The sequence below is a fragment of the Candidatus Symbiopectobacterium sp. NZEC127 genome (assembly GCF_025962675.1).
Lineage (GTDB): Bacteria > Pseudomonadota > Gammaproteobacteria > Enterobacterales > Enterobacteriaceae > Symbiopectobacterium.
On record NZ_JAGFPG010000003.1, the window covers coordinates 1 to 115,343 of the forward strand.

The window sequence follows — 115,343 nt, forward strand, 5'->3', positions numbered from 1 at the left end:
GCCGAACTCAGAAGTGAAACGCCGTAGCGCCGATGGTAGTGTGGGGCTTCCCCATGTGAGAGTAGGGAACTGCCAGGCTTTTATATCGATTATCAGACGACGTCTGATGATGAAAAATAGCGAAGGGGCTGTCCGAAAGGACAGCCCTTTTTGCTGTGCGTAATGTTTACGTTCCTGTTATTTTTGCGGAAAAAAAGAGCATCCAGACACGCTTTATATCCCGTTTTATTAATGTAATAACCTTTCTCTCACCCTCGGTTTGTGACAACATCGAGAATAACTCGTTTCCGCCACACGTATTTGCACGTTGTTTTCACTGCGTTTTACCAAATTATAACAATTTACTTGTGCCGTATGCATGAGCATACCGCTGCACGCATTTATAACTCTTATAGGGATTTTTACTATGGCAGATGTAACACCACCGCTTGCGCAGCAACACCTGGACCCCCATGATACACGCAAGCGGATTTTCGCCATTGTGGGAGCCTCATCCGGTAACCTGGTGGAGTGGTTCGATTTTTACGTCTATTCGTTCTGCGCACTCTATTTTGCCTCTGCGTTTTTCCCCAGTGGTGATACCACTACGCAACTCCTGCAAACCGCTGGCGTGTTCGCCGTCGGGTTTCTGATGCGCCCGATTGGCGGTTGGCTATTTGGCTATATTGCCGATAAGCACGGTCGCCGCACCTCAATGCTCATCTCCGTTTGTATGATGTGCTGCGGCTCATTCGTTATCGCCTGTTTACCCACCTATAGCGTGATTGGTCACTGGGCTCCGGCATTGTTGTTACTTGCCCGATTGTTTCAGGGACTTTCTGTTGGCGGAGAGTATGGCACCAGTGCAACCTATATGAGTGAAGTTGCCGTTGAAGGCAAACGCGGGTTTTATGCCTCCTTCCAATATGTCACGTTGATCGGTGGGCAGTTATTGGCGCTGTTGGTGTTGGTTATCCTGCAACAGTGGCTCAGCACTGAAGAACTGAAAGCCTGGGGATGGCGTATTCCTTTTGCACTGGGTGGACTGCTGGCGATTGTGGCGCTATACCTGCGGCGTTCGCTGCATGAAACAGCGAGCACCACCTCTCGCCAGCGCAAAGATGCGGGAACGCTTTCTGGTTTGTGGCGCAATCGGCGTGCTTTTATGATTGTGCTGGGCTTTACCGCCGCAGGGTCGTTGAGCTTTTATACCTACACCACCTACATGCAGAAGTATCTGGTGAATACGGCGGGTATGGATGCAAAAACCGCAAGCGGAGTGATGACGGGCGCTTTGGTGATATTCATGTTGCTACAACCGCTGTTTGGCGCGTTGTCGGATAAAATCGGGCGCCGCACCATGATGATCATTTTTGGTTCGATGGCCGCGTTGTTTACCGTTCCGATCCTCAGCGCTTTGCAGAATGTGACAAACCCCTATGCGGCGTTTGGCATTATCGTGATGGCGTTGATGATCATCAGCTTTTACACCTCGATCAGCGGTGTGCTGAAAGCAGAGATGTTTCCGCCAGAGGTGCGTGCGCTGGGCGTGGGACTGTCCTATGCGATAGGCAACGCGCTGTTTGGCGGTTCGGCTGAGTATGTCGCGCTGTCGCTGAAATCAGCGGGTATCGAAACAACGTTCTTCTGGTATGTCTCGGCCATGTGCCTGATGGCGATGTTTGTTTCTCTGCTGCTGCACAGAAAAGGGAAAGAAGTACAGATGTAAACGACGCTGCACGGGGCACAGGATGAAGATTATTCAACTTCGGCCTGTGCGCTGTACAAGCAAGGGAAAACTGGTTATCTTCATGCATCTGGATGTCTAAACGTATAAACGTATAAACGGTTGCAGTGAGGTGTAGTGTCATGCCAATTCGGATCCCTGATGAGTTACCTGCGGTAAGTTTTTTGCGCAATGAGAATGTGTTCGTCATGACCACTTCTCGTGCCAGCACTCAGGAGATTCGTCCGCTGAAGGTGTTAGTGTTGAACCTTATGCCGAAGAAGATTGAGACAGAAAACCAGTTCCTGCGCCTGCTCTCCAACTCGCCGTTGCAGATTGATATCCAACTGCTGCGCATTGATAGCCGTGAGTCCAAAAACACGCCTACTGAACATCTCAATAACTTTTACTGTGACTTCGAGGATATTGAGAACGAGAACTTCGATGGTCTGATTGTCACCGGTGCGCCGCTGGGTCTGGTGGATTTCTGCGATGTGGTTTACTGGCCACAGATAGCAAAAGTGATTGATTGGGCAAAGGATCATGTGACGTCTACCTTGTTTGTCTGTTGGGCGGTGCAGGCTGGATTAAATCTGCTGTATGGCATTCCGAAAATGACCCGCAGCAAGAAGCTTTCTGGCGTGTATACGCATCACACGGTGCAGCAGCATGCGTTGCTTACCCGTGGTTTTGATGAAACCTTCCTGGCCCCCCATTCGCGCTACGCTGATTTCCCCACGGATATTATTCGTCAGTACGCCGATTTAGATATTCTGGTTGAGTCTGATGAGGCCGGTGCTTATCTGTTTGCCAGTAAAGACAAGCGTCAGGTGTTCGTCACCGGACACCCTGAATATGATGCGCATACCCTTGCCAGCGAATTCTTTCGTGACCGCGATGCGGGCTTGAATCCGACCGTGCCGTTGAATTACTTCCCTGACGACAACCCTGAGAACGCGCCAAAAGCGAGCTGGCGCAGCCACGGGCATTTGTTGTTTGCTAACTGGCTCAACTACTGCGTCTATCAGATCACACCGTTCGATCTGCGTCGTATGAATCCAACGCTGGACTAGAACCTCCTGCCGTTTTACTCAGGGTGCCTACTGGCACCCTTTTTTATGCTTACTCGTTTCTATTGAAAATCATTTCCCTGATTTTTTAATGTTTTTATTCATGTAAATCAGAATGATAACTTGTTTATTTAATAAAAATGGAAATCGTTTTTGATTTTTAATGTAATTGGATTACGCTTAATTCTGTTGGTTGAAAATTTCGCCCCTTGATAACCCCTCTCTGTTAACAGGGAGCGTGGCCCTGAGAAAAGGAACCCGAGAGATGACACAGCAGACAATAAGCCGAGAGTTGGCATTCAGTGAACGTTTTGGCATGGCAGAGCAGAGCATTCTGACAGAAGAAGCCACCGATTTTTTGGCGGGGTTGGTCAACCGCTTCTTGTTGCCAAGAAACGGATTGCTGTTGGAAAGACAGCTACAGCAGCAGAAGATCGATGCAGGTGAATTGCCCGATTTTATTTCGGAAACGGCTTCCATTCGTAATGCGGACTGGACTATTCGAGGTATCCCGGCGGATTTACAGGATCGCCGCGTGGAGATCACCGGGCCTGTTGAACGGAAGATGATCATCAATGCCCTGAACGCTAACGTGAAAGTGTTTATGGCGGATTTTGAAGATTCGCTGTCTCCTTCATGGGAAAAGGTGATCGACGGCCAGCTCAATTTGCGCGATGCAGTGCGAGGCACCATCTCTTACGTCAATGATGAAGGCAAGATTTATCAGCTTAAACCGAATCCAGCCGTGCTGATTTGTCGGGTGCGCGGTCTGCACCTGCCGGAAAAACATGTCACCTGGCAGGGCGAAGCGATTCCCGGTGGGTTGTTCGATTTCGCGCTCTACTTTTACCATAACTATCAAGCCTTGCTGGCAAAAGGCAGTGGCCCCTATTTTTATCTGCCTAAGCTGCAATCCTGGCGCGAAGCGGCCTGGTGGAGTGAGGTGTTCAGCTATACCGAAGATCGCTTTGATTTGCCGCGCGGCACCATCAAGGCCACGGTGCTGATTGAAACGCTGCCAGCGGTGTTCCAGATGGATGAGATTCTGCATGCGCTGCGCGACCACATTGTCGGGCTGAATTGCGGCCGTTGGGATTACATCTTCAGTTATATCAAGACATTGAAAAACCATGCCGATCGCGTATTGCCTGACCGGCAGTCCATCACCATGGATAAGCCCTTCCTCAATGCCTATTCACGTTTGCTCATCAAAACCTGTCACCGTCGTGGCGCTTTCGCGATGGGCGGGATGGCCGCGTTTATTCCCAGCAAAGAGCCGGCGCGTCATCAGTGGGTGTTGGAAAAAGTGCGTCAGGACAAGGCGTTAGAAGCGAAAAATGGCCATGACGGCACCTGGATTGCACACCCCGGCCTGGCGGATACCGTGATGGCAGTTTTTGGCGATGCGTTGGGTGAACGCGTCAATCAGCTTGAGGTGAGCCGGGAGAACGATGCGCCGATTGGCGCAGCAGAATTGCTGGCACCTTGCCCCGGTGAGCGTACCGAAGCGGGGATGCGCGCCAATATTCGCGTCGCGGTGCAGTACATCGAAGCCTGGATCTCCGGCAATGGCTGCGTACCGATTTACGGGCTGATGGAGGATGCGGCGACGGCAGAAATTTCCCGCACCTCGATTTGGCAGTGGATCCACCACGGCAAAACGTTGAGCGATGGACAAGTGGTTACCAAAGCCCTGTTCCAGCGCATGCTGGCAGAAGAGATGCTGGTGATTCAGGAGGAATTAGGCGAGGCGCGTTTTAGCGGTGGACGCTTTGACGAAGCGGCGCGTCTGATGGATCAGATAACCACACAAGACAAACTGATCGATTTCCTGACGTTGCCAGGTTACACCCTGCTCGACTAACCGTGCTTGATAAATAGGACACCTTATAATGACAACCTCTCGTACTCAACAAATTGAACAACTGCAACAAGAATGGAAAAGCGAACGTTGGGCCGGTATTAAACGTCCCTACAGTGCCGAGGATGTGATCACCCTGCGCGGTTCGTTGAATCCGGAATCGACGCTGGCCCAGCATGGTGCCGCCAAACTGTGGGCGCTGTTGCACGGCAGCGCGCGCAAAGGCTATGTGAATTGCCTCGGCGCTCTGACCGGTGGGCAGGCGTTACAGCAGGCGAAAGCGGGTATTGAAGCGATCTATCTTTCTGGCTGGCAGGTGGCGGCGGATGCGAATTTAGCCTCCAGCATGTATCCGGATCAGTCGCTCTATCCGGCGAACTCGGTGCCTGCGGTGGTGGCACGCATCAACAACACGTTCCGCCGTGCCGATCAGATTCAATGGGCCAACCGTATTGAACCCAATGACGCTCGCCATGTGGATTATTTCCTGCCGATCGTCGCGGATGCGGAAGCCGGTTTCGGCGGGGTGCTGAATGCCTTTGAACTGATGAAATCGATGATTGAAGCCGGGGCGGCGGCGGTCCATTTTGAGGACCAACTGGCCTCGGTGAAGAAGTGCGGGCATATGGGGGGCAAAGTGCTGGTGCCGACGCAGGAGGCGATTCAGAAACTGGTGGCCGCGCGTCTCGCGGCGGACGTCATGGGCGTTCCGACATTAGTGGTCGCACGCACCGACGCCGATGCCGCCGATCTGCTGACGTCAGACTGCGACCCTTACGATCGCGAGTTCGTGACCGGTGAGCGCACCGTGGAGGGATTCTACCGCACCCATGCCGGTATCGAGCAGGCCATCAGCCGCGGTTTGGCCTACGCGCCCTACGCCGATCTGGTGTGGTGTGAAACCTCAACGCCGGATTTAGCGCTGGCACAGCGCTTTGCCGACGCCATTCATCGTCAATATCCCGGCAAGTTGCTGGCCTACAACTGTTCTCCCTCCTTCAACTGGAAGAAGAATCTGGATGATGCCACCATCGCGCGCTTCCAGGATGCACTGTCGGAAATGGGCTACAAATACCAGTTTATTACGCTGGCGGGCATTCACAGCATGTGGTTCAACATGTTCGATCTGGCCCATGCGTATGCGCAGGGCGAGGGGATGAAACACTACGTGGAAAAAGTCCAGCAGCCGGAATTTGCCGCGATTAACCGGGGTTACACCTTCTCCTCTCACCAGCAGGAAGTGGGGACTGGCTACTTTGACAAAGTGACCACCATTATTCAGGGCGGGGCTTCGTCAGTGACCGCGTTGACCGGTTCGACGGAAGAACAGCAATTCTGATCCTCATCGGCCAGCCAACAGGCTGGCGTTGAGATACCGGATATGCTTTTTCTGTATGCCCGAGTTTCCCGGCGAATCGCGCCGAGGGGCGCTCCGACGGCCAAGGCCGTTACGACCCCATCGCCGCACTTCACCTAACAACGGGCTTCGTCATCAGTCTGACGGCCAGCCAGTAGGCTGGCCGTTGTTGCGGAGCACATCATGAGGCGTAATCTGGAGCAACTGGTGGCGCAGACCATTCTGCAAGGATTCGATGCGCAGTATGGCCGCTTTTTAGAGGTGACCGCCGGCGCGCAGCAGCGTTTCGAACAGGCTGACTGGCAGGCGGTGCAGCAGGCGATGAAGCAGCGTATCCACCTTTACGACCACCACGTTGGACTGGTGGTGGAGCAGTTGCGCTGTATCACCGGGCCACGCTGTTACGACGCGACGTTTCTCGCCAGCGTGAAAACCGTGTACACCACCTTGTTACCGGACTATCCCCGTTTCGAGATTGCTGAAAGTTTCTTTAATTCCGTCTACTGCCGATTGTTCAATCATCGCGAACTCACGACGGATAAGCTGTTTGTGTTCAGTTCGCAGCCTGAGCGGCGTATGTGCGAGATATCGCGCCCGCTGTGCCGCGATATTACGCTGCGTGAAGGCTGGCATGCTACGTTGGATAAACTGCTGTCGGAATTGCCACTGCGCCTGCCGTGGGAGGATCTGACACGGGATATCGGCAATATCGTCACCAGCCTGACGCAGGCGTTTAGCGCGCAGCAGTTAGCCGAGGCGCGCTTACAGGTGGCTAACGAACTGTTTTACCGTAACAAGGCGGCGTGGCTGGTGGGCAAGCTGATATTGCCTGATGAGACGCTGCCGTTTCTACTGCCCCTCCACCAAACCGAACAGGGCGCGTTGTTTATCGATACTTGCCTTATCAGTAAAGCGGAAGCCAGCATCGTGTTTGGTTTCGCTCGCTCCTACTTTATGGTGTATGCCCCGCAGCCGGGGGCGCTGGTGGCTTGGTTGCGGGATATCTTGCCGGGGAAAACCACGGCGGAGCTTTATTGCGCCATTGGCTGCCAAAAGCACGGCAAAACCGAGTACTACCGCGAATACCTCAACCATGTCGCCGCCTCTCATGAGCAATTCATTATTGCTCCGGGCGTTAAGGGAATGGTGATGTTGGTGTTCACTCTGCCGTCCTTCGATCGGGTATTTAAGGTGATTAAAGATCGCTTTGCGCCGCAGAAAGAGGTCAGCGCCGCGCGGGTAAGGTCCTGCTATCAGTTGGTGAAAGAACACGACCGGGTGGGGCGCATGGCGGATACCCAGGAGTATGAAAATTTCGTGATTGATAAGCGCCAGATTAGTGCGGAACTGCTGGAAGAACTTTACCGTGAGGTGCCTGAGAAACTGGAGGATGTAGGCGATCAGCTCCTGATCAACCATCTCTATATGGAACGCCGCATGACGCCGCTTAACCTGTATCTGGATTGTGCATCGGTGCAGCAGCAGCGTGATGCCATTGAAGAGTATGGTAATGCTATCAAGCAGTTGGCGGCGGCCAATATCTTTCCCGGTGACATGCTGTTCAAGAATTTCGGCGTAACGCGCCACGGGCGGGTGGTGTTTTATGATTACGATGAAATTTGCTATATGACCGAGGTGAATTTCCGCGATATTCCCGCGCCGCGCTACCCGGAGGATGAGTTGGCGAGCGAGCCCTGGTACAGCGTAGCGCCGAACGATGTGTTTCCCGAGGAGTTTCGCCAATTCCTGTTTGCCGACAAGGCGCAGTTGGCGATGTTTGAGGAGATGCACCGCGAGCTGTTTTCCGCCGATTACTGGCGTCATTTGCAGGCGCGCATTCGTGACGGCTATGTGGAGGATGTCTACGCCTACCGCAGGCGGCAACGCTTTTGCGTGCGCTACGGTAAGCGTCAACAGGCCAGCTAATGCCGCTCTGGCTATAGCGCTTAGCTATAAAAATAGCGTACCACGTGGAAGAACACCGGGGCGGCGAAGCACAGCGAATCGATGCGATCCATCATGCCGCCGTGGCCTTCCAGCATAGCGCCGAAATCTTTCACGCCGCGATCGCGTTTGATGGCTGACATGCATAAGCCGCCTGCAAAGCCCAACAGGGTGATCAACAGCGAGATGAAGAAGGCTGCGACCGGGCTAAACGGCGTAACCCAGAACAGCGCGGCACCGATCAGGCTGGCACTGAGAATGCCGCCGACAAACCCTTCCACTGTTTTATTCGGGCTCAGCTTAGGCACGATGGCGCGCTTGCCCCACAGCTTGCCGAACACGTACTGCAATACATCCGAAATCTGCACCACAATCATCATAAACAGCACCAGCTTGATATTCTCACCTTCAAAGCCGGGAATGGAGATCATCAGGAGCGCAGGGGCATGACTGACGCAGTAGACGGCGATCATCAGGCTCCACTGGATCTTGGCACAGCGTTCGAGGAAGTGCGTGGTGTCGCTCGCCAATGCCACGCGGGCGGGAATAAACAAAAAGGCGTACACCGGAATGAAAATCACAAACAGGTTGTACCATTCAATCCCCACCAGCAGATATTGCAGCGGCAGAATGATAAAGAAGCACCAGAACAGCGCTTCATGATCGCCCCGACGCGTGGGCGTCAACGTCACGCATTCGCGCAGCGCGTAAAACGACATCAGCGTAAATAACACCACGGAGCCTATCGGACCGATCAGCATGGCGATCACCGAGATGGTACACATCACCCACCAGGCGCGGATTCTGGCGTTGAGGTTGGCAATGGTGTCATTTTGCTTGCGGCGTGAAAGCATAAAACCGATCAGGCTGGCGACCATCAGCAGAATAAATAAACCGCCTAACAGCAGGAGCAATTCATTGTCGACTTTACGCATGTGACAGCGCCTCCAGCGCCTGTTTCGCCCGGTTCAGAAACTCGATTTTGGTTTCATCCTGTTCGGGGCCAGAGAGGGCCTCGCCGAAGGTGGCGCTACAAATGATGGGAACGACCAGCCTCGAGCCTTTTGGCAGCACGCGATTCAGGTTTTCTAACCAGACTGGCACCAGACGCGCATCGGGGTAACGTTGCAGCAGATGAAACAGCCCGCTCTTGAATTCGCCCAATTCGTCGCCACCACCGCGCGTGCCTTCGGGGAAAAATATCAATGACTCCTGCTTTTCCAGCACCGTTACCAGCGGGGCCAACAGATCCTCACTGGAGAACGGTGCCCCGGATTTGCGCTTACGCTCAATCAGCACCGCACCGAAGATGCGCGCAGAGAGATAGCGGCGCAGCGCGGATTTCTGCCAGTAATCGGCGGCAGCGACGGGGTGTACCCGATCGCGCATCGTTGCTGGCAGGCTGGCCCAGATCACCAAACCATCGAGATGGCTGCTGTGATTGGCGTAATAAATGGTCGGTTGTTCTACCTGCGGGGTGGCGCGCCAGCGTGCTTTGATACCGGTCAGCAAGCGACACACGGTGACCAGTAGCGCACGTACCAGCGTTTTATCGGGGCTGAATGTCATGACGGTTCTCCTGATGACAGGTCGCGGATAATCTGGCGAGTACGATGAATGCAGGTTGCTCCGGCACCCAGCAGTATCGCGGCAAGGAGGAGGGTAAAAATAGACTGTCCCCACTGTGGCACTATTGCGGCCACAATGGCACCTGCGGTGAGCAGTGCCATGCGGTGCTGTTTCGCCATGGGGCCGCTGAAGCGCTGCGCCAATCCGCAGGTGCCGCCCAGCAGGCGAATATACGCGGTTGCCAGCGCCAGCAGTGCCGCGCCCCAACCCAGCAGCGGCGCGTAAGGGTGTTGCAGCATGCCGTAGCCGATGCCCAACAACAGCAAGGTATCGGATACGCGGTCGGGCAATTCGTTATACACCGCCCCCGCCGGACTGCGCATTCCTCCCTCAACCGCGACCATGCCGTCAAGCAGGTTACACAGTAAGCGCCCCTGAATACCGAGCGCGCCAGCGATCAACAAACCCCGTTGCAGGCCTTCGCTGTCACAGCGCCACACGATGAGAAAACAGAGCGCGCCAAGGGCGGCGAACAGAATACTAAAGAGTGAGATAGCATTGGGCGTATAACCTTTACGGCGTAAATAGCGTGCTGTCGCCGTTGCCCATCGTGTCTCGCGCGCCCGAATCGGACGGCGATCCTGGATGTCCTTTTCCATAACCCTGTGCTCGTGAAGTGAAATCGAGAGCGCACATTATAGCCAAGTTTGCAGAAATATTAACGGATTCCACCATAAGCCAGCGTGACTTCTTTGGCTGCACCGATCGCCAACGCCCCGAGTTCGGTTACGCGATCGTCCGTGATGCGGGAGATCGGGCCAGAGATGGAGATGGCGGCAAACGGTTCGCGGTGCTCGTCGAACAGACAGGCTGCGATGCAGCGTAGTCCGAGCGCGTGTTCTTCATCGTCAAAGGAGTAACCGCGTCGGCGGATTTGCGCCAAATCTTCTTTCAGATGCACCGGCGAAACCAGCGTGGCGTGGGTATACGCATGCAATCCTTTGCGATGCAGCAGACTGCTGACCTGATCGTCGCTCAGATTTGCCAGAAAGGCTTTTCCCGCGCCGGAGGCGTGCATCGGAAGCTTTCCGCCAATCGGCGCAGACATGCGCATCAGTGCAGTGCACTGCACCTGGTCGATAATAATCGCCTGGTGGTCGCTGTTGTCCAACACCGCCAGATTGACGGTTTCGCCCGAGGCTTCCATCAATTTACGCAACATGGGGTGCACCATGGCCAGCAGGTTGCGGCTTTGCAAAAAGCTGCTGCCGACGATAAAAGCATGGGAGCCGATGGTCCAGAATCCCAAATCCCCCACCTGACGCACAAAGCCCTGCTGTTGCATGGTGGTCAATAAACGGTGGGTGGTGGAGTTGGGCAGACCCGCCTGCTGCGCCAGATCGGTTAGCGCGACGCTGCCGTTGGCTTGGGCAATCAGTTCCAGCAGCGTGAGCCCACGCGTCAGTGACTGCACCTGGCCTGTCGCCTGTACGTTGGTGCTGACAGCACCCCGTGGTTTTTTGCCGCGTTTGGCGGGCTCCGGTGGCGTCATATTTCGGCTCCTTTCTGTATGGTGGAATTAGTTTTCATTTTTTCCTTCGGGATTGCAACTATTCTTTAGGTTTCAGGCAGGTTAGTAGCGAAAGGCGCAAAAAAGGGGGGAAAAACTGAAAAACTCTCATGTGACGCGGAACGGGCAGATTGTTACGATAAGCAATCATAATTTGAATAATGCTAACAAGTTCGGTGGGGTCAGGGTGGCAGAGCAAAAACAGGTAACGGCGGTGAATCGGGTTGCAGCATTGCGTGAGCAACTGGCGCAGCGCATTTTGGTGCTGGATGGCGGTATGGGCACCATGATCCAAGGCTACCGGTTGGAGGAAGCCGACTATCGCGGTGAACGCTTTGCCGATTGGCACAGCGACCTGAAAGGTAACAATGACCTGCTGGTGATTACCCAACCTGCGATTATTGCTGCGATCCACGATGCCTATTTTGAGGCTGGCGCGGATATTATTGAAACCAACACCTTTAACGCCACGCCGATCGCGATGGCCGATTACGACATGGCCTCGCTGTCGGCGGAGATTAACCTGGCGGCGGCACGCCTGGCCCGCGCCAGTGCGGACAAATGGACGGCGCAAAACCCGGCCAAACCGCGCTATGTGGCAGGCGTGTTGGGCCCGACCAACCGCACGGCGTCTATCTCGCCGGATGTGAACGACCCTGCTTACCGTAATATCAGTTTCGATCAATTGGTCGATGCCTACCGGGAATCAACCCGCGCGTTGGTTGAGGGCGGTGTCGACCTCATCATGATCGAAACCATCTTTGATACCCTGAACGCTAAAGCTGCGGTGTATGCGGTAGAAACCGAATTCGAGGCGCTCGGCATTGAACTGCCGGTGATGATCTCCGGCACCATTACCGATGCCTCTGGCCGCACCCTGTCAGGGCAGACCACGGAAGCGTTTTACAACTCACTGCGCCATGCGCGCCCACTCTCTTTTGGCTTGAACTGTGCGTTGGGGCCGGATGAGCTGCGTCAATACGTGGCGGAACTGTCTCGTATCGCCGAGTGCTATGTCTCTGCTCACCCTAACGCCGGCCTGCCGAACGCGTTCGGTGAATACGATCTCGATGCCGCCGACATGGCGGTGCATATTGGGGAATGGGCGCGAGCCGGCTTCCTCAATATTGTTGGTGGGTGTTGCGGTACCACACCGCAACACATTGCTGCCATTGCCCAGGTGGTTGAAGGCGTTGCGCCGCGCCCACTGCCGGAGATCCCGGTGGCGTGCCGCCTTGCCGGGCTGGAGCCGTTGACCATTGATGCAGCAACGCTGTTTGTTAACGTGGGTGAACGGACTAACGTAACCGGGTCGGCACGTTTCAAGCGCCTGATCAAAGAGGAAAAATACGGCGAAGCGCTGGATGTTGCCCGCCAGCAGGTGGAGAGCGGCGCGCAGATTATCGACATCAACATGGACGAAGGCATGTTGGATGCCGAAGCGGCCATGGTGCGCTTTCTCAATCTGATTGCCGGTGAGCCGGATATCGCCCGCGTGCCGATCATGATCGACTCCTCCAAGTGGGAGGTGATTGAAAAAGGGCTGAAGTGCATTCAGGGCAAGGGCATCGTGAACTCCATCTCGATGAAAGAGGGGCTCGACGTCTTTATCGATCACGCGCGTCAGGTGCGGCGTTACGGTGCTGCCATGGTGGTGATGGCGTTCGATGAAGTGGGGCAGGCGGATACCCGCGCGCGCAAGATCGAGATCTGTCGCCGTGCCTACCAGATCCTGACGCAAGAGGTTGGTTTCCCGCCGGAAGACATCATCTTTGACCCGAATATTTTTGCCGTCGCCACCGGCATTGATGAGCATAACAACTACGCCGTGGACTTCATCGAAGCCTGCGCGGATATCAAGGAACAGTTGCCGCACGCGATGATCTCCGGCGGCGTCTCGAACGTGTCGTTCTCCTTTCGCGGTAACGAACCGGTGCGCGAAGCGATTCACGCCGTGTTCCTCTATTACGCGATTCGCAACGGGATGGACATGGGGATCGTCAACGCTGGACAGTTGGCTATCTACGATGACTTGCCCGCCGAACTGCGAGATGCCGTGGAGGATGTGGTGCTCAACCGCCGTGACGATGGCACCGAGCGACTGCTGGAGATGGCAGAACGCTATCGCGGCAGCAAAACCGACGATGAGAGCAACAAAACGCAGGCGGAATGGCGCGGCTGGCCGGTGAAAAAACGGCTGGAATACGCGTTGGTTAAAGGCATTACCGAGTTTATCGAACAGGATACCGAAGAAGCGCGTCAGGAGGCTGCTCGCCCCATCGAAGTGATTGAAGGGCCGTTGATGGACGGGATGAACGTGGTGGGCGACCTGTTTGGCGCGGGGAAAATGTTCCTGCCGCAGGTGGTGAAATCTGCGCGGGTGATGAAGCAGGCGGTGGCTTACCTGCAACCCTATATTGAAGCGAGTAAAGAGAAAGGCAGCAGTGCAGGCAAGATCCTGTTAGCCACGGTCAAAGGCGATGTGCATGACATCGGCAAAAACATCGTCGGCGTGGTGTTGCAGTGCAACAACTACGAGATTATCGATCTTGGCGTGATGGTGCCGACCGAGAAAATCCTGAAGACCGCCCGCGAAGAGAACGTCGATATTATCGGCCTGTCTGGGCTGATTACCCCGTCGCTGGATGAAATGGTCAACGTGGCGAAAGAGATGCAGCGTCAGGGGTTCACGCTGCCGTTGCTGATTGGCGGCGCGACCACCTCCAAAGCGCACACTGCGGTGAAGATCGAACAGAATTACAGTGGCGCAACGGTCTATGTGCAAAACGCCTCACGTTCGGTCGGCGTGGTGTCGGCGCTGTTGTCGGATAGCCAGCGCGACGAGTTTGTGGCGCGTACCCGCAAAGAGTATGAAACCGTGCGCATTCAGCACGGACGTAAGAAACCGCGTACTCCACCGGTGACGCTGGCGGCGGCACGCGCTAACCACAATCCGCTTGATTGGGATGACTACACGCCGCCGGTCGCGCACCGCGTTGGTGTGCAGGCCGTCACCGCCAGCATTGAAACTTTGCGCAACTATATCGACTGGACGCCGTTCTTTATGACCTGGTCGCTGGCGGGCAAGTATCCGCGCATTCTGGAAGATGAGGTGGTCGGCGAAGAAGCCAAGCGCCTGTTTGCCGATGCGAATGTCATGCTTGATACCCTCAGTGAGCAGGGGACGCTGAATCCGCGCGGCGTGGTGGGCCTGTTCCCCGCTAATCGGGTAGGGGATGATGTTGAGGTGTATACCGATGAGCGTCGCGACGAGGTGCTGTTGGTGACGCATCACCTGCGTCAGCAAACGGAAAAAACGGATTTCCCCAACTACTGTCTGGCGGATTTTGTTGCGCCTAAAACCTGTGGCAAGCCGGACTATCTCGGTGCATTTGCGGTAACCGGTGGATTAGAGGAAGACGCACTGGCGGAGGCCTGGGAAGCCCAGCACGATGATTACAACAAGATCATGGTGAAAGCGCTGTCAGATCGTCTGGCAGAGGCGTTTGCGGAATATCTGCATGAGCGAGTACGCAAGGTGTATTGGGGCTATGCCGCTAACGAAAACCTCAGCAACGACGAGCTGATTCGCGAGAATTACCAGGGTATTCGCCCGGCACCGGGTTATCCTGCCTGCCCGGATCACACGGAAAAAGCGCAAATCTGGCAACTGCTTGATGTGGAAACGCACACCGGCATGAAACTGACGGAATCCTACGCCATGTGGCCGGGGGCCTCGGTTTCGGGCTGGTATTTCAGTCACCCGGAAAGCAAATATTACGCCGTGGCACAGGTTCAGCGCGATCAGGTGGAAGACTACGCCGCGCGCAAAGGCATGTCAGTGGCCGATGTCGAACGCTGGCTGGCACCCAATCTGGGGTATGATGCGGATTAACGCAGTGGGTTAGGATCTTCACGGTCAGCATGCATACTGTTTGTTGGCCGTGGGACGATTTCCCAACGATGCTATCTCAATAGTGGTAGCGGCAGGCGGCAATAAGAATGGCACCCTCTGCAATGGCATAAACCAGGCGATGTTCTTCGGTTATGCGCCGGGACCAAAAACCGGACAAGTTATGTTTCAAAGGCTCTGGTTGACCCTTGCCTTCAAAAGGGGTTCTCAAGACATCTTTAATGAGTGCGTTGATCTTCTTAACCATGCGCTTATCTGCATCCTGCCAGTACAGATAATCCTCCCATGCTTCCTCAGACCACGTTAGCTTCATTCAATGATGTCCTTTTCTGTTCCTTCACCTGCTTTCAAACTTTCTATGGCGTTCATGAGCCTTTTGGCATTTGCCGGCGAGCGTAACAGATAGGCGGTTTCTTCCAGAGAGTTATACTCTTCAAGGGACATGAGAACACAGGCCTCACCGTTTTGCCGGGTAATCAATATGGGGGCGTGATCTTCCACCGTTTTCATCATGGTTGCTGATAAATTCTGGCGGGCTTCGCTGTAACTGATAGTTCTCATCATGTTCTCCTCTTTGCACCTCATCATTGTACAATGATGAGGTTTTTTTCACTAGTACTAAATAGGGTATGCACTACGTTCCGGTTTTGTGTATCTAACACCTTGATGCCCACAGCGATCCACGTGTTATATTATTTAATGAGAATTGTTATCATCTTTGTTGAAGCAGTCTCCTGCGAGTGTTAAGGTAAAGCCCTGTGGTATTCCCCCTCGACCATTTTCCCAGCCGCGCAGGCCTGATGGTGGACCCCTGACGATGACTAACGCCTACTCTCCCTCACTGCCTGAACGCCAGTTTTCCGTTGATGATTTCTTTGCCTTTGGCGAACGCTACGGGATCGACTACCGCTTCCCTGAGCTAGTCTCCAGCCGCGATCGGCGCAAAGCGCAGCGCGTGGTGGTGCAAGGCCATGTGGAAGAGATGATTCTCTCTTCTGGCATCAGCCTGACCAGTTCCGATGTGCGCGTGATGCAACCCTATGAGTCCACGTCGCTGCAAGGTTCACCGCTCTATACACTGGTGGTGCTGGGCGGCTGCATCAACCTGCGAGTGAACCAGCGAGAGTTTGTGGTGCGTGCAGGCATGGCCTTCAGCACCCGCCTTGGGGAGCAGGAGGTGATGCATGTGCGTCACGCGGTCGATCATCCGTTGCGAACTCTGGCACTGGGTATTCATCCCGGTCAACTGCAACTTCCCCCGCTGCTTGCTGCGTTACTGCATCAGTGGGAATGCCGTGACAACGCGGCTTTTCTATGGCCTGTGCCCGATTACCTGCTGGCGGGCTTGCAGCAGGCGTTATCGCCTTCGCGTGAAAATCTGGCGCGTCAGTTGATGCTGGAAGGGACGATGCTGCAACTGCTGGGTCATGGCCTGGCGCTTGACCCTGCTGGGCAGCAGGGGCGCATGATTGCGCCACCCTGTGAGCGGCGGCGGCTGGATGCGCTGCGCGATCAGTTACAGTTGCACCCGGAAAAACCTTACACCCTGACGGCGTTAGCGCAACAGGCCGCGATGAGTCCGACCAGCCTGCGCAATAAATTCCGCCAAGCCTACGGGATCTCGGTATTTGATTTCCTACGCAACAGCCGGCTGGCGCTGGCTTATCGTTTGCTGGAACAGGGCCATCCGGTCCAGCAGGCTGCCTGGATGTCGGGATATCAACATGCCACCAATCTTGCCACCGCCTTTCGACGTCACTACGGCATCGCCCCCAGCGATGTCCCTTTCTCCCCGCGGCGCACATAGCGCTTAAGACTGGTTTATTCCACCCCAGGTTCCCTGCCGCGCGCACCTTTGTCATGGCGCATACATAACCCGTCAGCGCGCATAGCTTGCTCTTGCATGAAAACGGTAATAATTCGCATTTACAAGTTCAGGTGAGGCGGAGAAGGGCATGTTGAGAAAAACACAGTTAGCGCTGATGGTCGGCTATCTGGCAAGCGGGTTTGCCGGAAGCGTTCTCGCGCAGGATAGCGTTAATTCAGCAACGGACAATTCGACAACGAACAGTGCGGCAACGAATAAACCGGATACGCTGATTGTCAGCTCTCAGGTGCAAAGCGGGGCCACCAAGCTGGCTACGCCCGATATTGAAACGCCGCAGTCTGTTTCAATTATTACGCGCGAACAGATGCTACAGCAGGGCGCAACCAATGTGCGTCAGGCGCTGGGCTATACGCCGGGTGTCTACAACAATCAGGTGGGTGGCACCAACCGCTTTGACTACATCGTGATGCGCGGTTTTTCCGACGGCAGCCTGGATAACGTGTTCCTCGACGGGCTGAAAATCATGGGGGATACCAACTCGCACAGCTCGCTGGTGGTTGACCCCTGGTTCCTTGAAAGTATGGAAGTGGTGCGCGGTCCGGCCTCGGTGCTGTATGGGCGCGCCTCTCCGGGGGGCATCGTGGCGCTGAGTTCACGCCGCCCGGCCTTTGAGCAAAGCGGACAAATCAAACTGTTCGCCGGTAACAATGCACAGCGCGGTGCCGCCTTTGATGTGACTGGGCCCCTGGACGATGACGATCGCGTGGCATTCCGCCTCGGCGGGATCGTGCGTAAAGCGGATACGCAGTTCACTACCAAAGAAGAGCGCTACGCCCTGATGCCCAGTTTGACCTGGCGCATCAGCGATAAAACCCGTCTGGATCTGATGGCGTATCTGCATCGCGATCCGGAAGGGGGCAGCCACTCGGGTGTACCGTATGAAGGTTCGGTGGTGCCGCACAATGGTCGCTATATCTCAAACGGCTTCTACGATGGCGAGAAGAACGTCGAGAAATACGATCGTCGCCAGAATATGGTCGGTTACAACATTGAGCACAATTTTGACAGCGGCTGGTCGGTGCGCCAGAAAGTGCGTTATCTGCAAAGCCGGGTGCATCTGGATCAGGTCTATGGCTACGGTTGGTCGGGAAATAGCGATGAACTGATCCGCTACTACCAAGGCGCGCGTGAAAAACTTAAAGCCTGGACCTTGGATAACCAACTGGATGGCAGCGTCGATACTGGGGTGCTGAATCATCGTTTGTTAGTGGGGATGGATTATCAGCAGCGTCAAAATGACGTCAACTGGCCGACAGGTGTTTTCCCTAACCTTGATGCCTTCAATCCGGTGTACGGCGCGGGCGCGCTAGGCTGGGATGCTCCTACCCGTGAAAAGCACAAGCTGCAACAAACCGGCTTCTACGCGCAGGATCAGATTTCCCTGGATCGCTGGCGTCTGACGCTGGGTGGCCGTTATGACACGGTTAAAATCTCAAGCACCAACCAAACTACCGAGGCGCGTAGCGAACTGGACCAAGGGCATTTCAGCGAACGTGCGGCGCTGCTTTACCTGTTTGATAACGGCGTTGCCCCTTACGTCAGCTACTCCACGGCATTTACGCCCACCAACTTTACCGATGCCAGCGGTAACCTGCTCAAGCCGATGGAAGGCAAACAGTGGGAAACCGGGCTGAAATATCAACCCGTCGGTACGCAGGATCAGTACAGCGTCTCCCTGTATCGCATCAACCAGACCAACGTGGCGACGAAAACCCAGCCGAGCGATCCTTACCGGGCCATTGGTGAGATTGAATCGGAAGGGATAGAGCTGGAAGCGTTAACCCATATCACCGATAACCTCAGCGTTCAGGCGGCCTACAGCTATAACGACATTCGCTACAAGAAAAGCGGCATCGCCAGTGAGCAAGGCCAGCGCGCCGTGTATGCGCCGCGCAACCAGCTCAGTGCCTGGGTGAGCTATGACGTCACGAGCGGCGTATTGGACGGCTTAACGCTGGGAAGCGGCGTGCGCTACGTGAACGGCGTGGTGAGCGATCGTGCCAACACCCATACCTTGCCGTCTTACACGCTGGTGGATATGGCGGTGGGTTACGATCTCTCCAAGGTTGGCTTAAAAGGGCTGAGCGCGCAGTTGAACGTCAACAACCTGACGGACAAACGCTATGTTGGTGCCTGTAACTCACTGGATTACTGCTACTTTGGCGCAGAGCGCAGCGTGGTAGGCAGCCTGTCTTACGCTTTCTGATTGCTTTCTCTGATAGCTTCCTTCCCCGACGCTCGTCGGGGAGTTTCGAATTCCGCGCTTTCTCAGAGGTATAACTCTTATCACGCATATGTTGTGATATTTTATTCCGCTTTTTTGATGTATTTGCAAATAAAACGGAATTTTATGAACGTAACCTCAATTAACGATACGCCCCATTATTATCGGCACACTGATAACTGCATCAATGTTGAAATGGGTAAGGTGGGATGTGCAACGGACAGCGCGTCCGTATTACATACCCACAGGCTGACGCATTGCTGCGCGTTGGCCGTGCTGTCGAAATGGAATGGAAGGTGGTATCAACAGCGCACACTGCTGCACATCACCGGTGGAAATTTGTTTTACGGGATAACGTCAGAGAGCGATCGTCGACCCGATCTCGCCAGTCGATGGTTAGCGAAACTCAAGTCAGAGCTGGTTGACGGCGGGAAGCTTATTTTTGTCGGAGGCATAGATTGCGCCTCGGACATGGCGCTTAGCATGAGCATTCACCAAATAGACGATGAGGGGCAAAAACCGCTACACGAACTGCTCACCCTGCCGGGAACCGAGATTATGATGGCGGTAGCGCTGGGTTTAAAGGTTCATCCCAATGGGGAGGTGGTATTCGATGTGGCGGGTAGCCGGGGTGAACTCAACCAACAGGAGTGTCTGTCAATATTACGCGAAGAGGGATAGCGCGGCTCAGCGGATGTTCCCTGCCACGTTATGTGGCAGGGAAGCAATTCAACTAATAAAGCCCGACGACTTTCCACCACAGCAATCCCGCGGTCATAAATACCGCCTGATTGACCAGACTGATAATGAACCCGGAGCGCCACCACACAGCGGTGGGCACATAACCCGCGCCGAACAGAATGGGGCCGCGTGCATGGGTATATTGCGTCAGCGAGCAGTACAGGCTGCTGGTGAATGCCAGCATCAGCGCCATCGGCACGGGCGGAATTCCTAAATTGATCCCCACGCTGAGAAATACGGCATAGAGCGCGGCGATCTGCGCATTGCCGCTGGCAAAGAAATAGTGGGTATAGAAGTAGGCGGCGTTCAGCAGCAGTAGCACCAGCACCCAGCTGGTTCCGGCCATCAAATGACCGACGCTGCCGCCAATCAGATCGCCAAACCAGGTGGTGAAGCCCAGCTTTTTAAGCTGGTTAGCCATCATCAGCAGCGCAGCGAACCAGATCAACGTATCCCAGGCCCCTTTTTCGCTTTTGATGTCCTCCCAGCGCAGCACGCCGCTCAACAGCAGGAAGGAGAGGCCGACAAAGGACGCGGTGGTGGCATCTACCCCCAGCGTGTCGCCAAAAATCCACAGCACCAACAGCAGCAGTACGGTGACGGCCATCAGCCATTCACCACGCGCCATCGGTCCCATTTTTTCCAGTTCGCTGATTGCCAGCTTAGGTGCATCAGGCGTGTGGCGGATTTCCGGTTTGGTCAACCACAGCACCAACGGTGGAACGATCATCAGAGAGATCAGGCAAGGCACCACGGCGGCCAGAAACCAACTGCCCCAGGTGATGTGCACGCCCGCGTTGGCAGCCAGTTTGACTGCCAGCAGGTTGCCGGTGTAGGCGGTCATAAACAGCGCGGCGGTGATATCGTTGACGTTGCCGATGCAGACCACCAGAAACGTCCCGATCTTGCTGCGCGAGGCGTCTTCCGGCCTGGAGTCGAAACTGCGCGCCAATGAGTCAGCAATCGGGTAGATCACGCCGCCGCAGCGGGCCGTATTGCTTGGCATGGCGGGTGACAACACCAGATCGGCAAAGGCCAGACCGTAGGCCAACCCCAGCGTTCTCTTCCCCAGCAGGCGAATCATCTGCAACGCGATGCGTCGGCCCAGCCCGGTTTTAATAAAGCCGCGCGCGATCATAAAGGCCACGACGATCAGCCAAATCAGGGAGCTGTTCAGATCGCTCAATGCGGTTTGAATCGCGCCGCTGGCGCTGGTATCGCCTGCAGCGGCCGTCAGCGCGAACAGCGTCATGCTGATGATACCGATGGCACCAATGGGTAACACGTTAGCCACAATCGAGACGATGGTGGCGACAAAAATCACCGCCGAGTGCCAGGCAGGAGCGCTGAGACCGGTGGGTGGAGACAAGTGCCAAAAAAAGGCGGCGACAAGCAGAATAATCGCCAAAGCAAGCCAGTTTAGGCCATACGACGTTTTGGTCTTCATCCGTTTTCCTTACAACTTGATAGGTGTCTGAAGGGGGAGCTGTAATCAGTGTAATCCCTATGGGTTACAGGGTTATCAGCGATCATAGCCTCACTGATAAAAAACGCGGGATGAAAATGACACGCTTATTGATTTGAATCGGTTTTTCTAAATATTGTTAGTTAAATAATTATGTGAAGTGCCTCACATTTTAAGTGTGACAAAATATGACAAAAGCAGGTGCCGTGCGGGGTGAGTGAAAAAAATACGAAGTGTGTAAGAATGATGTCGTTAACCATGGTGTAAATCATTTTCACCATTTGTTTAACACATTGACCAACCAACGCCCTGTCAGGCGCTGGTTGGTGGGTAAATCGGTTACTGCTTCTCTTTTTCCAGCGATTTTCCTGACCAGTAGCCCGCCAGCAGCGAGCCGGAAAGGTTGTGCCAGACCGAGAACAGCGCGCCGGGCAGGGCGGCGAGCGGAGAGAAGTATATCTTGCCCAGTGTGGCAGCAAGGCCGGAGTTCTGCATGCCGACTTCGATAGCCAACGTGCGGCAGGTAGACTCGTCAAAGCCGAACAGCCGACCGCCCCAATAGCCACCCAGCAGGCCAATGCCGTTGTGCAGAATAACGGCAATAATCACCATAAAACCGACGGATGCGATATGGCTCTGACTGCCTGCGACCACGGCGCTGATAATTGCCAGAATAAACACCATCGACAGCGTTGGCAGATAGGGCTCGATGCGCTTTACCATACCGCTGAACAGGTGGTGAACAATCAGGCCAGCGCCGATCGGGATCACCACGATCTTCAGGATGCTGAGCAACATGCCCATCACGTCCACGCTGATGGCGGCATCAACATACAGCCGGGTCAGCAGCGGTGTGGCAAACACACCAACCAGCGTCGAGATGGATGAAATGGTGACTGACAGGGCGACATCGCCTTTAGACAGGTAGATCATCACGTTCGACGCCGTGCCGCTGGCAACGCTGCCTACCAGCACCATACCCGCCGAGAGGTCAGGCGGCATGTTAAATGCGCGCGCCAACACCCAGGCGGCGAGTGGCATCACCAGATAGTGCAGGAATATCCCAGCGGCAACCGGGGCAGGGCGGGTGAGCACCCGTTTAAAATCCCCAATATTCAGGGTCACGCCCATGGCGAACATGATGAGCATCAGCAGCGTGCTGATATGGGGGCTGATGCCGGTAAAGGTGTCTGGTGAGGCATAGGCGGCAACGGAGAGTAAAACGGCCCATAACGGAAACAGCCTAGTCAAAATGGCGAGCATGAAATTTCTATCCTTATCACTATGAAGGTCCAGATAAAAAAACCGGCTAAAGAGCCGGTTTTTTGGGTGCCGTGGCTGGGCGCTATTCAAACAGGCTGTGGTGTAGCGTCTGCACCACGCGCTCCGCGTCATTGCCAGGCACCAGGAAACACAGGTTATGGCTGCTGGCACCGTAGCAAATTAAGCGAATGTTAAACGGCTCCAGCACGCCAAACACCTCTTTGCCGACGCCGCATGCTTGAGAAAGCTGATTACCGATCAGTGCGACCAGCGACAGGTTCTCTTCCACCTCGACGCGGCACAGGGAAGAGAGCTCGGTCAGCATGGCGCTGGAGAGCAGGCCGTCACCCGCAGAGGTGGAGCCGGTGGTGTCCAGCGTCAGAGCCACGTTCACTTCCGAGGTCGTTATCAGATCCACCGAAATATTGTGGCGCGCCAGAATGCTAAACACTTCCGCCAGGAAGCCGCGTGCGTGCAGCATATTCAGGCTATGCAGCGTGATCAGCGTTTGTTTACGACGCAACGCCAGCGCGCGGAACAGCGGCGGGTTTTCTGTTTTATTGCACACCAAGGTGCCACCGGCAGAAGGATCCTTGCTGGAGCCAACGAATACAGGAATATCGCTGCGCACGGCGGGCAACAGCGTCGCCGGGTGCAGCACCTTGGCACCAAAGGTGGCCATTTCCGCCGCTTCTTCAAAGGTTATCTGGTCGATACGGTGTGCCGTGGGCACCACGCGAGGATCGGTGGTGTAGATACCGGGGACATCGGTCCAGATATCGATGCGATCAACGTTCAACGCCTCGCCCAGCAGCGCGGCGGTGTAATCGCTGCCGCCGCGGCCCAACGTGGTGGTGCGGCCTTTGGCCTCGCTGCCGATAAACCCTTGAGTAATGATCAGACTTTCTGCCAGACGCGGCTGCAACTGGCTGCGCGTCAATGCGCTCAGCGTGTCGCAATCCGGCTCTGCGCGGCCAAAGCGATCGTTGGTACGCATGATTTTACGCACATCGAACCACTCGGCGCTGACCTGACGTTGACGCAGGATCTCAACGAACAGCAGCGTTGACATCAATTCGCCGTGGCTGACCAGCTCATCGGTCAAGGCGTTAGAGGTGGCGAGTGCAGCGGCTTCAGACAGGCGCGCCACGTTTTCCAGCATGCGATCGATCTCTTCACGGATCACTTGCGGATGGCTCAGACGATCGATAATGGCATATTGGATGTGACGAATTTTTTCCAGGTGGACATCGCGCTGCTCTTGCGCCACGCCTTCCGCTAAGGCAACCAGCAGGTTGGTGATGCCCGCAGAGGCGGAAAGCACGACAATGCGCACCGCAGGATCGGCCAGCACAATATCTGCGCTGCGGTTCATGGCGTCGAAATCGGCGACGCTGGTGCCGCCAAATTTAGCGATTCTCAGAGAAGTGGTTGTAGACATAACTAAAAAAACCTCGTGTCAGGGGCGCTGTGGCGATAGTTGTCGCACATCAGCCGTCCATAAAATCAGCCTTGGCACAAGGGAAGAGCGGTAAGCAGGGAGCAGGCGTAGATAAGTAAGCGTCACTACGGTACACCCAGAAGCGCTCCACCTTGCTGAACGTGCAGTTTGTATTAATAACCGGCACGTTGCTGGTGACAACCCAGAGGATTCAGCCCCTGTAGTCGATGATGGCATTCCCGTATTGCCTATCATCTCGGCGCCGCTCCCCCTGGTTTATCGTCACTGGATTTACGGATCCTCGGATAAATTACCTGGGCGGCGCTCCTCTTCTGGCTTATGCAACCGCCTTCGGCGTGGCTGCATAAGTTCACGCCTACAAATAACGGGTTATCTTGCGGCTGTCAACCGGCAAACTCGCAGTTGACGCGTAATTGTAAGAAAAGGGAGCGCAAGTGGTGATTTAAGGGATACAATCGATTCAGCCTTAGCGATTTTATTATCGGAGACAAGAGTGTTGTTATGAAAAATATCAATCCCAGCCAAACTGCCGCATGGCGCGCTCTGCAACAGCATTTTTCCACGATGGAACAGGTGCAAATCAGCGAACTGTTTGCTCAGGACCCGGATCGTTTCTCACGCTTTTCCGCCACGTTTGATGACCTGATGCTGGTGGACTACTCCAAGAACCGCATTACTCAGGAAACGCTGGATAAGTTGCTCAGCCTGGCGCGCGAAACGCAGTTGAGCGAGGCCATTGCCTCGATGTTTTCTGGTGAGAAAATTAACCGCACCGAAGATCGCGCCGTTCTGCACGTTGCGCTGCGTAACCGTAGCAACACACCGATTGTGGTGGATGGCAAAGATGTGATGCCAGAGGTCAATGCGGTATTGCAGAAGATGAAAGGCTTTAGCGAGCGTATCATCAGCGGTAGCTGGAAAGGCTATACCGGCAAAGCGATCACCGATGTGGTGAATATCGGCATCGGCGGTTCGGATCTCGGCCCCTTCATGGTGACGGAAGCGCTACGGCCGTTCAAGAACCACCTTAACATGCACTTTGTGTCCAACGTCGACGGCACGCACATCGCTGAAACCCTGAAAACGCTGAACCCGGAAACCACGCTGGTGCTGGTGGCCTCAAAAACCTTCACCACGCAGGAAACCATGACCAACGCCCATTCGGCGCGCGACTGGTTCCTGAAAACCGCGCAGGATGAGCAGCATATTGCCAAGCATTTCGCCGCGCTCTCCACCAATGCCAGTGCGGTCAGCGCATTCGGTATTGATACCGCCAACATGTTTGAATTTTGGGATTGGGTCGGCGGTCGCTACTCGCTGTGGTCTGCCATCGGCTTGTCGATTATCCTCTCCATCGGTTTTGACCACTTTGAGCAATTGCTGAGCGGCGCGCACGCCATGGATCAGCACTTTGCCACCACGCCTATCGAGAAAAACCTGCCGGTGCTGCTGGCGCTGATCGGGATTTGGTACAACAATTTCTTTGGCGCGGAAACCGAGGCGATCCTGCCTTACGATCAGTACATGCACCGTTTTGCTGCCTACTTCCAGCAGGGCAACATGGAGTCCAACGGTAAGTATGTCGATCGTGACGGTAATCCGGTGACTTACCAAACCGGGCCGATTATCTGGGGTGAGCCGGGCACTAACGGGCAGCATGCGTTTTATCAGTTGATTCACCAAGGGACCAAACTGGTGCCGTGTGATTTCATCGCACCGGCCGTGAGTCACAATCCGCTGGGCGATCACCACGGTAAGCTGCTCTCCAACTTCTTCGCCCAGACCGAAGCGCTGGCATTTGGTAAATCCCGTGAGGTGGTGGAAGCCGAGTTTGCCGCGCAGGGAAAAACGGCGCAGCAGGTTGAGCATGTGGCACCGTTCAAAGTGTTTGAAGGCAATCGCCCAACCAACTCCATCCTGTTGCGTGAAATAACGCCTTACAGCCTGGGAGCGCTTATCGCGCTGTATGAACACAAAATCTTCACCCAGGGCGCGATTCTGAATATCTATACTTTCGATCAGTGGGGCGTCGAGTTGGGCAAGCAGTTGGCCAACCGTATTTTGCCGGAATTGGAAAATGACCAGCCGATAAGCAGCCACGACAGTTCGACCAACGGTTTGATTAACCGCTTTAAAAACTGGCGCGCCTGAGTCGTGGACGCCGAGAGAGGGTGGCAGTGACCACCCTTTTGTCACCAACATGGAGGGACGTATGCAGAAACGTGTTTTACTGGGCATCGCCGTGGCGGTTTTACTGGCAGGATGCAGCACCAGCACAGAATTGAGCTCCGCCGGGCAGTCGGTCAAGTTTACCGATAAGCAACCCGGCAGCGAATGCCGTCTGGTGGGTCAGGTGACAGGCGCGCAATCCACCTGGTTAACGGGTCACGATGAAGGCAACGCGCAGCGCGGCGCGGCCAACGATCTGCGTAACAAGGCAGCGGCGCTCGGCGGCAACGTTATCTATGGGGCCACCAGCTCCAGCGAAAGCTTCTGGTCGAGCTTCGCGCCGCTTGATAGCAAGCTGGTCGGGCAGGTTTACCACTGTCCCTAAGCGACAGGCATCCACAGGCGGATGATAACCGAGCCGCCTGTGAATGCTTTCCGCTAGCTGTGCTTCAGTAGCTGTAAATCCAGCAGCGTTTTGCTGGCTTCCCCGCCAATCTCGCGCGTCAAACGCGGCACCAGATAGCCGGATACCTGCGACAGCAGCTTTTTCATGATATCTCGCGCTTCTTCATCGCTAACCAGAAAATGCGCTGCGCCTTGCACTTTATCCAGCACGTGCAGGTAGTAGGGCAACACGCCCGCGTTAAACAGCGCGTTACTCAGCGCAGCAAGCGTCGCGGCGTTATCATTCACGCCGCGCAGCAGTACGCTTTGGTTCAGCAGCGTAACGCCAGCCTGACGCAAACGTGCCATACTTTCACTCAGTTCGCTGTCTATCTCGTTGGCATGGTTGATGTGTGTCACCAGCAGCACGCGCAGGCGCGTTTGCGATAAGCGCTGGCACAGCGTCTCGGTAATACGCGCCGGGATCACCACCGGCAACCGGCTGTGAATGCGTAGGCGCTGCACGTGGGGAATGGTCTCCAGCTCGCTGATAAGCCAGTCCAGCTCATGGTCTTTTGCCATCAGCGGATCGCCACCGGAGAAGATAATTTCATCCAGTTCAGGATGCTGGCGAATATAGTCCAGCGCCTGACGCCAGTTGCCCTTGTTGCCCTGATTGTCCTGATAGGGAAAGTGGCGACGGAAGCAATAGCGGCAGTTGACCGCACAGCCGCCTTTGACCAGCAACAAGGCGCGGTTGTGGTATTTATGCAGTAATCCCGGCACCACGCTGTGCTGTTCATCGAGCGGATCGACGCTGAACCCGGGGGTCACCACGAATTCGTCCTGCGCGGTCAGCACTTGCAGCAATAGCGGATCGAGAGGGTCTCCTTTGCGCATCCGCGCGGCAAAGGACCAGGGTACGCGCAGCGGAAACAGCGTGCGCGCTTCTGCCCCTTTGCATAGCAGAGGGTGCTCATCCAGCGCCAAAAAGTGCAAAAGTTGGAGAGGATCGGTAATGACATCCGCAAGTTGATGCAACCAATCTTCTCTGGGATGGGGTTTTAGGGTTACAATGTGTGCCATTTTTTGGCTGAGTACCAGTATCAAATAATAGAGGGCCTTTATGGCGACTTATTTTAGCAACGATTTTCGTTCCGGTCTTAAAATCATGTTTGAAGGTGAGCCTTACGCTGTCGAATCCAGTGAATTCGTTAAGCCAGGTAAAGGGCAGGCTTTCGCGCGCGTGAAAATGCGCCGTTTGCTGACCGGCAAACTGATTGAAAAAACCTTCAAATCCACCGACAGCGCCGAAGGTGCTGATGTGGTCGATATGAACCTGACCTACCTGTATAACGACGGTGAGTTCTGGCATTTCATGAACAATGAAACGTTTGAACAACTGGCCGCTGATTCCAAAGCTGTTGGCGATAACGCCAAATGGCTGCTGGATCAGGCTGAATGTATCGTTACGTTGTGGAACGGCCAACCGATCACGGTAACGCCGCCAAACTTCGTGGAACTGGAGATCGTGGAAACCGATCCAGGTCTGAAGGGCGATACAGCAGGGACTGGCGGTAAGCCGGCAACCTTGACCACCGGTGCCGTGGTAAAAGTGCCGTTGTTTGTTCAGATTGGCGAAGTGATTAAAGTGGATACGCGTTCTGGCGAATACGTCTCCCGCGTGAAATAAGCACTTCCCTGCCAAAAAACACCGTCGGCTTTTGCTGGCGGTTTTTTTTGTCCCGCATCCGGCCAACGCTAATGTCTGGGCTTACGAACCGGGAAACACCCGCTCGCTCAGAAAGTCTACCAGTACGCGCACCTTGGGCGATGGATGCTTGCTCGCGGGCCACAGCACGTGAAAAACGCCTGTGCGCTCCACATAATCGACCAGGATGGGCTGTAATCGGCCACTGGCCAGCAGGTCGCGGATAGAGAAGTCCGGCAAATAGGCGATGCCCAGCCCTTGCAGTGCGAAGCACACGCGTGTCTCTATGTTGTTGCAGATCATCGCTGTAGGCAGTTGCAACGGCGGTTCTCCGGGGGCAAGCCGTAGCGCCCACGGTTCCAGCTTGCCACTGTGGGGAAAGCGATAGTGCAGGCAGCGGTGTCGCAGCAGGTCGGCAGGCACCTGCGGTGTGCCATGCTGCGCCAGATAGTCTGGAGAGGCGACCAGCAACGAGCGGAAGGCACCAAGCCGACGAGCGGTGAGACGCGAGTCATGTGGCTCACCGGTGCGTACCACCGCATCAAAGCCTTCTTCGATCACGTTGACGATCTGATCGGTGAAATCGAGATCTAACACGATCTCAGGATAAGTATGCATAAATTCACTGAGCACTGGCAGTACCAGCGAGCTGACCAGCGGCAGGCTCACTCGCAAGCGCCCACGCGGTGTGCTGCTGGCCTGTAGATCCAACTCTGCGGCTTCGATCTCGGCCAGAATGCGCCGACAGCGTTCCAGAAACAGGGTACCCTCAGCCGTCAGGGTGATGTTACGCGTGCTGCGATGGAACAGGCGCACGCCCAGTTTTTCTTCCAGACGTGCCACGCTCTTGCCGATGGCCGAGGCTGACACCCCCAGCAGTCGTCCTGCTGCCACAAAGCTGCGCGTTTCCGCCACCTGTACGAACACCACAAAGCCGTTAAGGCTGTCCATATCGCTCTCCAATTGCGGACAGTTTATTCCGCATAGCAAGGAACTGTATCCACCTTTTTCTTGAGTCACAAGTTCTCTATCGTCAAGGCATGCCTGATTTAACAACCGATGACATCAAGGACTTTACCGTGACGACTCCTCTCTCTCCCTTGCGCTCAGGCGTTCCCTCTGCGCATCGCTTCACCCGCATTCAGGATGTTATCCAGCAGGCGCTGGATAGCCATCGTCTGGTGGGTAGCGTTGTCTTGGTGGCGCACCACGGCGCGTTGATTTACCAGCAGGCGGCCGGATGGGCCGATCGTGAACACGCACAGCCGATGACGTTGGACACGATCTTTCGGCTGGCGTCAGTGAGTAAACCCATAGTATCGACGGCGGCGCTGGTGCTGGTGGCTCAGGGAAAACTCGGTCTGGATGACGATATCTCTCGCTGGCTGCCCGAGTTTCAGCCTCGGTTGGCCGATGGATCAGCCGTGGCGATCGCGGTGCGGCAGTTGCTCAGCCATACCGCAGGACTGAGCTACCGCTTCTTCGAGGCGGATGCCTATGGTCCCTATGCGCAGGCTGGAGTATCGGATGGTATGGATGATTCCGGCATCACGCTGGATGAGAATTTGCGTCGCCTCGCCAGCGTGCCGCTGCTGTATGCGCCGGGCAGCGCCTGGGGGTACTCGCTGGCGACGGATGTGCTGGGCGCCTTGATTGCGCGTGTCCACGGCACGTCACTGGACAAGGCGGTATGTGAACTCGTGACCGGCCCGCTGGGCATGGTGGATACCGGCTTCGTCGTGGACAATGCGCAACGCGTGGCGACGGCCTATGTGAGTGATACCACACAGCCCCATCGGTTGGCTGAAGGCGAAACCGTTTCTTCCTTTGAGGGCGCTGTCGGTATTACCTATAGCCCGGCGCGCATCTTCGATGTTGAAGCCTTCCCTTCAGGCGGCGCAGGCATGGCCGGCACCGCCAGAGATCTCCTTTACCTGCTCGAAGCCCTGCGTCAGGGCGGCGGTGCGCTATTGCCCGATGCCCTGATTGAGGAGATGGGGCGCGACCAAACCCACGGACTGGAGCTGCCCAATGCGCCGGGGTTCGGCTTTGGCCTGGGGTTTTCGGTGTTACGCGATCCCCGGTTGGCGGATTCGCCAGAATCACCGGGAACCTGGCGTTGGGGGGGCGCTTACGGCCATGCCTGGTTTGTCGATCGTGCGCGGGGTCTGAGCGTTGTGGCATTTACCAATACGCTGTACGAAGGCATGTCGGGCCGTTTCGTGGCCGATCTGCGTGATGCGGTGTACGGGGCGCTGGGGGAAGCACAATGACATCCCGCAAACCGGAGCGCTTACCGCTGGCCTCACTGTTGGCGTTGGCCACGGCAGCGTTCATCACTATTCTGACCGAAGCCCTGCCTGCGGGGCTATTACCACAAATGGCACAAGGCCTTGCGGTGTCCGAAGCCTGGGTGGGCCAGACCGTCACCTTCTATGCCATCGGTTCTCTGGTTGCTGCTATCCCGCTGACGGCGGCCACGCAAGCTATGCGGCGGCGTCCATTATTGTTGTCGGCGCTTGCAGGCTTCGCGATTGCCAATACTGTCACGACATTCTCCGGCAGCTATCCCCTGACGATGGTGGCACGCTTTCTGGCGGGCGTGTCCGCCGGGCTCTTGTGGGCATTGCTGGCCGGTTACGCCGCACGTATGGTACCGGACCACCAGAAGGGACGCGCCATTGCGATTGCCATGGTCGGCACGCCCTTGGCGCTGTCGCTCGGCGTGCCAGCAGGAACGTTTTTAGGCCAACTGGTGGGCTGGCGAATGTGTTTCGGCCTCATGAGCGTATTGGCGCTACTGCTTATGCTGTGGGTGCGTGTTCAGGTTCCCGACTTTGCCGGGCAGCCAGCGGGCAAACGGTTATCGTTAGGCGCGGTGTTTGTTATGGCCGGGGTGCGTCCGGTGCTGTTTGTGGTATTGGCCTTTGTGTTGGCGCACAACATCCTTTACACCTATATCGCCCCGTTTTTGGCGGCAGCAGGTATGGCCGAACGCACGGACGTGATACTGCTGGTGTTTGGCGTTGCTTCGTTGCTGGGTATCTGGATCGTCGGCGTGCTGATTGACCGACATCTGCGTGCATTGACGTTGATCAGCACGCTATTGTTTGGTCTGTCTGCGCTGGCGCTTGGCGTGGCCGGTGATAGGCCTATCGTGGTGTATACGGCCGTGGCAGTGTGGGGGCTGGCATTCGGCGGTGCGGCGACGCTGTTTCAAACCGCCATCGCCAAAACCGCCGGAGAGGCGGCCGATGTGGCGCAATCGATGCTGGTGACGGCCTGGAACCTGGCGATCGCTGGCGGCGGTATTTTGGGTGGGCTGTTGCTGGAGAGTCTGGGCGTTGCGGCATTCTCTCCGACGCTTTTGCTGCTGCTAACGGCAACGCTGATCGTGGCTTGGGCTGCCCGGCAGCAGGGTTTCCGCGCGATGCCGTGTTAACACGCCAGTCAGGCCTGCACCCTCAGCCACTGTCAAACCCCTTCGCGCTCTGTGCTACAGGGAGGTTCTTTCTTGCGGCGTAGCCACTGCGCAGGTTTCAGCTCGCTGACCAGCACCCCGATAACAATCAGCGCGGCTCCCACAATCGCCAAGCCGGGCAAACGATCACCGGCCATACGACCAACAATGCCCGCCCACACCGGTTCGCTGGCGTAGATGACCGTGGCGCGCGTGGGGGATACCGCCTTTTGCGCCCAGTTCATGGTCAGTTGAATCACAATGCTGGCGGCACCGAGGCCGATGCCGCCCAGCAGCCAGGCCCAGGAGAAGGCGGGCAGCGATTCACCGGTTACTGGCATCAGTAGCAGTGATAGCAGTCCCGCCGTCAGCAACTGTACGGTAGTCACCCGGCGCACATCGACCTTTCCGGCGAAATGACCGATCAGAATGATCTCGGCCGCAATCGCCAGCGCACTGAGCAGCGTGGCCCATTCGCCCTGACTCATGCTGAGATGACCCGCATCCGGTCCCGCCAGCAGCATCAGGCCGACAAACGCGAAAACAATCCCCACCAGACTCATGACGCCGGGGCGTCGCCGCAGCACCAGCCATTGCAGCAGCGGCACCAGAGGAACATACAGTGCGGTAATAAACGCCGATTGGCTGCTGGTGATGGTTTGCAGACCATAGGTTTGTAAACCGTAGCCCAGTAGGATGCTCGCCCCGATGGCAAAACCCGCATAGCATTCCTGAAGCGTCAGCCCCGCCAATGCGCGCCGAAAGACCAGAATGCTGATGACACCGGCCGTGGTAAAGCGCAGCCCAACAAAAAACAGCGGACCACTGTGCTGCATGGCCAGATGAACCACTAAAAAGGTGGTTCCCCACACCAGAGTGATCAGGATTAGCGCCCACTCCTGGGGTTTGATGCCCAAGATGGGGTGGGGGATGGCAGAGAAGTAACGTTGCATTGCAGGTTCAGACAAAAGAGATCAGTTTTCCATCATAGGGGGAATGTTGTCGATAAGCCATCCCCTCATACGGCTAGCGTAACGTACAGGCGACCTCTTCCAATTGGCTGATAGCGGTGTTCCATCCTTCGAAAAAGCCTGTTTTTTCATGCTGTTCACGCGTAATTTCGTCTTGATGGATAACCTGAACGGTATAGCAGCTTCCCAGCGCGTAGTCAGACAACGAAATGAGCGTGGTAAAGGCCAATCCGGGCATGGCCGGTCGCCAGCCTGCGGCCAGCATCGACGTGAACACAATACGGGCGTGGGGAATCACCTCTAAAAAGCATCCAATGTGTTCACTGCGACAGTCGTCCGGTCCCTGAATCCGGGTATGAAATGCGCCTCCGGGTTGCAGGTCGAGGGCGATAACGTCGGTTGTTCCCGGTTTGGGGGTCCACCAGACTTTGAGCCACTCGGGATCTGACCAGGCACGCCATATTGCATGTCGCGGGGCGTCCAGCACTCGGGTAATCACAAGATTGCGGGTATCTGCATGATGGGGTGTTGACAGTGTCATAGCGTGGCTCCTGATAAGCGTGAATGCCAGTGTGCCGCCTATTTTCAGTGACACCGGAACAAAAAACGCTTATCGCGTCAGGATTGACTACGCTTACAGAAGGCGATGGAAATCGCCTTGATAGTATTACTTTCCCTTTTACCTCTCCCTTGAGAAGGAAAATAACCATGTTCAAAAAAAGCGTGCTTATTCTTGCCTCATTGCTGATGCTCTCCGCGTTGACCGCTTGCAATACCACCCGTGGTATTGGTCAGGATGTCGAGGCAGGTGGGAAAGCCATTCAACGCAGTGCGCAGTAGTAAACGGTTCAGGCATTGTGCTCAGTGACGATCCTGAGCCATGTGTTTATGACATTCGCCGGGTATGGTCATTTGCGTTATTTCAGTGGCCGTACCTTACACCACTTTCCGCACTACAGCCGTCGCTGGCATTAACACAGAACCATCCTCGGCATGCGGCGCCATGTAGGGAATCGGGTTGCCTGTGCGCGTGTCGATCAGGTCTGAGTGCCGCTCACCGGGTTTGAACCGGTGCTGTTCTCCCCATTGCCGTAGCGCCACTATCACCGGAAACAGCTTTTCTCCCTCAGACGTCAGCACGTACTCCTGATAAGCCGTGCCGTCCGAGGCGTCCTGCATCTCAAGAATACCTGCATTAACCAGCTTGCGCAGACGATCGGAAAGGATGTTGCGCGCCACGTTCAGGCTGCGTTGAAAATCACCGAAACGACGCACGCCATCGAAGGCATCACGCACAATCAGCAGCGACCAGCGATCGCCAACCACATCGACACAGCGGGCAACGGGACAAGGTTCATGGTTGATGGTTTCGTGGTTTGGCATGGCATTTCCTGACCGTTTGGTGTGGAACAGCAATCAAGTTGCATTTTAAAACCAGATGACCTAGCATTCAATCGGTTTCATTTTGCAACTGGAGTTCGTGGCGTTATATGATGAAGCGTTCCCTCACATCACCGTTGAGTCAAAACAGTTCGCTGGCTCAGCCTGCGGATATGCCCCGCAGCCTGATAGTGCTGTTTGCTATCGCCAGTGGCTTGAGCGTGGCAAATGTCTATTACGCCCAGCCTCTGCTTGATGCGCTGGCGACAGATTTCGGCATCAGTCAGGCCAGGGTTGGCGGCGTTGTCACGGCTACCCAGGTTGGCTGCGCCCTGGCACTGTTACTGCTGGTGCCATTGGGCGATCGCGTTGAGCGTCGTCGCTTGATGGTCATGCAACTCGTGGCGTTGGTGACAGCCTTGCTCATCGTTAGCATGGCATCGTCTGCACCGGTGCTGCTGCTGGGGATGTTGGCTATCGGTCTGCTAGGAACCGCGATGACGCAGGGGTTAATCGCCTATGCTGCCAGCACCGCCTCCCCCCATGAACGGGGGCGCGTTGTTGGCGCCACCCAAAGTGGGGTGTTTATTGGCCTGTTGCTGGCGCGGGTGTTTGCGGGAGGCGTGAGCGATCTGGCGGGCTGGCGAGGCGTGTACTGCTGTGCCGCGGTGCTGATGCTAGCGATAGCGCTACCGTTATGGTTACGGCTACCGGTTTTGCCTCCCTCACCGCAGCGCATCAGCTATCCACGGCTGATCGCGTCGATGTTGACGCTTCTGCTGCAAGAGAGGGTACTGCAAATCCGTGGCCTGTTGGCGTTGCTGATGTTTGCCGCTTTCAACATCTTCTGGAGTGCGCTCGTGCTGCCGTTAAGCGCGCCGCCGTATGGGTTCTCGCACACGGTGATTGGTGCATTTGGGCTGGTGGGCGTGGCTGGCGCGCTGGCTGCCTCGCGCGCCGGACGATGGGCCGACCGGGGATATGCCCAGCACACCAGTGCGTTTGCGCTGGTGACATTACTGCTGGCATGGTGGCCGCTGTCGTTGATGGATGCATCGCTGTGGGCGCTGGTTGTGGGGATTGTGCTGCTCGATCTGGGCGGGCAAGCGCTGCATGTGACCAACCAAAGCCTGATATTCCGTGCCCGACCGGAGGCTCATAGTCGTTTGGTTGCTCTCTACATGCTGTTTTACGCACTGGGCAGCGGGATTGGCGCGTTCAGCACCACCCTCACCTATGCACATGCGGGTTGGCAAGGCGTGTGTTTGCTGGGTGCGGCAGTCAGCCTGCTGGCGCTGTTGTTATGGTGGGTGACGCGCCGGGCTGTTACGCCAGAATAAAAAAACGGCCCGCGAGTGCGGGCCGTAGCAGAGGATACCTGATGGCGAATTACAGAGTGACGACACCAATCACGGTAACCACACTCAGGATGGCCGCCAGACCGTAGAACACCCATTTCCCTGCCGGAACGTGGATTTTCAGGTCATGCATCAGGTGATGCAGACGGTGCAAACCACACCAGATCGGCAGAATGATCATCAGCAGCAGAAACAGCCGCCCGATAAGGCTATGGGAGAAAGCGGCGATGCGCTCATAGCTCAGGGCGTCGGGGAACATCCCCAGCGGCAGCAGCACCCCGACCAGCAGGATAATCACCGGTGAGAAAATGGCGGTCCACATCCCACCGGCACCGAACAGTCCCCAAAAGGGAGGCTCATCGGAACGTTTTGGCGTTGGATTAATCACGTTGTTCCCCTCCAATCAGAATAGTAACGCGATGGCGAGAATAGCCAGCGTGACGATGACGGTTACAGCCCACAGCCCTTTGATAACCGGCTCTGGCCCCATTTTTTCATCTTTGACGATGATGATGCTGGCTTTGGGCGCCAGTTCAAACCAGGATTTGGTGTGAATGGCCGCTGCCACCAGTGCGATGATGTTGATCAGCAGCACCAGCGGGTTTTGCAGGAAGCCGACAAATCCGGCCCAGCCCTCTGCGCCGTGTTTCAACGAAAATACGCCGTAGATCAGCACAATGCTGAACCATACCGCGGGAGCGGCGGTCATTTCGCGCAGCATGTAAAAGCGATAGAACCCGAGCCGTTGCCACCAGCTTGCAGGCATGCTGCGAACGTATGCTTTACGCTTGGTTGTCATTGTTGCCTCCCTCATTGCGGTTTCAGCATAGCGATCATGAAGTCCTTGGCGCTTTCGACCTTACCTTGCTGAATGGCAGCGGCAGGATCGACATGCTTCGGACACACTTCTGAGCAGTAACCGACAAAGGTACAACTCCAGACACCGTTTTTACCGTTCAGTTGCGGCATGCGCTCTTTCTTACCGTGGTCGCGGTTATCCAGGTTGTAACGGTGTGCCAGCGTGATGGCTGCCGGGCCGATAAACTCAGGATTAAGACCAAACTGCGGGCATGCGGCGTAGCACAAGCCACAGTTGATGCAGCCGGAGAACTGATGGTATTTCGCCATCTGCGCCGGGGTCTGCTTGTTGGCACCGTCCGCCGGCGTTTTGTTGTTGCCAATGATGTAAGGCTTGATGGCTTCCAGACTCTCGATAAAGTGGGTCATATCGACCACCAGATCGCGTTCGATCGGGAAGTTGCCCAGCGCTTCCACCTTCATGCCGCTGGTGGCGTACTCGCGCAAAAAGGTTTTGCACGCCAGCTTCGGCACGTTATTCACCATCATGCCGCAGGAGCCGCAGATAGCCATACGGCAGGACCAACGGTAAGAGAGGTCCGGCGCCAGGTTATCTTTGATGTAACCCAGCGCATCCAGCAGGGACGTTTCCCGGCTGTAAGGCACGTCGAACGTCTCGAAGTGCGGTGCCTTGTCGGTTTCCGGGTTATAGCGCATGACTTCCATTTTCAGGGTAGCTAACTCAGCCATTCGCTTGCTCCTTCTTGCTCTTTTCCTGCGCTTCCGCTTCGCCACCGTACACGCGTTTTGCCGGTGGCAGCGTGGTGATCTTCACGTCGCCATAAGCCAGACGCGGTGCGCCGTTCGGGTTGTAATACGCCAGCGTATGCTTCAGGAAATTAACGTCATCACGCTCAGTGCAACCTTCGTCCAGACGCTGGTGTGCGCCGCGTGATTCTTTACGGTTGATAGCAGAGTGCGCCATACATTCAGCGACATCCAGGCTGTGGCCCAGTTCGATGTTGTAAAGCAGGTCGGTGTTGAACACGCTGGAATGGTCGTGAATTTTCACGCGTTTGAAGCGCTCTTTCAGCTCAGCGAGTTTGTCCACGGTTTTCTGCATCAGGTCGGTGGTGCGATAAATACCGCAGCCCTCTTCCATCGACATGCCCATTTCATCGCGGATTTTCGCCCAGCTTTCCGTGCCTTCCTGATTCATCAGGTCATGCAGACGCTGCTCGATATCGCGCGTTTGCGCATCCAGCGCGCTGCCGTTGGCGGGTGCCGCTTCTTGTGCGCGGCGCACCGCATTTTCCCCGGCCATACGACCAAACACCACCAGTTCTGCCAGTGAGTTGGATCCAAGACGGTTCGCGCCGTGCAGGCCCACTGAGGAACATTCGCCCGCAGCAAACAGCCCTTTGATGGTGGTTTCGCAATCCTGATTGGTTTCGATACCGCCCATGGTGTAGTGCGCTGTCGGACGAATCGGAATCGGCTCTTTCACCGGGTCGACGCCGACGTAGGCTTTTGCCAGTTCGCAGATAAACGGCAGACGCTCTTTCAGCTTTTTCTCGCCCAGGTGACGCAGGTCGAGGTAAACCACGTCGCCCAACGGGGTGGACACCGTGCGGCCTGCACGCCATTCGTGCCAGAAGGCTTGCGACACTTTGTCACGCGGGCCCAGTTCCATGTATTTGTTTTTCGGCTCGCCGAGCGGCGTTTCGGGTCCCATGCCGTAATCTTGCAGATAGCGGTAGCCATCTTTGTTGACCATGATACCGCCTTCACCGCGGCAGCCTTCGGTCATCAGGATGCCGGAGCCCGGCAGACCGGTCGGGTGGTATTGCACGAATTCCATATCGCGCAGCGCCACGCCGTGGCGGAACGCCATGCCCATGCCGTCACCGGTGACGATGCCACCGTTGGTGTTGTAACGGTAAACGCGGCCCGCGCCGCCGGTCGCCAGCACCACCGCGTTAGCGCGGATTTGCACCAGCGAGCCTTCCATCATATTGATGGCGACAAGACCACGCGCCTGACCGTCATCGACCAGAATATCCAACACAAAGTGCTCATCAAAGCGTTGGATTTGCGGGTATTTCAGTGAGGTCTGGAACAGGGTATGCAGCATGTGGAAGCCGGTTTTATCTGCGGCAAACCAGGTGCGCTCAATTTTCATACCGCCAAAACGACGTACGTTGACGGAACCGTCGGGTTTACGGCTCCAAGGGCAACCCCATTGTTCTAGCTGGATCATCTCCTGTGGACATTGGTGAACAAAATGTTCAACGACATCTTGCTCGCAGAGCCAGTCGCCACCGGCAACGGTGTCGTGGAAGTGGAAATCAAAACTATCGTGATCCTGAGTGACTGCTGCTGAACCACCCTCGGCGGCCACGGTGTGGCTACGCATCGGGTAGACTTTTGATATCAGCGCAATTTTCAGTTGGGGATTAGCTTCAGCGGCAGCGATTGCCGCACGTAAACCAGCGCCCCCGGCCCCGATAATGGCCAAATCGGCATTAAAGGTTTGCACTGCACTCCTCCAGTTACTAAAGTTAATTAAGTTAAATTAAAAATAATATATTCGATTCGTTAATCTCTATTTCCCACCGAACGCTTTCTGTAATTCATCGATATTTAAAGCAATTCGTGGACACATATTAAGAATAGCTAAACCTATATTTTTTGTGTGGAAATGATTATACCGAATTATGAGTAGGTGAAATTTGATGTGATCCAGCATTTTGTTTTTTTTATTGTGTTTTGGTTTTGGCAATAACAGCATGATGGTTAACGCTATTGCCGGATAAATAACACTTTTATTTCTTTAATAAGGAACTGGCTCACGGTAATTGCACATAATGTTCTGGAGAGCGGTAGCAAAGGGAGTAGGCAGGGGGCAAAACGGAGCACGAGAAGCGACGGGGAGGACCGCGCGTGATTGTAGCGTCGTTGAATTGTTTGCAGGCGAATATGCGGGTAGACTGCACCCCCTGTTTGCGTTAGGAGTAAAGAAACATGTGCGAAGGCGCACTCTGGCAGCCCACCGCCACTATTGAAAATTTATTGAAGCGTGCAGCCATTGTCTCTGAAATTCGGCGGTTTTTCTCCGATCGCGGCGTATTGGAAGTGGAAACACCTGCCATGAGTCAGGCAACGGTGACGGATGTGCACATGGTACCGTTCCAAACGCGTTTTGTTGGACCTGGCGTCTCTGAAGGGATGACGCTCTACCTGATGACCAGCCCCGAATACCATATGAAGCGCTTGCTCGCCGCAGGCAGTGGACCTGTCTTTCAACTGTGCCGTAGTTTCCGTAATGAAGAGTCTGGGCGATACCATAACCCAGAGTTCACCATGCTCGAGTGGTATCGCCCCCACTACGATATGTATCGCTTGATGGACGAAGTCGACGATTTATTACAGCAAGTACTGGAGTGTGAAAGCGCAGAGCGTCTCTCGTACCAGCAGGCTTTTCAGCGTCATATTGAGCTGGACCCGCTCTCTGCGGACAAAGCGCAGCTGCGAGAAGCGGCCGATAAACTCGGCATGGGCGATCTTGCCAGCCGTGAAGAGGATCGCGACACGCTGTTGCAAATGCTGTTCACCTTCGGCGTGGAACCGCATATCGGGCACGACAAACCGGCCTTTGTTTATCATTTCCCTGCGTCACAGGCCTCGCTGGCGGAAATCAGCTCGGAGGATCACCGGGTGGCGGAACGCTTTGAGGCCTATTTCAAAGGCATCGAGCTGGCAAACGGTTTCCGTGAATTGACGGACAGCGATGAGCAGCGCCAGCGTTTTGAACAGGATAACCGCAAACGTGCCGCTAACGGGCTTTCTCAGCAACCGATCGATGAGTATCTGCTGGCGGCGTTGAAACAGGGAATGCCTGCCTGTTCTGGCGTCGCGTTAGGCGTGGATCGTCTGATCATGCTGGCGTTAAAAGCGGAAACCATTGGTGAGGTGATGGCCTTCACCGTCGGACGGTCGTAATCGCCCCCTAGCCGTGCCTCCGCGTGAGCGGAGGAAGGCACCGCCTGTTTTATTCTCTTTGACGCTATCAGTCTGCTACAACCCACCTTCCGGCCGATTGGCGGAATTCGGGCTGCGTCCATCAATACGCACCGAGCTCATTTGCACCTGGAACGGCGGGAACGGCATCTCCATGTTGTTCTCGCGGTAGGCTTCCAGAATCAACTGGTGAATCTCATGGCGCAGCGGCATGCGATGCCCCATTTCTGCGGCAAAGATACGCAATTCGAAAATCTGGATACCCTGACGTAAATCCACCAGAAAGGCTTCTGGCGGCGGGTTTTCCAGTACCAACGGACAGCGTTTCACCGCATTGAGCAGCATCTCGGTGACTTTTTGGCTATCGGCGTCGACCGGCGCTGGAATGGTCAGCACCACGCGCGTCACGGAATCCGACAGTGACCAGTTGATAAACTGTTCGGTGATAAAGGCCTTGTTGGGCACAATGATCTCTTTTCTGTCCCAATCGGTGATCGTGGTGGCCCGGGTATTGATGCGCATAATGCTGCCGGTGAGATCGCGAATGGTCACGGTGTCGCCAATGCGGATCGGTTTTTCAAACAGGATGATCAGGCCGGAGATAAAGTTGGCGAAAATTTCCTGTAGCCCAAACCCTAACCCTACCGAGAGAGCCGCAACCAGCCACTGGAGTTGCGACCATTCAATTCCAATAAACGAGAAACCGACCAGACAGCCGATCAGCATCAGCATGTATTTACTGATGGTAATAATGGCATAGCCGGAGCCGGGGGATAAATCGAGATGCTGTAGCAAGGCCAGCTCCAGCAACGCGGGCAGGTTGCGCACCACCTGCGTGGTGATACTGAAAATCAAGATAGAAATCAGCACGGCACCGAGGGTAATGGGCTGAATCTTATCCACCCCTTTCACCGTGCTGGTGACTTCCCACAGATTGATGTTTTCTAAAAAGCCGAACGCGGAGTGGATTTCTGACCACAGGGCTATCACCGACACCAAGGCTATCAGCGTCAGAATGGATCGCACCAGTTGCAGCGATTTGGCGCTGATGGTATCCAGATCGACCACTGGCTCCTCGATGGTGTCTGAGGTGGTTTCCACAAAGGTAACCGATTCTTCTTCACCGCGGGCACGCTGCGCCAAGATTTCGGCACGCCGCTGCTTGGCCCTGTCAAACGCGATGCGTCGGCGTTGGATTAGCATCCAGCGGCGTATCACGTGGTACACCACCAGCAGGAAAAACCAGATGGCGACCGAGGTTTCCAACCGCGCGAGCAAGGCTTTCGACGTGGCCAGATAACCCACACACGATGCCAGCGCGGCAATCAGGGGGGCGCTGATCATCAAGTTCCACAGCGCACGGTTGATGGTGTTTTCCCCTGAGCCTTCCTTGTTCAGGTAGAGCGGAATACCGGCCCGTTTCAGGCTGGTCGTCACCAGGCTCAACGCCAGACACAGCAAAATAAAGCACAGACGCCCCAGCGTGCTGGAAAACTCGCGTTCGTTGAGGTTTTCAAACGTGATGATCGCCATGATCAGCGGCACAATAAAAGCGATCGACAATCGGTAGTAGCGCATGGCGCGCGCGACGCGCTCGGGTGACCAGCGCAAGTGGGCAATAAACAGCCCATTCGAATGCGCGAAGGCGGCGCTGACCATCACCAACCACATCAACGGGACGGTGGCGGTCACGCTGTCACCAATCGCGACCGCGATGGGGTAGGGCCAGGCGTTTTGCAAGCCGTATCCCAATGCCGCCCACAGCACGGGCAGCGGGAGCGCAATCAGTAGCGAATAGAACAGGGTACGTAGCGTCAGCGAAAAATGATCGAGGGTAACTTTGCCGATACGGCTGCTGGCGCGCTCTAAAAAGGCGTTGTAGTGACGGCGCGAGCTGATGCCGAAACCGACCAAAATCAGCGCGCCCATCAGGGGGAACGCGGTTTCCCGGCTGGTCACCACCATGATGACGGCGCTGCTGAGCTGAGTAAAGGTATCTAGCGAGAGCAGGTGGTAAAGCGCCTGCACCACCTGTACCGGGAAGGAGAAGGAAATAGGATTCACATCTGCCACCCAGAACAGATAGCGGTGAACCGCCTCGCGGATTTCCAGCAGTGCTTCTTCCAGTTGGCTGGTCGCCACTTTGAGCTTGGTCAGTTCAAGGATCTGCGCATCAGTGCCGGAAATCAGCGATGTGAGTAAATCACGTTGGGTACGAATTTGATCGCCGAGCACGCATTGCTGACTGTTACTGTTGGGCGTGCAATTTTCTAATCTCGGGCGTTCTGCGGTGCGGGCGGCACTGAGCAGGTTTTCATAGCGTAACCGCTGTACGCGCAACTGGGCCATGTCGGTGTCCAGGCGTTGCGGTTGCGGCATGTCCGGCAGGCGCGCCACCTGTGCACGCAACGCTTCGCCCAGCACGGTGGATGCCCCAATCCACTGGGCCTGCTCACGTAACGTGCTGAGTGCTTGCCGCACTTGCTGCGTTTGGGTGGTGGCCTGACGCTGCTGTGAGGCGATCAGATCGAGATGTTGTGCCTGCTGATTCAGTTCCTGAGACAGTTCGCGGTTAAGCTGTAGCTGCTCGCTGATAACCGCGGGCAAATCATCACCGCGTTCCACCAACTGCTCGGTGCGTTCGAGCACTTTCTCCGCTTCACGCTGGCGCAGATTGTTGATGCTGGAACGTAATGCTTGTAGCTGTTGGTCAAGCTTGTCGTGGCGCAACTGGTAGAGTTCCACGCGTAAGCGGGAGAGCTCCTGGCGATTACTGGCGGAAAGCTGGGCCAGTTCCAGTTCATCAACCCGGCTTTGGCGCAGCGCCTGCTGGGCTTGCAATAACACTAACTGTGCCTGAACCAGTGGCGTCACCGGATTGCCGAGCGATTGGATTTGACGATCAATTTCGTTCAATACCCGGCTGGCTTCGGTTTGCTGCTGCGGCAGTTGGGCCAGAGAATCGATCACTTCACGCAGTCGTTCTCGTTCCTGTTGCAGTTGGCGCGATTGATCCAGCAACTGGCTGCTGGTTTGCACCACTTTTTGCTCCAGATCGACAACCGAGAGCTTGTCGTTAACGGCGGTGGTTTTATTTTCTTCCGCTGTCAGCAGACGGCGCAGTTCCTGCGTCAGTTTAGGGAAATCGTCAATAGCTTGTTGATATTGCTCTGTGCGTGCCAGAGACTCTTTGCGTTCCTGCAAGATGTTTAACGCAAGGCGAAACTGCTCGACAATATCAGCCTGATCGGGGGTATTTTTATTGGCTTCTGCCTGTTCCAACTGTTGGCGCACCAGCGCCTCGTTAGGTACGGGTGCCGCCAGCGCGGTGACAGAGAGCAGAACAGCAGCAAAGAAAATCACGAGTTGACGCACGATGGTTCTCCCTCTCTCACGCAGGTTCGCTGGCATACAGGTTATTTAAGGCGTGTGGTGCGTTGCGTCATCGCCATGGTTATCGCCGTGGTCTGCCACATCCGACACGGATTCTGCGGCAACCGGTGCTTCATCTGCGGAATCCACCTGTTTTGACTCGGCAAAGGGTTCACCCACACGGGTAACGCTCAGGGGATTAAGGTGCGCGGCAAACTGAAGCGTGTTGGGCGCAAACAGGTTGATCACCGTAGAGCCCAGTTTGAAACGACCCATCTCTTCGCCCTTTTGCAGGGCAATGGCACCTTGCTCACCCGCAGCAGGGTAGGTCCAACGCTTGATGATACCTTCACGTGGCGGTGTCACGGTGCCAGACCAGACGGTCTCAATGCTACCGACAATGGTCGCACCCACCAGAATTTGCACCATCGGGCCAAAATCGGTATCGAACAGGCAGATAACGCGCTCGTTGCGGGCAAAAAGGTTGGGCACGTTGTCAGCGGTAAACAGATTGACGGAAAACAGCTCGCCCGGCACGTAGATCATTTCACGCAGCACGCCGTCACAGGGCATGTGCACACGGTGATAATCGCGCGGCGAGAGGTAGGTGGTGGCGAACAGGCCATCGCGAAAACGCTCGGCCATAACGTAGTTGCCTGCCAGCAGCGCTTCCAGCGAGTAGTCGTGACCTTTGGCCTGAATCAACTTGCCGTCGACGATGGTGCCCATTTGCGATAACACGCCATCAGCCGGTTGCACCACGCGGTGCGCGTGCGGATCAATGGGACGCACGTCCGAGCGCAGTGGGCGCACGAAAAAGTCATTGAACGTCCGATAGGTGGCCGTATCCGGGTGTTGCGCTTCCTGCATGTTCACGTTGTAGTAGCGAACGAAAAGATCGATAACCCCTTTGGTCAGCCTGCCGGCCTGCTTGTCTGCACCCCAGCCTGCTAACCGTGTCAGTGCGATTTTCGGTAGCCAGTATTGTAAGGCGATTTTCAGTTTATCCAGCACAGTGAGCCCCTTAGGTTTTTATGCGCCCATCTAAAAAGGGGCGCATTGTAGCGATGGATGCGGTAAAAGTCAGCGGTCCGTATCAGAATCAGAGAAGGTTTTACGCGTTTTTACCTGCGCCATGCTCTCCAGAATACGGTGATAGTTATCGAAACGTTGTTCGGCAATATCGCCGCGCTCGACGGCAGCACGCAGCGCGCAACCGGGATCGTTATCGTGGCGGCAATCGCGGAATTTACAGGTGCCGAGGTAAGGCCGGAAATCAATAAAGCCCTGTGTGACCTGCTCCGGCTCCAGATGCCACAGACCAAATTCGCGCACGCCGGGGGAGTCAATGACATGGCCGCCGTGCGGGAAGTGATACAAGCGGGCTGCCGTGGTGGTGTGTTGGCCCAGTCCGGACGCATCGGACACGTCGTTGACCAGAATTTTGGCGGCGTCAGGATAGAGCAATGCGTTCAGCAGGCTGGATTTTCCCACCCCGGATTGACCGGCAAAAATGCTGATCCTGTCCGTTAAAGCGTGCTCCAGTGTTTCCATCCCTTGCTGGGTGTGGCTCGACACCATGATGACCGGATAGTGTAGCGCACGGTAGATGTCCATCTGTTCATCCACAAACGCGCGACCTTTATCATCCAACAGGTCGGTTTTGTTCAAGACGATCAATGGTGTGACTTCCAACGTTTCGCAAGCCACCAGATAGCGGTCGATAATGTTCAGCGACAGTTCAGGCAAAATCGCGGAAACAATCACTACCTGATCGATATTGGCAGCAATGGGTTTAACGCCATCATAGAAGTCCGGGCGCGTCAGCACTGACTCGCGCGGATGCACCGCTTCGACGATACCGCTGATACCCGCTTGAGTCTCTTTACCGGCGCGCCATACCACGCGATCGCCCGTCACCAGTGATTTGATGGTACGACGAATATTACAGCGGTGGATAATGCCACCCTGGGCTTCCACGTCCGCATGCATACCAAAACGGCTGATAATGATGCCTTCTTGCGGCTCTTCCAACTGGTTGTCATCCCATTCGATTTTACTTTCTCTATGCTTAAGACGACGTTGGTGGTTCGCTGTTACCCGACGTTGCTGTCCTTTAGACAGTTTATTTTTGCTCACTGAGCCTCGCTTGAACTGTGGTTATCGCCCACGATGGCTGAAGAGACTATAATACACGCTATTTGATTTTAATTAACTGATGCCTGTTATTCCTGCTTCCCTGGGGATAGCTGGAAAAGGAAGTAAATGTATGTCTGTTGAAAATAGTCAGGTAAGCGAAAACAATCTTATTTGGATCGACCTGGAGATGACCGGGTTGGACCCGGAGCAGGATCGCATTATCGAAATCGCGACGCTGGTGACCGATGCCAATCTCAACGTGTTGGCCGAAGGACCGACGATCGCGGTACATCAATCCGATGCTCAGTTAGCGCTGATGGATGACTGGAACGTGCGTACCCACGGTGCCAGCGGCCTGACCGAACGGGTTAAAGCCAGTGCCTATGATGAACACGCGGCTGAATTACAAACCATTGCGTTTTTGCAGCAGTGGGTGCCCGCCGGGAAATCCCCGATTTGCGGCAACAGCATTGGGCAGGATCGCCGTTTCCTGTTTCGTTATATGCCTGCGCTCGAAGCCTATTTCCACTATCGCTATCTGGATGTCAGCACGCTGAAAGAGCTGGCACGGCGCTGGAAACCCGAGATTATGGCCGGGCTGAAAAAACAGGGAACACATCAGGCGATGGACGATATTCGTGACTCTGTGGCCGAACTGGCTTACTACCGCGAGCATTTTATCCGTCTGTAGTCGTTATGGGCGTTTTTTTGCCCGGCTGATGGCGAAATTGCTGTTTTTATCGGCAGTCAGTCATTTTTTCGCGGTAAGGGGCTTGCGGCGGCAACGATTTCTCGTATAATTCGCACCCCGTACCGCAGCAGATTTGTGGTGCGTGTGAAGATGGTTATTCCTGCGGGAATAGCTCAGTTGGTAGAGCACGACCTTGCCAAGGTCGGGGTCGCGAGTTCGAGTCTCGTTTCCCGCTCCAAACTTTCCAGCGTGAAAGTTTAGGTAACCAGCTTCACGATCGGTTTTCACAGCAGCGCTTGCTGGTGTGGCCTTCCTAAGCGGGAATAGCTCAGTTGGTAGAGCACGACCTTGCCAAGGTCGGGGTCGCGAGTTCGAGTCTCGTTTCCCGCTCCAAGTTTTTCTTCTGTTTGTCCCATCGTTTTCTGTTCTGTCTACATCCCCGTTTTTTCGCCTGATTGTTGCTGATTGCAGCTAATATTCTGTTTTTCCTTATTTTTCTCATATCCCTATTGCCTATGAGGCATCCTATGGATCGTTTCGTCATCCTTTCCGGGTGTTCTGGCGGTGGCAAAACCACGCTGCTGGCAGAACTGCACCGGCGTGGTTATGCCGTTGTTGAGGAACCCGGCCAGCGCATCGTGCGTGAAGCAACGTCTTCGGGCGGTGATGCGGTGCCGTGGAACAACATGGAAGCGTTTTTACGTCGGGCGATAACGCTCTCTGTGGATGACCATGCTCAGGTGAGAAGCGATGGGCGGTCATGGGTATTTTTTGATCGCGGATTAATCGATGCAGCGGCAACACTTCAGGCAATAACCGGTGAACCGGTACTCACTACGCTTGCATCACGCTATCGTTATCACTCACGGGTGTTTCTTGTTCCCCCCTGGCCTGAGATTTATGTGCAGAACGGCGACCGACGCCACAGTATGGATGCTGCCGTGGCTGAATTTGAGCGATTGCAAGAGGTCTACCCGACGCTAGGCTATGAGGTGTCGCTGCTGCCTAAAGCCAGCGTGAATGCGCGTGCTGATTTTGTTCTGCGAACCTTGGCGTGCACAACGGTGTTGTGACAGGAAGCCTTTTTCGAGCACCAATCCAAAGCCAATCATATTGATTGGTTTTGGCAGTGTATTGATTGGATAAGGCACCTCGGGGGCAACCAAATCCACTATTATGATCTTACTGCGCACCGGTAAAGTGGCCGGTGCGGTATTTCATTACTCCACAGGACGAGGTTTTCCATGCAACTCATCAGTCAAAGCTTTCAGGATGGTCAGGCGATACCGGGTGAATTCGCGTTTGCCGTGCCAGACCGCGCAGCACACGTTGCGTTGTCATCGAACCGCAACCCGCATCTCGCCTGGCGCGATGTTCCACCGGGCACGCAATCCTTCGTGATTGTGTGTCACGATCCCGATGTGCCGAGCAAAGGCGATGATGTTAATCAGGAAGGCCGAGAAGTGTCTGCGTCCTTGCCGCGCATCGATTTTTTCCACTGGTTGCTGCTTGATGTTCCGCCAACCGTGACGGAGATTGCGGCGGGGGCGCATTCAAACGGCGTTACGCCGCGTGGAAAACCGGGCCCTGTTGCACCCGGTGAAGGCCAACACGGTATTAATGATTACACGGCCTGGTTTGCCGGGGATGAGCAGATGAAGGGCGACTATTACGGGTATGACGGCCCGTGCCCGCCGTGGAATGATGCGCTAGTGCATCACTATATTTTCACTGTTTATGCGTTGGCCGTTCCTGCGCTGGGCGTGAACGGACCGCTGGATGGCGCGAACGTGCGCGCGGCGCTGGCGACGGCACCGGTATTGGCGAAAGCCAGCCTGACCGGGCTTTACAGTTTGAATCCTGCGGTGCCTGTGGCGTGAACCACACTGGGCAAGCGCTGACACTACCGGTGTTTCAGGGGGAGGGGCGCGAGCGCTGGCGGCTGCCCTCGTCCTCGCCCGTAGTGCGACATGGCTTGTGCGCACTGGCGCAGCCTTGCCTGCGGCAGCCGCAGCAAACGGCCCGTTTCCAGTTTCATGAGGCAACCGTACTACTGGTGGTATCAGGGCAGATGCGCTTAGCATTCGAGGGACATCAGGTCTTGGTGGATGCTAAGCGGCCTGCGTTGGTACTGGTCGAAGCCGGTTCCTGTGTGGACGTGGTGAAAACACCGGGAGGGGCTGAGCACTGTTTCCGCTCGGTATTTATGACGATAGCAAACGCGCTATTGGAAAACTACTCAGCGGCCTCTTCTGCTGTGGCGGGCGGTGATAGCACCGCTGCTGCGCCTTTTCAGGTGATGTCATTGGATGACGATGTGGCATCGACGTTATGGCATCTGATTGAAAGCGTAGCGATCAAGCCGGTGAGCGATGAGCGGCTCACCTACCGGTTACTGGAACTGCTGAGTGCCTTGGCTGAGCGCGGTCATCTATTCCGCCTGCCACGGCACAATGACACGGTAGCGCGTCTGCAAGCGCTGATGGGCGGTGCGCCGCATCGGCACTGGACAGCGCGAGAAGCCGGGCGAGAGCTGGCGATGAGCGAAGCCACCCTACGGCGGCGTCTTGCCGCAGAGCAACAGCGCTTTGAAACGATCCTGAGTGATATTCGTATGCATCACGGCATGATGCTGCTGCAAACCACCGCCTGGAGCATTCCGCGTATCGCCGAGGCCTGCGGATATCAATCGCGGGCGCGCTTTTCTGAGCGCTTTCGCACCCGCTTTGGCTGCTTGCCTTCCGCCATTCGCTGACGGGCGAGACGGGCTATGATGAGATGAGACCCGAAGGTGAGGACGGGTTATGCCCTGTTTTCGGGGTAGCACGACGTTCCTTATTCAGGCAGCCTTCGATGGTTGCCAACAGTTTACCCGTGCCGCAGCAGTTATCCTGATAACCAGCCACGTGCCGTCGATTAATCACGCGATCGTGTGGACATCCCCCATGGCAGAGGGAAAACCAACGACACTGGCGCATTTTTTTGAAGGCTTCCTGCTCCTCACGCTTTGCCGCCTGATTATGGGCCGAATAGGCCAGCAGCTCTGCCAAATCCGTTTTCATCAACGAGCCGTAATGACTCCCCGCATCGCCCACATATTTGTCGCACGGTGAGACGTCTCCATTGGGTTCCAGGGTAATGACCTCCTGAGAACAATTTTCTGACCAGTAGCAGGCGGCCAGTTTCGTTCCTGGGTTCTTGATGGCTCGAATAAAATCGCTGAACTGTGGAATATGTAAAACGGTGCGATAGTCATCCCACCAAAGCGTAAATGCCCGATCCAGAAACGCGATAAACTCGGCATAAGTGATGTAACTTTCGTCGATTTCCCCTCCGGCAGGGATGCGATTATCAGGAACGATGTTAAGAAATTCGATGTCATTAAGACCTATCTTGCCGAAGTAATCGAACATGTCTCGCAGATCCGTTTGATAGACGTGGCGGTCAACTACGATCAGTGCGCCATAGGGAATGGCATGTTGTTTGAGCTTTTTGATTCCCTCAGCGACGCGTTGTGCGGTTCCTCTACCGCGATAATCGACGCGACGTGAGTCATGAACGGCAGGAATACCGTCCAGACTAATACCAACGTGCATGCCGATTCCTTTGATAAAGGCTAACCATTCATCAGAGATATTCACCGCGTTTGATTGCATTGAGTTGGTAATGTGCTGTTCTGGTTGTTTGAATTGTTGCTGTAGCCAGAGTAGCTTTTGAAAAAAAAGAGGATTAAGCAGCGTCACTTCGCCACCGTGCCAAACGAACTCAAAGCGCTTGATGGTGGGGATGGCTAATATTTTCCGCACAGTTCGCACCAATATCTCAAACCGCATCGTTTGGTTTGGCCCCTCGGCCCAAGAGTGGCAATAAGTGCAACGCAAGTTACACAGGCGAGTGGCTTTCAATACCACCACCAACTTCTTGGCAGCCACTGGCTGGGCGGTGGCTTTTTGCTGCTGCTCGGTGTGGAAAATATGCAACTCTTCGCTACTGAGTAACGCGTCTGCCGGGATTTTGCCAATCAGGTAGGCGCTCATCTGCCGATAGTCTTGAGTGGCGATTTTTTCGAGATCGTCGGTACTCAGTGCTGATGTGATATCGGTATCAATCTGCATAATGGGTATGATTCCATTCATGATGTCTCTCCTTGCTATGTCATGTGAGATAACCGTCCTTCATCATTAAGTGTCGTTTGGCATAGGCTGATGCCTCGGGGGAATGTGTGACCATGACAACGGTAGTACCGGTCTGATTAATCTCTTTTAACTGCTTCAACACGGTGTTGCTGTTATTGCTATCCAGATTGCCCGTCGGTTCATCGGCCAAAATCAATGTCGGCCGCGAAATCATGGCGCGGGCGATGGCAACCCGCTGCTGCTGACCGCCTGAAAGTTGGGCAGGATAGTGCGCGCTTCTGCCGGATAAACCAAACTGCTCAAGGGTTTGTTTGACGCGTGCCTTTCGTTCAGATTTGGCGACGTTACGGTACTTGAGCGGCAGCTCGATATTTTCATATACCGACATGAAATCAATCAGATTGAATGACTGGAAGATGTAACCGATCAACTGACGGCGCAGTGCTATTTTTTGGCCGTGGTTCATCCGTGTAATGTCGTGCTGCGCCAGTTGCAATCGGCCTGCATCGAGCGGCTCAAACATGCCGAGTACGTTGAGCAGCGTCGTTTTTCCCGAACCTGATGGCCCCATAATGGAGACAAACTCTCCCGCCGCTATACCAAGATTGATGTCGCGCAACGCCAGCGTTTTCAGGGTTCGAGTGGTGTAAAATTTTTCTGCGCTTTCCAGTTGTATCATCTTATTCAAACTCGATAATGTTGGATTTTTCAACGTTGCTGCCAGTAAAGACCACAACCTGTTGACCAGCAGACAGCCCATTCAGTACTTCCGATTGCGTTTCCCCCTGACGTTTTATCGCCACGGGTGTTTTGAGCGCGCGATGGTGTTTTTCATCATAGCGGTACACCCACGTCTCATCGGTCTCTAAAAAGACGGCTTTTGTGGGAATCAGTAATGCATCTGGCTGAGTTCCGAGCGAAACGCGCAGATCGAGGGATTGACCGCGTTTCAATGAAAGTTGTTGTGGGTGAGCAAGTGTCAATGTGGCAATGAACTTACCGTTTTCTACCACGGACGAGACGGAGGCGATGATCAGAGGAATATCAATGTCTGCATAGTGTGCGGTGACACGATCGTGCGGCCGGATTTTATCCAGATAATATTCGCTAAACGAGGCTTCAAAATAATAGCTATGCGGGTTGTCTACGTTGGCAACTTTTTCACCGGGTTTGATTTGCTGGCCCATCTTGATGGTCAGCGGTGACAGGATGCCGTCAATCGGGGCGGTAATCACCAGCTTGTCCAAGCCGCTCTCAATTAAACGCGTCAAGGTATCCAGGTGCTTGACCGAGGCCGCGATTTCAGCAAGCTCGCTCGGTAGCATACGGTCTTGCCGTTCCTGATACGTGGTTAAAATAGCGTAGCGTGTTTTCCAATGCGCCAGTTCATCCAGCAGTTGTTCATAGGTGGCTTTTTCCAGGATGCCGCGCTCGTATAATGTCTTTTTACGCGCCGCTTCTTTATCGGTTTTCTCCAGATGAAAACGTGAATCTTGCCGTGCCAGACGCGTATCGAGGTCATCCTTCTCAAGTAATCTGCGCATATTGCGCAGGTTGTTGGTCTGTTCAGTCACATCGGCAATACGCGAGGTGACCTGCAATACGAAGTCGTCGTTCGACAATCGGGCAATGACATCTCCCTTTTTTACGTCGCTGGACGCGCTTTGGCGCACCTCAATAACCGTACCGCCGCGTTCAGAGGCGATAATCACGCTTTCACGCGGGATAGCCACCGCCCGTGTCACCAGCGTATCGGTAAATATGCCGCGCTGGGCGACGTGCAGCGTCACCTGGGTAAACGGCATTCGCGTTACCTTTTCTGCGGTAGCCAGGTTGAAAAGCCACAGGCATAACAGGCCGAAAATCACCAGTGCCAGGCCGACGATCCCTTTGGCAGCGCGATGTCGCGTGGATTTAGGGTCTAATTGAATGTCCATAGCGGCTTACCCTCGCCTTAACCACGGGCGAGTCACCCTGCCATCGTGCAACACCAGTGACAGTGCCATAATGGCCGTCACCGTGAGTCCCAGCAACAGCAGCGCCGCAAACGCATTGACATAGACCAGTCCGGCAACGGTGTCATACTGCTGTAGCCAGCGCCCGAGCAGCAGGTATCCCAAGGCCAGCGCCGCCAGCAAAGAGAACACTATGGGCAGCACATGCTGTTGCAGAAAAAACACCATATTTGTCGCAAGAGAACCTCCCACCGCTTCCATGATTTTCAGTGTGCCGTCTAGCCGCTGAGCGTCTGATAGGCTGATCACCAAGGTGCTGATAACCATTAATATCAACGCCAACAGCGCGGTGAGTGTAATGACGTTGAGCATCTGTGAATCGTTATGAAAATGACGGTCATGAAGCGCCTGTACCGTTTGCAGAGATAAGTTCGGTGGAGCATGGCGTTTGATCAGTGCGACAAGAGGGGCCTCCTGTTGATCGTTCGAATAGGCCACTGTGGCGAATTTTTCCAGGCGATCGTTGATAAAGATAAGCAAAGGCTGGGGCGAAGAGAGGTGTTCTCCAAGGTCGACGTTTTCCACTACCCGTAACACCCGAAGTTCTTTTTGTCCTTCCGGAAAGGGAATGTAGTAGCGGGTATTCAGCACTTCATCGACTGTTTTCTGCCCCATAGCATCCACGAAGGCGCGGGTGACGATGGCGTGGCATACGCCGTCATCGGTGCTGGCCCATAGCGTATTCTCCTGGCCTGCCAGCGTTTTTAATCCCCAGACCTCCGCAAAGTATTTGTCGGCAGAAAGGGTATTGATAACGGTAAATTGGTCTTGTACCTGTTGTTGCGCGTGCTGCACGTTGAGTATGTGGCGCGACATATCAAACGGTTGCCAACTGCTCAAACTGAAAGCCGATGTGCCTAGGTTTTCCTGAAGTTGATGTTGTAACTTGCGTATGCTGCTGAGTGTATAAAACCCTTCATCAAGCGCGAACGTCAGGCGGTGTGCTTTTTGGTAACCCACCTCTGCATGCAGCGCCTTATGCTGTTGCGTCATCACACCCGCCCACAGATAAACGGTGGTACCGGCTACCAGCAGTTGTACCACCAGCATCATGCGGTTGAGGTAATAAATACTCAGCGTTTCATAGCGATTTGGGGTCTGTGAGGCCGGGTTGCCGAACAGGAAGAAACAGAGGCTCAGCAGGTGTGAGAGTAGCATCATCACGCCAATGAACAGCGCGACGCCAAAAAATACCGTCAGCATGCGTGTCATTGGTTGATGAAGGAGCAACTCGCTCACGTCGACTGACAGCGGTAACAGGGCACCAAGCAGTAAGGTCGCCAGAGCCACCGTTGTCAGGAACTGCGGCAAGAACACGCTCAGTGATTCTGTCAGGATCTGCGTACCTGAAGCGCCGAGACTGCGTTTGATATGCAGGCTGGGGCGTTTGGCGGCATTGAGAATACCGTTGATGTTGAAAAAATTGGCTACTGTGGTGAACAGAACAAACAGTGCCGCGGTGTACAGCGTATGCAGCAATGACTTGTCACGCGTCTTGACGAATTCATCGGCGTAGCCATCGTCGTAGTGCATATCGAGGATGTTCTTGGCGCTGAACGTCAGAAACGACGAGGGCGTAAAAGGTGCTCCGGGTATCTGCGGTGCATGATTGGCGACAATGTTAGCCAGCAGGTGTTGATCAAAATGCGGTTGGGAGGGGGGGAGGCGAGCAAAAGCATAGACATGGCTGTCATACCAATCCAGACGTTTGTCGGGGTATCCCGCTACCCGTTCGGGGGTGAAGGCGATCGTGGCGGGCAGTTGCAGACTGCTGTCTGGGTGGGGTTCCACGATAGCCTTGATGGTGAACTGGCCGCTTTCTCCCAAGTCCACGGTTTTGCCAAGTGGATCATCCCATCCAAGATAGTGGCGATTAAAATCGGCAGTGATGTAGATGTCATGGGGGCCTGGTGCTGGCAAATCTTCACGGTAGGGATGCAGTTGTGCCATAAACGTTGGAGTAACGGCAAATACCGCAACGCGGGGAATAACGCTTCCTTTGCGGCGTAGGTGGGTATGCAACCGGTAAGCGTATCCGACGCTTTCGATATTGGGATGTTTCTGTAATGCCTCCACCAGCGGAAAAGGAACCTGCGCTGAGCGAACGATATCGCCATTAGGGAGATTGAATTGACTTTCAATGCGATATAAACGCTGATGCTCCGGCAATCCCCGTTCAATATCACGATCTGTAACATAGAGCATAACGATAAGAAATGTCGTCACCAAACTAATAGCAGTAATTATAATGGCTAAAAGTGCCGCTGCTGGTTTTTGCTTTATATCGTTGGTGAACGCATTTAAGATCATCGGCAACGGATTCCAGCGTAAAGTTGAGGTATTAACGGTATTGGATGTACATCAGAATTAATGAACCTCATCCCTGAGGTTCACCCTGTGGGCCATAAAAAACTATTTAACTATTTTTTATTAGGGAATCAAGGGGTCACTACATCATTGTGGTCGGTAGTTGAATCCTTTCGACCAATTCCAAGCCAGTGCCATTGGGGAAATAGTTAACTGCAATATATCATTGACGTGTGTGGCCGAAATGCCAGGAATTATTCCTTTTACGCTTTTGCTTAACGCCATTAAATTTTCATGTAACTGTATTGATGGCGTTATTACTTTTTCATTAGCGACTCTTTCATCAGCGATTGCATGCATAAAACCTCCGGTTTTTTCATACGGCATGATTAACGTAGATATGGCAAATTTCATATCCTCGCAGCGTGCAATCACCACTTTAAAGTTGATTTGGTTTTCGTCAACCCTTGTCGATTTTATTTTAGGTTTTATTTATCTGTTGTTTCGTTTTTTGCTTGGGTATTGGCTATTTTAAATGTAACTTTAATTATAAATATATAATATTTCGATAGTGGTTTAAATAATCTTTCCACCGGCAGATATCAGCGCTCATCAGCACTGATATTGCCGTTATGGTGTTATCTGCCAACCGTTGACGTCACGACAACCTCGGCCCAGCCGCACCAAACCCGTGGGCGGTTGCCGTCATCATGCTCATCAGCGAGACGCAATCGGTCAGGTTGCGGCGTGAGGCGATCATCAGCGGTGTTTCCCCGGCGGCATTGGCCCGATTGGGGTCCGCGCCGGCGGTGAGCAGGCTGGTGACCATCTGGATGACGTCCTCTTCTTCAACCTCGTCTTCATCGAAGAATAACGCGGTATGCAGCGGCGTATTTTCACCGTCGTCTGGCGCATTGACGTCAAACCCTTGCTCACAGCAGAGTGTCACAATCGCCTGATGCCCGAGATAGCAGGCATAGTGCAGCGGTGTGATACGCCGCTCGTTAGCCTGATAGGCAACCTCACCGTGTAGCAGCACGGTTCTGAACTGGGCTTGTGCCGTGTCGCTATGACGCCGCAGACAGATGGCGTGCAGCAGGTTATCGCCGTTGTTGGCGCGTTGGTGGCGGATTGTTGACGTGGATTGGCGCGCCCACAGCAGGTCGAAATAAGGGGCGGCGCAGTATTGTGCGGCCAGCATCAACGGGGTTCGACCAAGCTTATCGGGCTGCTGCGCGTCGGCACCGCGCTCCAGCAGCAGGTGGACAATCGATTCCCGGTTGGCGCGTAGAGCGAAGATCAGCGGCGTGTCGCCATCCTCATCGGCGGCATTGATATCCGCGCCATGATCGAGCAGACGCTTGACGATCTCACCTTTTAATTCTGGATCGAAGCTATGCTCTGCCTCCGTCTCTTCGTCATCGGGGTAGGTGTCGTAACTGTAGGCGCGTGCTATCGCCTCATGCAGGGCGGTGCGCCCTTGCGCATTCGCCTGACGGGTGTCAACGCCGTGCGCCAATAGCGCTTCTAGCCCGGCCAGGCTCCCGTACCCGGCGGCGCACATCAAAGGATAGTCGCCATCGGGATCGACCCAATGACAATCGGCTCCGGCCGCTAACAGCAGCTCTACGGTTTCGCGGCGCGAGACTTTATCTACCCACCCCCAGTTGCTCAGTGCGCGGTGCAAGGCGGCGGAATTATCGAAGCCGCCGACGGCGTTAGGGTTTGCGCCACGCTCGAGGAAATAGCGCACCAGCGGCGTTTGGCATTTGGACACCGCCATCAGCAGCGGCGTCGCCTCGGTGCCGCTTCTCGCTTCAAGGTCCAGCAGCCCACGCCGTTCCAGCTCATCAAGGTACGGGGTCACGGTCGATTCCGCTCTGCCGCTCAGCCGGGTGCAGGCAAAATGGACGAACTGCTCTTGCTTGATACAGGTGCGGCGAGCCGGATCGGCACCGTGATCCAGCAGCAGGGTAAAGATGTCGAAGTACTCCTGCATGATAGCCCATTCAAGCGCACTGTTTTCTAACCGCATCACCCCGTTGCGATGATCGAACTCAGGCGTGAAGCGACGCTTCGCGGTACAGTTGGGATCGGCACCCGCCGTCAGCAGCATGTTGCACACGGCATAGGCGTATTCCGGTGTGATCTTATCACTGTTGCCACTCACACGATCCATCGCGTAGATCAGCAACGGTTGTTCAGCATAAACGATGCTATTGTTCTTGATCTCTCTGCCGATAATGCGATTCGGATCGTTACCGACGATCAGGCGCTTGACGGTTTCCAGCTCCACGCGGGAACCGATGGCGCGCTGTAGCGGATCGCCAGAGATCTCGCTGGTAACATCAAGGGGTTCTGGCAGGTTATCGAGCAGCGGGCTGATATCCTCGCCGGCTTTGGCATATTCCAGGCAATAGGCGATCATATTGCCGTTGAAATGTTCGTCTCTGATCTCGGCATTCAGCGGCCACCCGATATCCAACAAGGTGCGCGCCAATGGAATAAAATACTCGGCATCGTACAGCGCAATGCACGCGGCAAGCGTGTGGGTGGTGCTCAGCGGCGCGTAGTCATGCGAGTTATAATTAAACGGCTCTGCGAGTGGCAATGGCAGCCCTTTGCTGCGGTAGATCCCCTGTAAACGGCGCAGCACGGCGGAGACTTTGCTCAGGCGCATCCGTTCTCCGTTGGGGTTCTGGGTAAAAAGGTAAGAGAACACCGTGCCCTGTTTACAATCGATCCAGGTGAGATTGGCACCGCGCGTTGCCAGTAAATTGGCGGTCTCCATGTGACCGAACCACACCGCCAGATAAAACGCTGACAGGCCGTGACATTCAATGGCTGCACCGCGCTCCAGCAGCCAGCTCAGCAGGGCCTGACTATGCTCCACGTTGTCAGGCCAACCGGTGACGATGTGCAGCGCGCTGATTTGAAAATGGGACCACGCCCCCGAGGTGTTGATATCGGCACCTTTGTCCAGCAGGGTGCCCAGCAGGGATAGTTTTTCATCCCGACGCAGACCGGTTGCGGTGACGATATCGATAAACATGGTGTTGATATCGGGGGCATCATGCGGTAATTCGTCAATGATCTGCCGGATGGTTCGCGAATCATGGATCAGGATGCTGAGGGGAAGCTCATGCCCTTGGCTCTGGTTCAACTCGAAAATCAGTTTTACCTGCTTTGGCCGGAAGTTTTTGCTGGTGAGATAATCGATGAGTTCCGCTTTCTCATCGTCAGGAATCGTGATCCCGGCTTGCAGCAGCCGGATAAAACCGGCGAAGTGCCCGCGTTTGAGCGCCTCCAGCCCGAGACCGGCATAATGGCAGCTGTCCAAATCCAGGTCGTGTTGCAGCCCGACTTTTTCCAACTCATCCAGTACGCTGGTGAAGGTGGTAATACTGAGTTTATCCTGGGTGTTGTACAACGTAGCGTTGGTCAGTGCTGAATAGAGCGGCGTCGCCCATGGCTGCTCTGCCCGGTTGACGTCAGCGCCCAGGCGAATAAGCCAACGCAGACGCAGGGTATCAATGGTGATTTCTTCCTGACTCAGGTAGTAGGCAAGCACCGTTTTACCGCTGGCCCGGGTATCGATCGTGTTGAGATCCAAGCCCTGTTGCAGAAAGAACGCGACGTGTTTCTCTTTAAGATCCTTACGTCGCACCATATGGTGCAGCAGCGGTAAGCCATCGATATATTCTGGCAGGAAGATGCCGGAATCGAGAAACGCTTCAATCAGCGGCAAACAGAGTGAATTGACGACCTCGTTTATCGCGGGGAGGTGTCTGCCCTGTTCACCGATCACCGGCTCGCTCCCCTGCGACAGCAGGTAGCGTGCAATCTTCGCTTCGCGGTAGGTGACGGCATAGTGCAGCGGCGCGTAGCCGTGCTCATCAGGCTGATTGCAGTTGGCAGCATCGATACGCTGCTGGATTTTTTTAAGGCTGCCTGATTTGATCAGGTCGCCGAGGGTCTTGGGGCGGCTGAAAAACATCGATTTGATTTCGCGTATCCTTACGTAACAGCATGATATCACGACATCGTTAACACCGCATCGGTGAAAAAACTAGCGATAAAACGGTCCTGTCGTCACCGAGTCGCGCAGGATCAGTGATGCCGGATAGGCTTTGCGTTGGCTCAGCGTCCCGCCATCCAGCATGGACAGCAGCCGATTGATCATCTCTTGAATCATCTCACCCAACGGCATTTTCACGCTGGAGAGCGAAGGGATGGTAAACGCGGCCGTGGGCAAGTCATCAAAACCAATCACCGACACCTGCTCGGGCACACCAACCCCGCGCGTATACAGCTGTTTTAGCGCGCCGATGGCCATATCATCATTGCTGGCGACCAACGCGGAAAAGCTGACCTGATTGTCGAGCAGAGTATTGACGGCTTCCACACCATTGGTAAGTGCCCACTTACCGATAACGATACGGCGTTCATCCACGGGAATAGCGTGCTGTTCCAGCGCCGCTTTGTAGCCTGCGAGGCGCTCCATACCGGTGGGCGAATCCAACGCGCCGGTGATAAAGGCAATCTCACGATGCCCTTGATCGATCAGGTGGTTGACGGCATTGCGGCAGGATTCATGCTGATCGGAGTAGATGCAGTAGCTGTCATTCACCCGTAACCGGCGGTTCAGCACCATGATGGGCTGTTTATGCTGGCTGATGATCTGATCCATTTCATCAATGGTGAGAAAACGCGGATAGATGATGATGGCATCGCAGCGTAAGTCGATCAGGAATTGAATCGCGGCGCGCTCTTCTTCCGCACTGTGTTTGCCGTCCACCAGCAGCAGCTGGCGACCGTGTGCCTCGGTCATTTTTGCCGCTTGAAACAGCAGCTCGCTGAAGTACGTGCCGTGATACAAGGTATTGGTGATCACCAGCCCAATGGTTTGTGATTTCTGCGCGGCGAGGTTACGTGCCAACAGATTGGGACGATAGCCACTCTCTTCTATCGCTTTGAATACACGATCTTTTGTTTCCTGGCTGACGTAACCGTTACCTGACAACACCCGCGATACCGTCGATTTGGCGACCCCGGCCTTCTTTGCCACCTCAAGTATGGTTGTCATGTGCTGTTACCCGCTGAATGGTTATCTTGCGACAGTCTACTCATTTTGCCGTTGCTTTTCAGTAGCTTCGTTGAAGCTGCCCTGTTAACGGTAGGTGATCATTATCACGAAAAGGAAAATTAATCGTTTTCCTCTCTTGTTTGGCGCTGTGAAACGTTTCATGATTTTGTGGAACCGGTTCCCTATGGCGATTTTTTCCGCACCGACACCAAGAGATAACTAACCTATGTCTAAGAATTATGAAACTGTCTCTCGCGCTATTGTGGATGCGCTGGGGGGACTGGATAACATTGAAGCGGTGACGCACTGCATGACGCGTTTGCGCTTCGTGGTAAAAGATAAAACGCAGGTAGACAACCCGACACTCAAAGCCATCAGCGGCGTGATGGGCGTGGTAAACACGGAAACGCAGTGTCAGGTGATTATTGGCAACAACGTTGCCAAAGCCTATCAGGAAGTGTTGAAGCTTGGCCCGGCGGGCGCCGCGGGCACGCAACCCGATGCCAAACGTAAAATCACCTTAAAAAGCATCGGCGCAGGCATTCTGGACGCGTTGATTGGCACCATGTCGCCGCTGATCCCGGCAATTATCGGCGGTTCAATGGTGAAACTGCTGGCGATGATCCTCGACATGTTCGGCGTGTTCGAGAAGGGATCTTCGACGCTGGTGATCCTGAATGTGATCGGTGACGGTGCGTTTTTCTTCCTGCCTATCATGGTGGCGGCCTCGGCGGCACTTAAATTCAAAACCAACATGTCGCTGGCTATTGCCATTGCGGGCGTGCTGGTGCATCCCAACTTTATCGATTTGATGGCGAAAGCGGCGCAAGGGCAGGTGGTCGAGTTGGCGTTTATCCCCGTCACGGCGGTGAAATATACCTATACGGTTATTCCGGCGCTGTGCATGACCTGGATCCTGTCGTACATCGAAAAGGGCATCGATCGCATTACGCCGGCGGTGACGAAGAACTTCCTGAAACCGATGCTGATCGTGCTGGTATCTGCGCCGATCGCCATTGTGATTATCGGCCCGCTGGGGATCTGGATCGGCAGCGGTATCTCTTCCATCGTTTACACCATCCACGGCTATCTGGGCTGGTTATCGGTGGCGATCATGGGTGCGCTGTGGCCGCTGCTGGTAATGACCGGTATGCACCGGGTATTTACCCCGACCATCATTCAAACCATTGCGGAAACCGGCAAAGAGGGCATGGTGATGCCTTCCGAAATCGGTGCCAACCTGTCGCTCGGCGGCTCCTCGCTGGCGGTGGCGTTCCGCACCAAAAACCGTGAACTGCGCCAGACGGCGTTGGCGGCAGCGGCCTCCGCCATTGTGGCCGGGATCTCCGAACCTGCGCTGTACGGCGTGGCGGTGCGGCTGAAACGTCCGCTGATTGCCAGCCTGATCAGCGGCTTTATTTGCGGCGCGGTAGCCGGAATTGGCGGCCTTGCCAGCCACTCCATGGCGTCGCCCGGACTGTTTACCAGCGTGCAGTTCTTCGATCCGACCAACCCGATGAGCATTGTGTGGGTGGTGGCGGTGATGATTTTGGCGGTGGTATTGTCGTTTGTGCTGACACTTATCCTTGGCTTTGAGGATATTCCTGAAACCGAAGAGGAATCGCGTCCGGCTAACGCCAAAGCGAGTGAACCGGTGCAAGCTACCAGCGTTAGTTAATCGATATTGGTATAGAGAAAAGGTGATACATGTCAGCAGCGACATTTCCAGACGGATTTTTATGGGGGGGCGCCCTGGCGGCAAACCAGTCAGAAGGCGCTTATCGGGAAGGTGGCAAAGGGCTGACCACCGTGGATATGATCCCGCACGGCCCCGCCCGTTTGCCGGTAAAGCTGGGGCAAGAGAAGCGTTTTACGCTGCGTGACGACGAGTTCTATCCCAGCCATCAGGCGATCGATTTCTATCATCGCTACAAGGAAGACATCGCGCTGATGGCCGAGATGGGGTTTACCGTGTTCCGTACCTCTATCGCCTGGAGCCGCCTCTACCCGAAGGGCGACGAACTGACGCCGAACCCGGACGGTATCGCCTTTTATCATGCGGTGTTCAGTGAATGCCGCAAATACGGTATTGAACCGCTGGTGACGCTGTGCCATTTCGATGTGCCGATGCATCTGGTTACCGAGTATGGCTCGTGGCGTAACCGCAAGATGGTGGAGTTTTTCACCCGCTATGCGCGCACCTGCTTTGAAGCGTTCGATGGTCTGGTGAAATACTGGCTGACGTTCAACGAGATCAATATCCTGCTGCACAGTCCGTTCTCCGGTGCTGGTCTGGTGTTCGAGCCGGGTGAAAATCAGGATCAGGTGAAGTATCAGGCAACGCACCATGAACTGATTGCCAGCGCGCTGGCAACCCGGATCGCGCACGAGGTGAATCCTGAAAATCAGGTGGGCTGCATGCTGGCTGGGGGAAACTTTTATCCGTGGTCCTGTAAGCCCGAAGATGTGTGGGCGGCACTGGAAAAAGATCGGGAAAACCTGTTCTTTATCGATGTGCAGGCGCGCGGCGCTTACCCGTCCTATTCTGCGCGGGTGTTCCGCGAGAAAGGTGTCCATATCGAGATGCAGGACGGCGACGCTGACATTCTGAAAAACACCGTTGATTTTGTCTCTTTCAGCTACTACGCCTCACGTTGTGCCTCGGCGGAGATGAATGAGCACAACAGCAGCGCGGCCAATATCGTTAAATCCCTTACCAATCCGCATATTACTCGCAGTGAATGGGGCTGGGGCATCGATCCGCTTGGCCTGCGCATCACCATGAACATGATGTATGACCGTTACCAGAAGCCGCTGTTTCTGGTGGAAAACGGTCTGGGCGCACGTGATGAGATCAATGCCAACGGCGAGATTGAGGATGATTACCGCATCAGCTACCTGCGTGAACACATCCGCGCCATGGGCGATGCGATCGATGACGGTATCCCGGTCATCGGCTACACCACCTGGGGCTGCATCGATCTGGTCGCGGCGTCGACCGGGGAAATGAGCAAGCGATACGGTTTTGTCTATGTCGATCGTGACGATCTTGGCAACGGCACGCTGGAACGGCGCAAGAAAAAATCCTTTGCCTGGTACCAGAAAGTGATCGCCAGCAACGGGCAAGATCTGGATTAACAAAAAACGGTATCACCCGAGTATCGCGTCTGATACTGCAAAAAAGCTGCGCCTGGCGTTAATACTGTCGGGAGCGGCTTTTTTAATAAACCAATCGTAAACAAACATAGGGTGGGGTTGCTTCCTGAAAGATGATTGCATAACGGTTTAGCCAACGACTGATAGAGATAGGGGTCTGTTTCCAAATCAACACTATTATCTCTTATGGCACTTGCAACCTTTGATGAAATATCATCTCCGATGAACCGCTGGCAGTTACTGAGTCATCTGCTGCGCGGTGATATTCACCCTGATGAGAAGAGCGTTTGGCTAAAGCCCGCCTACCGTCTTAAATTTCTGGCGCGCTCGCTCCTTCACCCTGTTTTGACGCTTAACTGGCTCGACTACATTGCCAGCCATCCGCAGCGGGCGCAGATGCTGTATGCCCAAATGGCGCTGCCCGATAAACTTCAACGGCCGTACCTCTCCAGCCGTTTTTCTGCACGCCACGCCTTGGCCGCGCTGTGTTATCACTATGATGCCGTTGCCTGTGCCAACCCAACGTTACGTCGCCTGATGCTGACGCCCGGCGGTGTCCCTATCGTCAATTTGCAGGGCAAAAGCGGTGACGCTTACGCGTTGCTATTAGGTTCCCACTCATCACTGGATAAAGAGGGAGAGATAACGCTTCAGTTGTGTACTGAAGGGATGCCACTGGCGCGCATGACCATGACGGTAGTGCAGTTCGAAGGAAAGAGAGCGTTATTTATCGGTGGGTTACAAGGGCCAACGCGGCACTTGCAACAGCAGAAGGCGCGCATCTCGCAGGTGACGCGTGATTGCCATGGGTTGTTCCCCAAACGACTGGTACTGGAAACGGCCTGCGCACTGGGCGAGTTGTTGGGGGTGGAGTGCATGGTGGCGGTGGGAAATCATACCCATGTTTATCAGAATTGGCGCTACTGGCGTAAAAAGAAAACCAGTTTTCATGCCGATTATGACAACTTTTGGCTCTCCGTGGGGGGGCAATTGCGACCCGATGGCGTATGTCAGTTGCCGCTGCGTATCGCGCGCAAAAGTCTCGACGACGTCGCCAGTAAAAAACGGGCAGAGTATCAGCGTGCGAACGGCGTGTTGGCGGAGATCCATCAACAGCTGCATGCCTTGAAATGAGACCTTGATGCCTGTCTGGCATGAGAATGACGAGGTTGAGCACGGTGAGAATGGCTGCCGGTGACCTGTTTGCATTGCTTGACTTTTAATATGTGAATAGCTATTCATATATTAAATTATCTAAAGGCAGGAGAGGTACAATGTCCCATTCTCACCATGATCATGCTCACGACCATGCGCCGACGGTAACGCGGTCGAATGAGCGCAAGGTCCTGATCGCTTTTGTGATTACTTTTACCTTTATGCTGGTGGAAGTTGTGGGCGGAGTGCTTTCCGGTTCGTTGGCGCTGCTGGCGGATGCGGGACATATGCTGACGGATGCCGCTGCACTGGCGTTGTCCTATGCAGCCTTTCGTTTTGGCCGTCGTAATGCAGACACCAAGCGCACCTTTGGCTATTTGCGTTTCGAAGTCATTGCCGGTTTTATCAATGCGCTGACGCTGTTTGCTATCGTCATCTGGATAGCTTATGAAGCGTGGCTGCGTTTTCGCCAGCCGCATGAGGTGCTGGCGGGGCCGATGCTGGTCGTGGCAGCGATCGGGCTGCTGGTAAATATTGTGGTGTTCTGGATATTGACGCGCGGCGACAGCGAGCATGTCAATATCAAAGGCGCTGCACTGCATGTGATGGGCGATCTGCTCGGTTCCATCGGTGCTATCGCGGCGGCTATTGTGGTCTATTTTACCGGCTGGACCCCCATTGACCCTATCCTGTCGCTGGTGGTGTCCGTGCTGATTTTGCGCAGCGCATGGGCGTTATTGAAAAAATCGCTGCACATACTCTTGGAAGGGGCACCCGCCAATGCTATGCCGCAAGAGATTGAACGCTACCTTAAAGACAACGTAGCGGGAGTGGCAGATATCCACCATGTGCACGTGTGGATGATCACGTCGGGGCGCACCCTGGCCACATTGCATGTACGCGCCAAAGAGGGGGCGGACGTGCGTCAGGTGGTTCGGCAGGTCGAGCGCGAGCTTTATGACCGTTTTCACGTAGAACACGCAACGGTTGCCATTGACTGGGGTGATGAAGATGAGGCGGCCTGTAGGTGCAGCCTGTCACCCTTCAAGGAAACACATCAACATCATGGCGATCAATCTCATCATCATGATACGGACACATCTGTTACGCGAGGGCACGCACATTGAGTCGTCATGCCATGCTTTCTCTGCATGAAACTACCATCCTGTCAGAAACGTTTCGTCTGATGGGCGATCCTACCCGTTTGCGCATTTTGCATTTCTGCCTGACGGGACCACATGCAGTCGGTGATATTGCGCAAAATCTGGCGCTTTCACCGTCACTGGTGAGCCACCATTTACGTCTGCTACGCGGAGCGCGATTGGTGAAGCGGGAGCGTCGGTCACGCCAGATTTTTTATACCGTGGCGGATCACCATGTCACCACCATGTTGCTGGACATGGTCAACCACATTGGCGAATCACAAGAAGAAGAGTGACGTCTGTCAGAAAACGAGCCTGCATGCTGAAAGGGTTGCCACAGACTTCTCGCTACGGGTAGGGTAGTTGTGGTTTTTTTTACGGCTACCGTTGATAACGCGAGGGGGAGAAATGGGGGCGATTCTTTTATTGGAATCTCGGGCAGAGGAGCTGCGTGCGCTGTTAAGCACCAAAGCGTCGGGGTTGGCCTATTGCCTTCCTGATGACGGAGAAGATGCCGTCGCACGCTGTGACATTTGGCTTGGTGAGCCGGACCGGGCGGTATCGCTGCTGACTGCTGGGCATCGCCCGGCATGGCTGCAATCTACCTGGGCTGGCTTCAAGCCGCTGCTTGCAGCGGATCTCCCGCAAGACTACCGTTTGAGTCGCGCCGTCGGGGTGTTTGGTCAGCCGATTGCACAATACATCCTGGCGCATCTGTTGGCCCATGAGCAGCGCTTGTTCGCATTGCAGGCGCAGCAGCAACGTCAGGAGTGGGATCGCCACCTGTCCGGGCTATTGACGGGAAAAACCTTATTGATCGTTGGCGCGGGCGATATTGGCGGCGAGGTGGCCGCCATGTTGCGGTCGTTTGGCGTAACGCTACATGGCATTGTCAATACACCGCGGGCGTTGCCCGGTTTTGCGCGTGTGTCGGGGATTGACGCGCTGGCGCACGACGTGGCGCAGGCTGACTATGTGGTGAATCTGCTGCCGGATACGCCGAAAACGCAGAACCTGTATAACGCAGATTTGTTCGCATGCATGAAATCCTCCACGGTATTTATCAACGTGGGGCGCGGCTCGTCGGTAGTGGATGACGATCTGGTGGCGGCGCTGCGTGCCGGAAAACTGGCGAGAGCGGTGCTGGATGTTTTTCGTCAGGAGCCGCTGCCGCCGGAACACCCTTTCTGGCTAACGCCCCAACTGACCTTGACGCCGCATATTGCAGGACCGATGGTGCCTGCGCTGATGGCGGATCTGTTCCTGGATAACTTGCAACGTTACTCTCAGGGTGTGGCGCTGCGCGGCGAGGTTGATTTTTCACGCGAGTATTGAGTTAGCAGGCGTTGAGCACCAGCGCGCAGGGAATGACCACTTGCGCGCATTTTCACTGAAAAGGGCTTGCCAGCCTGAAATGATTGGTACATAATGCTCACCGCTAGCACGAAATATTGAATAAGTTTAGTATATTCAATGTGTTACGATTAGTAGAAATGCACTTCCTAAGCGGGAATAGCTCAGTTGGTAGAGCACGACCTTGCCAAGGTCGGGGTCGCGAGTTCGAGTCTCGTTTCCCGCTCCAAAATGTGATGTGTGGAATGTACTATCATTCTGCAACGCGTTAAAAAACAGACCGAAAGGTCTTTTTTTTTTGCCCGTGATCCTGGCATGAGCCATCCACGGGCATGATGTCATTACCTACGCTGCTCCCCCTCCACGTGTTCGCACCCTAAACTTTTACGCATTTGAGCTTTAAGCGGCTCCTATGCCTTCTTTTCTTGTTGTATGCCATCACTTTCATACAACTGCAAAATGCGTTCCGCGAAGTCATCATCGACGGTGTAAAAGTAGCTTTCCGGCACGCCAAGTACGCGGGCAAAGGCGCACATCATCTCGAAGGTGGGGCGATAGGTGCCGCTTTCATACTGAGAGACGCGCGACCGTGCGGTCGCTTCTTCGATACCCGCGAGGACTCCGAGTTTTTCCTGAGTCAACTTGGCATGCAGGCGGGCGGATTTAAGGCGAGCAGGTAGCATCATGGCACCATCGATAATCGATATTGACTTAGTGTTTAGCATTACTTAACATCGCCGTTGTTTAGATATGCTGAACATTTGCACATAATAACATCGGGGGATGGTAATGGACGGTAAGGACTGGCACCCGGCAGATATTATTGCTGCGCTGAAAAAGCAAGGTACAACACTGTCTGCACTTTCCCGAGAGGCGGGATTGGCGTCATCAACACTGGCAAACGCGTTGGCGCGACGTTGGCCCAAAGGCGAACGGTTGATTGCTAAGGCGTTGAGTAAACGGCCTGAGGAGATTTGGCCTTCACGCTATTAGTCCGCATAGAGGAAATGGTATACGCCTTAATTTTCCACCAAAAAGCGCTTCATGCCTCCCCTGTCGAGGAGTAGCCTTGCATTATCCCTGACGCAATACATGGAATTTGCAATGAGTGTGATTTATGTGGTGGTACTGACGTATGTGCAGCCGCTTGAGGCGATTGATAAACAGATTCCTGCCCATGTTGAATGGTTGAAACAGGGCTATGCCGACGGTATTTTTCTCGCATCAGGCCGCCGCATTCCGCGCACTGGCGGTGTCATTTTGGCAAAGAGCGACAGCCTCGAACAGTTGCAGGCGCGCCTTAGCCAGGATCCGTTTCAGAAACTGGGCCTGGCCAACGCAGACATCATCCCGTTTGATGCCAGTATGACGGCGCCTGCGCTGCAAGGCCTGCTGTGATTTCTTGGTGCTAAATCGACCGGCTCATCGATGCTGATTGAGCGGGTTGTGCCTCCTGCATTTTTATACCTTTTTTACACCCCCGCCTGAGATATTAACGACATTTTTACACCCCACTTCCTACACTCGAGCCACATTCAATAAACGCGGGGAGATAAACCGTGAATGTGGGACTGATGACCGGCATCGTGCTGGTATTTCTGTTACTGGGCTATCTGTTTTATGCCCTGTTTCGGGCGGAGGAATTCTAATGGCGGCCAATGCGTTTTTACTTCTGGCCAGTTTTCTGGCCGTATTATTGCTGCTGGCCCAGCCGTTAGGTCGGTTGATGACGGGGATGGTGCTCGATCGCGCTTTACCCGGAGTGGCGGCGTTCGAACGCGGGATATGGCGCGTGTGCGGCGCGTCAGACAGCGAGATGAACTGGCGTCAGTATCTGTGCGCCATTCTGCTGTTTAACGCCCTTGGGTTGTGCTTTCTGGTAGCACTGTTGATGGCGCAGGGGAGCTTGCCCTATAACCCGCAGCAGTTGCCCGGCTTGTCCTGGCATTTGGCGCTGAACACCGCCATCAGTTTTGTCAGTAACACCAACTGGCAATCCTACGCCGGGGAATCCACCCTGAGCTATTTCAGCCAGATGGTGGGGCTTGCAGTACAGAATTTCTTATCGGCAGCGACCGGGATTGCGGTGCTGTTTGCGTTGATGCGTGGCTTTTCCCGTCAGAGCACCGATGAACTCGGTAATGTCTGGCGCGATCTGACGCGTATTACGCTGTTTGTGCTGCTGCCGCTGTCGCTGCTGATGGCGTTATTTCTGGTAAGCCAAGGAGTGATTCAGAATGTTAACCCCTACCTGACGCTCACCACGCTTGAAGGCGTGCAGCAGACGCTGCCGATGGGGCCGGTGGCGTCGCAGGAAGCGATCAAAATGCTCGGCACCAACGGCGGCGGCTTTTTCAATGCCAACTCCGCTCACCCGTTCGAAAACCCCACCGCGTTAACCAATTTTGTCCAGATGCTGGCGATTTTCCTGATTCCGGCCGCGCTGTGTTTCACCTTTGGCGAAACGGTACGCAACCGGGCGCAGGGACGCACCCTGTTGTGGGCCATGACGTTGATGTTTGTGGTGGCGGCGGTGTTGGTCATGTTGGCGGAAGTGAAGGGCAACCCGCATTTGACGCTGCTTGGCGCCGACAGCGCGATGAACTGGGAAGGGAAAGAGAGCCGCTTCGGTATTCTCAATTCCAGCCTGTTTGCGGTGATCACCACGGCGGCATCGTGCGGGGCGGTCAACGCCATGCATGACTCCTTTACCGCACTGGGGGGGATGATTCCGCTGTGGTTGATGCAACTGGGTGAAGTGGTGTTTGGCGGCGTGGGCTCGGGGCTGTACGGCATGCTGATGAACGTGCTGCTGGCAGTGTTTATTGCCGGATTGATGATTGGTCGCACGCCGGAATATTTGGGCAAGAAAATCGGCGTGCCGGAAATGAAGATGGCGGCGATTTATATCCTGATTACCCCGTCTCTGGTGCTGTTGGGTACGGCGCTGGCGATGATGACCGATGCCGGGCGCGCCGGAATCTTTAACCCGGGACCGCACGGTTTTAGCGAAGTGCTCTATGCGCTCTCTTCTGCGGCCAACAACAACGGCAGCGCGTTTGCCGGGCTTTCTGCCAATACGCCGTTCTGGAACCTGCTGCTGGGCGCGGCGATGTTGATGGGACGCTTTGCCCCCTTTATCCCACTGCTGGCCATTGCCGGTTCACTGGCGGCGCGCAAGACCCAGCCTGCCAGCCCCGGTACCTTGCCGACGCACGGCGCACTGTTTGTCGCGCTGATTATCGGCACCGTGCTGCTGATTGGCGCACTGACCTTTATCCCTGCGCTGGCGCTGGGGCCTGTTATCGAACATTTGCAGTTACTGGTGCGCTAATCGCCGGAGAATTCTATGACACATCAAATCGCGTCTTCGCAACGCGGCACACTGTGGCGTGCCGCGCTGGCTGAATCATTGACCAAGCTTAGCCCCCGCGTGCAATACCGTAACCCGGTGATGTTTGTGGTGTATCTGGGCAGCATTCTCACCACGCTGTTGGCCGTGAGCATGGCGCTGGGCTGGAGTGAGGGACAGCTGGGTTTCACTGCTGCCATTAGCCTGTGGCTGTGGTTCACCGTGCTGTTTGCTAATGTTGCCGAAGCGCTGGCGGAAGGGCGCAGTAAGGCGCAGGCCGAGAGTTTAAAAGGCATTACGCGCACCAATTGGGCGAAAAAGCTCTCTGCTCCTGAGCCTGAATCCGCCCAGCAAAAGGTTGCCGCAGACAGCGTGCGCAAAGGCGATTATGTGCGGGTGGATGCGGGTGACATTATCCCGTGTGACGGCGAAGTACTGGCCGGGGGGGCTTCCGTGGATGAAAGCGCGATTACCGGTGAGTCTGCGCCAGTGATTCGTGAGGCCGGGGGCGATTTTGCCTCAGTCACCGGGGGTACGCGCATTCTCTCTGACTGGCTGGTGATTCGATGCAGTGTCAATCCCGGTGAAACCTTTCTGGATCGCATGATCGCCATGGTGGAAGGGGCCAAACGGCGTAAAACGCCGAATGAAGTGGCACTGACCATTTTGCTGATTTCACTGACGATTGTGTTTTTGCTGGCAACGGCGACGCTGTACCCGTTTTCTGCCTGGAGCGGTACACCGGTCAGCATTACGGTGCTGGTGGCGCTGTTGGTCTGTTTGATTCCTACCACCATTGGCGCACTGCTCTCGGCGATTGGTATTGCGGGCATGAGTCGTATGCTGGGTGCGAATGTGATCGCCACCAGCGGACGCGCGGTGGAGGCCGCTGGCGATGTGGATGTGCTGCTGCTGGATAAAACCGGCACCATCACGCTGGGTAACCGCCAGGCCAGCGCGTTCCTGCCTGCCAGCGGTATCAGTGAATCCGCGTTGGCGAACGCCGCACAGTTGGCCTCGCTGGCCGATGAAACGCCGGAAGGGCGCAGTATCGTGGTGCTGGCTAAGCAGAAATTCAATCTGCGCGAGCGTGATTTGCAGAGTCTGAACGCCACCTTTATTCCTTTTTCGGCGCAAACCCGCATGAGCGGCGTCAATGTCGGGCCGAAAATGTTACGCAAAGGCGCGGCGGATGCGATTCGTCGGCACGTTGAAAGCAACGGTGGGCGCTTCCCTGCGGATGTGGTGGCGCTGGTGGAGTCGGTGGCGCGCAAAGGCGGCACGCCGCTGGTGGTGGCGGAAGATAATACCGTGATGGGCGTGGTGGCGCTCAAGGATATCGTCAAAGGCGGTATCAAAGAGCGCTTTGCTGAACTGCGCCGTATGGGGATCAAGACGGTGATGGTCACGGGGGATAACCCACTGACCGCCGCCGCCATTGCTGCCGAAGCGGGTGTCGATGACTTTTTGTCGGAGGCCACGCCCGAAGCCAAGCTGGCGCTGATTCGTCAATATCAGGCGGAAGGACGCATGGTGGCGATGACGGGGGATGGCACCAACGACGCCCCCGCGCTGGCGCAGGCAGATGTGGCGGTGGCGATGAACTCCGGTACGCAAGCGGCGAAAGAGGCGGGCAACATGGTGGATCTGGATTCCAACCCGACCAAGCTGCTCGAAGTGGTGCATATCGGTAAGCAGATGCTGATGACGCGCGGATCGTTAACCACCTTCAGCATCGCCAACGATGTCGCCAAATATTTTGCCATTATCCCCGCCGCCTTTGCGGTGACCTATCCCCCGCTGAATGCCCTTAACGTGATGGGGCTGCATTCGCCCGCCTCGGCCATTTTGTCAGCGGTGATTTTTAACGCCTTGATTATCGTACTGCTGATTCCACTGGCATTGAAAGGGGTGAGCTACCGCCCGATGCCGGCGGCTGCGCTGCTGCGCCGTAACCTGTGGATTTACGGCGTGGGGGGGCTGGTGGTGCCTTTTATTGGCATCAAAGCCATTGATCTGATACTGACCGCGCTGGGTTGGGTTTAAGGAGAATATCAATGAACCTGTTACGTCCTGCACTTTCGCTTTTTATCCTGCTGACACTGATTGTCGGGGCGGGCTATCCGTTACTGACAACCGGATTGGCGCAGTGGTGGTTTCCCGTACAGGCTAACGGCTCGCTGGTGATGCCGGAAGGCCAGGTGCGCGGTTCGGCCCTGATCGGTCAGTCTTTTACCCGCCCGGATTATTTTCAGGGGCGGCCCTCGGCAACGGCCGACTCGCCCTATAATGCGCTGGCCTCCTCTGGTAGCAATCTGGCGCCCAGCAATCCGGCACTGGATGAAGCCATAACGCAGCGCGTTGCCGAATGGCGTAAGGTGAATCCCCAGGCCAATGCGTTTGTCCCAGTGGAACTGGTGACGGCCTCTGCCAGCGGATTGGATCCGCACATTTCTCCGGCAGCGGCGGCGTGGCAGATTCCGCGCGTGGCACAAGCACGCCAACTGCCAGAAGCAACGTTACGCCAGTTGGTGCTGGCGAACACGCGCCGTCCGCTGCTGCCGTTTATCGGGGAGCCGGTGGTCAATGTGCTGGCGTTGAACATGGCGTTGGATGCCGTGCCGAAACCGTAAGGCTTCGCTATCCTGAACGAAGGATGACTTGAAAGGTATTGTGATGACGGAAGAACCCCTGCGTCCCGATCCGGATGCGCTGCTGGCTCAGTCTGACCGTGAAGGGCGCGGCAAACTGAAAATCTATTTCGGTGCCTGTGCGGGCGTCGGGAAAACCTGGGCCATGCTGCAAGAAGCGCGACGATTGCGCGCGCAGGGGTTGGATGTGCTGGTGGGCGTGGTGGAAACCCATGGTCGACAGGAGACCGCCGCGCTGCTGGACGGGTTGGAAACCCTTGCCCGACGTGCCACGGGGCGACATCGTCATCTGGAGTTCAATCTGGATGCCGCCTTGGCGCGGCGTCCAGCCGTTATTCTGATGGATGAGCTGGCGCATTCCAACGCACCGGGGTCGCGTCATCCCAAGCGTTGGCAGGATATCGATGAGCTGCTGGACGCTGGCATTGATGTGCTGACCACGGTGAACGTGCAGCATCTGGAAAGCCTCAATGATGTGGTCAGCGGCGTCACGGGGATTCGGGTGCAGGAAACTGTCCCCGATCCTTTTTTTGACTCGGCCACCGAAGTGGTGCTGGTGGATTTGCCGCCGGACGATCTGCGGCAACGGTTGAAAGAGGGCAAGGTGTACGTCGGCGATCGTGCCGAGCGCGCCATCGAGAACTTTTTTCGTAAGGGCAATCTGTTTGCGCTGCGGGAACTGGCGTTGCGCCGCACGGCGGATCGCGTCGACGATCAGATGCGCGCCTGGCGCGATGCCAGTGGACGAGAGGAACGCGTCTGGCACACCCGCGATGCGATCCTGCTGTGCATTGGCGCTAACACCGGCAGTGAGAAACTGGTGCGCATTGCCGCCCGACTGGCTGCCAAGCTCGGCAGCGAATGGCATGCGGTAACGGTGGAGACGCCAACGCTGCATCGGCAGGGCGAAGCGCGTCGGCGTGGCATTCTGCGTACCTTGCAGTTGGCGCAAAAGCTGGGTGCCGTTACTGCCACCCTGTCGGAGCCGGATGAAGCGAAAGCGGTGCTGCGCTACGCGCGCGAGCACAATCTCGGCAAGATCATTGTGGGGAGGCCACCGCAGCGACGTTGGGCGTTGCCTAATCGCTTTGCGCGACGGCTAAGCCGCCTTGGGCCGGATCTCGACTTGATGATTGTTGCCCTGGATGATACGCCGGACGTGCATGTTGCACCGCTGATAGACACACACCTCAGCCCGGAAAAGTTGCGCCAGAAAGCGCGCGGCTGTCTGGCTGCGACGGCGCTGTGTGCGTTGATAACGTTGGTAAGCAAAGGGGTTTTGCCCGACTTTTCGCCGATCAATCTGGTGATGGTCTATTTGTTGGGCGTGGTGCTGATTGCCATTGGTTTTGGCCGTTTGCCCTCGGTGGTGGCGGCAATACTCAATATCGTGGCGTTCGATCTGTTTTTTGTCGCGCCGGAAGGCACCTTTGCCGTCAGCGATGCGCAGTATCTGGTGACCTTTGCGGTGATGCTGATCGTGGGTGCGATCACCGGCAACCTGACGGCGGGCGTACGCTATCAGGCACGAGTTGCCCGACATCGAGAGCAGCGCGCGCGTTATCTGTACGAAATGGCCGATGGGCTGAGCCGGGTGCGAGCCCCGAACGACATTGCGCCGATTTGCCAGCGGGTGATGGGCAGCGCACTGTTTGCCCGCTGTGAAATCTGGCTGCCAGACGCGCAGGGGAAACTGATCGCGCCCGCCGAGCGTTTGCTGCATACCATTCCCGATCCCGCCATCGTCAAATGGAGCTTTGAGAAAGGGCATGTGGCGGGCGCAGGAACCGATACGCTGCCCGGCGTGCCTTATAAAGTGCTGCCGCTGATGTCCTCCGAGGATACGTTAGGGTTGCTGATTATTGAGCCAAGCAACCTGCGCCACCTGCTGATACCCGAACAGCAGCGGCTGCTGGAGACGTTTGTGATGCTGATTTCCGGTGCGTTGCTGCGTCTGGCACTGACGCGGCGCGAGCAGCAGTCGCGTCTGGTGGCGGAGCGGGAGGAGCTGCGCAACTCCTTGCTGGCTGCGCTGTCTCACGATCTGCGCACACCGCTGACGGTGCTGTTTGGTCAGGCGGAGATCCTGCTGCTCGATCTTTCCACGGAAGGATCGCCGCATGCGCCGCAAGCCGGTGCGCTTCGCCTGCAAACGCTGAGTACCATTCGTCTGGTGAACAACATGCTGGATATGGCGCGTATTGAAGGAGAAGGCTTCCGCCTGCAAACCGACTGGGTCGCGCTGGATGAGGTTATTGGCGGCGCGCTGAAATCCCTCGAGGCGCTCCTGCCCGCCGAGGCGGTGCAATTGGATCTTCCGCAGGAGATGGTGTTGCTTCAGGCCGATGGCGCGCTGCTGGAGCGTGTATTCGCAAACTTGCTGGAAAACGCATTGAAATATGCGGGCAGAGCGCGGGCGATAGGCATTCGGGCACGCGCTCTGCCGGGGAAAATCAGGATCGACGTCTGGGATGACGGCCCCGGTCTTACCTCGGGCAGCGAACAGCATATTTTTGAGAAATTTACCCGTGGTAACGAGGAGTCTGCCATTCCCGGCGTCGGGATGGGATTGGCGATTTGTCGCGCGATTGTCACTCTGCATCAGGGGGAAATCAGTGCCGCCAACCGTCCGCAAGGGGGAGCCTGTTTTACGGTTCAACTTCCTCTGTCGCCAGTGCCGGAAATGATGGAATCTTCCGAATAAATGGCCTGTAAATCCATGTAAAATACTTGAAATCATCCAACATTGTCGGTAAAAAGGTGGCGGGTGTTAGCCACATGTTGTGGTGAGACAGGTTTGTGCGTTGGTCGGGCCGCCACGCGGAGTGATAACAACCATGAATCGACACCTGTCCCCGCAGAGCATCCCTCGTGCTCAGCGTTTGGCGGAACGCGCTTTCGCCACCCTTGAACGTTTTCTCCATATTGAAGCGGTAAGTGGCATTGTGCTGCTTGTGTCCGCGGCGGCTGCGTTGATATGGGCCAATTCGCCGTGGGCGGAAAGCTACCATGCGCTGTGGCATCTGCCATTCTCTTTTAGCATTGGCGATACGGAAATCGAGTACTCCCTGCATTTCTGGATCAACGACGCCTTTATGACCCTGTTCTTCTTAGTGGTCGGCATGGAGATCCGCCGTGAAATTCACGAAGGTGCGTTGAGCAGCCTGCGGCAAGCCATGCTGCCGATCGCTGCCGCCGTGGGCGGCGTGATAGTACCCGCGTTGATTTATCTGAGCATGAACAGCGCGCCGTTGCAGCAACAAGGCTGGGCGGTACCGACGGCAACGGATATCGCCTTTGCCGTGGGGGTACTGGCACTGTTGGGCAAAGGCATCCCCGGCAATATACGGGTGTTTTTGCTGGCGTTAGCCATTATCGATGACATTATCGCCGTCTTGATCATTGCGTTCTTCTACTCCGGTGGGCTTGAATACAACGGCTTGATCCCCGTGCTGGTGGGCGTGCTGCTGGTGTTCGGGCTACAGAAGATAGGCATCGGCTCGGCGTGGGCCTATGTCATTCCCGGCATCATCGTGTGGTTGGGCTTTCTGCTTACGGGAGCGCACCCGACATTAGCGGGTGTGGTCTTGGGGCTGATTACCCCGGTGGCCTCCGTGCAGGTGATGAAGGAGCGTCCATTGGAGCGTCTTTCCCACATTGTGCGCGACCTGATGCACAAACAGGATACGCACGCTGCGGATCAGTTGGCTGCGCCGCTTAAGCAACTGCGCCGTGCTCAGCGCGACGTATTGCCGCCTGTTATCCGTGTACAGATGGCATTGCACCCTTGGGTGGCTTATGGCGTGATGCCGCTGTTCGCCCTGGCGAACGCGGGGGTGAGCGTGAATGGCATCGATTTGTCGGGCGCAGGGCCACTTGGGGTGATGATGGGCGTTACGCTGGCGCTGGTCGCCGGTAAGTTGCTGGGTGTGGTCGGCGTCAGTTGGCTGATGGTGCGTTTTGGCGGGTGCCAATTACCGCCAGAGGTATCCTGGCGCGGTGTGTTTTTGATTGGGCTGCTCGCCGGTATCGGCTTTACCATGTCGATATTTATCGCCATGCTGGCCTTTGACGATCCGCAACTGCTGGGCGCGGCCAAGCTAGGGGTATTGCTGGGCTCGCTGATTGCGGCCACGCTGGGCCTGCTGTGGGGCCGGTATTACGCGCGTAGCCGCCGTGTGCAGCAGGTTGGTCAACCGACTTAATCCAAACCAAACAGGTCGCGGGTATAGACTTTATCCGCGACATCCTCCAACTCCGGTGCCATGCGGTTTGAGATGATCAAATCAGCCTGGTGCTTGAACGTTGTCAGATCGTTGATTACCGGTGAGCGGAAAAAGGTCGCTTCTGTCAGTACCGGTTCATAAACCACCACGTCAATACCTTTGGCCTTGAGCCGTTTCATGATGCCTTGAATGGCCGACGCGCGGTAGTTATCGGAGCCGGTTTTCATCACCAGACGATAAACGCCTACCACGCTGGGATTCTGTTTGAGAATATCATCGGCAATGAAATCTTTGCGCGTGCGGTTTGCCTCGACGATGGCACAAATCAGCCGGTTAGGCACTTTGGCATAATTGGCCAACAGCTGCTTGGTGTCTTTGGGCAAACAGTAGCCGCCATAACCAAATGACGGGTTGTTGTAATGCGAGCCGATACGCGGATCTAACCCGACACCCTCAATAATCTGCCTGCTATTTAGCGTGTGCATCTGTGCATAGCTATCGAGTTCGTTGAAATAGGCGACGCGCATGGCGAGATAGGTATTGGCGAACAGCTTGATGGCCTCCGCTTCCGTTGCATCGGTGTAGAGCACCGGCGCCGTTTTCTTGATCGCCCCTTGCAGCAGCAAGGCGGCAAAACGTTCTGCGCGCGGCGAGCGTTCCCCAATCACAATGCGTGAAGGGTAGAGATTGTCGTGCAGCGCTTTTCCCTCACGCAGAAATTCGGGGGAGAAAATAATGTTATCCGTGGCAAAGGTGCGTCGCAGTTGCTGGGTATATCCCACGGGAACCGTTGATTTTATGACAATAAGCGCATCGGGATTGATGGACAACACATCCTGCACCACGGATTCAATCGACTGGGTATCGAACGCATTGGTGATGGGATCGTAGTTGGTTGGCGTGGCAATAATCACGATATCCGCATCCTGATAGGCCAGCTGTTTGTCCGTTGTCGCCACCAGATTGAGCGGTTTTTCCTTGAGATAATGGTCAATATCTTTATCAACAATCGGCGACAGGTTCTGGTTCAACAGCGCCACCCGCTGTTCGACAACGTCGAGAGCCACCACCTGATTATGCTGGGCCAACAGCACGGCGTTCGACAACCCGACGTAACCGGTGCCCGCAATAGTACATTTCATCATGTTAAATCCACCTGAAAAATCCGGGGACAGTATAGAGAGCGTGGGTGCATGAATTTTAAACATTGCCCAAACGATGCGGTGCTCGTTGCTTTATTTCAGATTCGCCGGAAGCGGTTTTGCTAGCAATAAGGTAAATGGCGGATCCTTGCTATCAAAAAACGTTATCCGGTGTGATTTGTTCACTTTTTCGCTTATTGCTGAACCGCCTTGGTGCCTGTTTTTTAACTAATTGTTTTTAAATGCAATATTTTTATTCTTCTGTCTTTCTCCGCTAAATATGTGATCGGCTCTTCAATGTGAAGATTGATATCTGTGTTTTACAGATTTAATGTTGACTTCAAATGTGTAATAGCGAACTATGGCCCTACTGATTTACAGATAAACCTAATGAGGAATGTCATGAAAGCACTCGCGCGTTTCGGTAAGGCATTTGGTGGGTACAAGATGATTGAGGTACCGGAGCCGGTTTGTGGTCCGGAGGATGTGGTTATCGAGATCAAAGCGGCCGCCATTTGTGGCGCTGATATGAAGCACTACAAGGTCGATAGCGGTTCTGATGAATTTAACTCGGTACGCGGTCACGAATTTGCCGGTCAGATCGTGGCGGTGGGCCAGCAGGTAAAAGGGTGGAAGGTTGGACAACGCGTTGTGTCGGACAACAGCGGCCATGTCTGTGGTGTTTGCCCGGCCTGTGAACAAGGCGATTTTCTGTGTTGTACAGAAAAAGTGAACCTGGGGTTGGATAACAATAAATGGGGCGGCGGTTTTTCAAAATACTGCCTTGTGCCCGGCGAAATTCTCAGAATCCATCGCCATGCCCTGTGGGAAATCCCGGAAGGCGTGGATTACGAAGAGGCTGCGGTACTCGATCCCATCTGTAATGCCTATAAAGCGATTGCTCAGCAATCTAAATTCCTTCCTGGTCAGGATGTTGTGGTTTTTGGTACCGGGCCGCTCGGGCTGTTTGCCGTCCAGATGGCGCGCATTATGGGCGCGGTCAATATCGTGATGGTCGGGTTGGAAGAGGACGTAAGCGTGCGTTTTGGCGTGGCAAAAGCGCTGGGGGCAACGGCAACCGTCAATGCATCCACCGAAGATGTCGTCGCGCGTTGCCACGAAATTTGTGGAAAAGACAATCTGGGCCTGGTGATTGAATGTTCCGGTGCCAATATTGCCTTGAAACAATCGATTGAGATGCTGCGCCCGAATGGTGAAGTGGTGCGCGTTGGTATGGGATTCAAACCGCTGGATTTCTCCATTAACGACATTACTGCATGGAATAAAAGCATTATTGGTCATATGGCGTATGACTCGACCTCATGGCGCAATGCGATTCGCTTATTGGCCTCGGGTGCGATTCAGGTTAAACCGATGATTACCCACCGCATTGGACTTTCTCAATGGCAGGATGGTTTTGAGGCGATGGCAAATAAAACGGCGATTAAAGTTATTATGACCTATGACTTTACGCATTAATCTGGCGTGAATTCCCTTATTCTTTAAGGAAAGAATCACATGAATACGATAATAGCACCTCATTGTGGGGCGAGGCTCGATCGCTTGCCGGACAGTCGCTGGCATTATTCCATGTTTGGCATGGTGGCATTTGGATTATTAGTTTGCTGGAGTAATGCCGTCGGTGGAATAATATTGGCTCAGTTGAAATCACTGGGATGGGCTGATAATTCAATTACCGCGACCTTTTCTGCCATTACCACCGCTGGGATGTTTGCCGGTGCATTAATTGGCGGCATCATTGGTGATAAAATAGGGCGAAAGAAAGGGTTTATCCTGTTCGAACTGATTCATATTATTTCAATGGTGGTTGGGGCATTCTCGCCCAATATGGATTTTTTGATCGCCTGCCGTTTTGTTATGGGATTTGGTCTGGGTGCTTTGTTGGTCACGCTGTTCGCCGGGTATACGGAATATATGCCGGGGCGAAATCGCGGTACCTGGTCTAGCCGTGTCTCTTTTATTGGTAACTGGTCCTATCCTATTTGTTCCCTGATTGCTATGGCACTCACCACGGTCATTAGTGCCGAGTGGAACTGGCGTGTGCAATTGCTGATTCCTGCCGGACTGTCGTTGATTGCCACCTGGTTTGCCTACCGCCATTTCCCTGAATCACCGCGCTGGCTGGAGGCTCAAGGGCGCTATCAGGAGGCGGAAGCCATCATGAAAGCGATCGAACAACGCGTGGAGCAGCAGACCGGCAAACCGCTGCCGCCGCCAGTGCAGGTTGAAGATACGCACGTGCGGGCCGCCAGCGTTCCTTATTCGGCGCTGCTCAAAGGCGCCTTGCTCAAACGGGTTATTCTTGGTTCTTTCGTGCTTATCGCAATGAACGTAGTGCAGTACACCTTGATTAATTGGTTACCCACTATCTTTATGACGCAGGGAATAAACTTAAAGGATTCTATTGTTCTTAACACCATGAGTATGTTCGGCGCACCGTTTGGCATTTTTATTGCCATGCTGGTGATGGACCGAATTCCCAGAAAAGTCATGGGGGTCGGACTGCTGTTATTGATTGCCGGGCTGGGTTATTTCTACTCGCTGCAAACCAGCATGATGATGATTACCCTGATTGGTTTCTTCCTGATTACCTTTGTGTATATGTACGTTTGCTATGCCTCTGCGGTGTATGTACCGGAAATCTGGCCGACGGAAGCCAAATTAAGAGGTTCAGGACTGGCAAATGCGGTAGGTCGCATCAGCGGTATTGCCGCGCCTTACGCGGTGGCGAGCTTATTGAGTGGATACGGTGTAACCGGCGTGTTTGTTTTACTCGGCGGCGTGTCAATTATTGTGGCGGGTGCTATTGCGGTGATTGGTATTGAAACCAAAGGCGCATCGGTTGAAAGCATTGGCATGAATGTGGTTACCAGTAAATAACACCAATAAATAAACGACGTTTTTCCATCAATACGTTTTACCGATAAATAAGTTATCCTACAGGAATTAATGATGAAAAATTCAAAAGCTGTATTAAAAACGCCTGGGACAATGAATATTATTCCCGCTGCGGTTCCGACACCAAAGGATGATGAAGTATTAATTAACGTTGAGTATGTCGGGATCTGCGGTTCTGACGTGCACGGGTTTGAATCTGGCCCTTTTATTCCGCCGAAAGATCCTAATCAAGAGATTGGATTGGGGCACGAATGTGCCGGTACGGTCGCAGCGGTAGGCAGTAAAGTAAAAAAATTCAAAATTGGCGACCGGGTAAATATTGAACCCGGCGTACCCTGCGGTAAATGTCGCTATTGCCTGGAAGGCAAATACAACATTTGTCCTGACGTTGACTTTATGGCGACACAGCCCAATTACCGCGGTGCGTTGACTCACTATTTGTGTCACCCGGAAAGCTTCACCTACAAGCTGCCCGACAATATGGACACCCTGGAAGGTGCCCTGGTCGAACCGGCGGCGGTGGGGATTCATGCCGCGATGCTGGCCGACGTTAAGCCCGGCAAAAAGATTGTCATTCTCGGGGCCGGCTGTATTGGTTTGATGACATTGCAGGCGTGCCGTTATATGGGCGCATCGGAAATTGTCGTGGTCGACGTTTTGGAAAAACGCCTTGAGATGGCAGGCAAACTTGGCGCGATGGCGGTCATCAACGGTGCCGCTGAAGACACGGTTGAGCGCGCCAAAACGTTATTGGGTGAGGCGGGCGCTGACATCGTGTTTGAAACCGCCGGTTCGCAAGTGACGGTAAAACAAGCCCCCTATCTGGTTATGCGCGGCGGAAAAATCATGATTGTCGGCACGGTGCCCGGCGATTCTCCGATTAATTTCCTGAAAATTAATCGCGAAGTGTCCATTCAAACCGTATTCCGCTATGCCAACCGCTATCCGGTAACGATTGAGGCCATCTCATCGGGCAAGTTCGATGTGAAATCTATGGTGACGCATATCTATGACTATCAGGATGTGCAGCGTGCTTTTGATGAATCCGTAAATATGAAAAAGGACATCATCAAAGGCGTAATTAAGATTGGTGCGTAAATTCACAAGGGAGACATAACTATGCTGGCAGATATTAAATATTGGGAAACACAGGCGCAGGCGGGAAAATATGCAATTGCACATTTTAACGTATGGAATGCGGAAATGCTGATGGGCGTTATTGATGCTGCCGAGGAGTCGAAATCGCCGGTCATTATTTCTTTTGGTACCGGGTTTGTGGGAAATACCTCATTTGAAGATTTTTCCCACATGATGGTCTCCATGGCGAAAAAAGCCACGGTGCCGGTGATTACCCATTGGGATCACGGGCGCAGCATGGAAATTATCCATAACGCCTGGACCCACGGCATGAATTCATTAATGCGTGATGCCTCTGCGTTCGACTTTGAAGAGAACATTCGCCTGACCAAAGAAGCCGTGGATTATTTCCATCCGCTGGGCATTCCGGTAGAGGCAGAATTGGGCCATGTGGGTAATGAAACCGTGTATGAAGAAGCGCTGGCAAGCTATCACTACACGGATCCCAGCCAGGCCGCAGAATTTGTGGAAAGAACCGGCTGTGATTCGCTGGCGGTGGCGATCGGTAATCAGCACGGTGTCTACACCTCTGAGCCAAAATTGAATTTTGAGGTGGTTGAAAAAGTGCGCGCGGCGGTTTCTGTGCCGCTGGTGCTGCACGGTGCCTCTGGCATTAGCGATGCTGATATTCGTAAAGCGATTTCGTTAGGTATCGCCAAGATCAATATTCACACCGAGTTATGTCTGGCGGCGATGGTGGCGGTAAAAGAAAACCAGCAGCAACCCTTCCTGCATCTTGAACGTGAAGTGCGTAAAGCGGTGAAAGAAAGGGCGCTGGAGAAAATTTACCTGTTTGGCTCTGACGGAAAGGCGAACTAGCCATGGCGCAATCTATCGAGGTTATTTGCATTGGTGCCGCCATTGTCGATATCCCGTTACAGCCGGTGAGTAAAAATATCTTTGATGTTGACTCTTATCCTCTGGAGCGGATTGCCATGACGACCGGGGGGGATGCGATTAATGAAGCGACCATCCTTTCCCGGTTAGGGCATAAAACGGCGTTAAATAGCCGTATTGGTGACGATGCGCCGGGGCATTTTATTCTGGCTGCCTGCCGTCGGGAAAATATTGATATTCAGAGTTTGAAGCTGGATACGCACATCGACACGTCGATTAATGTCGGCCTGGTGACGGAGGATGGTGAGCGCACCTTTGTCACCAACTGTAACGGCAGCTTGTGGAAGTTGAATATTGACGATGTGGATTTCTCCCGTTTTCCCGAGGCGAAATTACTGTCACTGGCCAGTATTTTTAATAGCCCGCTGTTGGAGGGTCAATCGCTGGTAAAAATCTTCCAGCAGGCCAAAGCGCATCATCTGACCCTCTGCGCGGATATGATTAAGCCGCGTCTGGGCGAGCGGCTGGAGGATATTCAGGACGCGCTGAGCTACGTGGATTACCTGTTTCCCAATTATGACGAAGCGCGGCTATTAACCGGGGAAAGCTCGCTGGACAGCATTGCCGATCGTTTTCTGGCGTGTGGCGTGAAAAACGTGGTGATTAAACACGGTAAAAACGGCTGCTTTATTAAAACGCGCACGGAATCGCTCTCGGTGCCAGCGGTGAAAGGCATTACGGCCATCGACACCATTGGTGCGGGTGACAACTTCGTTTCCGGGTTTATTTCCGGTGTGCTGGAAGGAAAAACCTTGCTGGAATGCGCGCGTTTTGCCAACGCCACGGCGGCGATTTCTGTATTAAGCGTCGGCGCAACAACCGGCGTGAAAAATCGAAAACTGGTTGAGCAATTGCTTGAAGAATATGAAGGGTAAGCAGTAATGAAAATGATACCGTTGGGTCGGACAGGGCTGGATATTTCACAAATCGGGTTGGGGACGTGGGCCATCGGTGGCGGCCCTGCGTGGAATGGCGACCTGGATTTACAGGTCTGTATCGATACCATTATTGAAGCGAATCGCTGCGGCATTAATTTGATCGATACCGCGCCGGGTTACAACTTTGGCAACAGTGAAACCATCGTTGGCAAAGCGCTGGGTTACCTGAAACGCGATCAAGTGATTGTCGAAACCAAATGTGGCATCGTGTGGGAGCGCGAAGGTAGCCTGTTTAATAAAGTGGGCGATCGGCAACTGTATAAAAACCTGTCGCCGGAATCTATCCGTGAGGAAATTGAGGCCAGCCTGCGGCGCTTAAACATTGAGGCTGTCGATATCTACATGACGCACTGGCAATCGGTGCCGCCGTATTTTACCCCGATCGCTGAAACCATGGACGCGCTCAATGCGTTGAAGAAAGAAGGGAAAATCAAGGCTATTGGTGCCGCCAATGTCGATGCCAGCCATATCGAAAGCTATTTGAAATATGGCGATCTCGATATTGTTCAGGCGAAATACAGCCTGCTGGACAGAGCGGTGGAACAGGATCTGCTGCCGCTGTGCCGCCATCATGGCATTGTGTTGCAGGTTTACTCTCCGTTAGAGCAAGGGCTGCTGACCGGGACCATTGCGCGCGATTATGTTCCCACCGGTGCGCGGGCCAACAAGCTGTGGTTCCAGCCGGGCAATATGACGCGAGTCATTGCTATGTTGGAACAATGGCAACCGTTGTGCCAGAAGTATCAGTGCTCCGTTCCCACGCTGGCGCTGGCCTGGATTCTGGCTCAAAGCAACCTGATTTCTATTTTAAGCGGGGCCACATCACCGCAGCAGGTGCGTGAAAATGTGGAAGCGGCGAATATTCACCTCGAAGAGGGGGATGTGGCGCTGATGAGGGAAATGGCTGAAGCGTTGGATAAGTCACATTAATCGCGACAGTTACCTCTGTTTCAATATAAAAAGACATGATTTTTCTGTGATTCAGACATGTTTTTTTGAAAGTACATATGGTATGTGACATAATACGCAAATATCATGTTGTTAACGGAAACAGGGGTATTACTGTGGCAGCAAAAGATCGACTTCAATCGATAAAACAGATGGTCGCAAATGACAAGAAAGTCACCGTGACCCATTTGAGTCATCTTTTTCAAGTAACGGAAGAAACCATTCGTCGGGATCTCGAGAAATTAGAAGGAGAGGGATATCTCACCCGAACCTATGGCGGTGCGGTATTAAACGCCAGCAGCCTGACGGAGAATGTGCACTTCTATAAGAGAGCGAAATCTTTTATTGAAGAAAAACAGGCTATCGCATTAAATGCGCTGCCGTTTACCGAACACAAAACAACCATGGCTGCGGATTCCAGCACTACCGTGGTGGAATTATTAAAGCTGTTAAAGGAAAGGAACGACCTGACCCTACTGACCAATTCAACAGAGGCCTTTCATGAATTGGCGCAGTCAGAAATCAATGTCGTTTCGACAGGCGGTGAGCTGAATAAAAATACGCTGTCGTTACAAGGACGCATTACCAAAGAAGTGATTGGAAAATATCACGTCGATATTATGGTGATGAGCTGTAAAGGATTGGATATGAACAGCGGTGCGCTTGATTCGAATGAAGCGGAAGCCGAAATCAAAAAGGCGATGATTCAGCAAGCCACCGAAGTGGCGCTGCTTATTGATCATTCGAAGTTTGATAAAAAGGCGTTCGTCAAGTTAGTGGATTTTAGTCATATAAATTACATTATAACCGATAAGACACCGGGCGATGAATGGGTTGATTTTTGCCATAAGAATAATATAAAACTGATATTTTGAATGTGTAAAATACGCATTCATTGAGCACATCGAGTGAATGTTATCTTATGCCTTGCGCATTGCCTGAGTGATTATTAATAAAAATAAGGCGATATACCCTACAGCGACAGAAATACTGATTGTCAGTTCTGACATTTTCTCTGTCGTTATACCCTAAATAATTCGAGTTGCAAGAAGGCGGCAAGTGAGTGAGTCCCGATGAGCTTACTCAGGTAAGTGATTCGGGTGAACGAACGCAGCCAACGCACAGGCAACTTGAAGTATGACGGTTATATCAGCCTTATATGACCAGGCAATGCACTGAGGCAATAACATGAAACATCATGATGGCATTGGCACGAGATTAGATCGTTTACCGGTATCTACGTTTCATTATCGTATTTTTGGCATTATTGGTTTTAGTTTATTACTGACCGGTTTTCTCAGTTATTCAGGTAATGTGGTGTTAGCCAAACTGGTCAGTAACGGTTGGTCTAACAACTACCTGAATGCGGCATTCACGTCCGCATTGATGCTGGGGTATTTTCTAGGTTCATTGTTGGGCGGTTTTATTGGCGACTGTCTTGGCAGACGCAAAGCGTTCCGCATGAATTTATTGATTGTCGGTATATCGGCGACGGCAGCAGCCTTTGTGCCGGATATGTATTGGTTGATTGTGTTTCGTTGTTTGATGGGGATTGGCATGGGGGCGTTGATTATGGTCGGCTATGCCTCTTTTGCCGAGTTTATTCCTGCCAGTATTCGCGGAAAATGGTCTGCTCGCCTCTCCTTTGTGGGCAATTGGGCCCCCATGCTATCGGCAGCAATTGGAGTGGTGGTGATTTCCTACTTGAGCTGGCGCGTGATGTTTTTGATCGGCGGGTTAGGCATGCTGGCTGCCTGGTTCCTTTCGCGCGTCTATTTTATTGAATCACCGCGCTGGCTGGCGGGGAAGGGACACACCGATCTGGCGGAGAACAGTCTGCGCGATATTGAAAAAAGTATCGAAAATGAAAAGAAGATTAGCCTCAGACAACTCCCTACGGTAAATGCTGCTGATACCCCGATAAGTGAAGCGGGATCGTTTTGGGATCTGTTTAAAGGCACAATGTTAAGGCGAACCTGTGTCGCAATTACCGTACTGATTGCCATGAACATCTCTCTGTATACCATTACCGTGTGGATCCCCACCATATTTGTTAACTCCGGTATTGACGTCACTAAATCGATATTTATGACCGCTGTCATTATGATTGGCGCGCCTGTGGGGATTTTTTTCGCAACGTTGGTGATTGATAAGTTCCCACGCCGCCTGTTTGGTTCCGGCTTGCTAATTTTGATTGCGCTGCTGGGGTATTACTACTCCTTGCAGAAGAGCGAGTTTGGGATTATTTCCTGTGGGCTGGTGATGATTTTTTTCCTGTACATGTATGTCTGTTTTTCCTCCGCCGTTTATATTCCTGAGCTATGGCCTACCCATATGCGGCTGCGCGGCTCCGGTTTTGTCAATGCGGTGGGGCGCATCGTCGCGGTCTTTACCCCTTATGGCGTAGCAAGCTTATTAACGCACTATGGCTCAACCACGGTGTTTATCGTACTCGGGGTGCTGCTGGCTTGCTGCGCACTGATACTTTTCGTGTTTGGTATTGAAACGCGCATGGTATCGCTGGAAGAGATCACGCAGCTGTGAAGAGGGGCTCGCCCGGCGACGCCGGGCAAAGCACGGTAGGCGTTAATAGAAGGTTTTCTGCCCGGTGAAATGTCCCACCCATCCTGTCGGATTAGTGAAAATACGGATGGCGGTGAAGTCCGGTTGTGCGCCGCAGTCAAACCAGTGGCGGGTGTTGGCCGGAACGCGCAGCAGATCACCCGCTTCGCAGGTTAAACGAAACACCTTGTCGCCCAGCGGAACGAAGAACGTGCCGCTACCTGTGACAAAAAAGCGCACCTCGTCTTCGCTGTGGGTATGTTCTTGCAAAAACTTCTCGCGCAGCGCCTGTTTGTCGGGGTGATCCGGCGTAATGCGGATCACATCGGCGGCGGTGTAACCCTCTTGCAGTTTGAGGCGCTCAATATCCTGCTGAAAATGAGTGAGCAGTGTGTCACTGTCCACCGTTGCGGGCAGCGAGCCAATCTCCCAGCGTTCGAGCTGGATTCCGGCACCCGCCAGCAGCTCGGCGATATCGCCGAAGGCGGCCAGTTGCTCAGCGGGCTGTGCCGTGTGCGGCAGTTGAAATATGGATAATGTGGTCATGGGCGTTCTCCGCAAAAGAGGTAGACCATAACCATTCTCTTTACAGGGATAAATCGCAAGACGAATTATTTATAACTTATGCAGTCAGGTTGTTTAGTATTATGATTTTGTTAATTTTATTTCGCTTTGGTTAACCGCGGGATGAACGTTAGCACGATGGCCAGCGTTGCCAGCGTCAAGATCACGCTACCGTATACATAGGTGGTGGCGATCAACCCCAGATGCTGTGTCAGATAGCCAGCAATAATCGCGGGCACGCTGTTTGCCAAATAGCTTTCGATGTAGAACACGGCGGTGAGGCCGGCGCGTTCGTGTGGCTTTGCCAGCGGAAGCACGCTACGCAGCGCACCGAGGAATGCCATGCCAAACCCCAACCCGGTGATACATGCCCCCGCCAGCAGCCAACCGGTGCTGGCGCGATGGACCGCGAACAGCATCAGCGTCATGCCGACAATCAGGCAGAGTGCGCCCGCGCGCAGTGTCGGTGTGGCGGCAGTGCGCCGCGCCAACAGAATCGCCACCGCACCGCTTAGCGTCAGGGCCGCGACGGATATTCCGCTTAGCCAGGGGGAAACCGCAGGTGTATTTTGCGCCAGCAACGAGGGCATCAGCGAGAGATAGAACCCGCCCACCATCCACACCGCGACGTTGCCCGGCATCACGCGCCAAAAAGCGGTTCTGGCCTGCGGCGGCACGGCAACGCTCGGGCGCAGGCTGGCCCAGGCACCGCTGCGACGTAGGCCGGTTTCCGGCGTGCACGCCAGACCGATCAACAGCAGCACAAATACGCCGAGCAGCAGCAGATAGCCGCTGTGGAGCGGTGCCAGTTGATACGCCAGCAGGGCGCAGCTCAGCATTGCACCGGCGGCCATACCGGTCAGCGGTGCAATGCTGTTGACCAGCGATCCGCGTTCGGGATGCACATCCAGCAGAGCGGCACCCACCGCAGCGGTTGCCAACCCGGTGGCAAAGCCCTGTACGATGCGTGCGGCGACGAGCCCATAAGGATGCGATGCAAAGAGAAAACAGAGCATGGCGGCGATGTTAAGCAGCAGCGCGGCGGCAATCACCGGGCGTCGCCCCACGTGGTCGGAAAGTCGGCCAGCGATCAACAGGGCGAACAGCAGGGCAAAGGCATAGGCTGCGAAGATGACGGTAAGCAGCGTCGCGGAAAATCCCCAATCGTGCTGATACAGTCGGTAGAGCGGCGTCGGCACGCTGGAGGCCGCCATAAAAGCGATCAGCGTGAGGCTATGTAATGCGAGCGTGAGTGCATCGCGCCGGGTTGTGGCGCGTATCACGGTATTGCTGATCACCGTCATGGCGTGTCCTGTGGTATAAAAGCTAAGATTATGCGTTAACAACGCTACAGCGATTTCCCCACTAAAGCAAATATTTTGCTTTAGTGGTATCAATAAACGTTTTTTGTTCGATCTGGGAGCAACAGATGGCGATCACACAAGGTGTGCGGCCGGGGGGGCGCAGCGCGCGAGTACAGGCGGCGATTCACCAGGCGGTGCGCGAATTGGAGCAGGAGATGGGGCGTCAGGCGCTCACTATTCCCGCCATTGCGACACGCGCGGGGGTGACACCGTCTACGCTTTATCGGCGCTGGGGGGATTTGCCCCAACTGCTGGCTGATGTGGCCGTGGAGAAACTGCGTCCGGATGCCGAGCCGCAGGATACCGGTTCTTTCACCGGCGATCTTGAGATCTGGCTGAATACCTACATCGAAGAGATGGCTTCGGAGCCGGGCCGGGCGATGCTGCGCGATGTGTTGGGCACGCCGGGGCATGAAAGCTCGGGCAAGTGCGCCGGTTTCACCGCGCAGCAGTTGGAGGTGATGCGTGAGCGCGCACTGGCGCGACAGGAAGTGCCTGCCAGCGCGCAACAGATCATTGAGCGCATCATTGCGCCCCTGATGTACCGCATTTTATTCACCTGCGAGACGCCCACGCCGCAGGATATTCAGCGATTGCTGGTGGCATTGGCTACGCCGTCGGAACAGGCGTAGCCGTGCGACATCAGGCGTTGTCTCCCGATAGCGCCTGATGCAGATCGGCGATCAGATCCTCTGCATTCTCGATGCCGACCGAGAGGCGAATCAGCTGTGGTGTAATGCCTTTCTCCACGCGTTTTTCCAACGGCACCGATGCATGAGTCATGGCGTAGGGTTGGCTGATTAAGCTCTCCACGCCGCCGAGGCTCTCCGCCAGCGTAAAGATTTTAGTGCGCTGAATCACTCGGCGGGCGCGATCTTCATCTCCTTTCAGACGCACCGAGATCATACCGCCAGGCGCTGCCATCTGACGCTGGGCCAGCTCGTACTGTGGATGACTGAGCAATCCCGGATAATAAACCTGTTCGACCTGCGGCTGCTGTTCCAGCCAGCGTGCCAGCGTGAGGGCATTCTCACTGTGACGTTGAATGCGTAGCGCCAGGGTGCGGATGCCGCGCAGCGTGAGAAAGCTGCTGAAGGGATCGAGCACGCCGCCAACCGCATTGTGCAGGTAGGCCAGTCTGGCTGCCAGCTCGCGGTTGTTGCCCACCACGGCCAGCCCGGCGATCACGTCGGAGTGACCGTTCAAATACTTGGTGGCAGAATGCACCACAATGTCGAACCCCAGATCGAGCGGGCGTTGCAGCACCGGTGAGGCAAAGGTGTTATCGGCAACGCTAATCAGGTTGTGGCGCTGGGCAATCGCGGCGATCGCGGCCAGATCGGCCAGCTTTAGCAGCGGGTTGGTGGGGGTTTCCACCCAAATAAGCCGGGTTTGCGGCGTAATAGCGCGCTCCAGCGCTGCGCTGTCGCCTGGTTCCACATAGCTTACGCTCAGGCCAGCGCTGCGCTTACGCACGTTTTCCAGCAGACGCCAGGTGCCGCCGTACAGATCGTCCACGGCGACGATATGGCTGCCGTGATCGAGCAACTCCAATACCGTGGCGCTGGCGGCCAGGCCGGAGGCAAAGGCATAGCCCTGCGTGCCGTTCTCCAGGCTGGCAATGGCGGACTCCAGCGCGGCGCGAGTCGGGTTGCCACTGCGCGAGTATTCATAGCCAGCGTGCTCTCCGGGCGCGGTCTGGGCAAAGGTCGAGGTGGCATAGATGGCTGGCATCACGGCGCCGGTAGCGTCGGGCGTGTAGCCTGCGTGTACGGTCAGGGTATCAAAACGGCTCATGGTAAATTCCTTAGCAACGGGCAGATATCAGTTCAGGGTGTGACGCCAATGGTTCAGCACATCGGTACGGGTGATCAGGCCGAGAAAGCGATCGCCATCCACGATCACCGCGACGTGGCCACGATCGAAGGTGCTTAACAAGGCATCGTGAGACGCGGTATAAGCCAGCGTCTGCACGTGGCGCGACATCGCATCGCGCACGCGGCGTGCGAAAGGGCGGCTGTCCTGTTTGACGCTGTTGAGCAGATCCCACTCGTCGAGAATGCCGACCAGATACTCGTTCTCCAGCACGGGCAACTGTGAAATGTCGTACAGACGCATACGCGCGTGAGCCACTGCCAGCGTATCGTCGGGCGTGACAGCGACGGTTGCGCGATCGTCGTGGCGATAGGTAATGAGATCGCGCAGATCGCCAAGGTGTGGGCGTTGGATCAGCCCTTGCTCCAGCAGCCAATAGTCGTTAAACATTTTCGACAGGTATTTGTTGCCGCTGTCGCACACCAGCGTTGCCACGCGTTTCGGCTCAGACTGTGCCTGACAGTAGCGCAATGCGGCAGACAGCAAGGTGCCGCTGGAGGAGCCTGCCAGAACACCTTCCAAACGCAGCAGATCGCGGGCGCTGGCAAAGGCGTCTGCATCGCTGATGGCGTAGGCGTGTCTGACCTGCCGAAAATCCGCCAGTGGCGGCACGAAGTCTTCACCGATACCTTCCACGCGCCAGCTTCCTGCTTCGCCGTAATCACCACGCTGCACATAGTCTGTCAGGATCGAACCTTGTGGATCGGCCAGCACAAATTCGGTATCGGGAGAAACGTCTGCAAAATAGCGTGCCAGCCCGCCCAGGGTGCCGCCGGACCCAACGCCGACCACCACGGCATCGACCTGCTCATCCATTTGTCGCCACAGTTCCGGTCCGGTACTGCGATAGTGAACTAACGGGTTGGCCGGATTGTTGAATTGATCGATGTAGTACGCATCAGGTTGGCTGTGCGCCAGACGCTGTGCATAGTCCTGATAGTAGTCGGGATGTCCCTTGGCGACATCGGAACGGGTTAACAGCACTTCGGCCCCGAGTGCACGCAGGTGGAAAATCTTCTCGCGGCTCATTTTGTCCGGCACCACCAGCACCAGACGATACCCTTTTTGCGCGGCGACCAGTGCCAGCCCCAGACCGGTATTGCCCGCGGTGGCCTCAATGATGGTCGCACCCGGTTTCAACCTGCCTTGCTGTTCTGCCTCTTCGATCATTGCCAACGCCACGCGATCCTTGATGGATCCACCTGGATTTTGATTTTCCAGCTTGACGAACAGGCGGCACGGGCCGGTATCGAATTGGGTCAGTTCCAGCAGCGGCGTATTGCCAATAAGCGAGAGTACGGACGTTGGCGCAGCCATCGTTTATCTCCTCAATCCTGAAAGCTGCATCTTACTTTCTGCGTTAAAGGGGAATTAAATAAATAAAAATCCCATGAATATGCACTTTCCTGATATAAAACTCTGTTTTGGCCGTAAGGATGTGTGAAAGGATAGCGGTGTAGACGGATATACCATTGTTTTTCTGCGGGTGTTATCCCAAAGCTAAAGCGCTGCTTAACTTTGCCACTCTTTGTATTTTACCCGTCGCTGCAATTCAGGATTAATAGCATCAGATGTCGAAAAATATCTCAGACTGATGACAATGTCCGTTGTTAGGTGAAGTGCGGCGATGGGGTCGTAGCGGCGTAAGCCGCCGGAGTGCCCCTCGTTGCGATGCGCCGGGAAACTCGGACATGCCTAAAAGGGATTGTCTGCAATCTCAGATGTCGAAAAACATCAGTTTCTTTACTTTGTGCTGATAGGGGCGTTGCGCTGGTACCGGTGAACGCTCTGCAATCACTCCGCTTCCTGATGAGGTGAACCATGACGGGCTATCGCTGTTGTTGCTGCTCCTGCATTTATTTTCCGGTTGAGCATGGAATAATTAATGGAGTACGCAATGAGTACCATAAACAGATTACCTCTCCTTGATTTATCACACCTGCACGGCAACCCCGAGCAGCGGCGGGCTTTTTTAACCTCGCTCAATGAAGCCGCCCGCGATGTCGGTTTCTTTTATCTCACCCACCACGGTATTCCCGAAACGCTACAGCAGCAGTTGCAGCAGCAGGCACGCGCTTTCTTTGCCTTGCCTGATGATGAAAAACAGCACGTTGCCATGATCCATTCTCCCCATTTTCGCGGCTACAACCGTGCCGGGGCAGAATTGACACGTAACCAGCCCGACTGGCGCGAGCAGTTTGACATTGGCGCTGAGCGCGCCGCCCTGCAATTGACCCCACAGGATCCACGCTGGTGGCAGTTACAAGGTCCCAATTTGTGGCCGGAAGCGCAGCCTGCACTGAAAACCACGCTGCTGACCTGGCAACAAGCGATGACCGCTATGGCCCAGCAGTTACTGCGTGCTTTTGCTGAGGCGCTGGCGTTAGCGCCACACACCTTTGATGCGCTGTACGGTGAAAAGCCCAACGAACACATCAAGTTGATTCGTTATCCGGGGCAATCAGCGCAGGGCAGCCAGCAAGGTGTGGGCGCACACAAGGATTCAGGCTTCCTGAGCTTCCTGTTGCAGGATGAGCAGGCCGGTTTACAGGTCGAGGTGGCTCCCGATCGCTGGATTGATGCGCCGCCGCTGCCGGGTTCTTTCGTCGTGAATATTGGCGAACTGCTGGAACTGGCGACCAATGGCTATTTGCGTGCCACGGTGCACCGTGTGGTCTCACCGCCAGCCGGGCAGGAGCGTCTCTCCATCGCGTTCTTCCTCGGCGCACAGTTGGATGCGGTGGTACCGGTGTATCAACTGCCTCCACAGGTGGCGCGTCTGGCGCAAGGGCCTACCAGCGATCCACACAATCCGTTGTTGCGTGATGTGGGCTGGAACTACCTGAAAGGGCGGCTGCGTTCGCACCCTGATGTTGCACAGCGTTATTACGCCGATGTGGTAGCGAAAGCGGAACTCGCCGCTCACTGACGCTTTTCTATACCCCAATACTTAAAACGAAGCGATAAAAGGAAGCCTGTATGAATAAGCGTGTCGCATTTTTTGTCAGCAGTGTTGCATTGGCCGTTAGCGTGACCTTCTCTGCCTCCGCGTCGCAGGCGCTGCGCGTGGCTGCCGATCCGGTGCCCCACAGTGAGATCCTGGCGCAGGTGCAGAAAATTGATCCCCAAAACTCACTGAAAGTGATCGAGCTGACCAGCGGCGTAAACGCCAACGAACTGCTGGCGCATGGCGATGTGGATGCCAACTATTTCCAACACGTGCCCTATCTGCGCGATCAGGAAAAAGCGTTAGGGAAACAGTTTGTGGTTGCCGCTACCGTGCACGTGGAGCCGTTGGGCGTTTACTCACGTAAGCACAAAAGCTTTAGCGACGTGCCAGAAGGCGGCACGGTAGCCGTACCGAACAATGTCACCAACCTCAGCCGCGCGCTCTATTTATTACAAAGCCAGGGGCTGGTGAAACTGAAACCGGGCTACAGCGATCCCGCCAAGGATCAGGCAACACCGAAAGATATCGCGGAAAATCCGAAGAAGTTGAAGATCAAGGAAGTGGAAGCGGCGCAGATCCCGCGCTCGCTGGACGATGTCGATCTGGCGGTGATCAACGGCAACTATGCGCTGGAAGCGGGGCTGGTTCCGGCCAAGGATGCGTTGGGATTAGAACGGGCAGAGCATAACCCGTATGCCAACATATTGGTGACGACGCCCGCCCTGCAAAACGATCCGCGCATTAAAAAGCTGGCGGCCGATCTGGAATCCAAAGCCATCGCAGATTTTATTACGCAGCGCTATAACGGCTCGGTGATCCCGGTGGCGAGCAAGCAGCCATGATCGTCATCGAACAATTGGGAAAACGTTATCCAGGGTGCGATCGTCCGGCATTGGATGACGTGTCGCTGACGATTCCCGAGGGTTCTGTTTATGGCATTTTGGGGCGTAGCGGTGCGGGCAAAAGCTCGCTGCTGCGCTGTCTTAATCTGCTAGAACGGCCCTCATCGGGCCGGATTGTGGTGGATGGCGAAGACATTACGTCACTCTCTTCACGGGCGTTGCGCCAGCACCGGCTGCGCACCAGCATGATTTTTCAGCACTTCAACCTGCTGCATGCGCGTAATGTGCATGACAACGTCGCCGTTCCGCTTGAGATAGCCGGGGTGGCGCGCCACGAGCGTGAAACGCGGGTAAGCGCATTGCTGGAATGGGTGGGGCTCAGTGACAAAGCGCGCGCCTTTCCCTCGCAGTTATCCGGTGGGCAGCAACAGCGTGTCGGTATTGCGCGTGCGTTGGCGGCAAAGCCGAGGTATTTGCTGTGTGACGAGGCGACCAGCGCGCTCGATCCTGAAACCACAGCATCGGTGTTGGCGCTACTGGCAGATATCAACCGTCAGTTGGGTGTGACGATCGTGTTGATCACGCACGAACTGGCGGTGGTAAAAGCCATTTGCGATCACGCTGCGCTGATGGAGCAAGGCCAGATCGTGGAAAGCGGGGCGCTGTCGACGCTGCTCGCGACGCCGGATTCACAGCTACGCAGAGCGTTGCTGCCTGATTATGCGGCAGAACAGGCATTTCTTCGCCGTCACGGCGTCGTCGAGGGGAGTACCTTATGCAGGGTCGCCTGAGCTGGGATGAATTTATTGCGCTGATGTGGGATGCCACATTAGAGACTGGGTACATGGTGGGTGTGGCAGCGCTGTTTACCGTGCTGATTGGCCTGCCGTTGGGCGTGGTGCTGTTTATCACGCGACCTGACGGGGTTGCGCCATTGCCCTGGCTAAACCGGGGGCTGGGCGCGGTGATCAACGTTGGCCGATCGTTACCGTTTGTGGTGTTGTTGATTGCGCTGATCCCGTTGACCCGTCTGATCGTGGGCACCACGCTTGGGAGTACGGCGGCGATCGTACCGATCACCATCGGGGCTTTTCCCTTTTTTGCCCGTGTAGTGGAAAATGCGCTGGATGAGGTTGAGCGTGGGCGTATCGAGGCGATCCAGTCAATGGGCGGATCGCTCTGGCACGTGATCGGCAAAGTGTTGCTGCCAGAAGCGCTGCCAACCCTCCTGGCAGGCGTGACCTTAACGGTGGTGTTGTTGATCGGATTCTCTTCCATGGCGGGCGTGATCGGCGGCGGCGGGTTGGGCGATCTGGCGATCCGCTACGGCTATCAGCGTTTTAACGATCAGGTAATGGTGGGTACGGTGGTGGTATTGGTGATTTTGGTACAAGGCGTACAATCGATCGGCGATCGTCTGGTGCGTGCCTTGGCGCATCGACGATGATCCGATCGTTGGTGTGGCGCAAGATCGTTTCTGTGATTATATTTTAGGCGTTTAATCGCAGATGAAAGATAAATCGCTTGTGCTCCGAGACTAACCAGTCCACAATTGCGTCCCGCTCGCGTAGTAGGCTATTTTTTGTGCAGCGTATTTTCGGGCGTCAAAGTGTTTACTCCTCTCTTTTGCGTTTCATGTAATATAAAATCTCATAATTTTCTTAACAGACTTATCCACAGGCTGCGCTTTGCTTGCATAAAATGATCTGTGGCAAGATTGTCAAAAGTATATTTATATCTTATTGATATTTATTGATAAAAATAACTTATCAAAATGTTAAGGCGATCACTTGCACTTTCTTCATGGATTGATTGGCAAGGAGTTTTATATTTATGCACAGGGCGGGCCAGGATGATATGACCGGCTGGAAACACCTCAGGCATCGCGCGGTAGTCCTTTTTCAATAGCACGAATAAGCCGTTTTTTCTGCGGCAACTGCACGTCGATAGATTGAGCGGCACGGCGTGCCAATTGCTGCTCAATCGCCCAGTGAATATGCTCATCGATCAGCGCGCTCTGCCCGAGTCGCGCTTGTAAGGCTAGCACAACATTTTCCTCATAGGGGGCATTCCCCAGCGCCACGGCGATATTGCGCAACCAGCGCTCGTGGCCGATGCGGCGGATGGCTGAACCTTCCGTGATGCGCAGAAATTTTGCCTCATCCCACCCAAACAGATCCAGTAACGCAGGCGTATGCAGCGCGGCGCGCGGGCTAAAATCATCTTCATCGGTAAGCTGGGAAAAACGGTTCCAGGGGCAAATCAGTTGGCAATCATCACAACCGTAGATACGGTTGCCCATCAGCGGGCGAAATGCTTCGGGGATAACGCCTTCCAGCTCAATGGTCAGGTAGGAGATGCAGCGTCGGGCATCTACGGTGTAAGGCGCGACGATGGCCCCGGTCGGGCAGGTTGTCATGCAGGCAACGCAGCGTCCGCACTGTTCTTCCAGCGGTTGATCGACCGGCAATGGCAGATCGATAAGCAGTTCCCCGAGGAAAAACCAGGAGCCCGCTTCGCGATTGAGGATCAGTGAGTGTTTACCCACCCAACCCAGCCCAGCCTTGGCCGCCAACGGGCGTTCCATAATCGGTGCAGAATCGACGAAGGGGCGAAATTGCAGGCTGCCGCAATGTTCCTGTATCCGCTCACCCAACTTTTTCAGCCGCTGGCGCAACAGTTTGTGGTAATCACGCCCCAGCGCGTAACGGCTAACGTAACCGAGCGTCGGGTTGTTCAGGGTTTTGGCGAAGGCCGCTTTGGCGGGCAGATAGTTCATGCGCACGCTGATAACGCGCAGCGTGCCGGGCAACAGCTCATGAGGGCGCGCACGCAGCATACCGTGGCGCGCCATCCACGCCATTTCACCGTGGTACTGCTTATCCAGCCACGCCTGAAGCCGTGGCTCTTCGTGGGAAAGGTCGGTATCGCAGATCCCTACCTGCTGAAAGCCCAATTCACGTCCCCACTGTTTGATGTGCTGGGCGAGTTGGTTAAGGTCGTAGGGATAAGTCATGAGGAACCGTATCGAAGAGATAAACGGTCTTATTTTATCACATCGTCTGACGGACGTCTGTGCGCTGAAAGCACCGGTGCCATGCGACATTTATCCTATCGGTTTCTGGCAGCCGGTTTCAGACCTTGCTAAGTTGAGACATAAAGATAACCATGCGTTATCCGTTTTTGCGACAAGCGCTTATGTTGCCCGGGAGGAACTCATGCCGCATACCATACCTGCGCATCAGCGAAGGCTACCAGACTGCGTTTATCCACCCGACTGGCTGCGTCGTGAAGAACCTGACGCCGCGCGGCAAACGGGAACCACGCTTTATGCGTTGATGCAACGTGCCGGAGAGGCCGCTTACCAATACGCCCGTCACCGTTACCCGAATGCGCGCCGCTGGCTGGTGTTGTGTGGGCATGGCAACAACGGCGGCGATGGCTATGTGGTAGCCACGCTTGCGCGCGCTGCTGGGATTGAAACCACCGTGGTCGCGTGCAGGGCGGCACGCCCTCTGCCAGAGGAAGCACAGTGTGCTTACGCGACATGGCAGAAGGAGGGCGATATGGCATTGACGCCCGACGCCCCCTGGCCTGACGGAATCGATTTGATTATCGACGGCCTGCTCGGGACTGGGTTATCCTCCGCGCCGCGTGCTCCTTATGATGCGCTGATCGCACGCGCTAATGCCCACGGTGCGCCGGTGCTGGCGCTGGATATCCCTTCTGGATTGAATGCGCAAACCGGTGCCTGTGCCGGAGAGACGATCGTCGCTGCCTGCACAGTCACCTTTATTGCGCTAAAACCGGGGTTGCTGACGGGCAGGGCACGCGCTTGTGTCGGCACGCTACGTTATGCGGATTTGGACCTGTCCAGTTGGTTACAGCAGCATTCCGCGCCGATGCGGCGTTTATCCCGTGAACATTTACCGGGCTGGCTGACGCCCCGTTCGCCGCTGGCACACAAAGGCGATCATGGCCGAGTGCTGCTGGTGGGGGGCAATGCCGGAATGGGAGGCGCTATTGCGATGGCGGGAGAAGCCGCATTGCGCAGCGGGGCGGGGTTGGTGCGAGTACTCACTCACATGCAATACGCGGCGGCGCTGCTGATGGCGCGCCCTGAACTGATGGTGCAAGCACTGAGTGATGCCAGCCTGCGTGAAGGGCTTGACTGGGCTGACGTGGTGGTGATTGGTCCGGGACTGGGGCAAGATGGCTGGGCGAAAAGTGCACTGCGCGCCGTGGAAAATTGTAACAAACCCATGCTATGGGACGCGGATGCGCTAAACCTGCTGGCAATGAGCCCTTTTAAACGTCAAAATCGTATTTTAACCCCACATCCGGGGGAAGCAGCCCGCCTGCTGAATTGCCGAGTGGCGGAGATTGAAAGCGATCGCTTACTTGCTGCCCAGAGACTGGTACAACGCTATGGCGGCACGGTCGTGCTAAAAGGGGCGGGTACTGTGATTGCCGATGAGTCTGATGCGCTGGCGCTGGTTGATGTCGGTAATCCGGGCATGGCGAGCGGCGGCATGGGCGACGTGTTGTCTGGTATTATTGGCGCATTGCTTGGACAAAAATTGTCACGCTATGCAGCGGCTTGCGCCGGATGTGTGGTGCACGGCGCAGCGGCCGATGCGCTGGCCGAGCAGCGCGGCACGCGAGGGATGTTGGCAACTGATTTGATGCCAGTATTGTCCCGCTATGTTAATCCTGAGTGGATACCCTTAGAAAAGACAGAATGAAAAAAGTAGATTTTCCGCTGCCGGATGAGGCAGCTACCATCGCATTAGGGGCATCGTTGGCGCACGCCTGCGACAGCGCGTGCAGCATTTATCTTTTTGGCGATCTGGGCGCGGGTAAAACCACGTTCAGTCGCGGCTTCCTTCAGGCGCGCGGCCATCAGGGCAACGTGAAAAGCCCCACCTATACGCTGGTGGAGCCTTACGCGCTGTCACCGTTGGCGGTGTATCATTTCGACCTTTACCGTCTGGCCGATCCTGAAGAGCTGGAGTTTATGGGGATCCGCGACTACGTGACGCAGGATGCCATCTGCCTGATTGAATGGCCGCAGCAGGGCGAAGGCATTCTTCCTGGCGCCGATCTCGAAGTGCATCTGAACTATGAAGCGCAAGGGCGGCACGCGCAGTTGATCGCCATATCGGCGCTGGGTGAACGTATCCTGACGCAGATCTCTTCTCTGCCGGAGAGTGAAACGCCATGATGAAACGCGTGCTCGCTCTGGTGATGTGGGCTGGGCTGCTGCTGGCCAGTACGGGTTGGGCTGCCAACCTCTCTGATATCAAGGTGGAAAACGGCGATAATCAGGCGACGGTCAGCCTGAATTTCAGCGGACAACCGATCTATGCCTTTTTCCCGCTCAACAACCCGGATCGGGTGGTGATCGACATCCGCCAGACCGGTGTGGTTCAAGGGTTACCGCTCGAGTTCAGCGGGCAAAACATTATCAAACGTATTCGTACCAGTCAGGCGAAAGATGCACAGAGCCTGCGACTTGTGCTGGATTTGACCCAACCGGCCAAAACGCGCGCGTCGACACAGAAAGCTGGCGCGGGGTTTAACGTGGTGTTTACCGTTGCCGGGCAACAGAAAGCGAAGGTGGCAAAAGCGCCATCGTCGACTCCCGCAACGCGTGAAACCCGTAACACGACCCCGGTTGAATCGGGTGGCAATCCGTTTAATAACAAACCTACCGTGGTGGTGAACAGCAATGCCTCCGCGCGTGCAGCAACGCCACGTTCCAGCGGTGCCAGCGAACCGGTGGTCGTCGCCATTGATGCCGGGCACGGTGGGCAGGACCCCGGTGCCATTGGGCCTTCTGGTTTGCGCGAGAAAAACGTGACGCTGGCGATTGGGCGCAAATTGCATACCTTGCTCAATAGCGATCCTAATTTTAAAGGGGTAATGACACGTGACGGCGATTACTTTATCTCTGTCATGGGGCGCTCCGACGTGGCGCGTAAGCAAGGTGCCAACCTGCTGGTCTCCATTCACGCGGATGCGGCACCAAACCGTGGGGCCTCCGGTGCTTCTGTATGGGTGCTCTCCAATCGGCGCGCGAATAGCGAAATGGCTAACTGGCTGGAACAGCACGAGAAACAGTCGGAACTGCTCGGTGGGGCAGGCGATCTGCTGGCAAACAACAGTGCAGATCCTTACCTGAGCCAGGCGGTGCTGGATTTGCAGTTCGGTCACTCTCAGCGCGTCGGTTATGACGTGGCGGTCAAAGTGTTGCAGGAAATGCAGCGCGTCGGGTCGTTGCACAAACGCCGCCCGGAACACGCCAGCCTGGGCGTGCTGCGATCGCCGGATATTCCCTCGTTGCTGGTGGAAACCGGCTTTATCAGCAACCTGACTGAAGAGCGCCTGCTGGGAAGCAGCGATTATCAGGATAAAATCGCCACGGCGATCTACCGGGGGTTGCGCAGCTATTTCCAGTCGCATCCAGTACAATCCGTCCCAAAGCAGGAAAATCGACCGGTCGTACAGCCGGTCAACCGTAAGGCCGCGACGCCCACCACGTCGGCATCCAGCAGCACATCAGCATCCGGTAGAACCGAGGCCACGCGCCATACCGTGGCGCGCGGTGAGTCACTTTCAGGGATTGCCGCGCGTTATGGCGTCAGCATGGCGGCGTTGCGCAGTGAGAATAATCTGAAAAAAGACGGCGTATGGGTGGGGCAGAAACTGCGTATTCCGGCGGGGGCTCGCACATCGACGGCACCGGCCGCAGTGACGCGCACCGCCGTTCCGGTCAAGCATAAAGTGGTAAAAGGAGATAGCCTGAGTGCCATCGCCATGCGATATGGTGTAAGTATGAAGGAGATCCAACGTGCCAATGACATGACGTCCGGCACGGTACAACTTGGGCAGACGCTGATCATCCCGTCAGCCTGATGCCGTTCGCGACGCTGGTGCGTCCATAACAGAGGAACTCGCATGCCGATTCAGGTTCTGCCTCCCCAACTGGCTAACCAGATTGCCGCCGGAGAAGTGGTGGAACGCCCCGCTTCCGTGGTGAAGGAACTGGTGGAGAACAGTCTCGATGCTGGGGCGACCCGAATTGATATCGATATCGATCGCGGCGGGGCAAAACGCATTCGGATTCGTGATAACGGCACGGGAATCGGCAAAGACGATCTGGCCTTGGCGCTGGCGCGTCATGCAACCAGCAAAATTGCCACGTTGGACGATCTCGAAGCCATTATCAGCTTAGGTTTTCGCGGTGAGGCGCTGGCGAGTATCAGTTCCGTTTCACGCTTAACGTTGACGTCTCGTACGGCGGAGCAGAACGAAGCCTGGCAGGCCTACGCGGAAGGCCGAGATATGGCGGTGACGGTAAAACCGGCAGCGCATCCGGTGGGCACCACGCTGGAAGTGCTCGATCTGTTCTACAACACCCCCGCGCGGCGCAAATTCATGCGCACAGAAAAGACAGAATTCGCGCATATTGATGAAGTGGTGCGACGCATTGCGCTGGCGCGCTTCGATGTGGCGATCACCCTTAACCATAATGGTAAAACGATCCGCCAATACCGTGCCGCGCCGGACGCCTCGCAGCATGAGCGCCGCGTTGGCAGCATTTGCGGGCCGCTGTTTTTGCAGCACGCGCTGCGGATTTCCTGGCAGCACGGTGATTTGTCCATCCACGGCTGGGTGGTTGAGCCCGAGGGTGCAAAACAACTGACCGACATGCAGTATTGCTATGTCAATCAGCGCATGATGCGCGATCGGTTGATCAATCACGCTATCCGTCAGGCTTATCAAGACAGTTTGCACGGTGAGCAGCAGCCCGCCTACCTGCTGTTTCTTGAAGTGGACCCGCACCAGGTTGACGTCAACGTGCATCCGGCCAAGCACGAAGTGCGTTTCCATCAGTCGCGCCTGGTGCATGATTTTATCTATCAGGCGGTGGTGAGCGTATTACAGCAGGCGTCTGAGCTGCCGTTGGCGGCCGTGGCCTCTGACGCCGCAACCGGGACCATCGCATGGCAGCCGGAGAATCGCATCGCCGCAGGGGAAAACCAATTTGCGCAGCCCGCACGCACGGTGGAGCATGCGCCAGCGAAAACCGCAGACATTCCGGTGCGCCAGATGAAGGAGAGTGTCCCGGCCTATCCGTCGCGCGGTTCTCAAACGCAAGGGCGAGGGCCTATGCCCCTCACTGGTGCCCCTTACCAGAAAAAACAGGGTGAGCTTTACCAGACTTTATTGAAACCGGCGTCCGTAGCGGAAACCGTTCAAGAAACTGGCGATACGGCCGTGCCAGCGACTGTGCCGGATATGGATCCGGTCAGCGTGACTCAAGGCTTCGGCCGTCTGCTAACCGTGTTTGCGCCCAGTTTCGCGCTGGTGGAGTATCAGCACGGGTTGGCGGTGGTGTCATTGACGTACGCCGAACGTTACCTTAAGCGCACGCAACTGTTGCCGCCGGAACAAGGATTACGTCCGCAACCGCTGCTGATTCCACAACGCTTGACGGTGGAAAAAAATGAACGCGAAGCGCTGCTTCATCATCAGGCACTATTGGCGCAGTTTGGTATCGATATCGCGTTGGAATCCCAGAGAGCGCTACTGCGCGCTGTACCTTTACCATTGCGCCAACAAAATTTACAAAACTTGATCTCTGAACTGTTAGGCTATCTTGCGTTGCAACCTGCGTGCACGCCTGAGCAACTGGCGACCTGGTTGTCGGAGCAACTGCACAGCGACCACGAACGTTGGAGCCAGGCGCAGGCGATACAACTGTTAACAGAAATAGAGCGCCTTTGTCCGGAACTGCCAAAACAGCCGCCCGCATCGCTGTTGCAGCGGGTTAGCGTGGAAGATGCCATTAAGGCTTTGAAAGTATGACTGAATTAGTGAACGCGGCCCTTCCCCCGGCGATTTTTATCATGGGGCCGACCGCGTCAGGAAAAACCGCGCTGGCGATGGCGTTGCGACAATCGTTGCCCGTTGAGTTGATTAGTGTGGACTCTGCCCTTATCTATAAAGGTATGGATATTGGCAGCGCCAAACCCAGCGCCGAAGAGTTGGCTCAGGCTCCACACCGTCTGATTGATATTCTCGATCCGACGCAGGCGTATTCCGCTGCGGATTTCCGCCGCGATGCGTTACGGGAGATGGCGGAGATTACCGCTGCCGGGCGCATTCCCCTGCTGGTGGGGGGAACCATGTTGTACTTTAAGGCGCTGCTGGAGGGATTGTCACCGCTGCCGTCAGCCGACATGGCCGTGCGTGAGCGCATCGAAGCGCAGGCGCGTGAGCAAGGGTGGGAAGCACTGCACCGCCAATTGTGTGAGATTGATCCCGTTGCAGCGGCTCGGATTCATCCAAATGATCCGCAGAGACTGTGTCGGGCACTGGAAGTTTTTTTCGTTTCAGGTAACACTTTAACCGAGCTGACAAAAACAGCGGGTGAGGCGTTGCCTTACCGTGTGCATCAGTTTGCCATCGCACCGGTGACGCGCGAGTTGTTGCACGCGCGTATCGCGCTGCGTTTTCAGCAGATGCTGGCGGCAGGATTTGAGGCGGAAGTCCGTTTGCTCTTTGCCCGGGGCGATTTACATCAGGATTTGCCGTCTGTTCGTTGTGTTGGTTATCGCCAGATGTGGTCATATTTATCCGGCGAGTTTGATTACGATGAGATGGTGTTCCGGGGTATCTGTGCGACACGTCAGTTGGCGAAACGTCAAATGACCTGGTTGCGCGGTTGGGACGGCGTTCATTGGTTGGACAGTGAAAAACCGCAGGATGCGTTTGAACGTGTGATGGCGGTGGTACAGGCACCTTGATGTGCGGGTTTATTATGCGCGCATAGTTAGTGCATAGGGTGGCCGATTGTGTACAATTGGCGAGTCTCAGCGCACAACTTTTTTACATCATTATTTTAGAGCCTTGGGGTTCTTTGTTACAAACAACAAGCAAATAAGGAAAATATAGAATGGCTAAGGGGCAATCTTTGCAAGACCCGTTCCTGAACGCGCTGCGTCGCGAACGTGTTCCGGTTTCTATTTATTTGGTGAATGGTATCAAGTTGCAGGGCCAGATCGAGTCTTTCGATCAGTTCGTTATCTTGTTGAAAAACACGGTTAGCCAGATGGTGTATAAGCACGCTATCTCCACCGTGGTGCCGTCTCGTCCGGTTTCTCATCACAGCAATAACCCTGGCACCAGCAACTACCATGGTGGTTCGTCTGCAAATCAGCAGTCGTCGGCGCAGGAAAGTGATGACGCGGAATAACGCGTATTGCGCTTTCACCCCGGTGGGGAGCTTGTACACATCGCTAACGCTTTCCACCAGGGTGTTTTTCGTTTGTTTGAGAGGTCGCACGTTTGTTTGACCGTTATGAAGCCGGTGAACGGGCCGTATTGGTTCATATTTATTTTTCGCAAGACAGAGATACGGACGATTTGCTGGAGTTTGAATCTCTGGTTTCCTCCGCCGGTATCGAGTCATTGCAAGTGATCACCGGTAGCCGCAAGGCACCGCACTCCAAATATTTTGTGGGTGAAGGCAAGGCGGAAGAAATTGCGCAGGCGGTGAAAGCCACCGATGCCTTTGTTGTGCTGTTCAATCATGCGCTGACGCCTGCTCAGGAGCGTAACCTTGAGCGTTTGTGCGAATGCCGTGTTATCGACAGAACCGGATTGATTCTGGATATTTTTGCCCAGCGTGCGCGTACTCACGAGGGGAAATTGCAGGTTGAACTGGCGCAGTTGCGTCACCTTGCCACGCGTTTGGTAAGGGGATGGACGCACCTTGAGCGTCAGAAAGGGGGGATTGGCCTGCGTGGGCCGGGTGAAACCCAGCTCGAAACTGACCGGCGCTTGTTGCGTAACCGTATCAGCCAAATCCTCTCTCGCCTTGAGCGCGTGGAGAAGCAGCGTGAACAAGGGCGTCGCGCCAGAACGCGCGCGGATGTGCCCACGGTTGCACTGGTGGGCTACACCAACGCCGGAAAATCCACCCTGTTTAACGAAATGACAGCGGCAGGCGTTTATGCTGCCGATCAGCTGTTTGCCACACTGGATCCTACGCTGCGACGGATTAATGTTGTGGATGTCGGGGATACGGTGTTGGCCGACACCGTGGGATTTATTCGTCACTTGCCGCACGATTTGGTGGCGGCGTTTAAAGCGACATTACAGGAAACGCGTCAGGCGTCGTTGCTGTTGCACTTAGTGGATGCTGCCGATCCTCGTATTAACGAGAATATCGTGGCGGTAAATGACGTGCTGGCGGAAATCGAGGCTGATGAGATTCCTGTGCTGCTCGTGATGAACAAAATCGACATGTTGGACGGTTTCGTTCCGCGTATCGATCGCAACGAAGAGAATGTGCCGGTCAGGGTATGGCTTTCTGCCCAGACGGGTGACGGAATTTCGTTGTTATTTCAGGCATTGACGGAGCGGCTATCAGGGGACATCGCACATTATTCTCTGAGCCTTCCTCCGCAGGCAGGACGCCTTCGTAGTCGTTTTTACCAGCTTCAGGCAATAGAAAAAGAATGGATTGAGGAAGACGGTCGCGTGGGTCTTATCGTGCGTATGCCGATGGTGGACTGGCGTCGTCTTTGCAAACAAGAGCAAGAACTCGCGGATTATGTGGTTTGAGACTGACTTGTTGGTCGATATCGGCATCGTTCTGCGGACTCTGGGATATTGAACCTGAAGAACACCAATCATAAAAGAATGGAGCTAAAACATGGCGTGGAATCAGCCCGGTAATAACGGACAGGACCGCGACCCGTGGGGGAGCAGCAATAATCAAGGCGGCAACTCTGGCGGAAACAATAATAAAGGCGGCCGGGATCAAGGTCCTCCCGATCTGGATGATATCTTCCGCAAGCTGAGCAAAAAGCTGGGCGAACTGGGCGGAAGCAGGAATTCAGGTAACGGCGGCGGCACCTCTGGCAGCGGCCTGGGCGGCCGTGTCGTGGGTATTGTCGCGGTGGCGGCAGTGGTGATTTGGGCCGCGAGCGGCTTTTACACCATCCGAGAAGCCGAGCGCGGCGTAGTAACACGCTTTGGCAAGTTCAGCCACCTGGTAGGGCCGGGTCTGAACTGGAAACCGACATTTATCGACTCGGTTCGTGCGGTAAACGTGGAGTCTGTGCGTGAATTGGCCACATCGGGCGTGATGTTGACGTCGGATGAAAACGTGGTGCGCGTGGAGATGAACGTTCAGTATCGTGTCACTGAGCCGGAGCGCTATCTGTTTAGTGTTACCAATGCTGACGACAGTCTGCGTCAGGCGACGGACAGCGCCCTGCGCGGCGTTATCGGTAAATACACCATGGACAAAATCCTCACTGAGGGGCGCTCCATCGTGCGTACTGACACGCAACGCGTATTGGAAGAGACCATTCGTCCGTACAACATGGGGTTAACCCTGTTGGACGTTAACTTCCAGGCGGCGCGTCCGCCGGAGGAAGTGAAAGCTGCGTTTGATGACGCGATTGCTGCTCGCGAGAACGAACAGCAATACATCCGTGAAGCAGAAGCCTATGCCAACGAAGTGCAGCCGCGTGCCAACGGCCAGGCACAGCGTGTGCTGGAAGAGGCGCGCGCTTATCGCGCTCGTATCACGCTTGAAGCTCAGGGTGAAGTGGCGCGTTTTGCCAAGATTCTGCCGGAATACAAAGCCGCGCCAGAAATTACCCGCGAACGTCTCTATATCGAAAGCATGGAGCGCGTACTGGGACATACCCGGAAAGTGTTGGTTAATGACAAAGGCAACAGCCTGATGGTGCTGCCGTTGGATCAACTGATGCGCGGTCAGACTGGCAATGCCAGCGGTAACGCGACCAGTAACACCACGGCTGCGCCGATGCGTCTGCCGTCTGCACCGAATAACAACGGAGCAACCACCGGACAAACCCGTACCAGCACGGGTGGAACTGTCATGGACCAGCGTCGTGCAAACGCGCAGCGTGATTTTGGGAGAGAATAATAATGCGTAAGTCTATCGTTTTTATCCTCGCCCTAGTGCTGATGGTGCTCTATGCCTCAGTGTTTGTGGTGCAGGAAGGCCAGCGTGGGATCGTGATGCGCTTTGGCAAAGTATTGCGCGATGGCGAGAACAAACCCGTTATTTACTCGCCGGGCTTGCAGTTCAAAGTCCCGTTTATTGATACCGTGAAGACGTTGGATGCGCGTATCCAAACCATGGAAAATCAGGCCGATCGCTTCATTACTTCGGAGCAGAAAGACCTGATCGTGGATTCTTACATCAAATGGCGCATCAGTGATTTCAGCCGCTACTACCTGGCGACAGGCGGCGGTGACATTTCTCAGGCTGAAGTGCTGCTCAAACGTAAGTTCAGCGACCGCTTGCGCTCTGAAATCGGCCGTTTAGACGTGCGTGGTATTGTTACCGATTCTCGTGGTCGACTGATGTTGGACGTGCGTGATGCGCTGAATACCGGTACCGGTGAAACCACGGAAGCGGATAGCGCCATTGCCTCTGCTGCTGCGCGCGTGGAGCAAGAGACCAAGGGTGCGCAACCGCACATCAACCCGAACAGTATGGCGGCTCTCGGTATCGAAGTGATCGATGTGCGTATCAAGCAGATCAACCTGCCGACGGAAGTGTCGGATGCGATCTTCGCCCGTATGCGTGCAGAACGTGAAGCGGTTGCCCGTCGTCACCGTTCTCAAGGTCAGGAACAGGCTGAGAAACTGAAAGCGGCGGCAGATTATCTGGTGACCCGCACTCTGGCCGAAGCGGAACGTGAAGCGCTGATCATGCGCGGTGAAGGGGATGCGGAAGCGGCCAAGCTGTTTGCCAACGCGTTTAGCGAAGATCCGAACTTCTATGCCTTTATCCGTAGCCTGCGTGCCTATGAAGCCAGCTTCAACGACAATCAGGACGTGATGGTGCTCAGCCCGGATAGCGACTTCTTCCGCTATATGCGTTCACCCACGACCTCGCTTGCACGCTGATTAGCGTTACCGTTTTTCACCAAAAGCCCGTATGGTTATACGGGCTTTTTTAATGGCAAAATTTTTCATCGGAGTGGGTATGAGTATCACTATTTGGCTGGCGCTGGGCCTGGTCTTGATTGTGGAAGGGCTGGGGCCGCTGCTGTTTCCACGGATTTGGCGTCGTATGATCCTGGCGATGGCGCAGCAGCCAGATACAATTTTACGCCGTTTTGGCGGCGGATTAGTGGTTGCTGGCATTGTGATCTACTACATGTTGCGTCATCGCGCGGGAAGCTAAATTGCCTCAAAAAATGTGCGCAAACGTATGCTAAAAGTACTGAAAGCAACCAAGTGAGATGATAGAATCCATTTTTAAGCAACCTGGTGATTCTTGAAATGGGTAAGAACGTCGTCGTACTGGGCACCCAATGGGGTGACGAAGGTAAAGGCAAGGTCGTTGACCTGCTGACTGAACGGGCTAAGTATGTTGTGCGCTACCAGGGTGGTCACAATGCTGGTCACACTCTGGTTATCAACGGTGAGAAAACCGTCCTCCACTTAATCCCCTCTGGCATCCTGCGTGAAAACGTGGTTAGCATCATCGGTAACGGTGTTGTGCTGGCACCTGATGCGCTGATGAAAGAGATGACCGCATTGGAAGCGCGCGGTGTTCCGGTACGCGAACGTCTGCTGCTTTCTGAAGCTTGTCCGCTGATTCTGCCTTATCACGTCGCGTTGGATAACGCGCGCGAAAAAGCGCGTGGCGCGAAAGCTATCGGTACTACCGGTCGTGGTATCGGCCCTGCGTATGAAGATAAAGTGGCGCGTCGTGGTTTGCGCGTGGGCGATCTGTTCGATAAGCAGACGTTTGCCGTCAAACTGAAAGAGATCGTCGAGTACCACAACTTCCAACTGGTTAACTATTACAAAGTGGAAGCGGTGGACTATCAGAAAGTGCTGGATGACGTGCTGGCGATTGCCGACATTCTCACTGCCATGGTGGTAGATGTCTCCGATCTGCTGTTCAAAGCGCATCAGCGCGGCGATCTGGTGATGTTCGAAGGCGCGCAAGGCACGCTGCTGGATATCGACCACGGTACCTATCCGTACGTAACCTCCTCTAACACCACGGCGGGCGGCGTTGCCACCGGTTCTGGTCTGGGTCCGCGTTACGTAGACTATGTGCTGGGTATCGTTAAAGCCTACTCTACCCGCGTGGGTGCTGGTCCGTTCCCTACCGAACTGTTTGATGATGTTGGTGAACATCTGTCGCAGAAAGGCAATGAGTTTGGTGCAACCACCGGCCGTCGTCGCCGTACCGGTTGGCTGGATGCGGTTGCCGTGCGCCGTGCCGTACAGATCAACTCCCTGTCCGGTTTTTGCATGACCAAACTGGACGTGCTGGATGGACTGAAAGAAGTGAAGATCTGCGTCGGCTATCGTATGCCGAACGGTGATGAAGTGGATGTGACGCCGCTGGCGGCTGAAGGTTGGGAAGGCATCGAGCCTATCTATGAAACCCTGCCGGGCTGGACGGAAAGCACCTTCGGTGTGCAGGACCACAGCAAACTGCCGCAGGCTGCGCTGGACTACATCAAGCGCGTGGAAGAAGTCACCGGCGTGCCGGTTGATATTATCTCCACCGGTCCTGATCGTAGCGAAACCATGATCCTGCGCGATCCGTTTGATGCGTAATGTGTAAACCACACTAAACGCATCAACGAAAAAAGGACGGGAAACCGTCCTTTTTTGTTTTTCCGTTGTGTGTTACAGCTCGGTGCTTTCATCCTGCGCGGATGCCGCTTTCTTCTCCAACGCCGCCAGCAGCGTGTTGTGAATATTGCCGAACCCGCCATTACTCATCACCAGAATATGGTCACCCGGTTGAGCGGTTTTGGCGATCATATCCACCAGCGTGTCGATATCCGCGCTCCAGTGCGCCGGCTGCACACAGGCATCAGCCACTTCAACCACCTGCCACGGAATGTGCTGCGGCTGGAACAGGAACACCTCATCAGCACGGCCTAATGACGGGGCTAGCTCATTCTTGATAACGCCCATTTTCATGGTGTTAGAGCGTGGCTCCAGCACGGCCAAAATGCGTGCCGTTCCGCCCACTTTGCTGCGTAATGCGGCCAACGTGGCAAGGATCGCCGTTGGGTGGTGTGCAAAATCGTCGTAGACGCTAATGTTGTTGACGGTGCCGCGCAGTTCAAGGCGGCGACGGGCGTTGATAAATCCGCCCAGCGCACGGCAGGCTTCTTCTGCGGGCACGCCGACATGGCGCGCCGCCGCGATGGCCATCAGGGCGTTGTGCATGTTGTGCTCGCCCACCAGCTTCCAACGTACTTCGCCGACCCACTCATCGTTCAGATAAACCTGAAATTCGCTGGCATCGGTCGTGACTTTTTTCGCTTTCCAGACACCGTCGTCACCCACCAACTCCTGCTCGCTCCAACAGCCCATACCCATCACCTGTTTAAGGTGTAAATCATTGTCTGGCAATATGATTTTACCGGTTCCCGGCACCAGACGAACCAGATGGTGGAACTGTTTCTGGATGGCTTTCAGATCGTCAAAAATATCCGCATGATCGAATTCGAGGTTGTTCAGGATCAGCGTGCGCGGCGCATAGTGCACGAATTTTGAACGTTTGTCGAAGAACGCACAGTCATATTCGTCGGCTTCCACTACCATAAAGGTGCCGCCACCCAAGCGGGCAGAAACGGTAAAGTTGCCGGGAACACCGCCGATGACGAATCCGGGTTGGTAGCCGCAGGCTTCCAGAATCCAGGTTACCATCCCGGCGGTGGTGGTTTTACCGTGTGTGCCCGCAACGGCAATCACCCAGCGTTCACGCAGCACCGCGTCATGCAGCCACTGCGGTCCGGAGACGTAGGGAATGTTTTTTTCCAGCACCGCCTCGACGCAAGGGTTGCCGCGACTCATGGCGTTGCCAATGATCACCAGGTCCGGCGCGGGGTCTAACTGCGCCGGGTCATAGCCCTGAATGAGGCTGATGCCTTGTTCTTCCAGCAACGTGCTCATCGGAGGATAGACGTTGGCATCCGAACCGGTAACCTCATGTCCCAATGAACGAGCGAGCAGTGCCAAACCGCCCATAAAGGTGCCACAGATGCCCAAAATATGAATACGCATACATTTTCCATCAGTTCCTGAAAGTCTTCGCGTATTCTAGCGCCTGGATTACGCATAAGAAATGGATTTGACTAGGTGCGGCTTTCTGTTTGGGCTACACTGCATGCGCAAACATGAGCGGTGAAAACTGAAACCGCTTTTCATTCGTAGATTCTGGAATAGTGTTATGAAAACGTTAGGCGAATTTATCGTCGAAAAACAGCACGATTTCTCTCACGCAACCGGTGAACTGACCGCGCTGTTGTCCGCACTCAAACTGGGCGCCAAAATTATTCACCGTGATATCAACAAGGCTGGACTGGTTGATATCCTGGGAACCAGCGGCGTGTCGAACGTTCAGGGCGAAGTGCAGATGAAGCTGGATCTGTATGCCAATGAAAAACTGAAAGCGGCACTGAAAGCGCGTGGTGAAGTAGCGGGGATTGCCTCCGAAGAAGAAGATGAGATCGTCGTTTTTGAAGGCGACCGCGGTCTAAACGCCAAATATGTGGTGTTAATGGACCCGCTGGATGGTTCTTCCAACATTGATGTTAACGTATCTGTTGGCACCATTTTCTCCATTTACCGTCGTATTACCCCGTTGGGTACGCCGGTCACGGAAGCGGATTTCCTGCAACCGGGTAACAAGCAGGTGGCGGCGGGTTATATCGTATACGGCTCCTCGACCATGCTGGTGTACACCACCGGTCACGGCGTGCATGCCTTTACTTACGATCCTTCCCTGGGCGTTTTCTGCCTGTCGCACGAACGCGTGCATTTCCCGGAAAAAGGGAACATGTACTCGATTAACGAAGGGAACTACATCAAATTCCCGCAGGGCGTGAAGAAGTACATCAAGTACTGTCAGGAGCAGGATGAGGCCACGCAGCGTCCTTACACCTCGCGCTATATCGGCTCACTGGTGGCGGATTTTCACCGTAACCTGCTGAAAGGCGGCATCTACTTGTACCCGAGCACCGCAAGCTATCCGAAAGGAAAATTGCGTTTGCTGTACGAATGCAACCCGATGGCATTCCTGGCGGAACAAGCAGGCGGTAAAGCCAGCGATGGCGCACGCCGTATTCTCGATATTACGCCGGAAAAATTGCACCAGCGCTGCCCGTTCTTTGTCGGCACCGAATCCATGGTGAACGACGTGGAACATTTCATCGCTGAGTTCCCGGACGAATAGCGACGGTTTGCACCAACGCCGCTGAGAGGTATTGCCATATACCCTAACGACTTCGCGTGGCCGACCTACCCGCTACGTGAAAGAGGATGGGTATCCCTTTACTGCCCCGGCGTTTGACGACTAAACCAGCTTTCCAGAATAATGACGGCCGAGGTGGCATCCACCTGGCCTTTATTCAATGCGCGAAACCCACCGCGTTCAAACAGGTCAGCCCGTGCTTCTACGGTGCTCAGACGTTCATCCTGTAGTTCCACCGGTTTGCCGAAACGCCCGTGTAAACGGTTGGCGAACTTGCGCGCTCTTGCGGTCAGCTCCTGCTCGGTGCCATCCATGTTCAGCGGCAACCCCACCACCAGTAAATCAGGCTGCCACTCGTTGAGTATTTTCTCTACCTGGTTCCAGTCAGGCACGCCGTCCTGCGCCTTGAACGCCGTAAGCGGTCGCGCAGTGCCGGTGACTTCCTGGCCGATGGCAACGCCGATGCTTTTGGTGCCAAAATCGAAGGCCATCAGGGTTCGGTTGGTCATCAGGCATGCCCCGCATCGGCCACGATATTGTGGATATCGATACCAATCCTTTTCGCCGCCATGCGCCAGCGCTCTGCGATCGGGGTATGGAACAGGATATCGGCTTCTGCGGGGGCGGTGAGCCACACGTTCTCCAGCAGTTCTGTTTCCAATTGTCCCTGTTCCCAGCCGGAATACCCCAAGGCCACCATCGTTTCCCGTGGCTGTGTCGGTGTGCCCAGCGTCTCCAGCACATCTTTTGACGTGGTAACCATGACATCGCTGGAAATACTGATGCTGGAACCAAAACCCGACTGCGGCGTGTGCAGAATAAAACCGCGATCGTCCGCCAGCGGACCACCGGAGAACACCGGCTTATCCAGACGAATGTCGGGATCGCGAGGCGTCGGCTCGATACGCAGCTTGCTCAGGATGTCTTCTACCGAAAATTGGTCCATCGGTTTGTTGACGATAAGCCCCATTGCACCGTCTTCATTGTGCTCGAAAATATAGATCAGGGCGCGTTTGAATACCGGATCCTGAACGGCTGGCATGGCGATAAGAAAATGATGCTGTAAATTCATTGTGCGTGGTTATTCGCTCTGGTCAGGGGGAAGGGGAAGCCCGTGTTGCCACGGGCGGGTATCGGTGGGTATCCCTCATGCTGGGCACCGTAATGCAGGATACCTTAACGCGAAGTACATTAACGTAAAGCACATTAATGCCAAGAACCTTTACACCAACCACCTTAACGCTGGCGATCTGCCAGGCGGCGCTCAATGGCATCCATCAGCATACCGGTAATGGAAACGTCAGGAAATGCCGCTTCGATTTCCCGCGCGCAGGTAGGGCTGGTCACGTTGATCTCTGTCAGTCGATCGCCGATGACGTCAAGACCGACAAAAATCAGCCCTTTCTGTTTCAACGTCGGTGCCACCGCGCGCGCGATTTGCCAATCGCTTTCCGTCAGCGGGCGCGCTTCACCGCGTCCACCGGCAGCCAGATTACCGCGCGTTTCACCGCTTTTCGGGATACGCGCCAGGCAATAGGGCACGGGTTCGCCATCCACCACCAGAATACGCTTGTCACCGTCTTTGATGGCGGGCAGATAGTTTTGCGCCATGCAGTAGCGCTGGCCGTGTTCGGTCAGGGTTTCGATGATAACCGAAACGTTAGCGTCATCCTGTTTCAGCCGGAAAATCGACGCGCCGCCCATACCATCCAGCGGTTTGAGGATCACATCACCATGCTGCTGGTGGAACTGACGCAGCTTGTCGGCGCGGCGCGTGACCAGCGTATCCGGCGTCAGGTGCGGGAACCAGGCGGTAAAGAGCTTCTCGTTACAGTCACGCAGG

The 115,343-nt window shown here is 55.0% G+C and carries 98 protein-coding genes, 3 tRNA genes, 1 pseudogene and 1 riboswitch (1 of these 103 running past the window's edge); of the genes and pseudogenes, 63 read left to right on the forward strand and 39 right to left on the reverse strand.

What is annotated here, in order from left to right:
* Positions 1–406 precede the first annotated feature (406 nt).
* The 5 genes from J5069_RS13520 to aceK all read left to right on the forward strand — a co-directional run bounded on the left by J5069_RS13520 (position 407) and on the right by aceK (position 7,919).
* The gene (locus J5069_RS13520) at positions 407–1,708 is read left to right on the forward strand and encodes an MFS family transporter (RefSeq protein ID WP_264644386.1); all 1,302 of its coding nucleotides are present in this window, start codon (positions 407–409) and stop codon (positions 1,706–1,708) included.
* A gap of 140 nt (positions 1,709–1,848) precedes the next feature.
* Positions 1,849–2,778: a homoserine O-acetyltransferase MetA gene (metA, locus tag J5069_RS13525; protein ID WP_264644387.1), complete on the forward strand. Its 930-nt coding sequence runs from the start codon at positions 1,849–1,851 to the stop codon at positions 2,776–2,778.
* Between the two features lie 262 nt (positions 2,779–3,040).
* Positions 3,041–4,639 carry a malate synthase A gene (gene aceB, locus J5069_RS13530; RefSeq protein WP_264644388.1) on the forward strand — a complete coding sequence of 533 codons (1,599 nt, stop codon included), beginning with the start codon at positions 3,041–3,043 and terminating at the stop codon, positions 4,637–4,639.
* A gap of 28 nt (positions 4,640–4,667) precedes the next feature.
* Entirely contained in the window at positions 4,668–5,975 is a 1,308-nt protein-coding gene (gene aceA, locus J5069_RS13535) for an isocitrate lyase (protein WP_264644389.1), read from the forward strand.
* Between the two features lie 201 nt (positions 5,976–6,176).
* On the forward strand, positions 6,177–7,919 hold the full coding sequence (aceK, locus tag J5069_RS13540; RefSeq protein WP_264644390.1) for a bifunctional isocitrate dehydrogenase kinase/phosphatase: 1,743 nt from the start codon (positions 6,177–6,179) through the stop codon (positions 7,917–7,919).
* A gap of 20 nt (positions 7,920–7,939) precedes the next feature.
* Here the strand turns inward: aceK and J5069_RS13545 are convergent, their stop codons facing one another.
* Genes J5069_RS13545 through iclR form a run of 4 tightly spaced genes read right to left on the reverse strand, consistent with a single transcriptional unit; the run spans position 7,940 to position 11,058 of the window.
* The gene (locus J5069_RS13545) at positions 7,940–8,872 is read right to left on the reverse strand and encodes a phosphatidate cytidylyltransferase (protein ID WP_264644391.1); all 933 of its coding nucleotides are present in this window, start codon (positions 8,870–8,872) and stop codon (positions 7,940–7,942) included.
* On the reverse strand, positions 8,865–9,506 hold the full coding sequence (locus J5069_RS13550; protein WP_264644392.1) for a lysophospholipid acyltransferase family protein: 642 nt from the start codon (positions 9,504–9,506) through the stop codon (positions 8,865–8,867). Before J5069_RS13550 ends, J5069_RS13545 begins: the two co-directional genes overlap by 8 nt.
* Positions 9,503–10,165, reverse strand: a complete 663-nt coding sequence (locus tag J5069_RS13555; RefSeq protein WP_264644393.1) for a CDP-alcohol phosphatidyltransferase family protein — start codon at positions 10,163–10,165, stop codon at positions 9,503–9,505. Before J5069_RS13555 ends, J5069_RS13550 begins: the two co-directional genes overlap by 4 nt.
* 59 nt (positions 10,166–10,224) lie before the next feature.
* Positions 10,225–11,058 carry a glyoxylate bypass operon transcriptional repressor IclR gene (gene iclR / locus J5069_RS13560; protein ID WP_264644394.1) on the reverse strand — a complete coding sequence of 278 codons (834 nt, stop codon included), beginning with the start codon at positions 11,056–11,058 and terminating at the stop codon, positions 10,225–10,227.
* A gap of 232 nt (positions 11,059–11,290) precedes the next feature.
* On the opposite strand from iclR, the gene metH reads away from it, so the two are divergent.
* A complete protein-coding gene (metH, locus tag J5069_RS13565; RefSeq protein ID WP_413542243.1) occupies positions 11,291–14,971 on the forward strand; it encodes a methionine synthase in 3,681 nt (1,226 codons plus the stop codon).
* A gap of 76 nt (positions 14,972–15,047) precedes the next feature.
* Here metH and J5069_RS13570 read toward each other — a convergent pair whose 3' ends face one another.
* Positions 15,048–15,302 (reverse strand): Txe/YoeB family addiction module toxin, encoded by a 255-nt coding sequence (locus J5069_RS13570; RefSeq protein ID WP_264644396.1) that lies wholly within the window; start codon positions 15,300–15,302, stop codon positions 15,048–15,050.
* Positions 15,299–15,550 carry a YoeB-YefM toxin-antitoxin system antitoxin YefM gene (gene yefM / locus J5069_RS13575; protein WP_196908014.1) on the reverse strand — a complete coding sequence of 84 codons (252 nt, stop codon included), beginning with the start codon at positions 15,548–15,550 and terminating at the stop codon, positions 15,299–15,301. The genes J5069_RS13570 and yefM overlap by 4 nt, the downstream gene beginning before the upstream one ends.
* A 256-nt stretch (positions 15,551–15,806) precedes the next feature.
* On the opposite strand from yefM, the gene J5069_RS13580 reads away from it, so the two are divergent.
* The 3 genes from J5069_RS13580 to J5069_RS13590 all read left to right on the forward strand — a co-directional run bounded on the left by J5069_RS13580 (position 15,807) and on the right by J5069_RS13590 (position 19,782).
* Positions 15,807–16,796: a helix-turn-helix transcriptional regulator gene (locus J5069_RS13580; RefSeq protein WP_264644397.1), complete on the forward strand. Its 990-nt coding sequence runs from the start codon at positions 15,807–15,809 to the stop codon at positions 16,794–16,796.
* 148 nt (positions 16,797–16,944) lie between these two features.
* Positions 16,945–19,083: a TonB-dependent siderophore receptor gene (locus J5069_RS13585; RefSeq protein WP_264644398.1), complete on the forward strand. Its 2,139-nt coding sequence runs from the start codon at positions 16,945–16,947 to the stop codon at positions 19,081–19,083.
* A gap of 144 nt (positions 19,084–19,227) precedes the next feature.
* Positions 19,228–19,782 (forward strand): hypothetical protein, encoded by a 555-nt coding sequence (locus J5069_RS13590; protein ID WP_264644399.1) that lies wholly within the window; start codon positions 19,228–19,230, stop codon positions 19,780–19,782.
* 52 nt (positions 19,783–19,834) lie between these two features.
* Here J5069_RS13590 and J5069_RS13595 read toward each other — a convergent pair whose 3' ends face one another.
* The 3 genes from J5069_RS13595 to lysC form a co-directional block, all read right to left on the reverse strand.
* Entirely contained in the window at positions 19,835–21,289 is a 1,455-nt protein-coding gene (locus J5069_RS13595; RefSeq protein WP_264644400.1) for an anion permease, read from the reverse strand.
* A gap of 357 nt (positions 21,290–21,646) precedes the next feature.
* Positions 21,647–22,570 (reverse strand): ketopantoate/pantoate/pantothenate transporter PanS, encoded by a 924-nt coding sequence (gene panS, locus J5069_RS13600; RefSeq protein WP_264644401.1) that lies wholly within the window; start codon positions 22,568–22,570, stop codon positions 21,647–21,649.
* A gap of 82 nt (positions 22,571–22,652) precedes the next feature.
* Positions 22,653–24,011: a lysine-sensitive aspartokinase 3 gene (gene lysC / locus J5069_RS13605; protein WP_264644402.1), complete on the reverse strand. Its 1,359-nt coding sequence runs from the start codon at positions 24,009–24,011 to the stop codon at positions 22,653–22,655.
* Between the two features lie 132 nt (positions 24,012–24,143).
* Positions 24,144–24,351, reverse strand: a riboswitch (Lysine riboswitch).
* A 182-nt stretch (positions 24,352–24,533) separates the two neighbouring features.
* Between lysC and pgi the strand changes: the two genes are divergently transcribed.
* Together pgi and J5069_RS13615 are read left to right on the forward strand one after the other, a co-directional pair.
* Positions 24,534–26,183, forward strand: a complete 1,650-nt coding sequence (gene pgi, locus J5069_RS13610) for a glucose-6-phosphate isomerase (RefSeq protein ID WP_264644403.1) — start codon at positions 24,534–24,536, stop codon at positions 26,181–26,183.
* Positions 26,184–26,244: 61 nt separating this feature from the next.
* Positions 26,245–26,586, forward strand: a complete 342-nt coding sequence (locus tag J5069_RS13615) for a DUF4156 domain-containing protein (RefSeq protein WP_264644404.1) — start codon at positions 26,245–26,247, stop codon at positions 26,584–26,586.
* Between the two features lie 53 nt (positions 26,587–26,639).
* Here J5069_RS13615 and epmB read toward each other — a convergent pair whose 3' ends face one another.
* Positions 26,640–27,671: an EF-P beta-lysylation protein EpmB gene (gene epmB / locus J5069_RS13620; protein WP_264644405.1), complete on the reverse strand. Its 1,032-nt coding sequence runs from the start codon at positions 27,669–27,671 to the stop codon at positions 26,640–26,642.
* 40 nt (positions 27,672–27,711) lie between these two features.
* On the opposite strand from epmB, the gene efp reads away from it, so the two are divergent.
* On the forward strand, positions 27,712–28,278 hold the full coding sequence (gene efp / locus J5069_RS13625) for an elongation factor P (protein ID WP_222159790.1): 567 nt from the start codon (positions 27,712–27,714) through the stop codon (positions 28,276–28,278).
* Between the two features lie 81 nt (positions 28,279–28,359).
* On the opposite strand, the gene J5069_RS13630 is transcribed toward efp, so the two are convergent.
* On the reverse strand, positions 28,360–29,247 hold the full coding sequence (locus J5069_RS13630; RefSeq protein ID WP_264644406.1) for a LysR family transcriptional regulator: 888 nt from the start codon (positions 29,245–29,247) through the stop codon (positions 28,360–28,362).
* Between the two features lie 89 nt (positions 29,248–29,336).
* Between J5069_RS13630 and J5069_RS13635 the strand changes: the two genes are divergently transcribed.
* Together J5069_RS13635 and J5069_RS13640 are read left to right on the forward strand one after the other, a co-directional pair.
* Entirely contained in the window at positions 29,337–30,569 is a 1,233-nt protein-coding gene (locus tag J5069_RS13635) for a serine hydrolase domain-containing protein (protein WP_413542234.1), read from the forward strand.
* Positions 30,566–31,738: an MFS transporter gene (locus J5069_RS13640; RefSeq protein ID WP_264644408.1), complete on the forward strand. Its 1,173-nt coding sequence runs from the start codon at positions 30,566–30,568 to the stop codon at positions 31,736–31,738. Before J5069_RS13635 ends, J5069_RS13640 begins: the two co-directional genes overlap by 4 nt.
* Positions 31,739–31,770: 32 nt before the next feature.
* On the opposite strand, the gene J5069_RS13645 is transcribed toward J5069_RS13640, so the two are convergent.
* Positions 31,771–32,709, reverse strand: coding sequence for a DMT family transporter (locus tag J5069_RS13645; protein WP_264644762.1), 939 nt, complete (start codon positions 32,707–32,709; stop codon positions 31,771–31,773).
* A 73-nt stretch (positions 32,710–32,782) separates the two neighbouring features.
* Entirely contained in the window at positions 32,783–33,268 is a 486-nt protein-coding gene (locus J5069_RS13650; protein ID WP_264644409.1) for an SRPBCC domain-containing protein, read from the reverse strand.
* A gap of 167 nt (positions 33,269–33,435) precedes the next feature.
* Between J5069_RS13650 and J5069_RS13655 the strand changes: the two genes are divergently transcribed.
* Positions 33,436–33,567, forward strand: a complete 132-nt coding sequence (locus tag J5069_RS13655) for an entericidin A/B family lipoprotein (protein WP_195316105.1) — start codon at positions 33,436–33,438, stop codon at positions 33,565–33,567.
* Positions 33,568–33,663: 96 nt separating this feature from the next.
* Here J5069_RS13655 and J5069_RS13660 read toward each other — a convergent pair whose 3' ends face one another.
* The gene (locus tag J5069_RS13660; protein WP_264644410.1) at positions 33,664–34,110 is read right to left on the reverse strand and encodes a winged helix-turn-helix transcriptional regulator; all 447 of its coding nucleotides are present in this window, start codon (positions 34,108–34,110) and stop codon (positions 33,664–33,666) included.
* Positions 34,111–34,220: 110 nt separating this feature from the next.
* On the opposite strand from J5069_RS13660, the gene J5069_RS13665 reads away from it, so the two are divergent.
* A complete protein-coding gene (locus J5069_RS13665) occupies positions 34,221–35,447 on the forward strand; it encodes an MFS transporter (protein ID WP_264644763.1) in 1,227 nt (408 codons plus the stop codon).
* A 49-nt stretch (positions 35,448–35,496) separates the two neighbouring features.
* Here the strand turns inward: J5069_RS13665 and frdD are convergent, their stop codons facing one another.
* The 4 genes from frdD to frdA are packed head-to-tail and all read right to left on the reverse strand — an operon-like array spanning position 35,497 to position 38,802.
* Positions 35,497–35,853: a fumarate reductase subunit FrdD gene (frdD, locus tag J5069_RS13670; RefSeq protein ID WP_222159798.1), complete on the reverse strand. Its 357-nt coding sequence runs from the start codon at positions 35,851–35,853 to the stop codon at positions 35,497–35,499.
* 15 nt (positions 35,854–35,868) lie between these two features.
* Positions 35,869–36,264 carry a fumarate reductase subunit FrdC gene (gene frdC, locus J5069_RS13675; protein WP_264644411.1) on the reverse strand — a complete coding sequence of 132 codons (396 nt, stop codon included), beginning with the start codon at positions 36,262–36,264 and terminating at the stop codon, positions 35,869–35,871.
* Between the two features lie 11 nt (positions 36,265–36,275).
* The gene (locus tag J5069_RS13680) at positions 36,276–37,013 is read right to left on the reverse strand and encodes a succinate dehydrogenase/fumarate reductase iron-sulfur subunit (protein ID WP_264644412.1); all 738 of its coding nucleotides are present in this window, start codon (positions 37,011–37,013) and stop codon (positions 36,276–36,278) included.
* Positions 37,006–38,802 (reverse strand): fumarate reductase (quinol) flavoprotein subunit, encoded by a 1,797-nt coding sequence (frdA, locus tag J5069_RS13685; RefSeq protein ID WP_264644413.1) that lies wholly within the window; start codon positions 38,800–38,802, stop codon positions 37,006–37,008. Before frdA ends, J5069_RS13680 begins: the two co-directional genes overlap by 8 nt.
* A 485-nt stretch (positions 38,803–39,287) precedes the next feature.
* Here frdA and epmA point away from each other — a divergent pair, with 485 nt between their 5' ends.
* Entirely contained in the window at positions 39,288–40,265 is a 978-nt protein-coding gene (gene epmA, locus J5069_RS13690) for an elongation factor P--(R)-beta-lysine ligase (protein WP_264644414.1), read from the forward strand.
* Positions 40,266–40,340: 75 nt separating this feature from the next.
* Here the strand turns inward: epmA and mscM are convergent, their stop codons facing one another.
* The 3 genes from mscM to rsgA form a co-directional block, all read right to left on the reverse strand.
* Positions 40,341–43,658, reverse strand: coding sequence for a miniconductance mechanosensitive channel MscM (gene mscM, locus J5069_RS13695; protein ID WP_264644415.1), 3,318 nt, complete (start codon positions 43,656–43,658; stop codon positions 40,341–40,343).
* A 45-nt stretch (positions 43,659–43,703) separates the two neighbouring features.
* Entirely contained in the window at positions 43,704–44,669 is a 966-nt protein-coding gene (gene asd / locus J5069_RS13700) for an archaetidylserine decarboxylase (RefSeq protein WP_264644416.1), read from the reverse strand.
* A 69-nt stretch (positions 44,670–44,738) separates the two neighbouring features.
* Positions 44,739–45,794, reverse strand: a complete 1,056-nt coding sequence (gene rsgA, locus J5069_RS13705; RefSeq protein ID WP_264644417.1) for a small ribosomal subunit biogenesis GTPase RsgA — start codon at positions 45,792–45,794, stop codon at positions 44,739–44,741.
* Positions 45,795–45,924: 130 nt separating this feature from the next.
* Between rsgA and orn the strand changes: the two genes are divergently transcribed.
* The 6 genes from orn to J5069_RS13735 all read left to right on the forward strand — a co-directional run bounded on the left by orn (position 45,925) and on the right by J5069_RS13735 (position 49,240).
* Positions 45,925–46,485, forward strand: coding sequence for an oligoribonuclease (gene orn / locus J5069_RS13710; protein ID WP_264644418.1), 561 nt, complete (start codon positions 45,925–45,927; stop codon positions 46,483–46,485).
* Positions 46,486–46,647: 162 nt separating this feature from the next.
* Positions 46,648–46,723, forward strand: a tRNA-Gly gene (locus tag J5069_RS13715).
* 79 nt (positions 46,724–46,802) lie between these two features.
* A tRNA-Gly gene (locus J5069_RS13720) sits at positions 46,803–46,878 on the forward strand.
* Positions 46,879–47,012: 134 nt separating this feature from the next.
* Positions 47,013–47,558: an AAA family ATPase gene (locus J5069_RS13725; protein ID WP_264644419.1), complete on the forward strand. Its 546-nt coding sequence runs from the start codon at positions 47,013–47,015 to the stop codon at positions 47,556–47,558.
* A gap of 171 nt (positions 47,559–47,729) precedes the next feature.
* A complete protein-coding gene (locus J5069_RS13730; protein WP_264644420.1) occupies positions 47,730–48,365 on the forward strand; it encodes a YbhB/YbcL family Raf kinase inhibitor-like protein in 636 nt (211 codons plus the stop codon).
* A complete protein-coding gene (locus J5069_RS13735; RefSeq protein WP_264644421.1) occupies positions 48,362–49,240 on the forward strand; it encodes a helix-turn-helix transcriptional regulator in 879 nt (292 codons plus the stop codon). The genes J5069_RS13730 and J5069_RS13735 overlap by 4 nt, the downstream gene beginning before the upstream one ends.
* A gap of 85 nt (positions 49,241–49,325) precedes the next feature.
* Here the strand turns inward: J5069_RS13735 and darE are convergent.
* The 7 genes and pseudogenes from darE to J5069_RS13770 all read right to left on the reverse strand — a co-directional run.
* Positions 49,326–50,621 (reverse strand): annotated as a pseudogene (gene darE / locus J5069_RS13740) (darobactin maturation radical SAM/SPASM protein DarE); the annotation flags it as partial.
* Between the two features lie 19 nt (positions 50,622–50,640).
* Entirely contained in the window at positions 50,641–51,300 is a 660-nt protein-coding gene (locus J5069_RS13745; protein WP_264644422.1) for an ATP-binding cassette domain-containing protein, read from the reverse strand.
* A gap of 1 nt (position 51,301) precedes the next feature.
* Positions 51,302–52,558, reverse strand: a complete 1,257-nt coding sequence (gene darC / locus J5069_RS13750) for a darobactin export ABC transporter periplasmic adaptor subunit (protein ID WP_264644423.1) — start codon at positions 52,556–52,558, stop codon at positions 51,302–51,304.
* 6 nt (positions 52,559–52,564) lie between these two features.
* Entirely contained in the window at positions 52,565–54,946 is a 2,382-nt protein-coding gene (darB, locus tag J5069_RS13755; RefSeq protein ID WP_264644424.1) for a darobactin export ABC transporter permease subunit, read from the reverse strand.
* A gap of 144 nt (positions 54,947–55,090) precedes the next feature.
* A complete protein-coding gene (locus J5069_RS13760) occupies positions 55,091–55,303 on the reverse strand; it encodes a hypothetical protein (protein ID WP_264644425.1) in 213 nt (70 codons plus the stop codon).
* 298 nt (positions 55,304–55,601) lie between these two features.
* Positions 55,602–58,940 (reverse strand): ankyrin repeat domain-containing protein, encoded by a 3,339-nt coding sequence (locus tag J5069_RS13765; protein ID WP_264644426.1) that lies wholly within the window; start codon positions 58,938–58,940, stop codon positions 55,602–55,604.
* A gap of 72 nt (positions 58,941–59,012) precedes the next feature.
* The gene (locus J5069_RS13770) at positions 59,013–60,029 is read right to left on the reverse strand and encodes a LacI family DNA-binding transcriptional regulator (RefSeq protein WP_264644427.1); all 1,017 of its coding nucleotides are present in this window, start codon (positions 60,027–60,029) and stop codon (positions 59,013–59,015) included.
* A 226-nt stretch (positions 60,030–60,255) separates the two neighbouring features.
* On the opposite strand from J5069_RS13770, the gene ascF reads away from it, so the two are divergent.
* The 7 genes from ascF (at position 60,256) to J5069_RS13805 (ending at position 67,064) form a co-directional block, all read left to right on the forward strand.
* The gene (gene ascF, locus J5069_RS13775) at positions 60,256–61,707 is read left to right on the forward strand and encodes a PTS cellobiose/arbutin/salicin transporter subunit IIBC (RefSeq protein ID WP_264644428.1); all 1,452 of its coding nucleotides are present in this window, start codon (positions 60,256–60,258) and stop codon (positions 61,705–61,707) included.
* Between the two features lie 29 nt (positions 61,708–61,736).
* The gene (locus J5069_RS13780) at positions 61,737–63,167 is read left to right on the forward strand and encodes a 6-phospho-beta-glucosidase (protein WP_264644429.1); all 1,431 of its coding nucleotides are present in this window, start codon (positions 61,737–61,739) and stop codon (positions 63,165–63,167) included.
* 240 nt (positions 63,168–63,407) lie between these two features.
* The gene (locus tag J5069_RS13785; protein ID WP_264644430.1) at positions 63,408–64,319 is read left to right on the forward strand and encodes a VirK/YbjX family protein; all 912 of its coding nucleotides are present in this window, start codon (positions 63,408–63,410) and stop codon (positions 64,317–64,319) included.
* Between the two features lie 140 nt (positions 64,320–64,459).
* Complete coding sequence (locus tag J5069_RS13790) at positions 64,460–65,467, forward strand: cation diffusion facilitator family transporter (RefSeq protein ID WP_264644431.1); 1,008 nt, start codon at positions 64,460–64,462, stop codon at positions 65,465–65,467.
* Between the two features lie 11 nt (positions 65,468–65,478).
* Positions 65,479–65,778, forward strand: a complete 300-nt coding sequence (locus J5069_RS13795) for an ArsR/SmtB family transcription factor (protein ID WP_264644764.1) — start codon at positions 65,479–65,481, stop codon at positions 65,776–65,778.
* Between the two features lie 112 nt (positions 65,779–65,890).
* Entirely contained in the window at positions 65,891–66,817 is a 927-nt protein-coding gene (locus J5069_RS13800) for a D-2-hydroxyacid dehydrogenase (RefSeq protein WP_264644432.1), read from the forward strand.
* Positions 66,818–66,988: 171 nt separating this feature from the next.
* Positions 66,989–67,064 (forward strand) — tRNA-Gly (locus tag J5069_RS13805).
* A 181-nt stretch (positions 67,065–67,245) separates the two neighbouring features.
* Here J5069_RS13805 and J5069_RS13810 read toward each other — a convergent pair.
* Positions 67,246–67,518: a helix-turn-helix domain-containing protein gene (locus tag J5069_RS13810; RefSeq protein ID WP_264628731.1), complete on the reverse strand. Its 273-nt coding sequence runs from the start codon at positions 67,516–67,518 to the stop codon at positions 67,246–67,248.
* A 106-nt stretch (positions 67,519–67,624) separates the two neighbouring features.
* On the opposite strand from J5069_RS13810, the gene J5069_RS13815 reads away from it, so the two are divergent.
* The 8 genes from J5069_RS13815 to nhaA all read left to right on the forward strand — a co-directional run bounded on the left by J5069_RS13815 (position 67,625) and on the right by nhaA (position 77,043).
* Positions 67,625–67,828 carry a helix-turn-helix domain-containing protein gene (locus J5069_RS13815; RefSeq protein ID WP_264628730.1) on the forward strand — a complete coding sequence of 68 codons (204 nt, stop codon included), beginning with the start codon at positions 67,625–67,627 and terminating at the stop codon, positions 67,826–67,828.
* Between the two features lie 111 nt (positions 67,829–67,939).
* A complete protein-coding gene (locus tag J5069_RS13820; protein WP_264644433.1) occupies positions 67,940–68,233 on the forward strand; it encodes a YciI family protein in 294 nt (97 codons plus the stop codon).
* A 161-nt stretch (positions 68,234–68,394) separates the two neighbouring features.
* Positions 68,395–68,484 (forward strand): K(+)-transporting ATPase subunit F, encoded by a 90-nt coding sequence (gene kdpF, locus J5069_RS13825; protein WP_196907966.1) that lies wholly within the window; start codon positions 68,395–68,397, stop codon positions 68,482–68,484.
* Positions 68,484–70,169 (forward strand): potassium-transporting ATPase subunit KdpA, encoded by a 1,686-nt coding sequence (gene kdpA / locus J5069_RS13830; RefSeq protein WP_264644434.1) that lies wholly within the window; start codon positions 68,484–68,486, stop codon positions 70,167–70,169. Before kdpF ends, kdpA begins: the two co-directional genes overlap by 1 nt.
* A 15-nt stretch (positions 70,170–70,184) precedes the next feature.
* Positions 70,185–72,233, forward strand: coding sequence for a potassium-transporting ATPase subunit KdpB (gene kdpB / locus J5069_RS13835; RefSeq protein WP_264644435.1), 2,049 nt, complete (start codon positions 70,185–70,187; stop codon positions 72,231–72,233).
* A gap of 11 nt (positions 72,234–72,244) precedes the next feature.
* Positions 72,245–72,820 (forward strand): potassium-transporting ATPase subunit KdpC, encoded by a 576-nt coding sequence (kdpC, locus tag J5069_RS13840; protein WP_264644436.1) that lies wholly within the window; start codon positions 72,245–72,247, stop codon positions 72,818–72,820.
* A gap of 43 nt (positions 72,821–72,863) precedes the next feature.
* Positions 72,864–75,542, forward strand: coding sequence for a two-component system sensor histidine kinase KdpD (gene kdpD / locus J5069_RS13845; protein WP_264644437.1), 2,679 nt, complete (start codon positions 72,864–72,866; stop codon positions 75,540–75,542).
* A 133-nt stretch (positions 75,543–75,675) separates the two neighbouring features.
* Complete coding sequence (gene nhaA, locus J5069_RS13850; RefSeq protein ID WP_264644438.1) at positions 75,676–77,043, forward strand: Na+/H+ antiporter NhaA; 1,368 nt, start codon at positions 75,676–75,678, stop codon at positions 77,041–77,043.
* Here nhaA and J5069_RS13855 read toward each other — a convergent pair.
* Positions 77,040–78,206 (reverse strand): nucleotide sugar dehydrogenase, encoded by a 1,167-nt coding sequence (locus J5069_RS13855; RefSeq protein WP_264644765.1) that lies wholly within the window; start codon positions 78,204–78,206, stop codon positions 77,040–77,042. The two genes, nhaA and J5069_RS13855, sit on opposite strands and share 4 nt — an antisense overlap.
* 402 nt (positions 78,207–78,608) lie before the next feature.
* On the opposite strand from J5069_RS13855, the gene J5069_RS13860 reads away from it, so the two are divergent.
* The 8 genes from J5069_RS13860 (at position 78,609) to J5069_RS13895 (ending at position 87,589) form a co-directional block, all read left to right on the forward strand.
* Positions 78,609–79,685, forward strand: a complete 1,077-nt coding sequence (locus J5069_RS13860) for a zinc-binding dehydrogenase (protein ID WP_264644439.1) — start codon at positions 78,609–78,611, stop codon at positions 79,683–79,685.
* A 39-nt stretch (positions 79,686–79,724) separates the two neighbouring features.
* Positions 79,725–81,107 (forward strand): MFS transporter, encoded by a 1,383-nt coding sequence (locus J5069_RS13865; protein WP_264644440.1) that lies wholly within the window; start codon positions 79,725–79,727, stop codon positions 81,105–81,107.
* Between the two features lie 72 nt (positions 81,108–81,179).
* Positions 81,180–82,223 (forward strand): NAD(P)-dependent alcohol dehydrogenase, encoded by a 1,044-nt coding sequence (locus J5069_RS13870; RefSeq protein WP_264627674.1) that lies wholly within the window; start codon positions 81,180–81,182, stop codon positions 82,221–82,223.
* 21 nt (positions 82,224–82,244) lie between these two features.
* Positions 82,245–83,081, forward strand: a complete 837-nt coding sequence (locus J5069_RS13875; RefSeq protein ID WP_264627672.1) for a ketose-bisphosphate aldolase — start codon at positions 82,245–82,247, stop codon at positions 83,079–83,081.
* A gap of 2 nt (positions 83,082–83,083) precedes the next feature.
* The gene (locus tag J5069_RS13880; RefSeq protein WP_264644441.1) at positions 83,084–84,034 is read left to right on the forward strand and encodes a carbohydrate kinase family protein; all 951 of its coding nucleotides are present in this window, start codon (positions 83,084–83,086) and stop codon (positions 84,032–84,034) included.
* A gap of 6 nt (positions 84,035–84,040) precedes the next feature.
* Entirely contained in the window at positions 84,041–85,027 is a 987-nt protein-coding gene (locus J5069_RS13885) for an aldo/keto reductase (RefSeq protein ID WP_264644442.1), read from the forward strand.
* A gap of 134 nt (positions 85,028–85,161) precedes the next feature.
* Entirely contained in the window at positions 85,162–85,920 is a 759-nt protein-coding gene (locus tag J5069_RS13890) for a DeoR/GlpR family DNA-binding transcription regulator (RefSeq protein WP_264627993.1), read from the forward strand.
* A 313-nt stretch (positions 85,921–86,233) separates the two neighbouring features.
* Positions 86,234–87,589 (forward strand): MFS transporter, encoded by a 1,356-nt coding sequence (locus J5069_RS13895; protein ID WP_264644443.1) that lies wholly within the window; start codon positions 86,234–86,236, stop codon positions 87,587–87,589.
* A 42-nt stretch (positions 87,590–87,631) separates the two neighbouring features.
* Here the strand turns inward: J5069_RS13895 and J5069_RS13900 are convergent, their stop codons facing one another.
* Both J5069_RS13900 and J5069_RS13905 read right to left on the reverse strand, forming a co-directional pair.
* On the reverse strand, positions 87,632–88,153 hold the full coding sequence (locus tag J5069_RS13900) for a 1,2-dihydroxy-3-keto-5-methylthiopentene dioxygenase (RefSeq protein WP_264644444.1): 522 nt from the start codon (positions 88,151–88,153) through the stop codon (positions 87,632–87,634).
* A 116-nt stretch (positions 88,154–88,269) separates the two neighbouring features.
* Complete coding sequence (locus tag J5069_RS13905; protein ID WP_264644445.1) at positions 88,270–89,475, reverse strand: MFS transporter; 1,206 nt, start codon at positions 89,473–89,475, stop codon at positions 88,270–88,272.
* 125 nt (positions 89,476–89,600) lie between these two features.
* Between J5069_RS13905 and J5069_RS13910 the strand changes: the two genes are divergently transcribed.
* Positions 89,601–90,167 carry a TetR/AcrR family transcriptional regulator gene (locus tag J5069_RS13910; RefSeq protein WP_264644446.1) on the forward strand — a complete coding sequence of 189 codons (567 nt, stop codon included), beginning with the start codon at positions 89,601–89,603 and terminating at the stop codon, positions 90,165–90,167.
* A 10-nt stretch (positions 90,168–90,177) separates the two neighbouring features.
* Here the strand turns inward: J5069_RS13910 and J5069_RS13915 are convergent, their stop codons facing one another.
* Together J5069_RS13915 and J5069_RS13920 are read right to left on the reverse strand one after the other, a co-directional pair.
* A complete protein-coding gene (locus J5069_RS13915; protein WP_264644447.1) occupies positions 90,178–91,332 on the reverse strand; it encodes a trans-sulfuration enzyme family protein in 1,155 nt (384 codons plus the stop codon).
* A 27-nt stretch (positions 91,333–91,359) separates the two neighbouring features.
* Complete coding sequence (locus tag J5069_RS13920; protein ID WP_264644448.1) at positions 91,360–92,727, reverse strand: cystathionine beta-synthase; 1,368 nt, start codon at positions 92,725–92,727, stop codon at positions 91,360–91,362.
* A 580-nt stretch (positions 92,728–93,307) separates the two neighbouring features.
* Here J5069_RS13920 and J5069_RS13925 point away from each other — a divergent pair.
* From J5069_RS13925 to J5069_RS13940, 4 genes are read left to right on the forward strand one after another with little or no spacing between them, the layout of a single operon-like run.
* Positions 93,308–94,339 carry an isopenicillin N synthase family dioxygenase gene (locus J5069_RS13925; protein WP_264644449.1) on the forward strand — a complete coding sequence of 344 codons (1,032 nt, stop codon included), beginning with the start codon at positions 93,308–93,310 and terminating at the stop codon, positions 94,337–94,339.
* A gap of 50 nt (positions 94,340–94,389) precedes the next feature.
* Positions 94,390–95,202, forward strand: a complete 813-nt coding sequence (locus tag J5069_RS13930) for a MetQ/NlpA family ABC transporter substrate-binding protein (RefSeq protein ID WP_264644450.1) — start codon at positions 94,390–94,392, stop codon at positions 95,200–95,202.
* Positions 95,199–95,993, forward strand: coding sequence for a methionine ABC transporter ATP-binding protein (locus tag J5069_RS13935; RefSeq protein WP_264644451.1), 795 nt, complete (start codon positions 95,199–95,201; stop codon positions 95,991–95,993). Before J5069_RS13930 ends, J5069_RS13935 begins: the two co-directional genes overlap by 4 nt.
* Complete coding sequence (locus J5069_RS13940; protein WP_264644452.1) at positions 95,978–96,649, forward strand: methionine ABC transporter permease; 672 nt, start codon at positions 95,978–95,980, stop codon at positions 96,647–96,649. Before J5069_RS13935 ends, J5069_RS13940 begins: the two co-directional genes overlap by 16 nt.
* 429 nt (positions 96,650–97,078) lie before the next feature.
* Here the strand turns inward: J5069_RS13940 and queG are convergent, their stop codons facing one another.
* Positions 97,079–98,218: a tRNA epoxyqueuosine(34) reductase QueG gene (gene queG, locus J5069_RS13945; RefSeq protein WP_264644453.1), complete on the reverse strand. Its 1,140-nt coding sequence runs from the start codon at positions 98,216–98,218 to the stop codon at positions 97,079–97,081.
* A gap of 202 nt (positions 98,219–98,420) precedes the next feature.
* Here queG and nnr point away from each other — a divergent pair, with 202 nt between their 5' ends.
* From nnr to J5069_RS14000, 11 genes are all read left to right on the forward strand, one after another.
* Entirely contained in the window at positions 98,421–99,947 is a 1,527-nt protein-coding gene (nnr, locus tag J5069_RS13950) for a bifunctional ADP-dependent NAD(P)H-hydrate dehydratase/NAD(P)H-hydrate epimerase (protein WP_264644454.1), read from the forward strand.
* Positions 99,944–100,426, forward strand: a complete 483-nt coding sequence (gene tsaE, locus J5069_RS13955; protein ID WP_264644455.1) for a tRNA (adenosine(37)-N6)-threonylcarbamoyltransferase complex ATPase subunit type 1 TsaE — start codon at positions 99,944–99,946, stop codon at positions 100,424–100,426. The genes nnr and tsaE overlap by 4 nt, the downstream gene beginning before the upstream one ends.
* Positions 100,423–102,120, forward strand: coding sequence for an N-acetylmuramoyl-L-alanine amidase AmiB (gene amiB / locus J5069_RS13960; RefSeq protein WP_264644456.1), 1,698 nt, complete (start codon positions 100,423–100,425; stop codon positions 102,118–102,120). The genes tsaE and amiB overlap by 4 nt, the downstream gene beginning before the upstream one ends.
* Positions 102,121–102,162: 42 nt before the next feature.
* The gene (gene mutL / locus J5069_RS13965) at positions 102,163–104,076 is read left to right on the forward strand and encodes a DNA mismatch repair endonuclease MutL (protein WP_264644457.1); all 1,914 of its coding nucleotides are present in this window, start codon (positions 102,163–102,165) and stop codon (positions 104,074–104,076) included.
* On the forward strand, positions 104,073–105,017 hold the full coding sequence (miaA, locus tag J5069_RS13970) for a tRNA (adenosine(37)-N6)-dimethylallyltransferase MiaA (RefSeq protein ID WP_264644458.1): 945 nt from the start codon (positions 104,073–104,075) through the stop codon (positions 105,015–105,017). Before mutL ends, miaA begins: the two co-directional genes overlap by 4 nt.
* A 149-nt stretch (positions 105,018–105,166) precedes the next feature.
* Positions 105,167–105,466, forward strand: a complete 300-nt coding sequence (gene hfq / locus J5069_RS13975; RefSeq protein WP_252321358.1) for an RNA chaperone Hfq — start codon at positions 105,167–105,169, stop codon at positions 105,464–105,466.
* A gap of 92 nt (positions 105,467–105,558) precedes the next feature.
* A complete protein-coding gene (hflX, locus tag J5069_RS13980; protein ID WP_264644459.1) occupies positions 105,559–106,839 on the forward strand; it encodes a ribosome rescue GTPase HflX in 1,281 nt (426 codons plus the stop codon).
* A 91-nt stretch (positions 106,840–106,930) separates the two neighbouring features.
* On the forward strand, positions 106,931–108,178 hold the full coding sequence (gene hflK / locus J5069_RS13985) for an FtsH protease activity modulator HflK (protein ID WP_222159847.1): 1,248 nt from the start codon (positions 106,931–106,933) through the stop codon (positions 108,176–108,178).
* Positions 108,179–108,180: 2 nt separating this feature from the next.
* Positions 108,181–109,170: a protease modulator HflC gene (hflC, locus tag J5069_RS13990; RefSeq protein ID WP_264644460.1), complete on the forward strand. Its 990-nt coding sequence runs from the start codon at positions 108,181–108,183 to the stop codon at positions 109,168–109,170.
* A 79-nt stretch (positions 109,171–109,249) separates the two neighbouring features.
* Complete coding sequence (locus J5069_RS13995; protein ID WP_264623813.1) at positions 109,250–109,450, forward strand: DUF2065 domain-containing protein; 201 nt, start codon at positions 109,250–109,252, stop codon at positions 109,448–109,450.
* Between the two features lie 98 nt (positions 109,451–109,548).
* Entirely contained in the window at positions 109,549–110,847 is a 1,299-nt protein-coding gene (locus tag J5069_RS14000; RefSeq protein ID WP_264644461.1) for an adenylosuccinate synthase, read from the forward strand.
* A gap of 72 nt (positions 110,848–110,919) precedes the next feature.
* Here J5069_RS14000 and mpl read toward each other — a convergent pair whose 3' ends face one another.
* Complete coding sequence (gene mpl / locus J5069_RS14005) at positions 110,920–112,311, reverse strand: UDP-N-acetylmuramate:L-alanyl-gamma-D-glutamyl-meso-diaminopimelate ligase (RefSeq protein WP_264644462.1); 1,392 nt, start codon at positions 112,309–112,311, stop codon at positions 110,920–110,922.
* A gap of 166 nt (positions 112,312–112,477) precedes the next feature.
* On the opposite strand from mpl, the gene fbp reads away from it, so the two are divergent.
* Entirely contained in the window at positions 112,478–113,482 is a 1,005-nt protein-coding gene (gene fbp, locus J5069_RS14010; RefSeq protein WP_264644463.1) for a class 1 fructose-bisphosphatase, read from the forward strand.
* A gap of 98 nt (positions 113,483–113,580) precedes the next feature.
* Here fbp and ruvX read toward each other — a convergent pair whose 3' ends face one another.
* From ruvX to gshB, 3 genes are all read right to left on the reverse strand, one after another.
* Complete coding sequence (gene ruvX / locus J5069_RS14015; RefSeq protein ID WP_264644464.1) at positions 113,581–114,009, reverse strand: Holliday junction resolvase RuvX; 429 nt, start codon at positions 114,007–114,009, stop codon at positions 113,581–113,583.
* Positions 114,009–114,572, reverse strand: coding sequence for a YqgE/AlgH family protein (locus J5069_RS14020; RefSeq protein WP_264644465.1), 564 nt, complete (start codon positions 114,570–114,572; stop codon positions 114,009–114,011). Before J5069_RS14020 ends, ruvX begins: the two co-directional genes overlap by 1 nt.
* 164 nt (positions 114,573–114,736) lie before the next feature.
* Positions 114,737–115,343, reverse strand: the 3' portion of a protein-coding gene (gene gshB / locus J5069_RS14025) for a glutathione synthase (RefSeq protein WP_264644466.1). It continues 353 nt past the right edge of the window; the window shows 607 of its 960 coding nt (coding positions 354–960); the start codon falls outside the window, past its right edge — the gene reads right to left on this strand; the stop codon is at positions 114,737–114,739.

Bases quoted from the DNA above. Each gene is read 5' to 3' on its own strand.
- J5069_RS13815 (WP_264628730.1), top strand. From the start codon at position 67,625: ATGGACGGTAAGGACTGGCACCCGGCAGATATTATTGCTGCGCTGAAA.
- J5069_RS13745 (WP_264644422.1), bottom strand. From the start codon at position 51,300: ATGATACAACTGGAAAGCGCAGAAAAATTTTACACCACTCGAACCCTG.
- J5069_RS13930 (WP_264644450.1), top strand. From the start codon at position 94,390: ATGAATAAGCGTGTCGCATTTTTTGTCAGCAGTGTTGCATTGGCCGTT.
- epmB (WP_264644405.1), bottom strand. From the start codon at position 27,671: ATGGCACACATTGTAACCCTAAAACCCCATCCCAGAGAAGATTGGTTG.
- J5069_RS13995 (WP_264623813.1), top strand. From the start codon at position 109,250: ATGAGTATCACTATTTGGCTGGCGCTGGGCCTGGTCTTGATTGTGGAA.
- J5069_RS13780 (WP_264644429.1), top strand. From the start codon at position 61,737: ATGTCAGCAGCGACATTTCCAGACGGATTTTTATGGGGGGGCGCCCTG.
- efp (WP_222159790.1), top strand. From the start codon at position 27,712: ATGGCGACTTATTTTAGCAACGATTTTCGTTCCGGTCTTAAAATCATG.
- J5069_RS13555 (WP_264644393.1), bottom strand. From the start codon at position 10,165: ATGGAAAAGGACATCCAGGATCGCCGTCCGATTCGGGCGCGCGAGACA.
- kdpC (WP_264644436.1), top strand. From the start codon at position 72,245: ATGAACCTGTTACGTCCTGCACTTTCGCTTTTTATCCTGCTGACACTG.
- J5069_RS13680 (WP_264644412.1), bottom strand. From the start codon at position 37,013: ATGGCTGAGTTAGCTACCCTGAAAATGGAAGTCATGCGCTATAACCCG.
- J5069_RS13765 (WP_264644426.1), bottom strand. From the start codon at position 58,940: ATGTTTTTCAGCCGCCCCAAGACCCTCGGCGACCTGATCAAATCAGGC.
- mpl (WP_264644462.1), bottom strand. From the start codon at position 112,311: ATGCGTATTCATATTTTGGGCATCTGTGGCACCTTTATGGGCGGTTTG.
- J5069_RS13900 (WP_264644444.1), bottom strand. From the start codon at position 88,153: ATGACCACATTATCCATATTTCAACTGCCGCACACGGCACAGCCCGCT.
- yefM (WP_196908014.1), bottom strand. From the start codon at position 15,550: ATGAGAACTATCAGTTACAGCGAAGCCCGCCAGAATTTATCAGCAACC.
- nnr (WP_264644454.1), top strand. From the start codon at position 98,421: ATGCCGCATACCATACCTGCGCATCAGCGAAGGCTACCAGACTGCGTT.
- J5069_RS13645 (WP_264644762.1), bottom strand. From the start codon at position 32,709: ATGCAACGTTACTTCTCTGCCATCCCCCACCCCATCTTGGGCATCAAA.
- J5069_RS13635 (WP_413542234.1), top strand. From the start codon at position 29,337: ATGCCTGATTTAACAACCGATGACATCAAGGACTTTACCGTGACGACT.
- J5069_RS14020 (WP_264644465.1), bottom strand. From the start codon at position 114,572: ATGAATTTACAGCATCATTTTCTTATCGCCATGCCAGCCGTTCAGGAT.
- miaA (WP_264644458.1), top strand. From the start codon at position 104,073: ATGACTGAATTAGTGAACGCGGCCCTTCCCCCGGCGATTTTTATCATG.
- aceB (WP_264644388.1), top strand. From the start codon at position 3,041: ATGACACAGCAGACAATAAGCCGAGAGTTGGCATTCAGTGAACGTTTT.
- aceA (WP_264644389.1), top strand. From the start codon at position 4,668: ATGACAACCTCTCGTACTCAACAAATTGAACAACTGCAACAAGAATGG.
- J5069_RS13725 (WP_264644419.1), top strand. From the start codon at position 47,013: ATGGATCGTTTCGTCATCCTTTCCGGGTGTTCTGGCGGTGGCAAAACC.
- amiB (WP_264644456.1), top strand. From the start codon at position 100,423: ATGATGAAACGCGTGCTCGCTCTGGTGATGTGGGCTGGGCTGCTGCTG.
- J5069_RS13545 (WP_264644391.1), bottom strand. From the start codon at position 8,872: ATGCGTAAAGTCGACAATGAATTGCTCCTGCTGTTAGGCGGTTTATTT.
- J5069_RS13905 (WP_264644445.1), bottom strand. From the start codon at position 89,475: ATGACGGTGATCAGCAATACCGTGATACGCGCCACAACCCGGCGCGAT.
- J5069_RS13580 (WP_264644397.1), top strand. From the start codon at position 15,807: ATGACTAACGCCTACTCTCCCTCACTGCCTGAACGCCAGTTTTCCGTT.
- J5069_RS13730 (WP_264644420.1), top strand. From the start codon at position 47,730: ATGCAACTCATCAGTCAAAGCTTTCAGGATGGTCAGGCGATACCGGGT.
- J5069_RS13760 (WP_264644425.1), bottom strand. From the start codon at position 55,303: ATGCATGCAATCGCTGATGAAAGAGTCGCTAATGAAAAAGTAATAACG.
- J5069_RS13785 (WP_264644430.1), top strand. From the start codon at position 63,408: ATGAACCGCTGGCAGTTACTGAGTCATCTGCTGCGCGGTGATATTCAC.
- J5069_RS13520 (WP_264644386.1), top strand. From the start codon at position 407: ATGGCAGATGTAACACCACCGCTTGCGCAGCAACACCTGGACCCCCAT.
- J5069_RS13650 (WP_264644409.1), bottom strand. From the start codon at position 33,268: ATGACACTGTCAACACCCCATCATGCAGATACCCGCAATCTTGTGATT.
- kdpA (WP_264644434.1), top strand. From the start codon at position 68,484: ATGGCGGCCAATGCGTTTTTACTTCTGGCCAGTTTTCTGGCCGTATTA.
- J5069_RS13550 (WP_264644392.1), bottom strand. From the start codon at position 9,506: ATGACATTCAGCCCCGATAAAACGCTGGTACGTGCGCTACTGGTCACC.
- J5069_RS13885 (WP_264644442.1), top strand. From the start codon at position 84,041: ATGAAAATGATACCGTTGGGTCGGACAGGGCTGGATATTTCACAAATC.
- J5069_RS13870 (WP_264627674.1), top strand. From the start codon at position 81,180: ATGAAAAATTCAAAAGCTGTATTAAAAACGCCTGGGACAATGAATATT.
- kdpB (WP_264644435.1), top strand. From the start codon at position 70,185: ATGACACATCAAATCGCGTCTTCGCAACGCGGCACACTGTGGCGTGCC.
- J5069_RS13590 (WP_264644399.1), top strand. From the start codon at position 19,228: ATGAACGTAACCTCAATTAACGATACGCCCCATTATTATCGGCACACT.
- J5069_RS13865 (WP_264644440.1), top strand. From the start codon at position 79,725: ATGAATACGATAATAGCACCTCATTGTGGGGCGAGGCTCGATCGCTTG.
- J5069_RS13915 (WP_264644447.1), bottom strand. From the start codon at position 91,332: ATGAGCCGTTTTGATACCCTGACCGTACACGCAGGCTACACGCCCGAC.
- J5069_RS13935 (WP_264644451.1), top strand. From the start codon at position 95,199: ATGATCGTCATCGAACAATTGGGAAAACGTTATCCAGGGTGCGATCGT.
- kdpD (WP_264644437.1), top strand. From the start codon at position 72,864: ATGACGGAAGAACCCCTGCGTCCCGATCCGGATGCGCTGCTGGCTCAG.
- J5069_RS13820 (WP_264644433.1), top strand. From the start codon at position 67,940: ATGAGTGTGATTTATGTGGTGGTACTGACGTATGTGCAGCCGCTTGAG.
- J5069_RS13585 (WP_264644398.1), top strand. From the start codon at position 16,945: ATGTTGAGAAAAACACAGTTAGCGCTGATGGTCGGCTATCTGGCAAGC.
- J5069_RS13880 (WP_264644441.1), top strand. From the start codon at position 83,084: ATGGCGCAATCTATCGAGGTTATTTGCATTGGTGCCGCCATTGTCGAT.
- J5069_RS13940 (WP_264644452.1), top strand. From the start codon at position 95,978: ATGCAGGGTCGCCTGAGCTGGGATGAATTTATTGCGCTGATGTGGGAT.
- J5069_RS13660 (WP_264644410.1), bottom strand. From the start codon at position 34,110: ATGCCAAACCACGAAACCATCAACCATGAACCTTGTCCCGTTGCCCGC.
- J5069_RS13630 (WP_264644406.1), bottom strand. From the start codon at position 29,247: ATGGACAGCCTTAACGGCTTTGTGGTGTTCGTACAGGTGGCGGAAACG.
- aceK (WP_264644390.1), top strand. From the start codon at position 6,177: ATGAGGCGTAATCTGGAGCAACTGGTGGCGCAGACCATTCTGCAAGGA.
- J5069_RS13920 (WP_264644448.1), bottom strand. From the start codon at position 92,727: ATGGCTGCGCCAACGTCCGTACTCTCGCTTATTGGCAATACGCCGCTG.
- J5069_RS13570 (WP_264644396.1), bottom strand. From the start codon at position 15,302: ATGAAGCTAACGTGGTCTGAGGAAGCATGGGAGGATTATCTGTACTGG.
- nhaA (WP_264644438.1), top strand. From the start codon at position 75,676: ATGAATCGACACCTGTCCCCGCAGAGCATCCCTCGTGCTCAGCGTTTG.
- darC (WP_264644423.1), bottom strand. From the start codon at position 52,558: ATGGACATTCAATTAGACCCTAAATCCACGCGACATCGCGCTGCCAAA.
- J5069_RS13665 (WP_264644763.1), top strand. From the start codon at position 34,221: ATGAAGCGTTCCCTCACATCACCGTTGAGTCAAAACAGTTCGCTGGCT.
- iclR (WP_264644394.1), bottom strand. From the start codon at position 11,058: ATGACGCCACCGGAGCCCGCCAAACGCGGCAAAAAACCACGGGGTGCT.
- J5069_RS13875 (WP_264627672.1), top strand. From the start codon at position 82,245: ATGCTGGCAGATATTAAATATTGGGAAACACAGGCGCAGGCGGGAAAA.
- orn (WP_264644418.1), top strand. From the start codon at position 45,925: ATGTCTGTTGAAAATAGTCAGGTAAGCGAAAACAATCTTATTTGGATC.
- J5069_RS13595 (WP_264644400.1), bottom strand. From the start codon at position 21,289: ATGAAGACCAAAACGTCGTATGGCCTAAACTGGCTTGCTTTGGCGATT.
- hflK (WP_222159847.1), top strand. From the start codon at position 106,931: ATGGCGTGGAATCAGCCCGGTAATAACGGACAGGACCGCGACCCGTGG.
- queG (WP_264644453.1), bottom strand. From the start codon at position 98,218: ATGACTTATCCCTACGACCTTAACCAACTCGCCCAGCACATCAAACAG.
- J5069_RS13770 (WP_264644427.1), bottom strand. From the start codon at position 60,029: ATGACAACCATACTTGAGGTGGCAAAGAAGGCCGGGGTCGCCAAATCG.
- epmA (WP_264644414.1), top strand. From the start codon at position 39,288: ATGTGCGAAGGCGCACTCTGGCAGCCCACCGCCACTATTGAAAATTTA.
- J5069_RS13895 (WP_264644443.1), top strand. From the start codon at position 86,234: ATGAAACATCATGATGGCATTGGCACGAGATTAGATCGTTTACCGGTA.
- panS (WP_264644401.1), bottom strand. From the start codon at position 22,570: ATGCTCGCCATTTTGACTAGGCTGTTTCCGTTATGGGCCGTTTTACTC.
- metA (WP_264644387.1), top strand. From the start codon at position 1,849: ATGCCAATTCGGATCCCTGATGAGTTACCTGCGGTAAGTTTTTTGCGC.
- J5069_RS13615 (WP_264644404.1), top strand. From the start codon at position 26,245: ATGCAGAAACGTGTTTTACTGGGCATCGCCGTGGCGGTTTTACTGGCA.
- ascF (WP_264644428.1), top strand. From the start codon at position 60,256: ATGTCTAAGAATTATGAAACTGTCTCTCGCGCTATTGTGGATGCGCTG.
- darB (WP_264644424.1), bottom strand. From the start codon at position 54,946: ATGATCTTAAATGCGTTCACCAACGATATAAAGCAAAAACCAGCAGCG.
- hflC (WP_264644460.1), top strand. From the start codon at position 108,181: ATGCGTAAGTCTATCGTTTTTATCCTCGCCCTAGTGCTGATGGTGCTC.
- tsaE (WP_264644455.1), top strand. From the start codon at position 99,944: ATGAAAAAAGTAGATTTTCCGCTGCCGGATGAGGCAGCTACCATCGCA.
- J5069_RS13860 (WP_264644439.1), top strand. From the start codon at position 78,609: ATGAAAGCACTCGCGCGTTTCGGTAAGGCATTTGGTGGGTACAAGATG.
- J5069_RS14000 (WP_264644461.1), top strand. From the start codon at position 109,549: ATGGGTAAGAACGTCGTCGTACTGGGCACCCAATGGGGTGACGAAGGT.
- J5069_RS13640 (WP_264644408.1), top strand. From the start codon at position 30,566: ATGACATCCCGCAAACCGGAGCGCTTACCGCTGGCCTCACTGTTGGCG.
- J5069_RS13655 (WP_195316105.1), top strand. From the start codon at position 33,436: ATGTTCAAAAAAAGCGTGCTTATTCTTGCCTCATTGCTGATGCTCTCC.
- hfq (WP_252321358.1), top strand. From the start codon at position 105,167: ATGGCTAAGGGGCAATCTTTGCAAGACCCGTTCCTGAACGCGCTGCGT.
- lysC (WP_264644402.1), bottom strand. From the start codon at position 24,011: ATGTCTACAACCACTTCTCTGAGAATCGCTAAATTTGGCGGCACCAGC.
- pgi (WP_264644403.1), top strand. From the start codon at position 24,534: ATGAAAAATATCAATCCCAGCCAAACTGCCGCATGGCGCGCTCTGCAA.
- J5069_RS13795 (WP_264644764.1), top strand. From the start codon at position 65,479: ATGCTTTCTCTGCATGAAACTACCATCCTGTCAGAAACGTTTCGTCTG.
- J5069_RS13925 (WP_264644449.1), top strand. From the start codon at position 93,308: ATGAGTACCATAAACAGATTACCTCTCCTTGATTTATCACACCTGCAC.
- J5069_RS13855 (WP_264644765.1), bottom strand. From the start codon at position 78,206: ATGAAATGTACTATTGCGGGCACCGGTTACGTCGGGTTGTCGAACGCC.
- J5069_RS13800 (WP_264644432.1), top strand. From the start codon at position 65,891: ATGGGGGCGATTCTTTTATTGGAATCTCGGGCAGAGGAGCTGCGTGCG.
- J5069_RS13810 (WP_264628731.1), bottom strand. From the start codon at position 67,518: ATGCTACCTGCTCGCCTTAAATCCGCCCGCCTGCATGCCAAGTTGACT.
- J5069_RS13910 (WP_264644446.1), top strand. From the start codon at position 89,601: ATGGCGATCACACAAGGTGTGCGGCCGGGGGGGCGCAGCGCGCGAGTA.
- J5069_RS13790 (WP_264644431.1), top strand. From the start codon at position 64,460: ATGTCCCATTCTCACCATGATCATGCTCACGACCATGCGCCGACGGTA.
- ruvX (WP_264644464.1), bottom strand. From the start codon at position 114,009: ATGACCAACCGAACCCTGATGGCCTTCGATTTTGGCACCAAAAGCATC.
- frdC (WP_264644411.1), bottom strand. From the start codon at position 36,264: ATGACAACCAAGCGTAAAGCATACGTTCGCAGCATGCCTGCAAGCTGG.
- fbp (WP_264644463.1), top strand. From the start codon at position 112,478: ATGAAAACGTTAGGCGAATTTATCGTCGAAAAACAGCACGATTTCTCT.
- mutL (WP_264644457.1), top strand. From the start codon at position 102,163: ATGCCGATTCAGGTTCTGCCTCCCCAACTGGCTAACCAGATTGCCGCC.